Source organism: Mycolicibacter minnesotensis, assembly GCF_010731755.1.
Lineage (GTDB): Bacteria > Actinomycetota > Actinomycetes > Mycobacteriales > Mycobacteriaceae > Mycobacterium > Mycobacterium minnesotense.
On record NZ_AP022589.1, the window covers coordinates 850,307 to 965,649 of the forward strand.

The following is a 115,343-nucleotide window of genomic DNA, read 5'->3' on the forward strand; positions in this document are numbered from 1 at the left end:
GGGCGAACTCGACACCGACACGATCGACATGAAATGCCTTGTCCTGGTGGGCGCTTCGTCGACACGAGCGACCCCGTCGGGAAGGGTGTGGACCCCGAGATGGGTGCGGTAGCGGTCCAGTTCGTCGGCGCCGGCCCGGGCGCCGCGGATCTGCTGACTGTGCGCGCCACCCGGCTGCTGGCCGACGCGGACGTGGTGCTCTACCCGGGTAGCTACCTCGACCCCCATGTCCTCGCGCACTGCTCGCCGGATGCCGAACTCGTCGACACCGCCGAGCTCGATCTCGATGACATCACCGACCGGCTGGTCAGCGCGCATCGGGCCGGGCGCGCCGTGGTGCGGTTGGTGTCTGGGGATCCATCGCTGTACAGCGCGGTCTTCGAGCAGACCCGCCGGCTCGATGCCGCCGGGGTGGCGTGGGCCCTCACCCCCGGCGTGCCCGCCTATGCGGCGGCAGCAGCGGTCCTCGGCCGTGAGCTCACCGTGCCACTGGTGGCGCAGTCCGTGGTGCTGACCCGCACCCAGGCTGCCTCCACCGCGATGCCGCAGCGCGAAGAGCTTCGGGCGTTCGCCGCGACCCAGGCAACGCTGGTGTTGCACCTGGCGATCACCCGCATCCGTGAACTGATGGCCCAGCTGGCTCCCGAGTACGGCCCGGACTGCCCGGTGGCGGTGGTCTACCGCGCATCGCAGCCCGAGGAACTGGTGTTACGCGGCACGATCACCGAGATTGCCGACACGGTCGAAGCTGCGGGTCTTCGGTCGGCAGCGGTCATCCTGGTCGGCCGGGCCGTCGCGGATCTGCCGGATCCGTGCGGCGGCGAGAGCCATCTCTACGACCCGGCGCGGGATCGCTCAGGGCAGGGCTAAAGCCCACTGGGTGATCGCACGACCGGGTGTCCAGCCGGTGAAGGATCCCAACGGCGCGGCCTGTTCGACCTGGATGCGGGTCAGCTCGCCGCCGTGCTCGCGGTAGGCGGCCAGCAGCAGCGTCTCGGCTTCCAGCGTGACGCCGTGGGCCACCAATCGGCCGCCCGGCACCAGGGCCGCCAGGGCCGCATCCAGCACCCCGGGCCGGCTCAACCCGCCGCCGATGAACACGGCATCGGGCGCGGGCAGATCAGCCAACGCCTGCGGGGCCGCGTCACAGACCACCTGCAGCGCGGGCACCCCGAGATTGCCGGCGTTCACCGCGATTCTTTCGGCCCGTGTCTCATCGGCCTCGACGGCGATGGCGCGGCAGGTCGGGTGCGCACGCATCCATTCGATGCCCACCGAGCCGGCACCCGCGCCGACGTCCCACAACCACTGTCCGGGCGCCGGCGCGAGCCGGGCCAGGGCGGCGGCCCGCTGGTCACGTTTGGTGAGCTGGCCGTCGTGGGCGTAGGCATCGTCGGGCAGGCCGGCCACCCAGCCGGCGGTCAGCGGGCCCGACAGTTCCAGGGCGACGATGTTGAGCCGCGGGACGGGGCCGGCGAATGTCGCCGCGGTGGCATCCAGCCTGAATTCATCCACGCCCCCGAGGTCGCCCAGGACCATCATGCGGCTTGCTCCATAGCCGCGGTCGGCCAGCAGAGCAGCCAACTGGTGCGGGGTGTTTTCGTCTGAGGACAGCACCAGCACCCGCCGCTGGGGCGCCAGCTCGCGCAGCACGGCGCGCACGTCACGACCGACGACGCTGATCACCGCGGCGGCCTCCGCGGGCCAGCCCAGCCGAGCACGGGCCAGCGCCACGGACGAGACCGCCGGCACCACCGTCACCCTCTCGGTACCGAACAGCCCGATCAGCGTGGTGCCGATCCCACTGAGCAGTGGATCACCCGATGCCAGCGCCACGATCCGCAGACCCGCCAGGTCGTCGAACAGCGCAGGCAGACCGGCGTGCAGCGGGGCCGGCCAGCGGATCCGTCGTTGGCCGTCGGCGTGCGGCAGCAGCGCCAGTTGGCGGGGCGCCCCCAGCACGACCTCGGCCGCCAGCACGATCTCGCGGGCCGGTTCGGGCAGACCGGCCCAGCCGTCGGCGCCGATGCCGACGACGGCGATGGATTCGGCGGCAGGCACCGCTATGTCAGGCGCTCGGTCAGGAACTGCACTACTCGTTTGCGCGCCTCGTAGGCCGGGTGGCCGTCGACTTCGCGAACCTGGTCGGTGAGTACCGAGTGCGCCATCCGCGACAGACCGTGCGGGTTGCCCGGCGACGAGTCGATCTCGATCACCTCGAAGGCGTCCCCGAGCCGGGCCTTGAGCGTCGCGAAGCGGTCCCCGGGGGCCATCTTGTCCTCACTGAATCGCAGACCCAGCGCGCACAGGCCGTCGCTGGCGGCCCGGTCGGCGACGACGCCCAGCTCCACCTCCGAGAGGCCGGGGTCGCGGCGCTGCTTCGGCGTGAGCGGGATCGGCACGGAAGGCTGGCTGAGCACGGGGGCCAGCACGGCGTCGTCGACGGCCGCGGCCAGGGCGAAGCCTCCGGTGAAGCACTCGCCGATCACCCCGACTCCCTTTCCGGGGGTCTTGGCGTTGAGGTCACGCGCCAGCGCCCGCAGAAACTGGGTGACCGGCCGCTGCTTGTCGGTGGCGAACGCGGCGAACTCGCGCGTCACGCAGGCACGGGCGATCGTCGTCAATGCGTAGCCGGGTGTGATCGCCTTGCCGGGTTGGCCGAACAGCGAGGGAATCGCCACGGTGAAACCGTTGTCCACCAAGTGATTTCCCAATGCCAGCACGCCGGGGTGCGCGCCCGGGATCTCGGGGATCAGCACAACGCCGGGGCCCTGGCCCTTGCGATATACGTCGTGGGTGAACTCACCGCCGGTGAACGGCTCGGCGACCCATCCGGTCAAGTCTGCTTCGGGTGCACTCACTGGTCCTGTGCCCTTTCTCTCGGTCGGGGTCTGCGGCCCCGGGTGTTAGGGTATCGGCGCGAAGTGCCAGGGAAGTCGGTGTGACTCCGACACAGGCCCGCTACGGTGTTCCGCGGCGCATTCCGATGCGCCCCGGTCAGTCCGAATACCGGCTTCGCGTCGCCAACAGATGTTGGCCACACGAGCGGAGCCTCCATGCAACAGCTGTACCCCTTTCCTGCCGTCCTCGGCGGCGACCCGGACGATCCGGGCGGCCTCGACGACATGGCGCTGGCGCTTATCTTGAGCACGATCTCCCCCGGTATCGGCGGCGTGCTGATCCGCGGCGAGAAGGGCACCGCCAAATCGACGCTGGTCCGGGCCCTGGCCCAGGTGCTGCCGCCGATCGACGTGGTGGCCGGCGACCGGTTCTCTTCGGATCCCACTGAGCCGAACCCGCTCTCCCCCGACGGCCCGTTCGCGTCCGACACCCCCGTCGAGACCCGCCCTGTTCGCCTGGTCGAGCTGCCGGTGGGTGCCACCGAGGACCGGGTGGTGGGTTCCATCCACCTGGGGCGGGCGCTCGGCGGTGGCACCGTGGAGTTCGAGCCCGGACTGTTGGCCCGGGCCAACCGCGGCATCCTCTACGTCGACGAGGTCAACCTGCTGGCAGATCACCTGGTGGACCTGCTGCTGGACGCCGCCGCGATGGGACGCCTCACCGTGGAGCGCGACTCGATTTCGGTGACCCATGCGGCACGTTTCGTGATCGTCGGGACCATGAACCCCGAGGAAGGCGAGCTGCGTCCCCAACTGCTCGATCGATTCGGGCTGACCGTCGAAGTCGCCGCGCCACGTGATCCGGCGCTGCGGGCCGAGGCGGTGCGCCGGCGACTGGCCTTCGACGCCGATCCGGCCGGTTTCGCCGCCACCTACGCTGCAGCCGAAGACCGGGTGCGGTCCCGAATCCGTCAGGCCCAACAGCTACTGCCGCAGGTGGCGCTCACGGACACAGTGCTGGTGAAGATCGGTGAGATCTGCTCCGCGCTGGACGTCGACGGCCTGCGCGGCGACATCGTCTGCGCCCGCACCGCCGTCGCGCATGCGGCGTGGCAGGGACGCGACGCGGTGACGCTCGAAGATCTCCGGGTGGCGGCCCGGCTGGCCCTGCCGCATCGGCGCAGGCGCAAGCCTTTCGATGCCCCGGGGCTGGACGAGTCCGAGCTCGACGAGCTGCTCCCGCCGGACCGTGGGCCCGATCCCGAGCCCGACCCCGAGCCGGACGGTCCACAACCGGACGGTCCGCCCGATGACGGGCACGCCGCGCCCCGCTCGGATCAGACCGGAACACCCCAGTCGACACCCGGATCCACCTCGACAGTGGGCGCCGACTCCCCTTACCGGGCAAGACTGTTCTCGGTCGACGGCGTGGGCGAGGGACGCAGCGGCCGACGCAGCAGGGCGCGCACCAGTTCGGGGCGCCGGGTGGGTGCCACCGCGGCCGCCACCACCGGCGGCCTACATCTGTTCGAGACGCTGCGGGCCGCCGCACCGCATCAGGGTGCCCGGGGCCGAGAGCAGGGGCCGATGATTCTGGCGGCGGCCGATCTGCGGCGCGCGGTTCGCGAGGGCCGGGAGGCCAACCTGGTGCTGTTCGTGGTCGACACCTCCGGGTCGATGGCGGCCGCGGAGCGGATGCGCCATGTCAAGACCGCGATCGTGTCGCTGCTGCTGGACGCCTACCGGCGCCGGGACCGGGTGGCGGTGGTGACATTCCGGGATACCCGGGCGGAGTTGGTGTTGCCCGCGACCGGTTCGGTGGAGGTGGCCGCCGCTCGGCTCGATGAGTTGCCCGCCGGTGGCCGTACCCCTCTGGCTGAGGGGCTGGTGGAGGCCACCGAGCTCATTCGCCGGGAGCGCCTGCGCGACCCGGCCTGCCGTCCACTGCTCGTGGTCCTGACAGACGGCCGCGCCACCTCCGGTACCGACCCAGTATCACGATCCCTGACTGCCGCCGACAGCATTGCCCGACAAGGCTTTTCGTCGGTCGTAGTGGACTGCGAGAGCGGCCGGATGCGGCTCGGGCTGGCCCGCACGCTGGCCGAGCGACTGGGCGCCGAATACGTCGCCCTGCCCCAGGTGAGCGCCGAGGCACTGACCGGCGTCGTCCGCGACGCCACCGGACGAGGAGCCGCCTGATGCCGCAGGGACAACCGTTGACGGTGCCTGACGACAACCTGACCACCCGCCAACGCCGAAACCGTCCGCTGCTGATGGTGCACACCGGCGACGGCAAGGGGAAGTCCACGGCGGCATTCGGGTTGGCGCTGCGCGGCTGGAATCAGGGCTTCGACATCGGCGTCTTCCAGTTCGTGAAGTCGGCGAAATGGCGCGTTGGCGAACAGAGCGTGCTCGAGCGGCTAGGCGCACTGCACACCGAGACCGGCGAGGGCGGCCCGGTCCAGTGGCACAAGATGGGATCGGGCTGGTCATGGAGCCGCAAGGCCGGCGGCGTCGAGGATCACGCCGGCGACGCCGCCGAGGGCTGGGCCCAGATCAAGGAACGCCTGGCGGCACAGACCCATGACCTCTACATCCTGGACGAGTTCACCTATCCGATGGGCTGGGGATGGGTGGACGTCGACGACGTCGTGGAGACGTTGGCCAACCGGCCGGGCCACCAGCACGTCGTCATCACCGGCAGGCGTGCCGACCCGAGGCTGATCGAGATCGCCGACCTGGTCACCGAAATGGGCAACATCAAACATCCGATGGACGCCGGCCAGAAGGGCCAGCGCGGCATCGAATGGTGAGCGTGGCCGTTCCGCTGCCCCGGGTGGTGATCGCTGCGCCGGCATCCGGGCACGGCAAGACCACGGTGGCAGTCGGGCTGATGGCGGCGCTGTCCGCCCGCGGCATGCAGGTCAGCGGCCACAAGGTCGGCCCGGACTACATCGACCCCGGCTATCACGCGCTGGCCACCGGCCGGCCGGCCCGCAACCTGGATCCCTACCTGGTGGGGCCGCAACGCATCGTGCCCTTGCTGCTGCACGGCGCGGCAGGGGCGGATATCGCCGTGATCGAAGGCGTGATGGGGCTTTTCGACGGACGCCTGGGTACCGAAGGCGAGGCCTCCACCGCCCATGTCGCGGCGCTGACGACCACGCCGGTGGTGTTGGTCGTCGACGTCTCGCACGCTTCGCGGACGCATGCGGCGGTGGTGGCCGGCCTGGCCGGTTTCGATCCTTCGGTACACGTCGCCGGGGTGGTACTGAACAAGGCCGGCAGCTCCCGACACGCCGACGAAGTGGTTGCCGCGTTGCGCCCCAGTGGCATTCCGGTGCTCGGGGTGTTGCCCCGCGACACAGGAGTCCACACGCCGTCACGGCATCTGGGCCTGGTGCCGGCGGCCGAGCGTGACGAGTCGGCCGCCATGATCGCCCGGCTGGCCGAGCTGATGGAGCAGTGCGTGGAGCTGGACACGCTGCTGGAACTGGCACGCCAGGCTCCGGGGTTGTCCGGCAGCGCCTGGGACCCTGCCGCCCACATCACCGCCGCGTCGCCGCGCCGGCCGGTGGTGGCTGTCGCCGCGGGGCGAGCGTTCACGTTCGGCTACACCGAGACATTCGAGCTGCTGCGCGCCGCGGGTTGCGAAGTGGTGAGCTTCGATCCACTCACCGACACTGCGCTGCCGGCCGGAACCGCCGGCATCTACCTGGGCGGCGGGTTCCCCGAGGTCTACGCCGAGCACCTGGGCGCCAACACCGCATTGTTGGGTGCACTGCGGGCCGCGATCGCGGCGGGAGTGCCGACCGTCGCCGAGTGCGGCGGACTGGCGTACCTGTGCCGGCGAGTGGGTGACGACGACGGGGTCGGGGCCCTGCCGGGCTGCGCGGCGATGACCCCGCGCCTGACGCTGGGCTACCGGGAGGCCACCGCGGGGGCCGACACCCTGCTGACGCGAGCCGGCGATCAAGTCACCGGCCACGAATTCCACCGGACTCGGGTCACTTTCGATCGTCCCGTCGACGCGGCCTGGGAGCTTCCCGGCGGGCCGGACGGCTACGCCTCGGCGAGCCTGCATGCCTCCTACCTGCACACGCATTGGGCCGGGTATCCCGCGCTGGCGCAACGTTTCACCGAGGCGGTGCACGGCTTCAGCGGCCCCGATCTGCACCATCACGGCGATATCGAGGCGGCCTCTGGGCTGCTCGATTTCGCGGTCAACGTCTACGCCGGGCCGCGCCCGGACTGGCTCGAGCACGCCCTGCACGCGTCACTCGACGATGCCGTGGCGTACCCGCAGGCATCGGCAGCCCACGCCGCGTTGGCCGCCCGGCATGGTGTCACCGCCGCACAGGTGCTGCCCACCGCGGGAGCGTCCGAGGCCTTCGACCTGATGGCCCGCATGCGCCCCTGGCGTCACCCCGTGGTGGTGCATCCGCAGTACACCGGCCCCCATGCCGCACTGACCGCCGCCGGCCACACCGTCACCACGGTGCTGTGCCGGGCCGATGACGGCTTCGCGCTGCACCCCGACGCGGTGCCCGCCGATGCCGACCTGGTGATCGTGGGCAATCCGACCAATCCGACCGGGGTGCTGCACCCGGCACAGACGCTGCGCCGGCTACTGCGCCCAGGCCGGGTGGTGCTGATCGATGAGGCATTTCTCGACGCGATCCCCGGCGAACCGGAAACCCTTTCTGGGGAGTCAATTTCGGGCCTGCTGATCAGCCGCAGCCTGACCAAGCACTGGTCGATCCCCGGCGTTCGCGCGGGATACCTGCTCGGTGATCCCGCGCTGCTCGCCGAAGCGGCGCGACTGCAGATCCCCTGGTCGGTGTCCGCCTCGGCGCTGGCCGCCATGCGGGTCTGCTCGGATGAGCGGGCAGCGCACGAAAGTGATCGCCGGGCAAGGCAGTTGGCCACCTGGCGAGCGCACCTAGGTGAGGGGCTTGCCGCACGCGAGGTGCGGTTGGTCGCGGGCCCGGCTCCCTTCGTGCTGGCCCAGGTCGGCCGCGGAGTGCATACGGCGTTGCGTGAGAACGGTATTGCCGTGCGCCGCGCGGACACCTTCCCGGGACTGGACGACAGTTGGGTACGGATCGCGGTACGACCCCCGGACCTGACCGATCAGCTGCTGGCCGCACTCGACCGGACCCGGCGGTGATCGCACCTCGGGCACTCGGCCTGGCCCTGGGCTACGCCGCCGACCGCGCCTGGGGCGATCCCCGGCGGCTGCACCCGGTGGCCGGATTCGGGACCTGCGCGTCGGCGTTGGAGCGGCGGATCTATCGCGACGATCGGGCAACCGGGGTGGCCCACGTGCTGGTCCTGGTCGGTGGCGCCGCCGGTGCGGCGTATGCGGCCGAATATGCGGCCCGAAGGCCCTGGGCCCGCACGGCGCTGACCGCCGCCGTAACCTGGGCGGTGCTCGGCGGCCGATCGCTCGAACGCGAAGCCGATGCGGTACAGGCCTTCCTGGCCGCCGGCGACCTGGATTCCGCCCGGACCCGGGTACGCAATCTGGTCGGTCGTGACACGACCGCGCTGGAACCCGACGAGATCGCCCGGGCGGTCGTCGAATCCGTGGCGGAGAACACCTCCGATGCGGTGGTGGCGTCGTTGGTGTGGGGAGCGATCGCCGGAGTGCCCGGCTTGGTCGCCCACCGCACCGCCAACACGCTGGACGCCATGATCGGCCACCGCAACGCCCGCTACGACCGGTTCGGCTGGGCGGCTGCCCGCCTGGATGACCTGCTCGGATTGCCGGCGTCCCGACTCAGCGGCGTCCTGGCGGCTGTGCTGGGTCCCGATCCCGGCGGCGCGCTGCGAGCGTGGCACCGCGACGCACGCCGTCATCCCAGTCCCAATGCCGGAGTGGTCGAGGCCTCGTTTGCCGGTGCGCTGGGCCTGCAGCTCGGTGGGGTCAACACCTACTACGGGAATCGGCGCGAAGACCGGGCGCGGATAGGCGGCGGGCGCGCGCCCGTGCCGTCGGATATTCCGCGGAGCACGCGACTGGCCCGGCGGGTGGGCGTCGGCGCCCTGCTGGCTGCGGTGACCTGGTGTCTGGCCGGCGGGATCGCGCGGTAAAAGGAGTTGTTGCCCCCGCAGCGACCAGGTCTGCGGAGAACCGTCAATGAATTGACGATTGTGCCAATCCGCGAATTGCGCCCGTGACATTGCCGTAACAGCTCCGCCATCAAACCTTCCTAAGGTGAAGCAACTCACGCCCAGTGAAACGGAAGGAAGTCCATTGAGTGGAAACGCCACCCGCTTGCAGGCGATTGCGCAAGTCGAGGCCCATGTGCCCCCCGCTTTCAGCTTTGACCCTGCAAAGGACCCGGGTGAGATCTTCGGCGCCAACGTATTCACCAAGGCGGAGATGCGGTCACGGCTTCCTAAGGCGACCTACAAATCGGTGGTAGCGACCATCGAAAAGGGCGCCAAGCTGGATCCGACGGTGGCCGATGCGGTTGCCGCTGTGATGAAGGACTGGGCGATGGAGAAGGGCGCGACCCACTACGCGCACGTCTTCTACCCGATGACCGGGCTGACCGCAGAAAAGCACGACAGCTTCCTCGAGCCGGTTTCGGACGGCCAGGCGCTGGCTGAGTTCGCCGGCAAGACCCTGACCCAGGGCGAGCCTGACGCATCGAGCTTCCCGTCCGGAGGTCTGCGATCGACGTTCGAGGCCCGCGGCTACACCGGGTGGGACGTGACCAGCCCCGCCTACATCCTGGAGAACCCCAACGGCAACACCCTGTGCATCCCCACGGTGTTCGTGTCGATGACCGGTGAGGCTCTGGACTACAAGACCCCCCTGCTGCGCAGCCAACAGGCCATGGGTGTGCACGCCGAGCGCATTCTGAAGCTCTTCGGGCACCAGAACTTGGAGAAGGTGGTCTCGTTCTGCGGCCCCGAGCAGGAGTACTTCCTGGTCGACCGGCACTTCTTCCTGGCACGGCCCGACTTGATCAACGCCGGCCGCACCTTGTTCGGCGCCAAGCCGCCCAAGGGGCAGGAGTTCGACGACCACTACTTCGGGGCGATCCCCGAACGGGTGCTGGGCTTCATGATGGACACCGAGCGCGAGCTGTTCAAGCTCGGCATTCCGGCCAAGACTCGCCACAACGAGGTTGCCCCGGCTCAGTTCGAGGTGGCCCCAATGTTCGAGCGGGCCAATATCGCCTCAGATCACCAGCAGTTGCTGATGACCGTGTTCAAGACCATTGCCAAGAAGCACGGCATGGAGTGCCTGTTCCACGAGAAGCCCTTCGCCGGGGTGAACGGCTCAGGAAAGCACGTCAACTTCTCGGTGGGCAATGCCGAGTTGGGCTCGCTGCTGGTGCCGGGTGACACTCCGCATGAGAACGCCCAATTCCTGGTGTTCTGCGCGGCGGTCATCCGGGCCGTGCACAAGTTCGGCGGACTGCTGCGCGTGTCGGTGGCCTCGGCCACCAACGACCACCGGCTGGGCGCCAATGAGGCGCCGCCGGCGATCATCTCGATCTTCCTCGGCGATCAGCTCGCGGACGTCTTCGAGCAGATCGCCAAGGGCGCTGCAACGTCGTCAAAAGGCAAGGGCAGCATGATCATCGGCGTCGACACGCTGCCGGAGCTGCCGACCGACCCGGGCGACCGCAACCGCACCAGCCCCTTTGCTTTCACCGGCAACCGATTCGAGTTCCGGGCACCCGGCTCCGGCCAGACCGTCGCGGTTCCGATGATCGTCTTGAACACCATCATGGCCGACTCATTCGACTACCTGGCCACCATCCTGGAGAAGGCGGTAGCCGACGGCGAAGAGTTCGACACCGCGGTGCAGAAACTGCTGACCGACGTCATCACCGAGCACGGCGCGGTGGTCTTCAACGGCGACGGCTATTCGGAGAACTGGCAGGCCGAGGCCGCTACTCGCGGGCTGCTGAACCTCAAGACCACGCTGGACGCCATCCCGGAACTGATCAAGCCCGAGGCGGTCGAGGTCTTCGAGAAGTACGGCGTGTTCAACGAGCGTGAGCTGCACAGCCGCTACGAAGTGCGCCTGGAACAGTACGCGCTGACCATCGGCGTGGAGGCCAAGCTCGCTTTGGAGCTCGGCTCGACCACCATCCTGCCGGCCGCGATCCGCTACCAAACCGAGCTCGCGCAGAACGTCGCGGCATTGACCGCGGCCGGTGTGACACCGAGTCTGACGCTCCTGCAGAACATCTCGGAGCCGATCAGCGCGCTCGTCGAGGCCCTGGACACCTTGAAGAAGGCGCTGTCGGATCACTCGGCGGAGTCCGCGCTCGATGAAGCCAAGCATGCTCAGCACGCGCTGTTGCCCGCCATGGCCGAGGTCCGGGCCGCCGCCGACACGTTGGAGAGTGTGGTGGCCGACGACCTGTGGCCGCTGCCGACCTATCAGGAGATGCTCTACATCCTGTGATCCACGGTGTGGGTCAGGCGTCGTCTCTGATCAGCTCGACCACCGGAATGATCCGTTCGGTGCGCTCCCGGTAGGTGGCGAAACCCGGGTAGCGCTGCGCCTGGATCCCATAGAGCCGGTCATGTTCGGCGCCGGTGATCTCGGTGGCCGTCACCGCAAAGGTGTCGGTGCCGAGTTCGACAGTCGCCGAGGGATTCGCCCGCAGGTTGTGGTACCAGCTCGGATGGTTGTCCTTGCCTTCGTTGGAGGCGAACACGATGATCCGCTCACCCTCGGGCAGATACATCATCGGGCTGGTGCGCGGTTGCCCCGATTTGGCCCCGGTGGTGGTCAGCAACAGCACCGGGGCGCCCTCGAACCGTCCGCCCAGTTTTCCGCCGTTGGCGCGGAACTCCGCGATGTTACGAGCGTTGAACTCCAGGGTTCGTTGCGCGTCCATGGGCGACCATCTCCTTAGCCGATATCCACAAAATGCTCGATCACCGGGGGCGATTCGTAGAAGGGGTGCAACAACGCACGCCACTGCTCGAATTCCGGCGACTTCCGGAAGCCCTCGGTGTGCGCCTCAATGTTCTCCCACCGCACCAGCAGCAGGTACAGATTCGGCGACTCGACCGATCGGGACATCGAAATCCCAAGGAATCCGGGCGCAGCGGCAATCAACGGGCGCGCCATGGCGAACGCTGCTTCGAAATCGGCCTCGCTGCCTGGCCGGATGGGCAGTACTCCATGTTCCACAATCACGCCTGCCAGTCTGCCCGACCGCCGATGGCGTGGATTACCGCCCAAAGACTCTTGTACGTCGCCGCCCGACGTAAATAGGTTATCTGCAACCGATAGGCACAGATAATTGTGGAGGTAGTGGCATGAGCGCTCTCGCGGCGGCGATCGTCTTTACCTGGCTGGGCATGGTGCTGGCGATCTCGTTCCTGGAAGCGCCCCTGAAGTTCCGGGCTCCCGGAATCACCATCGCACTGGGGCTGGGTATCGGCCGGCTGGTGTTTCGTGCCCTCAACGGAGTGGAAGTGGTGCTGGCGACGGTCGTGGTGGCGGCGGTCGCGGCCGATCCCCCGGGCTGGTTGGCGCTGGCCGGGGTGTGCGCTGCGGTGGCGGTGCTGGCCACGCAGATACTGGTGGTCCGGCCGCGGCTGACTCGACGCTCGGACGCGGTGCTGGCCGCGCAGACCGACCCCGCAGGCGGATTCGTCGAACGGTCCCGCGCCCACTACGCCTATGCCGGTTTGGAAGTGCTCAAGGTGGCCGCGCTGCTGATCGCGGGCGTGGCGTTACAGATCGCCTTGGCCGCCGGTTAGGACCCAGGCCAGGGCCGCTTCGACGTTGGACACCGCCGGCACCCCCGCCGGCCGGTCCGGCCGACGCACGATGACCACCGGCAGGCCGAGGTCCTGCGCGGCCACCATTTTCGGCCACGTGTAGTCGCCCCCGGAATCCTTGGTGACGACGACATCGGCGCGGTGATCACGCAACAGCGTGAGCTCGCCGGGCAGCGCGTAGGGCCCGCGGTCCCGGACCACCGACCAACGAGGCGGCACGCTGATCGCAGGCGGCTCCACGACCCGCGCCAACACCGACGCATCGGCCAGCGCCGGCAGGTAGGCCGCCAAGTGTTGGCGGCCTATGGTCAACACCGGCCGACCCCCCAGCCGAGCGGCGAGCTGCGCGGCGTGGATGTGCGAGTCGGCCCAGTGCCACGCCTGGCCGGCCCGCTGAACCCAGCCGGGCCGTTCCAGACGCAGCAGTGGCAGGCCGGCCGCGGCGCACGCGGCGGCCGCGTTGGCCGACATCGTGGTCGCGAACGGATGGGTGGCGTCCACCACGACGTCGTAGTCGGCCAAGGCCGCTCGCAGACCATCGATTCCGCCGAATCCGCCGACCCGAACCAGCCCCACCGGCAGCCGCGGATCGGCGACCCGCCCGGCCAGCGACGTCGTGACCTCGATACCCGCGGCGACCAGGTGATCGGCCAGCGCCCGCGCCTCGGCGGTGCCCCCCAGCAGCAGCAGGCGGGTCACGGTGCCCCCGGCGGCAAGAACGGCAGCCCGGACACTGGCCCGCCCTCCGCGAGCCGCAGCAGGGCATCGACATCCAAGTGCTCTTCGATCAGATCACCGAGCAGATCCAGCCGGCGCTCCCGGGCGGCGGGAAAAGAGACCGCCGACGCCGCCAGCCCCAACGTCTCGGCCAGGAACGCCGCACGCCAGGCGTCGGCCTCCAGGCACCCGTGCCGCATGGTGCCGAAAACCTGGCCGGTGCGGACACCACCGGGAAACGCCTCGTCGGTCCCGGCTGCTGGGCCGCGGGTGATCTGACCGTGGTGTATCTCGTAGCCGCCGTCGGAAAGCCGCAGGACTTTGGCGGCGGAGAAACGGGTTTCGACGTCCAGCAGGCCCAGCCCGGCCACTTCGGCGGGCGCGCCCTCGATGCCGTCAGGGTCGCGGATCTTCTTCCCCAGCATCTGGAAACCTCCGCAGATTCCCAACACGGGTTTGCCCGCGGCGACGTGCGCGGCGATCGCGGCGTCGATTCGGCGTGAGCGCAGCCATGCCAGATCGTGGATCGTGGCCCGAGTTCCCGGCAACACCACCAGGTCCGCGTCGGACACCCCACGCGGGTCGGCGGCGAACACCACGTCCAGGTCGGGTTCTAGACCCAGTGCGTCGAGGTCCGTGAAGTTGCTGATCCGGGGCAGCCGGATGACCGCGACCCGTCGCGCCCCGGCCCGCACCGAGCGTCGACCGTCCAGATCGAGTGCGTCCTCGGAGTCCAGCCACAGCTCCGGATTCCACGGCAGGGTGCCGAAGACGCGCCGGCCGGTGAGGCGCTCCAGATCCGCCAGGCCCGGCTCCAACAACCGCAACCGGCCACGGAACTTGTTCACGATGAACCCCGCCACCAACGCCTGATCCTCCGGTGAGAGCAGGGCGACGGTACCGAAGAAGGCCGCAAACACTCCCCCCCGATCCACATCGCCGACCACCACCGTGGGCAGACCGGCGTGCCGCGCCAAGCCCATATTCACGTAGTCGCCGGCGCGCAGGTTGATCTCGGTGGGACTGCCCGCCCCTTCGGCGACGATCACGTCGTAACGCCCGGCGAGATCGTCGTAGGCGCGGTGCGCGGCCGCAGCCAGCTCGGCGCGGCCGTGCACCCAGTTCGACGACGACAGGGTCCCCCACGGCCGCCCCATGAGCACCACATGGCTCTGCTGATCACTACCGGGTTTGAGGAGCACCGGGTTCATCGTGGGATCCGGCGTGGCGCGCGCGGCGAGGGCCTGAATCCACTGCGCCCGGCCGATTTCCGTGGGCACACCATCGGCGTCGACACACACCATGGAGTTGTTCGACATGTTCTGTGCCTTGTAGGGCGCCACCCGCACCCCGCGGCGGGCCAGCGCCCGGCACACCCCGGTGGCCACCACGGTCTTGCCGGCATCGCTGGTGGTTCCGGCGATCAGAATTCCGGCCATCAGATCCGCCGCACCAGGAACACATCCATCACCCAACCCGCCTCGGCCTTGGCTGCTGCTCGGGCGACCGCGATCTGGCCCACGACATCGCGGACCCGGCCGCTGACCAACCGTTCCCCTGCCGCTCCGAGGTTGGCGGCCCACCAGATCATCCAGTCGCCCAGCGCGGAGAGGTCGAGCTCATCCGGGTTGAGCATCGCCACGATGTTCTCCTGGCCGGCAGCAGCAGCCTGCGCCAGCCGGCGTCCGGTGGTGATGTGCACCGGACGGCCCACCTCATGCAGCACGATCCGGTGCCGGGCGGCCAGCAGTTGCGGGGCGCTGATTCCCGGCAGCATGTGGTAATCCAGATCCACCCCAAGGTCTTTCACGCGGTCGACGATGCGGATGGTCGAGTCATACAGGGCGGGGTCGCCCCAGACCAGGAAGGCGGCCACCCCACCGCGGGCCCGCAGCACGTCGGCGTAGCGCTGCGCCCGGGCGGCATGCCAGTCGGCCACCGCGCGGGCATAGTCGGGCTCCGTGAGCCCCGGGGAGCGGTCGCGCACCGGATCGGCGACCGCGACGATGGGAACCGCCGGCGCGTAGGCGTCGACGACAGCACGGCGCACCGCCAAAAGACCGTCGTCAGAGGATTTCTCGGAGGCGACCACGTAGTCGGCCGCCCGCAGTGCGTCGGCGACCTCGGCGGTGACGTGCTGAGGTCCCATGCCGATCCCGAGAATCCAGACTTTCACCGATCCTCCAGGTCGCCCTCTACGTCCAGGTAAGCCTGCCGCAACGCTGCCATGGTCTCCGGGTCGGGGTGCTCCCACAAGCCGCGGTCGGCGGCCTCGGTCAACCGTTCCACGATGCCTTGGAGCGCCCAGGGGTTGGACTTGTCGAGGAACTCCCGGGTCTGCGGGTCCAGCACATATTCTGCGGCGAGCTTCTCGTACATCCAGTCGTGCACCACACCCGCGGTGGCGTCGAACCCGAACAGGTAGTCGACGGTAGCGGCCAGCTCGAAGGCGCCCTTGTAGCCGTGCCGGCGCATGGCGGAGATCCAGCGCGGGTTGACCACCCGAGCCCGAAACACCCGGGCAGTCTCTTCGGCCAGGGTGCGGGTCCGGATGGCATCCGGCGAGGTCGAGTCCCCCACATAGGCTTTCGGGTCGGCGCCCGACAGCGCCCGCACGGTCGCGATCATGCCGCCGTGGTAGACGAAGTAGTCGTCGGAGTCGGCGATGTCATGCTCACGGGTGTCGATGTTCTTGGCGGCCACCTTGATCCGGCGATAGTTGGTGCGCATGTCCTCGGCGGCGGGCGCACCACCCAGGCCGCGGCCGTAGGCGAAGCCACCCCAGGTGGTGTAGACCTCGGCGAGGTCCTTGTCATCGCGCCAGGTCCCGGCCTCGATCACCTGCAGGATTCCCGCCCCGTACGAGCCGGGCGCCGAGCCGAAGATCCGGGTGGTGGCGCGGCGCTGATCGCCGTGTTCGGTCAAGTCGGCACGGGCGTGCGCGGCGACGAAGTTGGCGTCGGCGGGCTCGTCCAGGGTGGCGACCATCTGCACCGCGTCGTCGAGCATCGCCACCACGTGCGGGAAGGCATCCCGGAAGAACCCTGAAATCCGGACCGTCACATCGATTCTCGGCCGACCAAGCTCCTCCAGAGAGATGACCTCAAGTCCCGACACCCGCCGCGACGCCTCGTCCCACTCGGGTCGCACTCCAAGCAGGGCCAGCACCTCGGCGACATCGTCACCGGAAGTACGCATCGCCGAGGTCCCCCAGACCGACAATCCGACAGACTCCGGGTAACCGCCGGTGTCGTCGAGGTAGCGACGCACCAACGAATCGGCCATCGCCTGCCCGGTCTGCCAGGCCAGCCGCGAGGGCACGGCACGCGGGTCGACGGTGTAGAAGTTGCGGCCGGTGGGCAGCACATTGACCAAGCCCCGCAGTGGCGACCCGGACGGTCCAGGCCGGACAAAGCCGCCGGACAGCGCATGCAGCACCGAGTCCAGCTCCCCCGACGTGCCGGCCAGGCGCGGAACCACTTCGGTGGCGGCGAATCGCAGCACCCGGCACACCTCGGGGTCGGGATGCAGTGTGTCGGCGGCCCCGGCGTCCCAGCCGGCCGCCTCCATGGCTTCGACCAGCTGCCGGGCGCGGCCCTCGATCTCGTCGACGGCCGCCGCGGCGGCCTCCTCCTTGAGTCCCAGCGCGGCCCGCAGGCCAGGCACCGCATGGTCCACCCCGCCCCAGACCTGTGCGGCACGCAGGATTGCCAGCACCAGATTCACCCGTTCCGGACCGGCCGGAGCGCCGCCCAGCACGTGCAGGCCGTCACGGATCTGGGCGTCCTTGATCTCACAGAGCCAGCCGTCGACGTGCAGCAGGAAGTCGTCGAACTCCTCATCGTCGGGCCGCTCATCCAGGCCCAGGTCACGGTGCATCTCCGCGGCCCGCATCAGGTTCCAGATCTCGCCGCGGATGGCCGGCAGCTTGGCCGGGTCCATGCTCGCGATGTTGCCGTACTCGTCGAGCAGCTGCTCGAGTCGCGCGATGTCACCGTAGGACTCGGCACGGGCCATCGGCGGGATGAGGTGGTCGACGATGATGGCGTGCGCCCGCCGTTTGGCCTGCGCCCCTTCGCCGGGGTCGTTGACCAGAAACGGGTAGATCAGGGGCAGGTCGGCGATCATGGCGTCGGTGGCACAGGCCGACGACAACGCGGCGGTCTTACCGGGCAGCCACTCCATCGACCCGTGCTTACCCAGGTGGATCACCGCGTGCGCACCGAAACCTCTGCTCAGCCAACGGTAGGCGGCCAGGTAGTGGTGACTCGGCGGCAGCTCCGGGTCGTGGTAGATCGCCACCGGGTTCTCCCCGAATCCGCGGGGCGGCTGGATCATCAGCACGATGTTGCCGGATTGCAGTGCGGCCAAGACGATCTCGCCGGCGTCGTTGACGAACAGCTTGCCTGGCGCCGGCCCCCACGCAGTGGCCATCGCGTCGCGCAGCTCATCGGGCAACTCAGCGGTCCACTGGGCGTACTGCTGCGCGGTCACCCGCACCTGCGCGCCGGCCAACTGAGCGGCAGACAACCAGTCCTCGTCCTGACCCCCGGCGTCGATCAGGTTGTGAATCAGTCGATCCCCGGCAGTCGTCTCGTCCGCGATGTCCAACACCCCGAAGCCGTCGCCGACGTCATATCCTTCTTCGGCCAGCCGCCGCAGCAACCGCACCGCCGAGACCGGAGTGTCCAGCCCGACGGCGTTGCCCACCCGGGAGTGTTTGGTCGGGTACGCCGACAGCACCAACGCCAGCTTCTTGCCCCCATTGGGGATGCGCCGCAGGGCAGCGTGATTCACCGCCACGCCCGCAACCCGGGCGCAGCGCTCGGTATCGGCGACGTAGTGCGGCAACCCGTCGTCGTCGATCTCCTTGAACGAGAACGGGACCGTGATGACCCGGCCGTCGAATTCCGGGATCGCGATCTGAGTGGCCGAGTCCAGCGGACTGACGCCGTCGTCGTTGGCCGCCCAGTCCGCGCGCGACGATCCCAGGCACAGACCCTGGAACACCGGTATGTCCAGTGCCGCGATCCGTTCGATATCCCAGGCGCCGTCGTCGTCGCCGGCACTGACACTGGCGGTGGCGTTCATGGCTCCACCGGCCGCCAGCATGCACACGACCACCGCATCCAGGTCGCCGAGCGCCTCGAAGAGCTCGTCGGGGGCATTGCGCAGTGACGCGGCGAAGATCGGCACACCGACCGCGCGGCCGGTGGCATCGATGGCGTCGGCCAATGCGTGCGCGAAGCCGGCGTTGCCGCTGACCTCATGGGCCCGGTAGTAGACCACCCCGACCCGCAGCGACTCCGGGCCGCCGACCGCCTCCCGCTGGCCGTAGCCCCAATCCGGGATCACCGCCGGCTCCTCGAAGCCCTCCCCGGTGAGCAGCACCGTGTCACACAGGAACGCGTGTAGTTGAGCAAGGTTGGCCGGCCCGCCTTCGGCGAGATAGGCGTGCGCCTGCGCGGCCAGCCCGATCGGGACGGTGGAGCACTCCATGAGCTCGGCGCTGGGCGAACGCTCCCCCCCGAGCACCACCAGCGGCAGGCCGGTGGCGCGCAGCAGGCGCAGCTCGTCGGTGATCTCCGCCGACGAACCCAGGATGCGCAGCACCACCACGTCGACGCCGTCGAGCAGCGGCTCGAGGTCGTGGCGCGACGGATTTCCGAGCCGATACGCCGCGCCGCTGGCCCGGGCGGACAGCAGATCGGTGTCGGACGTGGACAGCAACGCGATACGCCGTGCCTGAAGCATCGAAAGACCTCCTCGGGGTTCTCGCCCCTCGTCGTCGGATGCCTCGTGACCGTATCTGGCTGAGGGCGGCCTACGCGCGCCCTTCACAGTGGCGGAACCGCCCCGGATTCACACCGGGTTCCTGACGCCACGAGACGGCGGCCAGCCTAACCCAGCACGGCATGCGAGAATGTCGCCGGTAAGGCGATGACGATTGAGGAAGCCGGTGCGAATCCGGCGCGGTCCCGCCACTGTCATCGGGGAGCGACCCTCATCAGCCACGGTCCGCCACATGTGGGGCTGGAAGGCGAGGCGAGCAGTGATCCGAGAGCCAGGAGACTCACGTCATCGCGTCCTGCGTACCGGGGCGGTGTACCCCGAGGAAGCTGACACACGCCCATGCCCCGTGCGCTGCGGGTAGTCCCTGCGCTGTTGACGGCGCTGGCCACCGCGTTGGCCGGCTGCTCCGGTGAACTCGCCTCCCCCGCCTCGGAGGCGCGCGCCGGCTGCATCACCGACTTCGATCCGGCCGCCGACTACTTCCCGGTCAAATCGACGATGACCGAGGCCACCAACTTCACCATCACCTACCACGGCAGCTATCAGGTCCTCACCGTCGAACGTCCGTACCTCGGCGGCAAGCCGGTGACCTATGTACTGGTGCGCTGCGGCGCCCCGGCGCCAACCCTGACCGGTGAACTGGCCAATGCCGCGCGGATCACCGTGCCGGTGCGCAGCCTCTACTCGGGCTCGACGACGCACCTGGCGATGATCACCGAGCTCGGCCAGGCCGGTGTGGTCACCGGGGTCGCGAGCCCGGCCGCTGTGGTCGACCCGCAGATCCGCACGCGGATCGCCGACGGCCAGATCGCCGGGTATGCCCCCGGCGGGCAGATCAACGTCGAGAGCGTGATCGGCGCCGGCCCCGATCTGGTGGTCACCGAGGGCGTCGACGATCCCGGTCACCCCAAACTGCGCGAAGCCGGGATTCCGGTGGTGGCCGACGCCGAATGGCTCGAGCCGACCCCGCTGGGCAGGGCCGAGTGGATCAAGGTTTTCGCCGCGCTGACCGGCACCGAGCAGCAGGCCGGGCAGATCTACGAGTCGATCCGCAGCAGCTACCAGGCCCTGGCGTCCCAAGCCGCCTCAGCCCAGCCCGTCGATGTTCTGGTCGGCACCATGTATTCGGGCACCTGGTCGATGCCCACCGGTGACAGCTATTCGGGCCGGCTGGTCGCCGACGCCGGCGGCCGCTACCCGTGGCTGTCCCATACCGGCTCCGAGAGCAGGCAGTTGAATTTCGAGTCGGTCTACGCCCAGGCCGGCACAGCACCCCTGTGGCTGGTGACCGACAACTGGCAGACCGTCGATGACGCGGTGGCACGCGACAGCAGATACGGCGAGCTGAGCGCGGCGCGCACCGGTCAGGTGTGGTCGGCGACCAAGGCGGTGACCCCCGACGGCGGCAACCTCTACTGGGAGCGCGGCACCGCGCGACCGGATCTGCTGCTCGGCGACCTGGTCGCGATCCTGCACCCCGAGCTGGCCGGCCGCCACGACTTCGAGTTCTATCGGCTGGTGCCGCGGTGAAGCCGCGCATCGCCGTAGTGTTGGCCGCCCTGGCCGCCGCGGTGGCGTTGTTGGCCCTGCTGGGGTTGGTGCTGGGCCCGGTGCGGGTGCCGGTGGCCGACACCGTCCGGGTGCTGGTGGGCGCCGAGGCTGCCGATCCGCGCTGGCAGGTCATCGTGTGGAACATGCGCCTGCCGCGGGTCCTGACCGCGCTGGCGGCGGGCTCGGCACTCGGGGTCGCGGGCCTTCAACTGCAGACCCTCTTCCGCAACACCCTCGCCGACCCCTACATCCTGGGCGTCAGTTCCGGCGCCAGCCTGGGCGTCGCCCTGGTGGTACTGCTCGGTGGCGCGGCCGGCGGTGGTTTCACCACCGCGGTCGCCGGTGCCAGCCGCGCCGCGGAGGTGATCGCCGCGGCGCTGGGGGCAGCGGCCATGCTCACGCTGGTATTGGCGCTCTCGCGGTGGACCCGCTCGGCGGCCACCCTGCTGCTGATCGGTGTGATGATCGGCGCGGCCAGCACTGCACTGGTGAGCCTGGCGATGGTGTACTCCGATCCGCAGCGGGTGCAGCAGTATCTGTTGTGGGGTCTGGGCAGCTTCGCCGGAACAGGATGGGCCGATCTTCGGTTGCTGCTGCCGCTGGTGGCCATCGGCCTAGTGGCCGCGACCCTGACCATCCGTCCGCTCAATGCCCTGCTGCTCGGTGAGAGCTACGCGGCGACGATGGGCATCCATGTGCACCGGGCCCGGATAGTCACGGTGGTGTCGGCGTCGCTGCTGGCGGGCGTGACGACCGCGTTCTGTGGGCCGATCGCGTTCCTCGGCCTGGTGGTTCCGCACGTGGCGCGCATCGTGGTCGGCACCTCCGATCACCGCGTGGTGGTGCCGACGGTGATGTTGCTGGGTGCGGTCGCCGCGCTGGGCTGCGGGATCGTCAGTCAGGTGCCCGGCAGTGACTTGGTCATTCCGATCAATGCGGTGACCGCGCTGGTCGGGGCCCCCGTGGTGATCACCGTGCTGTTGCGCGCCCGTCGCGGCCCGGGGTTGCCGTCATGAACCCGTCGGTTCAGCGAGACTCGACGCAGGAGAGGCGAACCTGGGACCGCCGCACAGACCCGGCGGTTCAGCAAGGCCGCATCAACCCCGCGGTGGAGCTTGCCGGGCTGGCGATCGGCTACCGCAACCGCCGTCGGCCGGTGACGGTGGCGGCCGGACTGGCCGCCCAGGCCCGCCGGGGCGAGCTGACCGTGCTGATCGGACCCAACGGTGCCGGCAAATCCACCCTGATTCGCACCCTGGCCGGGCTGCAGCCCGCACTGGGCGGACGTGTTCTGCTCGACGGCGCCGACCTGACCGCCCTGCCGCGCGACGAGCTGGCTCGCCGGGTCGCGGTGGTGCTGACCGAGCGCATCGATCCGGGTTTCCTGTCGGCGCGGGAGTTGGTCGGGCTGGGCCGCATCCCCCACCTGGGACTGGGCGGACGGTTGCGCCCGGCCGACGAGCGGATCATCGATTGGGCGCTGGCGGCGACCGGAGCACAACACCTCGCGTCGCGGCCGGCCGCCGAACTGTCCGATGGCGAATGCCAGCGCGTCCTGACCGCCCGGGCACTGGCCCAGCAGCCCGGCCTGTTGATCCTCGACGAACCGACCGCATTCCTGGACGTCTCGTCGCGGGCGGCGCTGTTCGGGCTGCTGCGCACGCTGGCCCGCGAGCAGCAGCTGGCGGTCGTGCTGAGCACCCACGACCTGGAGTTGGCGCTGCGGGTGGCCGATCGGGTGTGGTTGATGGATCCGGTGGGTGCCCTGGTGGACGCCGTCGGCGAGGAACTGATGTTGTCCGGCCGGATCGGCGAGATGTTCGGCAACGACACCTTGCGTTTCGACGTGGCCAGCGGCATGTTCGAGCTCAGTACCCGAGCCGACCACGATGGCACCGCGCGCACCGCTCGTGTCGATGCCGACGAACCGTTGCGTTCGGCACTGGCCCGGGTGCTGTCCCGGGAGGGCTGGGAGATCGGCGAGTCCGCCGAGATCGTGGTCTCTGCCGCCGATCCCGATGTCATCACGGTGCACAGTGCGGACGCCGAGCTGGTCAGCTCACTGCGCGATCTGCCCCAGCGGTTGCGCGCACTGGCGACATCCCCTCAGCGCTGCGCTCCGCCGGAGCATACGATCACGGCATTGGCCGAATTGTCCTCGGTCAGTTCTTATTTCGCGGTCTCGACGGGCCTGTCCGACGAAGCCGACTGGCGACCGGTGGCGCAGCTCTACTCCGACCCGGAGTTACTGGCGGGCACGCTCTCCCACGTGCAGGAGCGGATCGGCGCGCCCGATCTGCGTGTGGCGGCGTCCACTTTCTTCTTGGGCTACGCCGCACGCCTGTGGTCGATCGGCTTGGGCGGGCTGGCCGAGCACGGGCTGCTGATCGATCTGGACCCCGAGCGGCTTTGCTACGCAGATTCGGCAGGCACCATCCGGCTGCACCTGACCAATCCCCTTGCTTGGCAGGACTCTACGGGTTCTGACGTCCTTGAAGCGACGCTGGCAGACATGCTCGTGACACGGCATCTGAAGCCGTTGGTCGCCGCGGTGCGAGCGATCACTCCGATCTCCGAGCGGCTCCTGCTGGGCAACGCCGCCTCCGCCGCCCTGGGCGCCGCCCGGGCCTTGAGTTGGCATCACGGAGCAGACCTTGCGACCGAACCGAGTTGGGCTCTGGCCCGCCGCATGTGCGAGCACGAATACCTCAACAGCGCGGTGTGTTTCAGCGATTCCGGCACCGACTACCGACGCAACAGTTGCTGCCTGTTCTATCGCACTCCCGGTAGCGGACTGTGCGGCGACTGCGCACTGACCCACAAACCGCAGACCCGTATAACCCTGTGAAAGAAGGGATTTTCATGACCGAGAACACCGGCACCGTCGTCGCCGATCCCCCGATCGTTGACACCGAAGACCGCGGCCGCGAACAGCTCTGGCCGTTGCCCACCGACCAGCAGAGTCTGCTGGATCTGCTGCATCTGTGCTTCGACGAATACTGGGACCAGATCTGGTTCGGCATCATCATGGAAGGCGCCGCGTGGGAGGTGGCGGCCCCCAACCCACCGCGCAAGATCTCCATGCTCGACGGATACGCCACCATCGATTTCGGCCGCTGGCACTTTCACCTGTGCATCGGCAAGCATCGAGCCAGCGGCTCGGAGCTGGGCCGCATCCGCCGCTGCAGCCGGGCCGAGCTGTACCGCCGTATCGGTAAGGACGGCAACCCGCAGTCGTGGGGCGTGCGACTCTACAACGGGCGCGACGAACAGATGATGACGGTAATGCTGCCCAATCCGTTTCTCACCAACGACCAGCAGATGCGCGACGAGCCCGAGTGGGGCCAGCTGGAGCTGTGGGACAAGCTGCGCGACAAGTACCTGGGCCTGGGGCCCGACCCGCTGGACCGCGGCGGCAATCGGATCCGCTGCGGCGGTTAGCGAGGTTCGACGAAGGAGAGCCGAAGCTGAACCGCCGCAACAGACCCCGCGGCTGACGGCGCGGCTGAGGTGCTCCACCGCGCCTGGCCGGCCAGCCCGGCTAGTCCGGTTCGGTCGGCCAGGTGTTCGGCATCATCGGGCTGACTGCGCCACTGCCGAACCCGTCTTCGGCCAGCGCAGTCAGACCGCCCGGCCGCGCACTGGGCACCCGACGGGTGCCACCGGCGACGCCGTGCGCCCCGACACCGCGGCTGGAGGCGACCACGCCGACCGGCTCGGGTTCGAGGTCCATGTACTCGTGGCCGCGGCCCAACATGCCGACCTTCGCCCGACGCCGCCGCCGATGCGGGGTCGCCTGCTGCGCCGGCTCCTCCGCGGGCGCCGCGGAACTGTCGGGTTTCGGGGCCGCCTTCTTCCGGGAGCTGGTACCCGATCCGCGTCGAGCACCCATGTCCAGACCGCCCACCATGTACATGTAGGCCGGCATGGTGACCGACGGCGGCCCGGCCGGGGTCGGTGGCGGGGCAGCGGGAGGCGGCGGTGCTGCCGCGGCCGGCGCGGGTGCAGGCGCGGGTGCGGGCGCCGGAGCCGGCGCCGGCGCGGGGGCTGGCGCAGGCGGCTGGGGCATGGCCAATGCGGGCGGTGGCGCAGCCGGTGGCGGCGGCACCGCTGCCACCGCCGCATGATGCGCCATCGCCCCGATACCCAGGCCGCCGATCACTCCTGCACCCAACACTGTCGTGCCGGCCATCGAGGCGGCCAACGCCGGCAGCAGCGCCGTCTGGGTGATCAGATAGTTCAGCGCCTGAATGGTGTTGCCGATGGTGGACGTGACGATCTCGACCATTGCCAAGGGAACGACCAGGCCCAGCGCCTGAGGATTGAACAGGGCCGTGTACATGATCGCGATCAGGTCATCGATGATCACGATGCTGGTGAACGCGAAGTAGGAACCGGGATCCAGCGGCACCGAGAAGACATAGGCCAAGCTGGCAGGGTTGAAGAAGCTGAACGGGTTGCCGGTCCAGCCCAGCCACGAACCCGGGACCGGCCACGGCGGCAGCAGCGGCGAGCCGGCCTGCAGGCTCGCGAAGAACTCGGCGAACGGATCTCCGATGCCGGTGTAGCCGATCTTGGCGAAGAACTCCTGCAGTTCGATATACATCGGGTACTGGCTGATGTCGGGATAGGGCGGGTGCGGGACCAGGCTTTCGAGCCATTTGGCGAAGTCGAGGAACCACTGCGGGGCCGCCGGCGCGGTGTCCGCCGCACTGCCGGGCGTCTTGAGTACCGCCGGCGCCGGCTCGGTCTGAACGGACGCGGCGGTGGCCACCGCCGCGCCTGCCACCGCCTGGTAGCCGGTCATCACCGCGGCAGCCTGCGCCCACATCCGCCCGTAGTCGGCTTCGTTCAGCGCGATCGGGATCGTGTTGACACCGAAGAAGTTGGTGCCCACGAGCACCGCGTGGGTGACATGGTTGGCCACCAGCTCGGCCATGGTGGGCATGGCCGCCAGCGCGGCGGTGTAGCCCGCGGCCGCGGTCTGCTGCTGTGCCGCGGTGGCTGCGCTGGTGGCGGCCGCACGCAGCAGCCAGGCCAGATACGGGGCGTTGGCGGCTACGAACGCCTCAGCGGACGGACCCTGCCATGACCCGGCCTGCACCGCACCCAGCACCGCCGTCAATTCGTCGGCGATAGCGGCGTATTCGGTGCTCAGCGCGCTCCAGGCGGCGGCCGACGACAGTAAGGGACCGGCACCCGGGCCGGCCGACAGTGACGTTGAATGTACTTCTGGCGGGGAGGCCATCCAGATCGGCGCGGTCATCGCCGACCACCGGATGCCACCCGAACAGGGCGCAACATGGGGGTTTGCCAGCTCTCTCGGGGTACACCGCCCCGGGTCGCAGGATGCGACGATGTGAGTGTCCTGACTCTCGGATCACTGCTCGCCTCGCCTTCCAGCCCTTTTCAGAGCCGTGGCATTTGAGGGTCGCTCCCCGATCACAGTGGCGGGACCGTGCCGGATTCACACCGGCTTCCTGCACCATCGTTGCCGTACCGCTGCAGTATCGCATGCCGAGGCGTTCGATGACCCCCGAGCGCGAGCTATACGCTCGCGCGGCCGGGACCGTGCACGGCCTCGGCGATAGCGGCGGCCAACGGGGCGATGTCGGCTGAAGTGAGCTCCGCGACGGTGATCCGCAGACCCGGGGCACTGCGAATCCGAAACCGTGCCCCCGGAGCCGCGGCCCATCCCGCGGCGAAAAGTTGTGTCATGGCCACTGCCTCGTCGGGCACCGGGATCCACACGTTGAGCCCGGAGCGGCCGTGCGCGACCACGCCCCGGTCAGCCAATGCCGCACACAGCCCGGCGCGGGCCGCGCGGTAGGCGGCTTGCGCGTCGGCAACTTGCCGCGCCGCGCCGGCGTCACGCCACAGTGCGAGGGTCAGGTCCTGCAGCAGATGGCTGACCCAGCCCGGCCCCAACCGCTGACGCCCCTGCACCCGTTCGACCGTGCGCTGGTCTCCAGACAGCACCGCCAGCCGCAGATCAGGGCCGTAGGCCTTGGCCACCGAGCGGATGAATGCCCAGTTACGGGTGGCACCTGCCAGCGGGTGCAGCGGCGCTCCGGCGATGGCCGCGCCGTGGTCATCTTCGATCAAGAGCACATCGGATCCGTCCAAGAGCTCCCGCAGCGCATGCGCACGTTCAGCGGAAACCGCTGCTCCGGTGGGGTTTTGCGCGCGGCTGGTCACCACCACGGCGCGCACTCCACGTCTGAGCGCGCGGGCCAGATCGGCGGGCAGCGGTCCATCGTCGTCGACCCCCACCGGCTCCGCGGTCAACCCCAGGGCGCCCAGCAGGTCGAGCAGGTTGGGCCATCCCGGATCCTCGACGGCCACCCTGTCGCCGGGGCGCAGGTGTGCGCACAGCACCCGCTCGATGCCGTCGAGCGCTCCGGAGGTGACCGCGAGATGCGCGGCCGGCACACCGTCGGCCGCCAGGTCGGCCGCGGCGTGCCCGGCCAGTTCCGGGGCGATCGGGGGCTGCCCGTAGAGCACGGCCGCACCGACGGGCACCGATGTCGCGTGCCCGACCGGCAGCAGCGCCGGGTTGGGGTTTCCGGTGGACAGGTCGCGCACCTGCGGCGGTACAGCCAGTCCGCGCAGCGACCGCGGCGTTGTCGCCGGCCGGTCGCGCACCCGGGTGCCGCGTCGGCCCGAACTTTCGACGGCGCCGCGCTCACGCAGCAACCGGTAGGCGGCGGCCACGGTGTTCGGATTCACGCCGAGCCGTTGAGCCAGGCCGCGAATCGGCGGCAATGCGGATCCGGGCGCGAGGGCACCACAGGCAATCCCCTCCTCGATGCTGGCCGCGATAGCCTCGGCGCCTTCACCCGTAATGATGTATTGTACTGCCACAACTCCTATATTGCACTAGTACATTAACGGAGGCAACTCATGTCCTATGCGCCGACCCCGCAGACCACCCCCACCCGGTACCGGGAGCGGGCACGCTACGACCGCCACACGGTGCATCGGATCCTGGACGAAGCCTTGATCTGTCACCTGGGCTACTCCCGGGGCGGTCACCCGGTGGTGTTGCCGACCACCCACGCCAGGGTCGACGAGACGCTGTATCTGCATGGCTCGACCGGCAGCGGACCGGTGCTGGCGGCCGGCCCCGCCGGCCTGCCGGTCTGCGTTACCGCCACCTTGGTCGACGGACTGGTGCTGGCTCGCTCGGCCCTGCACCATTCGATGGCCTACCGCTCGGTGGTGGTGATCGGCTCGGCGCGTCTGGTCGAAAGCGAGGGCGAAAAGCGGCTCGGGCTAGATGCGCTGCTGAATCACGTCGCGCCGGGGAGGGCCGTCGATGTCCGGCCGCCCAACCGCCGGGAGCTGGCCGCGACCGCGGTGCTGGCCCTCGATCTTCTCGAAGTGTCGGCCTCGGTGCGCGATGGCGGCCCCAGCGACGAGCCGGAGGATGTCGCATTGCCCCACTGGGCGGGGGTCGTTCCGCTGAGCCTGGTCGCGGGGCGTCCGGAACCCGCCGCCGACCTCGACCCGGCCGTCGCGTTGCCCTCGTATCTTCGGGACTACCGCAGGCCACGGTGACACCCGGCAGCCGTCGAACCGGCTAGTGCGCCTGCGCGCGGCGTGTCGTCATCCAGGTGCCCGGCGTCATGGGGGCAACGGCGCCGCCGCCGAACGCGTCCCCGCTCAACGCGGTGAGCCCGCTCGGCGCTGCGGCGCTGTCGGGGTCTTCGAGATCCATGTACTCGTATCCGCGGCCGATCATGTCGGTCTTGGCCCGGCGGCGCCGACGGGCCTTGGCCGATTCGGCTGCCACGACAGGCTCCGCCGGCGCAATGGCCTCGGCGGGTTCGGCGGCTTTGCGCCGGCGGGCGCTGGTGCCTGCGGCTCGGCGGGCCGGCTGGCTCACTCCGGCGACCAGGTACATCGCGGCCAGACTGTCCCCGGGGGACAGCGGGGGTGCGGGCGGTGGAGGCGGTCCGGGTGCGGGCGGCACCGGTACCGGCGGCGGGGCAGCGGCCGCGACGGGCGCCGCGACGGGCGCGGACACCGGCGGGGTGGGAGCCACCGTCAACCCGGCGAACGGCGGCGGCACCGGCGCCAGTGGCACCGGAACAACCGGCAGCGCAGCCAGACCCGACAACCCGGCCAGCCCCGCCAGCGGTGCCGCGGCCAGCGGCGCCAGTGCCGCGGTCAGCATCGGCAGAACCACCGGGATCAATACCACCGCCTGCTCCAACAGCGTCTTGAGCAGGGCGATCACGTCAGTGATGATGGTGCCGACCGCTTCCACGGCGGTGAACATCAGCGTGAAGGCAATGGTGCTGGGATTCCCGGTTGCGAAGGCGGCAGCGATATCGGCGCCGATGAACGCGAAGGTCTGTGACAGGTAGGCGGCGAACGAACCGAAATCCATCGGATAACCGATCGCGAACGCGATGTTGTAGGGACTGAAGAAGCTCAGCGGGTTGCCCAGAATGGTGAGCCAGGGGTTGAATCCGCCAAACATCGTTTGAAAGAAGGGATTGCTCGCCAGCTCGTTGATCATCGGCTGCAGCACCGTGTTGTAAAAGTCGATATAGCCGCTGTTCTGCAACCATTCCATGATCTCGTTCTGCCGATCCGGCGGCAATGGCGGCTGGCCGGCGTCCGCAGAGCCGGCCGTGGCGATCGGCTGCGCCGCGGCGGTCTGCGGACTCGACGCCACCGCTGTACCGGCGACGGCTTGATAGGTGGCCATCACGGCCGCGGCCTGGAACCACATCCGGCCGTAGTCGGCCTCATTGAGCGTGATCGGGATGGTGTTGACCCCGAAGAAGTTGGTCGCCACCAGCACCGCGTGGGTGGCGTGGTTGGCGGCGAGCTCGGCCAGCGTCGGCATCGACGCCATCGCCGTGTTGTAGGCGGTGGCCGCGGTGTGCTGCGCAGCGGCGGTGACCGCACTGACCAGGCCGGCCTGGACCAGCCAGGCCAGATAGGGCACGTTCGCGGCAACATAGGCCTCGGCGGCAGGCCCCTGCCACGCCCCGGACTGCACAGCACTGAGCAGGGCCATCAGCTCATCGGCGACTGCGCCGTATTCGGTACTCAGTGCGTTCCACGCCGACGCCGACGCCAACAGCGGACCGGCACCGGGACCGGCGGACAACAGGGCCGAATGTAGCTCCGGAGGTGAACTCATCCAGATCGGCGCGGTCACGATCGCCAGCTCTCTCGGGGTCATCCGCCCGGTATCGCAGGATGCGACGACGTGAGTATCTGGCTCTCGGGTGAGGTGCCTCCCCCGATGACAGTGGCGGGACCGCTCCGGACTCGCACCGGATTCCTGACATCGTCATCGCCTTACCGGCGAATTCTCGCACGGCGGCGACGTCACCACCCCCGAGTCTGAAATCCAGGGCGAATCTGTCGGCGTGTTCGCCGCCGGATTCGCGCTCGGTGACGCGCGTGAACTCTCCCGCCGGCCCACCGGCCACCAGGTAATCTGCCGACCGTGTCCGATCCGGCGAACGCGCGCTCCACGATCTGCCTCAACATGATCGTCCGCGATGAGGCCCACATCATTCGAGAGGTGCTGGACGCCACCGCGCCGTACATCAGTTCGTGGGTGATCGTCGACACCGGATCACAGGACGGCACCCAACAGGTGATCCGCGACCACATGGCCGCCCTGGGCATCCCCGGTGAGCTCTACGAACGGCCCTGGCGCAACTTCGGGCACAACCGCACCGAGGCACTGGCCCTGGCCCAGGGCCACGCCGATTACATCTGGATGATGGACGCCGACGACACGATCGTGGGCACGCCCGATTTCACCGGCCTGGACGCCGATATCTACGACCTGCGCATCCGGCAGGACGCCATCGCCGGCTGGCGCCCCCAACTGTTCCGCGATGGGCTGCCGGTGCGCTACGTCGGCGTGGTCCATGAGCACCCGGTCTGCGATGAAAACCACACCAATACCCGCATCGGCGGCGATTTCGCCGTCGAATCACGACGCCTGGGCGCCCGTAACCTGGACTCACACAAATATGCCCGCGACCGGGATCTCCTGCTGGCCGAGGTCGAACGCAACCCCGAGGACACCCGGTCCGTCTTCTATCTGGCCCAGAGCTACTTCGACCTGGAGGATTTCGCCTCCGCGTGCACGTGGTATGCGCGGCGCGCTGAAATGGGGGGCTTCGCCGAAGAGGTGTTCTACTCGCTGTATCGCACAGCCAGCACCATGGAGGTGCTCGGGAAACCGTGGCCAGAAGTGCAGGCGGCTTACCTTCGGGCCTGGGAGTTTCGACCGACCCGCGCCGAGCCGCTGTATTGCATAGCGTTCGCATATCGCGCCGACGGGCGCTACGAGCTCGGTTACCTGTTCGCCAAGCTGGCCACCGAGATCCCGCTCCCCGACGAGCAACTTTTCGTCGATGCGGGGGTCTATACCTTGCGTGCTATCGACGAGCGTGCGGTGTGCGCGTCATGGCTCGGCAGGCACGACGAAGCGTTCACCCTGTGCCGAGGTCTTATTGCCAGCACCGAGGTCCCCGAAGAGGAACGGCAACGTATCGCTGCCAACCGCGACTTTTCGGTTCCGGCCATGCTTGAGGCAGCATCGAGCTACCCAGAAGCCTTGGCGCACAGCCTAGTTGCCGGGCCAGCCGGCGCCGAGGTTACGGTCAGCCTGAGCACCGGAACTGACCGAGCCCGCACCGAGCAGACCCTGAACTCGTTCCTGAACTGCTGTCTGGACGTAGCGCGCGTCGGACGCGTCCTGGCGATCGACACCGGCCTGTCCGTGCAAGACCGCACCGTGCTGGCGCAGCAGTATCCCTTCCTGGAATTCGCCGATCCCGACACCGTGATCAGCGCCGCGGTCGGTGGCCGCTACTGGCTCCGACTGGAGTCGGGCTGGCGGCTCTTTGCCCCGGAAAATCTGATCACCAGGCTGATCGGCGTACTACACGCCGAACCACATGTCTCCCAGGTGGGCATCAACTTCACCGACGCCGTGGAACTGACCGGCACCTGCGCCGCCGAGGACGCCGTGCGCCGGAAACCCGACGCCGGCCGCTACCTGCTGACCGAGACGGTTGCCACCGGCCCGGCGATGTTCGACACCACCCGACTGGGTCACGCCGGCGGCACCGCCACTCTCGACGAAGTGCTCTGCGTCTTGGAGTGAGTCAACAGGTAGATCGGCCGCCCGCCATCAGTCCTTGGCGTCGATCGCAGCGTTGAGGGTCGGGCTGGGCCGCATGACCGCCGCGGTCAAGTCGTGGTCCGGCGAGTAGTAGCCGCCGATGTCCACCGCCTTGCCCTGCACCACGTTCAGCTCGTTGAGGATGGCGTCCTCGTTCTTGGCCAGCGCGTCCGCCAGACCGGCGAAGTGCTGGGCGAGATCGGCATCCTCGGATTGCCCGGCGAGCTCCTGCGCCCAGTGCTTGGCCAGGTAGTACTGGCTGCCGCGGTTGTCGAGCTCCCCGGTCTTGCGCGACGGGCTCTGGTTGGCGTCGAGCAGCTTGCCGATCGCCGAATCCAGGGTCTGGCCCAGGATCTTGGCGCGGGCGTTGCCGGTCTTGGCACCCAAGTCGTCGAAGCTGGCGCCGAGCGCCAGGAACTCGCCGAGCGAGTCCCAGCGCAGGTGGTTCTCCTCCACCAGCTGCTTGACGTGCTTGGGCGCCGAACCGCCGGCTCCCGTCTCGTACATGCCGCCGCCGGCCATCAGCGGCACGATCGACAGCATCTTGGCGCTGGTGCCCAGCTCCAGGATCGGGAACAGGTCGGTGAGGTAGTCGCGCAGGATGTTGCCGGTGGCGGCGATGGTGTCCTGTCCGCGGATCAGCCGCTCGCACGTGTACCGCATGGCCCAGACCTGCGGCATGATCTGGATCTCCAGGCCCTCGGTGTCGTGGTCCTTGAGATAGGTCTTGACCAGCTTGCGCAGCTCGTCCTCGTGCGGACGCTCGGTGTCCAGCCAGAACACCACCGTCATGCCCGACGCCCGAGCCCGCTGCACGGCCAGCTTCACCCAGTCCTGGATGGCGGCGTCGGTGACAGTGCACAGTCGCCAGATGTCGCCGGCTTCCACATTCTGAGTCAGCAGCACCTCGCCGGTGGCCAGGTCCACGATCTCGGCGACGCCGGCCTCGCGGACCTCGAAGGTCTTGTCGTGGCTGCCGTACTCCTCGGCCTTCTGCGCCATCAACCCGACGTTGGGGACGGTGCCCATGGTGGCCGGGTCGAACTGGCCGTGGGTCTTACAGAAGTTGATCATCTCCTGGTAGATCCGGGCGAAGGTGGATTCCGGGTTGACGGCCTTAGTGTCCTTCTGCCGGCCGTCGGCGCCGTACATCTTGCCGCCGGCACGGATCATCGCCGGCATCGAGGCGTCCACGATCACATCCGACGGTGAGTGGAAGTTGGTGATGCCGTTGGCCGAGTCCACCATCGCCAGCTCGGGGCGGTGCTCGTGGCAGGCGTGCATGTCCTCGATGATCTCCTCCCGCTGGGAGGCCGGCAGCGTCTCGATCTTGTTGTAGAGGTCGACCAGACCGTTGTTGACGTTGACGCCCAGGTCATCGAAGAGCTTCTGGTGCTTGGCGAAGGCGTCCTTGTAGAACACCTTGATGGCGTGGCCGAACACGATCGGGTGGCTGACCTTCATCATGGTGGCCTTGACGTGCAGGGAGAACATCACGCCCGTCTTACGGGCGTCCTCCATCTGCTCCTCGTAGAACTCGCGCAGCGCACGCACGCTCATGTACATCGAGTCGATGACCGTGCCGGCCAGCAGCGACACCTTCTCCTTGAGCACGATCGTCTCGCCGCTCTTGGTGGTGAGCTGCATCTTGACGTCGCGGTCGCGGTCCAGCGTCATCGACTTCTCACCGTGGTAGAAGTCGCCGTGCTTCATCGTCGCGACGTGCGTGCGGGAGGCCTGTGACCACTCACCCATGCTGTGCGGGTGCTTGCGCGCGTACTCCTTGACTGCCTTGGGGGCACGACGGTCCGAGTTGCCTTCCCGCAGTACCGGGTTCACCGCGCTGCCCAGGCACTTGGCGTAGCGGTCGTGGACGTCGCGCTCCTGCTCGGACTTGGGGTCCTCGGGGTAGTCGGGCAGCTTGAAGCCCTTGCCCTGCAGCTCTTTGATGGCTGAGACCAGCTGCGGCACGGAGGCGCTGATGTTGGGCAGCTTGATGATGGTGGTGTCCGGCAGCTGGGTAAGCCGGCCGAGTTCGGCGAGATTGTCCGGCACCCGCTGCTCGTTAGTCAGACAGTCGGGGAATGCGGCCAGGATGCGGGCCGCAAGTGAGATGTCGCTGGGTGTGACGTCGATTCCTGCGGGCCCGGTGAAGGCCTGCACGATCGGCAGGAACGAATAAGTCGCCAGCAGGGGCGCCTCGTCGGTCAGCGTGTAGATGATGGTCGGTTGGTCGGCGCACATGGCTGTTCTCCCGGCGTCAGGTTCGTGGCGAACGATTGTGTGCCGCGTGGTACACGGCGGGATCAGTATCGCGTACCTCACCGGCGTGCCGCCCGCCGGTGAGGAGGTGGCGACAGCTCCGGGAGATGCGATAGGCTGCGAGGCGGTCATGAGTGCCAGCGCGAAGCCCCGGCTTGCTGGCCGGCAACCCTCCAACCGCGGTGGGGTGCCCCGGGTGATGACCGGGTTGAGTAGCCGCCACGGCTACGCGGCAAGCGCGGGTCCGCCACAACGGGCCCCCCGAGTAGACAGGGGAACCTGATGCGTGCCTCTTTGCGCCCGTTCACCCGTTGTTGTTGTCGCTGACCCCACTTCTCTGCCCCAGCGACAACAATTCCGAGGAAAGCATTCATCGATGACCGACAACAACACCGACCCGAGTTCGCACTGGTCCTTCGAGACCAAGCAGGTCCACGCCGGGCAGGCCCCCGACGCGGCCACTAACGCCCGGGCGTTGCCGATCTACCAGACCACCTCCTACACCTTCAATAACACCGAGCACGCGGCCAAGCTGTTCGGTCTGGAGGAGCCGGGAAACATCTACACCCGGATCATGAACCCGACCAATGACGTGGTCGAGCAGCGGATCGCCGCACTTGAGGGCGGTGTCGCGGCACTGCTGTTGGCGTCCGGGTCTGCCGCGGCGACCTTCGCCATCCTCAATCTCGCCGGCGCCGGCGACCACATCGTGTCCAGCCCTCGGCTGTACGGCGGTACCTACAACCTCTTCCACTACTCGCTGACCAAGCTGGGCATCGAGACCACGTTCGTCGAGGACCCCGATGACCTGGAGTCCTGGCGAGCGGCAGTACGGCCCAACACCAAGGCCTTCTTCGCCGAGACCATCTCCAATCCGAAGATCGACGTACTCGACATACCGGGAGTCTCGGGCGTTGCCCACGACAACGGTGTGCCGCTGATCGTCGACAACACCGTGGCGACCCCCTACCTGATCCAGCCGTTGGCCCACGGTGCCGACATCGTGGTGCACTCGGCCACCAAGTACCTGGGTGGGCACGGCTCGGCGATCGCCGGCGTGATCGTCGACGGCGGCACCTTCGACTGGACGCAGGGCCGCCACCCGGGTTTCACCACCCCCGACCCGAGTTACCACGGGGTGGTCTTCGCCGACCTCGGTGCTCCCGCGTTCGCCTTGAAGGCCCGCGTGCAGCTGCTGCGCGACCTGGGCTCCGCGGTCTCGCCGTTCAACGCCTTCCTGATCGCACAAGGCCTGGAGACGCTGAGCCTGCGGGTCGAGCGCCACGTCGCCAATGCGCAGCGGGTGGCGGAGTTCCTGGAGTCGCGCGATGACGTGCTGAGCGTCAACTACGCCGGGCTGTCGAGCTCGCCGTGGCACGCCCGCGCACAGCAGCTGGCACCCAAGGGTGTGGGCGGCGTGCTCTCGTTCGAGCTCGCCGGCGGCATCGACGCCGGTAGGGCATTCGTTGACGCGCTGAAGCTGCACAGCCACGTCGCCAACATCGGTGACGTACGTTCGCTGGTGATTCACCCGGCGTCGACGACGCACGGCCAGCTCAGCGCCGAAGAGCAGCTGGCCAGCGGTGTTACTCCAGGCCTGGTACGACTGGCGGTCGGCATCGAGGGCATCGCGGACATCCTGGCCGACCTCGAACTCGGCTTCTCGGCAGCCTCGGCACAGGTCGGCGATTCGTCGGCGCTGGCGGCCCGTTGAGGCGGTCCCCGGTGACAATCTCCGACGTGTCCAGGCAACTGCTGCCCGCCGAGGGAGAGACCGGCGTGGTCGCCATCGGGTCGCTGACGCTGCAGAGCGGCGCGGTGCTCGATGACGTGCACATCGCCGTCCAGCGCTGGGGCGAGCTGTCGCCCCAACGCGACAACGTCGTCATGGTGCTGCACGCACTGACCGGGGATTCCCACGTCACCGGACCGGCCGGGCCGGGGCATCCCACCCCGGGCTGGTGGGACGGGGTGATCGGGCCCGGCGCCCCGATCGACACCAACCGCTGGTGCGCAGTGGCCACCAACGTGCTCGGTGGCTGCCGCGGATCGACCGGCCCGGGATCGCTGGCTCGTAACGGAAAGCCCTGGGGTTCGCGGTTTCCCGCGATCACGATTCGCGACCAGGTCCAGGCCGACATCGCCGCGCTGGCGGCGTTGGGTATCACCGAGGTGGCCGCCGTATTGGGCGGCTCGATGGGCGGCGCCCGTGGGCTGGAATGGATGGTCGGCCATCCAGACCGGGTGGGCGCCGGCCTGTTGCTGGCCGTCGGCGCCCGGGCGACCGCCGACCAGATCGGCACCCAGAGCACCCAGGTCGCGGCCATCAAGGCCGACCCGGACTGGCAGGGCGGTGACTATCACGGCACCGGCCGCAGCCCCAAGGCCGGGCTGGCGATCGCCCGGCGCATCGCCCACCTGACCTACCGCGGCGAGGCCGAGCTGGACCTGCGCTTCGCCAATGCCGCCCAGGAGGGGGAGGTTCCGGCCGACGGCGGCCGCTACGCGGTGCAGAGTTACCTGGAGCACCAGGGCGACAAGCTGGTGTCCCGGTTCGACGCCGGCAGCTACGTGGCCCTCAGCGACGCGCTGTCGAGCTACGACGTGGGCGCCGGACGCGGCGGGGTGAGTGCGGCACTGCGTGGCTGCCCGGTGCCAGCGGTGGTCGCCGGGATCACCTCGGACCGGTTGTACCCACTGCGGTTGCAGGCCGAGCTCGCCGAGCTGCTGCCCGGCTGCGAGGGACTGCAGGTGGTCGACTCCGACAGCGGGCACGATGGCTTCCTGCTGGAGACCGGCCGGGTCGGCGAACTGATCCGCCACACGTTGGACTTGGCGAGTTCGGCCCGGGACCGCCGACGGTGAGCCCGTCGGAGCAGGGCCGCCGCGACCGCTCACTGTCGTTCGGTTCGCAGGCCGCCGCCTATGAACGCGGCCGACCGTCCTACCCGCCGGAGGCCATCGACTGGCTGCTGCCGCCGGGTGCCCGCGACGTACTCGACCTGGGTGCCGGCACCGGCAAACTCACCGCACGTCTGGTGGAACGCGGCCTGGACGTGGTGGCCGTGGACCCGATCGCCGAGATGCTCGAGGTGCTGGCCACCGCGCTGCCCGGGACGCCGGCACTGCTCGGGTCTGCCGAGCAGATCCCGCTGCCCGACAACAGCGTCGACGCGGTCCTGGTGGCTCAGGCCTGGCATTGGTTCGATCCTGCCCGTGCGATCCCGGAGCTGGTGCGGGTGCTGCGGCCCGGCGGTCGGCTGGGACTGGTGTGGAACACCCGCGACGAACGACTGGGCTGGGTCAAAGAACTCGGCACGATCATCGGCCGCGAGGACGCCCGCGATGTGGTCGACGCGGGAGTGAGCCTGCCCGCACCGTTCGGTGACATCGAGAGCCACCACGTCGAGTGGACCAACTACCTGACGCCGCAGGCCCTGATCGACCTGGTCGCCTCCCGCAGCTACTGCATCACCTCACCCGACGCGGTGCGCACCAAGACGCTGGACCAGGTCCGCAACCTGCTGGCCACTCATCCGGCCCTGGTCGGGTCCACCGGCCTGGCGTTGCCCTACGTCACGGTGTGTGCACGGGCGACACTGCACGCACCGGATTAGGGCGGCCCCTCGAGCGGGGCCCGGCCCACTGTCAGGCGCTGAACAGATCCGTGAAGTCGTTGGCGATCGACTGAACCGCACCGAGAACACTGAGCAATTCGAACCCGATGGCGGTGGGAATCATGCCGAAGTCGGCCGCGAGTGGAAGTCCAATGGCGTTGGTCAGCATGGTCAGCAGGTCGTCATCGCCCTGGAAGGCGTTCAGGAACATGCTGATGTTGTAGGCGGGCATCGTGGTCAGCAACGAGTTGAAGACATCCGCGGTCGGCAGCAGCACCGAATACAGCGTGGAAGCCGCACTGGAGAACGTGTTGACGACCTCGCTGAGGCTGGGCAGCGCGAAGTCCGTCGGGGAGAACAGGGCACCGAGGGCATCGGTCGGGCCGTCCAGCGAGAGGTGTCCGAGGTCGTAGATGAAGTCGTTGAATCCCTGCTGCGCGCCCTGCGCCAGCGAGTTCAGCAGGGCGAAGACGTCGATGTCCTCGGGGAACACGCCGTAGTTGGTGAGGACGTTCGCCGGCCCCTGGTCCCAGCCACCGTGGGTCAGGACCCCGTCAACGTAGGTGTCGACATTTCCGTAACCCAGGTCAACGAGGATCCGGGTGACCGGCTCCAGCAGGTCATAGAGCGGCTCGCCGAAGACCGGGATGCCCAGCAGCGGCTGCAGTAGCGGCAGGATCTCTGTCGGGATCATGTAGTAGTTGGTGTTCAAGGCGGCCGAGACCCCGTCGGGCAGAACCAGGGGGCCGTCGTAGTCGGTCGATCCGAGCAACAGCTGCGCACTGTCGATGGAGTCCGGCTGGGCGTAGCCGGGGCCGTGCACGAACGCGATCCCCAGGACCGCGTTGAGCGTGGACAGCAGGTTGAGCGGGTAGCGGGGGAAGTCGGCGAATCCGTCGTACTCCGCGATGTAGATGTCGGTCGCGTACGGGGTGTCGGGCGTGCCGCCGTAGAACTCGATCCCCAGGGGCGCGATGTAGAGCGGCACTTCCGGCACCGCGAAGCGCGACAGCAGGCCGCCGTTGGGGAACATCTCATTGGCAATCAAGACGAAAGACAGCTGGTCGGGATCGGGGGCGTTGCCGGATTCGAGCAGCCGGCTCATCTCGACAGAGGACAGCACGGCGCTCTGGGAAACGCCGTAGACCACGACGTTGTCACCGTCGGCGATGCGGTCGCGCAGCGTCCAGTCGAGCATCTGCGCTCCCTGGTCGACCGAGGTGGCCAGCGGAAGGCTCTTGACACCGGTACCCGGGTACAGGCCCTCGGGCGTGAAGACGCCCTGCATGGTGTAGTCGCCGTACCCGAGGTGGGTCAGGTATTTGCTGGCCCAGGTGAAGTCCCACATCCCCGGGATGGGGGTTCCGGTGCCACCCATGATCAGGGCCACGTTGTCCAGCAGCGCCACGTCGGCAGTCAGGGTCGGCGCCCCGGAAGTCGAGGCCGCCGCGACCGGCGGGGCGATCACCGCAGCAGCACTGGACACGGCCAGCGCTGCTACACCGAGTGAACGGAACGTGGGGCTGACCTTCATGGCGACCTCCGGCGGCGTGCATGCGACTTGCTGTTGCTTGCAGCACCTTAGCGTCTACATGATGGAAACCTGAATTGAATCTGAATAACTCGGACTTTCTACTGTAGAACTTTCCGTCGCGGAGGGCGTTCCTCCGCGGGGATCGTCCGTAATCCGACTTATGGCCGATCTGCGCAGGACGAGTCCGGCTACCCGGACGAGTCGGCCGCGCCGGCCGCATCCCGGCTGGTATTGGACCGTAGGCAAACCGTGACCGGCCCGACTCACCGGTGTTACCACTTTGATGCAGGATTTCAACCAGGCCGTTCGGACTTCAGTCCCGGGCAACGCTCGGCGCCGCGCGACGACGAGGGGGACCCATGCGAGGCTTCGTGAGAGGCGCGGGCGCAGGAGCCCTAGGCCTTATCGCCACCGCAGGATTGGCGGCGCCGGCGCAGGCAAGCCCGGTCGACACCACATTCCTCACCGATCTGGCTGTGGCCGGCATCCCGGTCAGCGACCCGACCACCACCGCAGCCCTCGGCCAGTCCATCTGCCCGATGCTGAAAGAGCCCGCGGGTACCGCTGCATCAGTGGCGGCCCCCATCGCCGGGATGGGCGGCGGCCCCAGCATGTCACCACAGATGGCACAGCTGTTCACCGAGATTGCGGTCCAGATCTACTGCCCTCAGATGCTGTCCCAGCTGGCCACCGGCCAGGTGCCGGACCTCCCCCAGATCCCCGGGATGTCCGTCGGCATCCCCGGCCTCTCCGGTGGCATCCCGGCCATACCTGCCATCCCCCGATTCTGACGGCGGTTCAGAGCGCGCTCAAAGCGCGCTTCGGACCGGATCACCGGGCCGACTTCTGCAGGGTGAACTGGTTGACGTCGATGTAGCCGGTCCGAAAGCCGTTGGCACAGCCCGTCAGGTAATGCATGTACCTGTCATAGACCTCGCGGCCCTGGACTTCGATGGCCCTGTCCCTGTTGCGCTCCAGGGCGGCCGCCCAGCAGTCGAGGGTCCGTGCGTAGTGCGGCTGCAGTGACTGCCTGCGGGTCAGGGTGAAACCCGCTCGGGCCGAATGCTCCTCGACCATCTCGATGGTGGGCAAGCGGCCGCCGGGGAAGATCTCGGTGGCGATGAACTTGATGAAGCGGGCCATCGAGAACGTCAGCGGCATGCCGCGCGCGGTCATCTGCGGCAACGTCAGGCCGGTGATGGTGTGCAGCAGCATCACGCCATCGGCCGGCAAGGCCTCGTAGGCCATGGCGAAGAAGTCGTCGTAGCGCTCGTGCCCGAAGTGTTCGAAGGCCCCGATGGACACGATTCGGTCCACCGGTTCGCCGAAGTTCTCCCACCCCTCGAGCAGTACTCGCTTGGTGCGCCTGCCGTTCATGCGGTCGAAGACGGACTCCACATGGGTGGCCTGATTCCTGCTCAAGGTCAGGCCGATGACGTTGACGTCGTGACGTTGAAGCGCGCGCCGCATGGTGGCGCCCCAGCCACAACCGATGTCGAGCAGCGTCATGCCTGGTTGCAATCCCAGCTTGCCCAGCGCCAGATCGATCTTGGCGATCTGCGCCTCTTCCAGGGACATGTCGTCACGTTCGAAGTAGGCGCAGCTGTAGGTCTGGGTCGGGTCGAGAAAGAGTCGGAAAAAATCGTCAGACAGGTCGTAGTGAGCCTGCACGTCATCGAAATGCGGTGTCAGTTTTGTTTGCATAGCAATGTGCTCTCGACCCAAGGCCGAAAGCCTCCCCCTTCTTGTGTGCTCCGATCGCGCTTGTGTGCTCCGATCGCGCGCCCCACGTCGCAACCGCCGAGGTGACAACGCCACCCCACAGGCTGAGACAGGATGCGCCGGATCGATTCCCCAGTTCGCCTGACCAGGCCCGCCATCGCGCGACGGCCCGTCCTTGCGCTGTATTCATGGCGGGAATCCCCCTCCCGACACGGCCGACCCACGCCGGGCGGCCGGACTGAGGTGTTCCCGCAACGCGCGATCACCAAACCCAACGCGGATCGGTGGGCGGTGGGCGAATACGCCGCTACAGCGGCCAATAAATTATCGGCCGGGTAAAGAGAATTAGCTGGTACCGAGCGGATCGATCGTCGCGGCCACGTAGAGCATCACCGTGGCCGCCGTCGTCATCGTCGCGAAGTCCAGGCCCCGGTCACGTAGCACCAGCAACCCGGCCCGGTCCTCGGAGAGCACCAACCTCAGCGCGGCGGCCACCCCGGTGCCGATCCCGATCAGCAGCGCGCCGCGCCGCCAGAAGTTCGCCCCGGCCAGTATGAACGCCGCCGCGAAGATCAGCCCGACCAGCAGGATCGGCCACTGCGCGGCGATCACCCGACGGACGCCGACGGACTTCACAGCGTGCTCTCGACCCGTTCCACCACGTTGGTCAGCAGGAATGCCCGGGTCAGCGGGCCCACGCCGCCCGGGTTGGGTGACACGTGACCGGCCACCTCCCACACGTCGGGGTGGACGTCGCCGACCAGCCCGGCGTCAGTACGCGACACCCCGACGTCGACGATGGCCGCGCCCGGACGCACCATGTCGGCGGTGAGCATGTGCGGTACCCCGACCGCGGCCACGATGATGTCGGCCTGACGGGTGAGCTCCGCCAGATCACGGGTCCCGGTGTGGCACAGCGTGACGGTGGCATTCTCCGAGCGGCGGGTCAGCAGCAACCCCAGCGGACGACCGACCGTCACGCCGCGGCCAATCACGACGACATGCGCACCGGCGATCGGCACCTCGTAACGGCGCAACAGGTGCACGATGCCGCGCGGGGTGCACGGCAACGCCGCCGGGGTGCCCAGCACCAACCGACCCAGGTTGGTCGGATGCAGCCCATCCGCATCCTTCGCCGGATCGACTCGCTCAAGTGCGGCGTTCTCATCAAGGTGCTTGGGCAGCGGCAACTGCACGATGTATCCGGTGCATTCATCGTTGGCGTTCAGCTCGTCGATGGTGTCGTTGAGCTGGGCCGGACTGCAATCCGCCGGCAGGTCCCGGCGAATCGAGGTGATACCCACCTTGGCGCAGTCGGCGTGCTTGCCACGCACGTAGGCGTGCGAGCCGGGGTCATCCCCGACCAGGATCGTGCCCAATCCCGGCGTGCGTCCTTGGGCGGACAGCGCCGCCACTCGTGCCTGAAGGTCGACGAAGATCTCGTCGCGCGTAGCCTTGCCGTCCAACGTTATTGCACCCACGCGGACAGTCTGGCATGCCCGCGTGCGGCACAGACGATGGCGACCCGCTGCGCCCGGCTTCGCCGCGCTTGCGATCGCCGCGCAAACCCAAACATGGCGACCCGCTGCGCCCGGCTTCGCCGCGCTTGCGATCGCCGCGCAAACCCAAACATGGCGACCCGCTGCGCCCGGCTTCGCCGCGCTTGCGATCGCCATTAGGCTCCCGCTATGCCCGTTCCCGACGTCTTCAGTCCCGCGAAGCTCGGCCCGATCACGTTGCGCAACCGGATCATCAAGGCTGCGACGTTCGAGAACCGCACGCCCAACGCACTGGCCTCCGACGACCTCGTCGAATATCACCGGCTCCCGGCCGCCGGCGGCGTCGGCATGACCACCGTCGCCTACTGCGCGGTCTCGCAGGGCGGGCGCACCTCCAACGACGGGCTGTGGATGCGCCCGGAGGCGGTCGCCGGGCTGCGCCGACTCACGGACGCGGTACACGCCGAGGGAGCCCTGGTCAGCGCTCAGATCGGCCATGCCGGCCCGGTCGCCGACGCACGCTCCAACAAGGCCCGCGCCCTGGCCCCGGTGCGGTTCTTCAACCCGATCGGCATGCGTTTCGCCAAGAAGGCCACCCGCGACGACATCGACCAGGTCATCGCTCAGCACGCCGACGCCGCCCGCTACGCCGTAGACGCCGGATTCGACGCCGTCGAGATCCATCTGGGCCACAACTACCTGGCGAGTTCGTTTCTGAGCCCGCTGATCAACCGCCGCTCCGACGAGTTCGGCGGGTCGCTGTCCAACCGCGCCAAAGTGGCCCGCGGCATCGTCGAAGCGGTTCATCGCGCGGTGGGCGGCCAGATCGCAGTGACGGCCAAGCTGAATATGGCCGACGGCGTTCGCGGCGGTATCAACCTGGACGAGTCGCTGACCACCGCGAAGTGGTTGCAGGACGACGGCGGTCTGGACGCATTGGAGCTGACCGCCGGCAGTTCCCTGGTCAACCCGATGTATCTGTTCCGCGGGCACGCCCCGGTCAAAGAGTTCGCCAAGGTCTTTCCCCCGCCGTTGAGCTGGGGCATGCGGATGACCGGCAACAAGTTCCTGCGCGAATATCCCTACACCGACGCCTACCTGCTGGATAACGCGCGACTGTTCCGCGCTGAGCTGTCGATGCCGCTGATCCTGCTGGGCGGGGTCACCAACCGCGCAACGATGGATCAGGCCATGGCCGAAGGGTTCGAATTCGTGGCGATGGCACGGGCGTTGCTGGCCGAGCCTGACCTGGTCAACCGGATCGCCGCCGAGTCGTCGACGCTCTCGGAATGCATCCACTGCAACCAGTGCATGCCGACGATCTATGAACGCACGCACTGCGTCGTTACCGGCGCACCGGACGTAACTCGCTAGAGTTGACGGCGATGAGTCACCCAGCCCCGCCGGTGCTGACCGTCCGTTACGACGGATCACAAGGCACGTTCTCCGCAGGCCACGACGTTGTCATCGGACGTGACCTGCGCGCTGACGTGCGGATCCCCCATCCCCTGGTGTCGCGGGCTCACCTACTTCTGCGCTTCGAGCAGGGTCGGTGGCTGGGTGTCGACAATGGCTCCCTCAACGGGATCTACGTCAACGGCCAGCGAGTACCGGTGGTCGAGATCCGCGATGGACAGGCCGTGAGCCTCGGCAACCCGGACGGGCCGCGGGTCTCCTTCGAGGTGGGACGGCACCAGGGCCAGGCCGGCCGGCCTCCGCAGACCGTCTCGATCCAGGTCCCCCAGCCCGGCATCGCACGCCCGAGCCGGCCGCCGCAGTCGCAGGGTTGGCCCTCACCGCCAGTCCAACAGCCCTACCGGCCGCCCACGGGACCGGCGCCCTACCCCCCACCACCACCGGCGGCGCCCCGACCACCGGTCTACCCGGCCGGCCCCTCCGGCCCCGTAGGCGAACCAGCGGCGCTGCGTCCGAACTATCAGCCGGCGCCCGCAGAGGTGTTCCAGCCCCAACAGTCGGCCACCCGGATGGCACCGGTATCGGCGACGCCGCCGGAGGCCGGCAGCATCGCCACCCGAATGATCGACATCCTGAGGCCCTCCTCGGCGTCAGCACCCAACGCGCCGGCCGGAGCGCTGACCATCGGCCGCGCCATCGACAACGACGTGGTGATCTCCGACGTGCTGGCCTCGCGGCACCACGCCATGCTGGTTCCGACACCGCTGGGCACTGAGATCCGCGACAGCCGGAGCATCAACGGAACATTCGTCAACGGCGTCCGCATCGGCTCGGCGATCCTGTCCGAGGGCGACGTCGTCACCATCGGCAACGTCGACCTGGAACTTCACGGCGGCACTCTGGTGCGTCGCACCGATTCCACCCCCGGCAGCGGCGGCCTTGAGGTCCGCGATGTCTGTTTCGACGTCGAGGGCGGCAAGCGGCTGCTCAACAACATCTCCCTCAACGCCCGGCCGGGCACCCTCACCGCGATCATCGGTGGCTCGGGTGCGGGCAAGACCACCCTGGCCCGGCTGATCGCCGGCTACACCAGCCCCAGTTCCGGAATCACTCTCTTCGAGGGACACAACATCCATTCCGACTACGCCTCGCTGCGCAGCAGAATCGGGATGGTCCCCCAGGACGACGTGGTGCACCGCCAGCTGACCGTCAACCAGGCACTGGGCTACGCAGCCGAGCTACGGCTACCGCCCGACAGCAGCCAAGCCGACCGCGATCAGGCGGTCGCTCGGGTGCTCGAGGAACTCGAGATGACCAAGCACGCCGAGACTCGGGTGGACAAGCTCTCCGGCGGTCAGCGCAAACGTGCCTCGGTGGCGTTGGAGCTGCTGACGGGGCCCTCGTTGCTGCTGCTCGACGAACCGACATCCGGTCTGGACCCGGCACTGGACCGTCAGGTCATGCTGATGCTGCGCGGCCTTGCCGATGCCGGTCGTGTGGTCATGGTGGTCACCCACTCGGTGGCCTACCTCGATGTCTGCGACCAGATTCTGTTGCTCGCTCCCGGCGGCAAGATGGCCTATTGCGGTCCGCCCAAAGAAGTCTTCCCGGCCATGGGCGCCGACAACTGGGCCGACATCTTCGCCAACGTGGGTGCCGACCCCGACGAAGCCAACCGGCGCTTCCTGGAACGCGACGGCGGCCAGCGGTCCTCTGCGGCGGTAGCCGAGACACCGCCGGCCGACCTCGGCAAGCCGGCGGCCACCAGCCTGCTCAAACAGCTCTCGACGATCGCGCGCCGCCAGATCCGGCTGATCGTCTCCGACCGTGGCTACTCGATCTTCCTGGCACTGCTGCCCTTCATCGTGGGCATTTTGTCGCTGACCGTCGAAGGCAGCCATGGACTGGGCATACCCGGCCCCGATGCGCCCACCGAACCGCGCTACATCATGGTGCTGCTCAATATCGGCGCTGTTTTCATGGGTACCGCGCTGACCATCCGAGATCTGATCGGCGAACGCCCGATCTTCCGAAGAGAGCAGGCCGTCGGACTGTCGACGGTGGCCTACCTGCTCGCCAAGATCGCGGTGTTCTGCGTGTTCGCCACGATCCAGGCCGCCATCGCCACCACGATCGTGGTGGTGGGCAAGGGCGGCCCCGCACGCGACGCAGTGCTGTTGGGCAGCGTGAATTTCGAGCTGTTCCTCGGGGTGGCCGGCACCTGTGTGGCCTCGGCGATTCTCGGCTTGGCGCTGTCGGCATTCGCGCAGTCCAACGAGCAGATCATGCCGATGCTGGTGGTGTCGATCATGTCGCAGCTGGTGCTGTCCAGCGGAATGATCCCGGTCGGCGGCCGGACCGGCCTCGATCAGTTGTCCTGGCTCACCCCGGCGCGCTGGGGATACGCGGCGGGCGGGTCGACCGTCGACTTCAACACCCTGATGAATGCGCCGCAGATCCCCAAAGACCGGCTATGGGACCACACCAGGGGGATCTGGCTGCTCGACATGGGGATGCTGGCGTTGCTGTCGGTGTGCTACAGCCTGCTGGTGTGGTGGAAGATCCGGCTCAAGCGTTAGCCGGTTTCATGCGTCCGCAGCGCCGTCCAGCCGCAGCCCGTGGGCGGCGGCATAGGTGATCGCCTGAGCGATGTCGATCCGGGTGCCAGTCAGCGATGCCGTGGTCCACAACGTCGGGTCGACCCGTGCGCCACGCAGATCCGCCTCGTCCAGCCGGGTGCCGATGGTGCGCGCGCCGGTCAGGTCGGCACCACACAGCACCGCTTTGCGCAGGTCGGCCTCGACCAGATTGGTCTCGCGTAACCGGCAGCCGCGCAAGTCCACCGTCCGCAGATCAGCGCCACCGAGTCCGGCCAGGGTGAAGTCCACCTCGTCGAAGACCAACGGCCGCATCCGGCACTGGATGAACTGCGATCCCAGCATGCTGCACTGGGTGAACTCGCTGTGCCACAACGAAGCCCGCTCAAAGTGACAGTTGCGGAAAGCCGACCCCTGGTGCACCGACTCGCCCAGGTCGGCACCGGTGAAGTCGCAGTGGTCGAACACCACCCGTTCGGTGCGCAACCGCGACAGGTCAGCGTCGCGAAAGTCGTGGCCGACGAATTCCTGGCCGACCCACTCAGTGGCGGCGGTCAAGCCTGCGGCGCCAGGGTGGACAGGGCGTATTCGCTGATCGCGATGAGAGCGTCACGGGCCGAACGGGGGTCGCGGGCGTCGACGGCGATCACCGGGATGTGTTCGGCCAAAGCCAGCGCCTTGCGCACTGCGGCGACGGGGTACCGCGGCGCGCCGTCGAACTCGTTGACCGCGATCAGGAACGGCAGATTGCGGTGCTCGAAGAAATCCACGGCAGCGAAGCTGTCCTCCAGTCGGCGGCAGTCGACCAGGATGATCGCGCCGATCGCGCCACGCACCAAGTCGTCCCACATGAACCAGAACCGGCGCTGGCCCGGCGTGCCGAACAGGTACAGCACCAGGTCGTCGGCGAGTGTGAGTCGGCCGAAGTCCATCGCGACCGTGGTGGTCCGCTTGTCCGGGGTGGCCTCCAGGGTGTCGACGCCGACCGATGCGTCGGTGACCAGAGCCTCGGTACGCAACGGCATGATCTCCGAGACGGTGCCGACGAACGTGGTCTTGCCGACCCCGAATCCACCGGCGATGACGATCTTCGTCGAGGCCGAGTCCCGGGGGGCTGCGGACCGGTCTGGGAGCCTCTCTGGGGGCCTATCCCAGCGCTCGTAGGCCACGAAGCGTCCTTCCTATCAGGTCTCGCCGTTCGTCCCGGGTGGAAGCCTCGGTCAGCGTGGCCCGCACCCGAAGGTATCCGGACGTGACCAGGTCACCCACCAGCACCCGAGCGACGCCCAGCGGCAGGTTGAGCCGCGCCGAGATCTCGGCGACCGACGGTGACCCCTGGCAGAGTTCCACGATCCGGCCGCGCGGATCGCTGACCGGCCACTGGTTGGGCTGCGCCACCCGCAGGGTCTGCACCGGAGCTTCCAGCGGTAACAGTACGTCGGTGTGGGTTCGTCCGGCCGTCAGCGTGTACGGCCGGACCAGACTGGCCTCAGTGTCGGGCGGGTCGGGGGCCGCGGGGATCTCCGGCGCCCGGGGCCGGGCCCATTGCTCGGGGCTGTCCATCACCATTCACCGGCACCTCACGAGTGGGCGCCCCGCGCCTGCGCCGATCGGCGTGCGGACTGGACCACCGCGCCGACCCGCTCCACCAGTACCGCCATCTCGTATCCGATCTGACCGATGTCGCACGACGTGCTGGCCAATGTCGCCAGGTGCGAGCCGTCTCCGACCCGCATCAACAGCAGGTAGCCGTGCTCCATCTCCACCACCGACTGCAAAACCCGACCGCCCTCGAACAACTGGGACGCCCCGGTGGCCAGGCTGGCCAACCCGGAGGCCACCGCGGCCAACTGGTCGGCGCGCTCGGTGGGCAGATGCTCGCTGGCTGCAACCGTCAGGCCGTCGACCGACACCAGCACCGCATGCGACACCCCGCGCACCTCACGGGCGAAGTTGGACACCAGCCAGTCCAACGAGCCTTCGGCGGCACGGCGATGCGCGCTGGAATCGGTGGGGAATGTCATGGCTGGTTCTGTCCCTGGTCGCTGTCCACACTCTGCTCCACGTCGTTCTCCCGGGCGTGCGATCGGGCGGCGTGCACCCCGCCGAAGTGACTGCTGATCGAGGCGCGGATCGCCGCGGGATCGCGTTCCGGTGTCTCCGGGGCGCGCCGGGACGGTTCACCATTGGATGTTACCGGCCGTTCGTGGCCACCCGGCACTTCAGTGTCATCCAGATGTTCTTCGGCCGATGCCGAGCCAGGTATCAACCGGGCGCCCGGCTCGCGGACGGGCAGGCCGTGTTCCGTGTGCGCAACAACAGGTACGTTCTCCGCTTCGGCGGCAACCGACCAACCGCGGTCCCATACCGACTGCCAGTCCAAGTCAGCACGCAGGGCGGCCTCGTTGGGGTCGTTGGCAAGCGACTCCGAGAGCATGCGCTGATAAATGGAGTCGGTCTCTACATCGGAAGCGGTGGAGCTCACCCGGGTACGCGCCGCGAAATATCCCGACGTGTCCGCCGGAGAGAATTTCTCGCCGGAAGGCTCGGCGGCGCGCTGCGGTTCCGCGGCGGGCGACGCGGCCGGGCCGGCCGCCGGCTCCTCGGCCTCCCACCAGGGTTGCGGCAGCTCGCGGCGCACGTGTTCGGTATCGGCCGGCGCCTGCGCCGGTTGTTCTGGCGGCGCGATGGGCACGCCGGTAATTCCGCTGGAACCCGGTGTGCGTCGCGGCAGCAGCGAGACGCTGGGACCGGATTCGGCGGCCTCGGGCGGCTCGGCCTGCGGGTGGGACGCGGGCTCGTACGATTCGGGCTGCGACGCCTCGGCGTGAGCCACGTAGGGCGCAGCCGACGGCGCGAAGACCGGCGCCGAGGCGAGCTCCTCGCCGGGCCGGACGGTCAGCAGGTGCGGGGGCAGATACACCTCGGCGGTGATACCGCGAGACCCCTGCGACGCCGGGAACAACCGGACCTCGGTCTGATGTCGAGCCGCCAGCCGGGAGATCACGAAGAGGCCCATGTGCCGGGCGTTCTCGGGGCTGAACTCCCCGCCCGCCGCCAGGCGCATGTTGGCCATCCGCAGGTCCGCGTCGGTCATGCCCAAGCCGACATCGACGACCTCGACCACCACCCCGCCGTCGTTCTCGAATCCGGCGACCACCCGCACCGGCTCCGTCGGCGCCGAGTACCGCAGCGCGTTGTCGATCAGTTCCGCAAGCAGGTGCACACAGTCCGCCGCGGCCGTACCGATCACGGTGGTGTCGGGCACCAGCACGGTCTGCACCCGGTCGTAGCCCTCGACTTCCGAGGCGGCGGCGTTGATCAGGGTCGCCAGCGGAACCGGCCGACCACGCTCGTGCGGCACGCGGGCACCGGCCAGTACCAGCAGGTTCGCGCCGTTGCGCCGCATCCGGGCAGCCAGGTGGTCCAGCCGGAACAGACTTTCCAGCCGGTCCGGATCGTCCTCATTGCGTTCCAGCCGGTCGATCAGGGCCAACTGCTGGTCGACCAGGGACCGGTTGCGCCGCGACATCGTCTCGAACATCTCGTTGACCAGACCCCGCAATCGGGCCTCGTCACCGGCGAGCAGCAGCGCCTGGGCGTGCAGCTCGTCGATGGCATGGGCGACCTGCCCCACCTCCTCGGTGGTGTAGACCGGCAGCGGGTCAGGGTCACGCTCAGAGCCGGGCACGCCGGCACGCAACCGGGCGATCTCCTGTTCGAGGTCAGTGTGGGCCACCTGCAACGCGCTGTCCCGCAGGGTGCGCAGCGGACGCACCAGGGAGCGAGCCACCAGCCCCACGGCCAGCAGGGTCGCGGTGATCGCGGTCAGCACCAACGCGATGTCGCGCAGCGCAGCAGCACGCCGGTCCGCGGCCCGGTCCTCCACCGCCTGGGTCACCGCTCCGGTGTTCTCACTGATCAGGCGGGCAGCGATCTGGTCGGTGGTACGGATCGAGTCGCGCAACACCGGGTTATTGGGCAGCACCTGTTCGGGATCGGCCAGGATCGACATCCGAATCACCAACTGCTGTTGCAGCGACTTGGCGTCCGGCGAGTCCACGCCGAGCACCTCGGTCATGCCGAACAGGGTCGACGGCTCGGTGCCGGCCAACGTCATCATCGAGCTGCGCAGCTCCGGGTCGGGCAGTTCCCCGCCCCGGTTGACCAGAAGTTCCTGCATCATCATCTGGCCCCGGGCGCCGACGGCACGGCTGAGAGCCTCGGTCTGCGATCGGATGCGCTCACTGTCCACCCGCACGGAACCGGTGATGGTGTCCTCGGCGGTCAGCAGGATCGGGGCGTAACCGGTCACCTCGTCGCGCAGGCCGACCCCGGTGGTCGACACCTGACTCAGCAAGTTCTGGCCGCGATCGATCAGCGACTCCACTCCGGATCGCACGTCGGTGGCCACATCGGTGTGCGACAGCTGCGACTGGAGCTCGGACTTACGGTTCTCGAAGTTCTTCCGGGCACCCTCGGCGTCGCCGTCGGAGGACACCGCCACCAGCGCGTCGCCCAGCGCCGACATGTAATTGGTGATCGGCGGGATCATCTCGGCGCGGTCGGCCACCAACCGGAGCCGGTTGGCCTCGGTGAGCGCGTCGGCGACCCGCAGTCCGCCGAACACCCCGGCCAGCGCCAGCGGCAGCAACGCGATCGCCAGCACCTTCCAGCGCACCGGCCAGTTCCGCACCGACCATCGCGACGGACGCTTGAGGCCCGCAGCCTCCGGCTGCTGACCGTCCACGGCTGACTCGGCGGGCTCGTTACTGGCTTGGTCCACCCCTTCCGGGTGGTCAAAGAGTGTCACCGGTCGGCGGCCGATTCGCCGACCGCTCGGCTGAGATTCACCGTCTGCGCCTCATTCATCGGACTCTCTCCGGACATCGCGCCCGTACAGCGGATCGCGGTGTGATTCACGGCATAGCAATCCGACGAGTATGACAGTCAGGCCACGGCCATGACCAGGATTTTTACTGAACAGAACACTTTCCGAGACCTGCGCGTGTCATGGCGAACTCAGGTCGAGCAAACAGGCCGGCGACCACGATCGACCCCCCTGATCCGGCTCTGGTGTTGTTGGACATCCCCAACTGAAGTGGCCGGATCACCGTCGGCGGCTTCACGTCAGCGGGATGGGCGAATAAACAGTGCAGGCACCTGACCCGAGCGAACCGGGGTCTAGTGCCTGCAGAATAAGACACGCCATAACAACGACGCCAGCCCGTCAGCACAAATGTTGCTGCGCGGCTGTTATGAAGATTCGGTAATTATCCTGAGCAGCCGGGAGGGTGGTTGCAACCATCTGGTCCGGCGTCAGCCCCAGCTGCAGCTGGTTGCACACGTCATGACCGTTCGCGACTGCCACGTCCGGACGCGTGATGAGCCCGGGCGCCACCGGGATGCCCGTCCCACCGAAACTCATAGCCGACCAACCGTTTTCACGTAGCGCGTCAAGGAAGGTCTGCTCATCGGCGTGAGCTGCCGGTGCAGCCAAAACTCCAACGGAGAATCCCATTGCTGCAATGGGAGCAACTACCCCCGCTTTACCAAAAAGCATTTCGATTCCCTATTCTTTTTGCGATCAGCACGACTCGGACTGCGAGATTACCGCGCCCCGACGAGGTACGCGATTTGTCTCGAGAATTCATCCCGGACCGAAGACCCAGGCGAGTTTGCGACAGACATTTCTGAAGTTCTTTGACGATTTGCGGGGAGCCCTGGACCGGCCCGCAATGCACCGTGAACTTCCTGGTTGGCTTCGACAGGCATAGCCTTCCTGATACGCGGCGACCGGAGGCCGGTCGCTTCTTGGCCTGCCGTGATACGAGGATGCTGCTGTGTTCAGAGTGCTGTTCTATTCGCCGCGCATCCCGCCCAACACCGGAAACGCGATCCGGATGGTGGCCGCGACCGGAGCGGAACTGCATCTGGTGGAGCCTCTGGGCTTCGACCTGTCCGAGCCGAAGCTGCGACGGGCCGGTCTGGACTACCACGACTTGGCCTGGGTGACGGTGCATCCGTCCCTGCCTGCGGCATGGGAGGCGTTGGGACAGGCTCGGGTCTTCGCGTTCACCGCTGGCGCCACCACGCCCTACACCGACGTGCACTACTTACCCGGCGACGTGTTGATGTTCGGTCCCGAACCCACCGGCCTGGATGAGGCGACCCTGGCCGATCCGCACATCACCGCGCGACTGCGGATCCCGATGCTTCCCGGCCGACGGTCGCTGAATCTGTCGAACGCTGCCGCGGTGGCGGCTTATGAGGCGTGGCGCCAGCACGGATTCGCCGGCGGGGTGTGAGCTGTCACCCGGCGCCGAACGTCGGGTTATGGCACGCGATTCCTTCGAAAACGTGACATACCCCGACATTCACCGCTGGCGATCACCAGGTGTCGAAATGCACCACCTGCTCGGCCGGCAGCCGCTTGGCCGGCTTGAAGTCGGTGCCCTTGGCGTAGGCGATCGGGAACAGTCCGCCCTGGCTGTACTCCTCGTACGGAATGCCGAGCACCTCGGCGGCCTGACGCTCACCATCCCCGAGCAGGTGCAGTGTGGTCCAGCAGGAACCCAGGCCGCGGTTGCGCAGCGCCAGGCAGTAGCTCCACGCAGCCGGGAACAGTGACGCCCAGTAGGACGCGCTCGACGGCCGCTGTTCAGGCCGGCCCGCCAGGCACGGGATCATCAGCACCGGGACGTCCTGCATGTACTCGGCCAGGTACTTGGCCGAACCGCTGACAAACTCCATCCGCTCGCTACGCACGTCACCCTCGCCGTAGTCCGGCTTGAGCTGGCTCAGGTAGGGAGTGGCGTTGACGCGATAGATGTCGGCGATCGCCTGCTTCTTGACCGGGTCGGTGACAAACATCCACTGCCAGCCCTGAGCGTTGGAACCCGTCGGTGCCTGCAAGGCGATCTCGAGGCACTCCATCAGCACCTCGCGGGGAACCGGCTTGTCGAGATCGAGACGCTTGCGAACCGATCGCGTGGTGGTCAGGACTTCGTCGGCGGACAAGTTGAGGTTCATGGATGGAGGCTACCGTCGGGCTCATTGCGGCGGCCCAGCTTCGACTCTCCTGCGTCGAACCTCGCTGACCGCCGGGCTTACTGCGGCGGCCCAGCTTCGACTCTCCTGCGTCGAACCTCGCTGACCGCCGGGCTTACTGCGGCGGCCCAGCTTCGACTCTCCTGCGTCGAACCTCGCTGACCGCCGGGCTTACTGCGGCGGCCCAGCTTCGACTCTCCTGCGTCGAACCTCGCTGACCGCCGGGCACTACCGAAAATCGCGGGAGCGCGAACTCACCGTCAGCTCAAGGGCGCCCAGCCGATCGGCCAGGACGGTGACCGCCCCACTGGCGTTCTGCACCCGTCCGCGAATCAGCAGCGCCGTCGCCGTCTGCGCCAGCCGGCGATGCCGGGACCACACCCCCGGCGTACACAGCACATTGACCATCCCGGTCTCATCTTCGAGGTTGACGAATGTCACCCCGCGCGCAGTGGCCGGCCGCTGCCGGTGGGTGACCGCCCCGGCCACCAGCACCCGGGTGCCGTCGGGAACGCTCAGCAGCCGATCGGCGGGGATCACCCCGAGCGCGTCGAGATCGGCGCGCAGGAACTGGGTAGGGAAGCTGTCACAGGAGACCCCGGTGGCCCAAACGTCTGCGGCGGACAACTCGATCTCACTCATCCCGGGCAACGCCGGGGTCTGCGTCGCCACCCCCACCCCGGGCAGCCGATCAGGCCGCTGGCCTGCCGCGGCCCCGGCCACCCACAGCGCCTCCCGGCGCGACATACCGAAGCAGTCGAAGGCACCAGCGGTCGCCAGCGCCTCGGCCTGTGACACCGAAAGCTGCACCCGGGCAGTAAGATCCACCATCGAAGCGAACATCCCGCGCGCCTCACGGTCGGCCACCAAACGCTCGGCGAGTTCGGTGCCGATCCCCCGGACCGCACCCAGCCCCAGCCGGACCTGAGTTCCGGCTTCGGCCAGGGTGGCGTGCGCCAGACTGGCGTTGACGTCCGGCCGGTGCACAAGGACCCCGTGCCGGCGGGCATCGGCCACCAGCGACTGCGGAGAATAGAAGCCCATCGGCTGCGCCCGCAGCAGCGCGGCGCAGAACGCCGCCGGGTAGTGCAGTTTGAACCAGGCGGAGTAGAAGACCAGCGATGCGAAGCTCATCGCGTGGCTCTCCGGAAATCCATAGTTGGCAAAGGCTTCCAGCTTCTCGTAGATCCTCATCGCAACCTCACCGGTGATGCCGTGACACTCGGCCATGCCCTCGTAGAACCGGTCGCGTAACCGGCGCATCCGTTCCGGTGATCGCTTGGAACCCATCGCGCGGCGCAGCTGGTCGGCTTCGCTCGCGGTGAACCCGGCACAGTCCACCGCCAGCGTCATCAGCTGCTCCTGAAACAGCGGGATTCCCAGGGTCTTCTTCAGCGCTCGCGCCATACACGGATGCTCATAGGTCACCGGGTCGATGCCATTGCGGCGGCGGATATAGGGGTGCACCGACCCGCCCTGAATCGGTCCGGGCCGGATCAGTGCGACCTCCACCACCAGGTCGTAGAAGACCCGGGGGCGCAACCGCGGCAGGGTGGCCATCTGCGCGCGCGACTCCACCTGGAATACCCCGACCGTGTCGGCGCGCGCGAGCATCTCATAGACCGCCGGCTCGGACAGATCGATGGCGGCCAGGTCCACCGCGACCCCACAATGCTGCGCCACCAGGTCGATCGCGTAGTGCAACGCCGAAAGCATTCCCAGACCGAGCAGGTCGAACTTGACCAAACCGATTGCTGCGCAGTCGTCTTTATCCCATTGCAGCACGCTTCGGCCCGGCATTCGCGCCCATTCCACCGGGCACACATCGGCGATCGGTCGATCACAGATCACCATGCCGCCGGAGTGGATGCCCAGATGCCGCGGCAGATCGGCGACCTGAGCAGCCAGCTCGATCACCTGCTCAGGGATGTCCTGAACATCGACACTCTCCCGGACCGGTGGGCCCCATCTGCTCAGCTGCTTACTCCAAGCATCCTGCTGCCCCGGCGAATAGCCCAGTGCGCGAGCCATATCCCGCACGGCACTGCGGCCCCGGTAGGTGATGACGTTGGCCACCTGGGCGGCATGGTCGCGACCGTATCTGTCGTAGACGTACTGGATCACCTTCTCGCGCTCATCGGACTCGATGTCGATGTCGATGTCGGGTGGGCCGTCACGGGCCGGCGACAGAAAGCGCTCGAACAACAACCCGTTGGCCACCGGATCCACCGCGGTGATACCGAGGGCGTAGCAGACCGCGGAGTTGGCCGCCGATCCCCTGCCCTGGCACAGAATGTCATTGCGGCGGCAGAACTGGGTGATGTCGTGCACCACGAGGAAATATCCGGGAAACTCCAGTTGGGCAATGACTTCCAATTCACGGTCGATCTGGGCGTAAGCGGCGGGCCTGCGTTCGGGTGGGCCATAGCGCCCGGCTGCGCCGGCCAGGGTCAGCCGGCGCAGCCAGCTGTTCTCGGTGTACCCCTCCGGGACCGCGAACGGTGGCAGTCGCGGTGCGATCAGAGCCAGCGAGAAGGCGCACCGCTCGCCGAGTTCGGCCGCCGCCGGCACCGCTGCCGGGTACGCCGCGAACAATCGGGCCATCTCCGCCCCAGACCTCAGATGCGCACCGCCCAACGGGGCCAGCCGGCCGGCGGCGGCATCCAGCGACTGGCGCGCACGTATCGCACCCAACGCCATCGCCAGCCGGCCCCGGTCCGGCCCGGCGAAATGCGCGCCGGTGGTGGCCACCAGACTCACCCCGAACCGGGGCGCCAGCCCGGCCAGCGCGGCGTTGCGCTCGTCGTCGCAGGGGTCTCCGTTTCGGGTCAGCTCCACGCCGACCCGGGCGGCCCCGAACCGGTCCACCAGGTCTGCCAGCGCGACACCGGCCGCGTCCGGCCCACCGGTGGCCAGCGCATGACGGACGTGGCCTTTACGACAGCCGGTGAGGATGTGCCAGTGCCCGCCGGCCGCTTCGGTCAGCGCATCCAGGTCGAAACGCGGCCGGCCCTTCTCTCCGGCCAGATGCGCGGCAGCGATCTGCCGCGACAACCGCCGATAGCCCTCCGGACCGCGGGCCAGCACCAGCAGGTGCGGTCCGGGCGGGTCCGGATCGTCGGTACGGGCCCGGGACGAGCTGGCCCCCAGCGATAACTCGGCGCCGAACACGGTGGCCATCTCCAGCTCCCGGGCCGCCTCGGCGAACCGCACCACCCCGTACAGACCGTTGTGATCGGTCAGCGCGATCGCCCGCAGGCCCAGCCGGGCAGCCTCGGCGACCAGCTCCTGCGGACTGCTGGCGCCGTCTAAGAAGCTGTACCCCGAATGGGCGTGCAACTCGGCATACGGCACCGTGCGCCCAGCCGAACGGCGCAGCTCGGACGGCGGGACCGACGGGTTGCGATCCGCCGACACACCGGCCGAATCACCGGTGTGACGAGGCTTACCATCGAGCACCCGCTCCATTTCCGCCCAGCTCGGCGGCCCACCACCCCAACCCATACCCGACAAGATATCGAACATACGTGCGAAAATGTTGTCGCTGGGTGTGAAAAAGAACTTTGATGCACTAATCTGTGTCAGATTCCGGCACGATCCGAAAGGGCCACTGCTTTCATGTTCGGCGTTGTCAGACGTGCATGGTTACCCCTGCTCATCGTCGCAGTCCTCGCGGTGGGAGGGTTCACGGTGCAGCGGGTTCGCGGCTACTTCGGAGCCGACGACAGCGGCAACGGAACTGTCCCGTTTGAGGACACCAAACCGTTCCACCCCAAAATCGTGGTCTATGACGTCTTCAGTCCGGACGGGACCTACGCCGACGTCAATTATCTGGATCTGGACGCCCTACCGCAGCGGATCGACGGCGTCAGCCTGCCGTGGTCACTGACCCTGTCCACCACCAATCCCGCGGTGAGCCCCAACATCGTCGCTCAAGGTGACGGCACCACCATCGGCTGCCGGGTCACCATCGATGGAGTGGTCAAAGAAGAACGCATCTCCACCAGTCCTGTCAGCGCCCAGACCTTCTGCATTGTGAAATCCGCATGAGCAAACACAGCGACAGCACGACGCCTGACGCCCCGACCGACGCCCTGCAGGTGTCGCCACAGCCCAAGCGCGGCGGTATCCCCGCATGGATCCGCCGGCTCGCCGTGCCCATCATCTTGGCGTGGGTGGCGATCACCGTGCTGGTGAACGTCATCGTGCCGCAGCTCGACGAGGTCGGGAAGATGCGCGCGGTGTCGATGGCCCCTCGCGACGCTCCGTCGATGATCGCGATGATGCGCATCGGCAAGGTGTTCGACGAATTCCAGTCGGACAGCTCGGGCATGGTCGTGATCGAAGGCGACCAGCCCCTGGGCGACGACGCGCACAAGTACTACGACCAGTTGGTCGCCAAGATGGAGGCCGACCCCGCTCATATCGAGCACGTCCAGGACTTCTGGAGCGACCCGCTGACCGCAGCCGGATCGCAGAGCCCGGACGGCAAGGCCGCCTATGTCCAGGTGTATCTGGCCGGCAACATGGGCGAGACCCTGGCCAACGAATCGGTCGAGGCCGTCCAGAAGATCATCGCCGACACCCCGGCCCCCGAGGGCGTGCACGCCTACGTCACCGGCGGGGCCGCCCTCAACGCCGATCAGCACATCGCCGGCGACAAAAGCCTGAAACTCATCACCGCGCTGACGTTCGTGGTGATCATCACGATGCTGCTGAGCATCTACCGGTCGATCGGCACCGTGCTGTTGGTGCTGGGCATGGTGGTCTTCTCGCTGAGTTCTGCCCGCGGCGTGGTGGCCGTGTTGGCCTACTACAACATCATCGGCCTCTCGACGTTCGCGGTGAACCTGCTGGTCACACTGGCCATCGCCGCCTCGACGGACTATGCGATCTTCCTGCTCGGCCGCTACCAGGAGGCGCGAGCACTCGGCGAGGACAAGGAATCGGCCTTCCACACCATGTATCACGGCACTGCGCACGTGATCCTGGGTTCGGGGCTGACCATCGCCGGGGCGACCTTCTGCCTGCACTTCACCCGACTGCCCTATTTCCAGTCGCTGGGTGTCCCGCTGGCGATCGGCATGTTGGTCATCGTGCTGGCCGCGCTCACCTTCGGCTCCGCGGTGGTGACGGTGGCCAGCCGCTTCGGCATGCTCGAGCCCAAGCGAGCGATGCGGATCCGCAGCTGGCGGCGCATCGGCACGCTGATCGTGCGCTGGCCGGGGCCGGTGCTGGTCGCCACCACGGCGGTCTGCCTGGTCGGACTGCTCACCCTGCCGGGGTATAAGAGCGCCTACAACGACCGGGAATACCTGCCGGATTATGTGCCGGCAAACATCGGCTACGCCGCCGCCGACAGGCACTTCTCCCAGGCCCGGATGAGCCCGGAACTGCTGATGATCGAAACCGACCACGACCTGCGTAATCCGGCCGACTTCCTGGTGATCAACCGGATCGCCAAGCGGGTGTTCGAGGTTCCCGGGATCGGCCGGGTGCAGACCATCACCCGGCCGCTGGGCACCCCGATCGAGCACACCACGATCCCGTTCGCGATCAGCATGCAGGGCACCACCCAGCAGCTGAACATGAAGTACCAGCTCGACAGCATGAAGAACATGCTCAAAATGGGCGACGACATGCAGGTCTCGATCGACAGCATGAAGCAGATGCTCGAGGTCACCCGCGCGATGTCGGAGACCACGCACAGCATGGACCTCAAGATGCACCACATGCTCGACGACATCCAGAAGATGCGCGACTCGATCGCCGACTTCGACGACATGTGGCGCCCGATGCGCAGCTACTTCTACTGGGAGCCGCACTGCTTCGACATCCCGATCTGCTGGTCGATCCGGTCGATCTTCGACGTCATGGACGGCCTCGACCAGATGACCGAGGATTTCGAGAAGGTGCTGCCCGACATCGACAACCTCGACCGGCTGATGCCCCGGATGCTCGAGATCATGCCGCCGATGATCGAGACCATGTCGAACATGCGCATCACCCAGCTGAAGATGCAGTCCACCATGGAGGGCCTGCAGCTTCAGATGGAGAAGATGATGGAAGGCCAGAACGCCATGGGCAAGGCGTTCGACGAGTCCAAGAACGACGACTCGTTCTACCTGCCGCCGGAAGCGTTCGACAACCCCGATTTCAAGCGCGGCATGAAGATGTTCCTGTCCCCCGACGGGCATTCGGTGCGGTTCATCATCTCCCACGAGGGAGACCCGATGTCCGAAGAGGGCATCTCGCACGTCGCGCCGATCAAGCATGCGGTGCACGAGGCACTCAAGGGCACGCCCCTGGAAGGCTCGAAGGTCTACCTCGGCGGCACCGCGGCCATGTTCAAAGACATGAAGGACGGGTCGAGCTACGACCTGATCATCGCCGGTATCGCCTCGCTGTGCCTGATCTTCATCATCATGCTGCTGATCACCCGGGCCGTGGTGGCCTCGGCGGTGATCGTCGGCACGGTGTTGCTGTCGCTGGGGACATCGTTCGGGCTATCGGTGCTGATCTGGCAGCACCTCCTCGGACTTGACCTGCACTGGATGGTGCTGGCGATGTCGGTGATCATCTTGCTGGCGGTGGGTTCGGACTACAACCTGCTGCTGGTCTCCCGGATGAAGGAAGAGCTGCCCGGCGGACTCAAGACGGGCATCATCCGCGCCATGGGCGGCAGCGGCTCCGTGGTCACCTCGGCGGGCCTGGTGTTCGCATTCACCATGATGTCGATGATCGTCTCCGACTTGAAGGTGATCGGCCAGGTGGGCTCCACCATCGGACTCGGCCTGATGATCGACACCCTGGTGATCCGGTCGTTCATGACGCCGTCGATCGCCGCACTGTTGGGCCGCTGGTTCTGGTGGCCACAACGGGTGTGGTCGAGGCCGTCACCGGCTGCGCAGCGGCCTGCGCTGCCGGCGACCAGTGAGTCGGTTCCCGTCGGTTGATGCCGGTCAGGTCGGCCGGACGACGAGGACCGGCGTGTGCGCCGACTGCACCACTTCTTGGCTGACCGAGCCCAGCAGCATGCCGGTGAAACCGCCGCGTCCGTGACTGCCCAGCACCACGAGCTGAGCCGCACGCGACTGGTCGATGAGTTGATCGGCGGGCCGGTCATCGACGACTACCCGGCGCACCGTGACATCCGGATAGCGCTCGTGCCAGCCGGCCAATCGTTCGGCCAGCGCCAGTTCACCGTCGGAGGCCATCACGGCGGGGTCCAGTCCGGGGAAGTCCATCAGGCCGGTGTCGTGCCAGGCGTACACCGCGATCAGCTCCACCCCGCGCAGCGAAGCCTCCTCGAAGGCCAGCGCTGTCGCGGCCTCCGACACCGGGGAACCGTCGATGCCGACGACCACCGGCGCGGCCTCGGGGTGGGATAGCCCTTCCGGATGCGCCTCGTGGATGACCACGACCGGACAGTGCGCATGCCGGATCAGGGACGAACTGACCGATCCGAGCAGTCGGCGACGCAGCGGCCCGTTCCCGCGGGACCCGACCACCAATCGGGAGACCTCGCGGCTCATGTCCACGAGCGTCGGAACTGTCGAACCCACCACGATCTCCGCGGTGACGCGCGGCGCCCCGGCCGCCTCGGCGATCTCGGCGGCGTGGCGCAGGTGGTGTTCGCCCTGTTCGCGCTGCCACTCGGTGTAACCGGGCGGCATCGGTGTCTCGGGGAAGGTCATCACCACCGGCGAGGCCAGCACGTGGACCAGGGTGAGCGGCAGATTGTGCAACGCGGCATCGTGCGCCGCCCATTCGACAGCTGCTACTGACGACGGCGATCCATCGACACCGACGAGGATTCCGGTAAGGGGCGACATCGGGGGCTCTCCTTGTGTTTGAGGGACCTCTAGACCCCTACCACGCTAATCCGAAAGGGGCTGTGGCACCGTGGTGGCATGGTTGGCATGTCGGTCACGATCGACCCGCGCCGGCATGACGCCGTGCTGTTGCTCCTCGATAGCGGTACCGACCCCACAGCCCTGACCGAGCGCCTGCATCACGCCGGAGTGCGGGTGGTTGCGGTGGCACCCAGGAGTTCCGCCGCCGACTTGGTGCACGCCGCCGCCGGGCTGGCGGTGCGCCCCGGCCGGTGCGCAGTGCTCACCGACTCCGAATCGGGTGTGATTGAGGCTCGTAGCGCCGGATTCGCCTTGGTGATCGGCCTGGGCCACGACGGCGGCGACGCGGTGCTGGACGCCTTGTCTGCGCTGCAGGTACGCGCCGGTGACCGGCCTATGTCGGCCCTGCCGGATGCGATGGCCGCTGCGGAGTTGCGCGCACCCGCGCACCCCGCGGTGTTCTTCGACTTCGACGGGACTCTTTCGGACATCGTCGATGATCCCGACGCGGCCCGCCCGGTGTCCGGCGCGGTGGATGCGTTGCGCGCGTTGGCCATCCGGTGCCCGGTCGCGGTGTTGTCGGGCCGCGACCTGGCCGACGTGCGGGCACGCGTCGGCCTGGACGGGATCTGGTATGCCGGCAGCCACGGTTTCGAACTGACCGATCCAAACGGCGCCCACCACCAGAACGACACCGCCGCCGGTGCGGTGCCGGTGCTGGCCGACGCCGCCGCCGAGCTAGGCCGGCAGCTCAGCTCGATCCCGGGGATCATGGTGGAACACAAGCGATTCGCCGTGGCAGTGCACTACCGCAACGCAGCCCGGGATCGGGTCGGTGAGACCATGGCGGCGGTGCGCCAGGTGGGCCGCAGCAGCGGGCTGCGGGTCACCACCGGGCGCGAGGTGATCGAGCTGCGTCCCGAGATCGACTGGGACAAAGGCCGCACACTGCACTGGCTTCTGGATCGGATGCCCGGGGTAAGGACCCCCCTGTTCCTCGGCGACGACATCACCGACGAGGACGCGTTCGACGCGGTTGCTGAGCTGTCGGGGGCCGGAATAGTGGTGCGCCACAACGATGACGGCGACCGCGCGACCGCCGCCCGGTATGCGCTGGACAGCCCGGCGCAGGTCGCCGAGTTCACCGCCCGGTTGGCCACGCGCCTGACCGACTGAGCACCCACCCGATCACGGCAGTCCCGAATGCCTGCCCTCCGACACCGGCGCGGTGTTCCGGCTCAGCCTGCCGTTGCAGGGCTGACCGGCCGTCAGGCCTGGAACTCCACAGCACCGTCGTCGAGCACCACCCGTGGGTTGGCGCCGTCGGGGCCGGCGGCTTCGGTGCGGAACACCGCTTTGCCCGGCTCGGTCCGCCAGATCGAGGTGGTCAGGGTCTCCCCCGGAAACACCGGGTCGGTGAACCGCGCCGAGATGGCGGTGACCCGGCTGGCGTCGCCGCCGCCGAGCTCGGCGACCAGCGCACGCCCGGCAAAACCGTAGGTGCACAGCCCGTGCAGGATCGGCTTGGGGAAACCGGCCAGCGTGGTGGCGAACCACGGGTCGCTGTGCAACGGGTTGCGGTCTCCGGAGAGCCGATAGAGCAGCGCCTGGTCTTCCCGGGTCGCATAGGCGGTGCGGGAATCCGGTTCCGAGTCGGGGATGCTCAGCGCGACCGCCCGTTGCCCGGGCTGCCCGCCGAAGCCGCCGGCCTTGCGGATGACCACAGTGGCCAGGGTCTCGACCACCACCTCGGAGGTCCGGGGATCGGTGCCGCGCGCCCGCAGCATCACGATGGCATTCTTGCCCTCGCCTTTGTCTTGGATGTCGGCGACCTCGGCTACCACCTGCAGGCTCCCGGCCGGAGGGAGCGGCGCGAACAGCCGCACCTCCTGCGAGCCGTGCAGCAGCAGCGCCGGGTTGAACGTGCCGATCTTGCCTGCGGCCGCGAAGCCCATGCAGCAGATGACGGCGTAGGTGGGCAACACCTGCTGCGGGGTGTCGTGACTGTTCTCGGTGGTGAAAGCCAGATCGGCTGTTCCGGCACCGACCCCCAGTGCATAGAGCATGGTGTCGCGCTCGGTCCATTCGACCAACATCGGATCAGCGGTCGTACCGATCGCTGTGGGGTCAAGTGCCACGAATTCTCCTTCGCCTCCGACGAACGGGCCTCATCATTTCAGCAGAACCGGCCCCGCCGATGCTATCCACGCGGCAGGCTGTCGACATGGCAAAACGCATCCGGGGCAACGTATTCGCAATCGTGGCGGCGGCGCTGGCCGTGACCTTGGCGCTAGGAGGGTGTTCGGGGACACCGCACCCCCGAACCATCACCTTGACTCTGGTCCGGCACGCGGAATCCGAAGCCAATGCCGCCGGAATCCTCGACACCTCGGTGCCCGGCCCGGGGTTGACAGAGAAGGGCCGCGTACAGGCTCAAGAGATCGCCGACCAGCTCTCCCGCAACCGCCACGACGGGGTCTACGCCTCGTCAATGGTGCGCACTCAGCAGACCGCCGCACCACTGGCTCGTGAACTCGGGCGTCAGGTGCAGATCCTGCCGGGGCTGCGCGAGATCAGCGCCGGCTGGTTCGGCGACAAGCCGAGTTCGGTCGCGCACTCGGCGTATTGGCTGGCCCCGCAGGCCTGGCTTCGCGGTGACCGGACCGCAGTCATCCCAGGCTCGATCGACGGTAACCAGTTCAACGACGAGTTCAGCGCTGCGGTGCAGCAGATATACGACGCCGGAGACACCAACCCGGTGGCGTTTGCCCATGGCGCATCCATCGCGACATGGACGCTGATGAACGTCACGAATCCCCGCGATGAGCTGTTGATCGACCACCCCCTGCCCAATCTGGGCAAGGTTGTGGTGAAGGGGAGCCCGACCACTGGCTGGACTCTGGTGGACTGGGACGGAATTCGCGCGTTCTGAGCACACCGGCATCCAGCAGGTGCCGGGAGCGTCAAACCCACGGTTGACGTGGCCGCCGAGAGCGACCACCATGACCGCATGCGTTATGTCGTTACCGGCGGTACCGGGTTTATTGGACGGCGAGTGGTGTCGCGCCTACTGGCGGCCAGGCCGGATGCGCAGGTGTGGGTGTTGGTGCGCCGCGCCTCGCTGGGACGCTTCGAAGCTCTCGCCTCGCAGAGTGACCAGGCATGGGGCGATCAGGTCAAACCACTGGTCGGCGACCTGACTGCCGAGGATCTCGGGTTGAGCGACACGGTGATCGCCGAGCTCGGCGACATCGACCACGTCGTGCACTGCGCGGCCATCTACGACATCACCGCCGGAGCGGCCGAGCAGCAGGCGGCCAACGTCGAGGGCACCCGCGCGGTGATCGACCTGGCGAAACGCCTGGACGCCACCTTGGCGCACGTGTCCTCGATCGCGGTGGCCGGCAATTACGCCGGCGAGTTCACCGAAGACGACTTCGACATCGGCCAGGAGTTGCCGACCCCGTATCACCAGACCAAGTTCGAGGCCGAAGCGCTGGTGCGCTCGGCACCGGGACTGCGCTACCGGGTGTACCGCCCGGCGGTGGTGGTGGGCGATTCTCGCACCGGCGAGATGGACAAGGTGGACGGGCCGTACTACTTCTTTCCGCTGCTGGCCAAGCTGGCGGCACTGCCCCGGCTCACCCCGATGGCCGTGCCCAACACCGGACGCACCAACGTTGTGCCGGTCGACTATGTGGTGGACGCGTTGGTCGAGTTGATGCATGCCGACGGATACGACGGGCGCACCTTCCACCTCACCTCCCCCAGATCCATCGGGTTGCCCGACATCTACCGGGCGGTGGCACGAGAGGCCGGGCTCCCGCCGCTGCGCGCCACCCTGCCCGGCGCCGTGGCAGCCCCGGTGCTCAACGTCGGCGGTCGGGCCCGGGTGTGGCGCAACATGATGGCCACCCAGCTGGGCCTGCCCGCCGAGGTACTCGACCTGGTGAACCTGCGGCCGACCTTCGTCGCCGAGGCCACCCGCGCGGCACTGGGCGGAAGCGTCGAGCTGCCCGAGTTCGCCGATTACGCGCCGAAACTGTGGCGGTATTGGATGCGGCATCTGGATCCCGACCGGGCCCGCCGTGACGATCCGGCCGGTGCGCTGGTCGGGCGCCACGTGATCATCACCGGGGCATCCAGTGGCATCGGCCGGGCCTCGGCGATCGCCGTCGCCGAGCGCGGCGGCACCGTTTTCGCACTGGCCCGCAGCGGCTCCGCCCTCGATGATCTGGTGGCCGAAATCCGGGCCGGCGGCGGACAGGCGCATGCATTCACCTGCGATGTCACCGACTCGGCATCGGTGGATCACACCATCAAGGACATCCTCGGCCGGTTCGGGCACGTCGACTACCTGGTGAACAACGCCGGCCGGTCGATCCGCCGCTCGGTGGCCAATTCAAGCGACCGACTGCACGACTACGAACGCACGATGGCGGTCAACTACTTCGGCGCGGTGCGGATGGTGCTGGCCTTGTTGCCGCACTGGCGGGAACGCCGATTCGGCCACGTGGTGAATGTCTCCAGCGAAGGGGTGCTGGCGCACAGCCCGCGCTACAGCGCATACGTGCCCACCAAGGCCGCACTGGACGCCTTCGCCGACGTGGTCTCGACCGAAACCCTCTCGGACCACATCACCTTCACCACCATTCACATGCCACTGGTGGCCACGCCGATGATTGCGCCGACAGGACGACTGCTCCCGGTCGGAGCGATCAGCGCCGAGCACGCGGCGGCCATGGTGGTACGCGGCCTGATCGAGAAGCCGGACCGGATCGACACTCCGCGGGGCACTCTGGCCGAGGCCGGCAACTACGTCACCCCTAGGCTGGCCCGCCGGGTGCTGCACCAGGTCTACCTGGGCTACCCGGACTCCGCGGCGGCGCGCGGCGTTGCGCCCACCGAAACCGTCGCAGCACAACCGATTCGACAGATATCCCGTAGGCCGAGGAGGCCATCGCGGGCGATCCCCCGGGTGCGGGTGCCCCGCCCGGTCAAGCAGGCGGTGCGGCTGGTTCCGGGCGTGTACTGGTGATCGAGGGGCCACCGTCCGGTTCACTCGTAGGCCCCCTCCAGATACCACCGCCGCAGGCGATAGCACAGCAGTAGTGCCTGCCCGGGCGCTGCGCTGCCCGGGGAGCCCTCCAGCAACACCTGAACCCGGGCGGTACGCCCCGATCCCGGTCCCTGCCGCTGCGGATCCCACCACCGCTCGTCCACCGGCCAAGGCCCGGCCCACCAGCGCAGCCGGTCGTCCCGGCCCCGGGCGACCAGCCACGCCGGGTCCGTGGAGAAGAATCCCCGGCCGGTCACCCGGATCGGATTGCGTTCGGCGTCAAGCAGTTCCACCGGGTCATCGAGCAGCACCGCCGGTGACGGCTCAGGGAGCCGACCGGGCCACGGTTGACGTGGGTCGGCCAGCGGCACCGGCTCGTCTCCCAGCGGGGTCAAGGTGATGCGCTCGGCAGGGCCGCGTCCACCGGAGAGCACCGGTACCCGCACCGCTTCCGGACCGAGCAGGCCCTGCACCCGCACCAGGGCGCGGCGGGCACGCAGCCGGTCTTCCTCGCCGAGGCCACCCCACAGCGCTAACTGCAGCGCCTCGGTCGCCGATGCCACCTCCACCGGTTGCAGCCGCAGCAGTGTCACCGGTCCGGTGGGACGGTCGGAGGCGACGCGGCTGTTCAGCCAGCCGTCCAGTTGCCAGCGCACCCGGTCCGCGGTGGCATCCTCGGTCAATGGCTCGGCGCATCGCCATACCCGGGTCAACTCTTGCCCGGTGGCGGTGACGGCATGGATGGCCAACCGGGTGCAGCCCACCCCGGCGGCCAGCAGCGTCCGGTGCAGCACGCCGGCCAGCGAGCGTCCGGCGAACGCCGCGGAGTCGACCCGGCCGATCGGCGGATCGCAGTGCAGCACGGCGTCGAGGTCCGGCGTGGGCGCCCGCCCGGACGGCCCGCGTTCGGGTTCGGCGCGGGCGAATCGGTGCGCGGTGAGCGCGTCGGGGCCGAACCGCGAGGTGACATCCGGGCGCGGTAGTGCGGCGAATTGCCCGATGGTCCGAATCCCCAAGCGCCACAACAGGTCGATCAAGCCGTCACGGCCGGGGCCGGACAGGCTGGGCTCGGCGGCAAGCTGCCGGATCGACAGCGCCGACAGGAACCGGGCATCTCCCCCAGGCGGCACCACCGCGCCGGCGCGCGCGGCGAGCACCGCGGTGGAGAGCCCGTCGGCGATCCCGACCTGGCATTCGATATCGGCCTCCGTGCTGACCGCCACGGCGTCGACGAGGCGCTCGGCGGCCCGCTCCTCGGAGCCGAAGGCCCGCACCGCGCCGCGCACCGACACCACCAGTAGGCCGGGCCGCAACACCTCGGCGGCCGGTATCAGTTCATCGACCGCAGCCAGGACCGGCTCGAACAACCGGGCATCGCGATCGGTGTCGGCAGCCACCACGTGCAGCGCCGGACAGCGCGCCGCCGCTTCTCGGCGCCGCAGGCCACGCCGCACCCCCGCCGCTCGAGCGCCCGCCGAACAGGCGATCACCCGGTTGGCCAGGGTGACCGCAACCGGTGCGGTGGCGGGCAGCCCCGCCGCGGCCGCCGCGGCGACCGCGGGCCAGTCCATGCACCACAACGCCAGTACTCGTGAGTCAGCCATGGGACGACTCGCTATCCGACCCTGTTTCGTCCGGCCGCCCGCCCGGCGGCCCGCACCTCCAGTCGCACCGCACCGATCCGGCCGAGCCCGGGAACCGCGGCGCAGCCCGTCATCGCCTCGCCCGTCGTCTCATAGCCACTGACCCGGGCATCCAGTCGCAGCGCCGAACCCTGCCAGTCACCGCCGGAGACCAGCAGGGCGCAGCCCCGGTGGCGGGCCCGGGCCAGCACGACCCGGGTGCGCGACGGGGGCACGCAGCGACCGCCCAGACCGAGCACCACCAGATCCATGCCGTCCATCAGCACCGTGGCCACCTCCACCGGGTCATTACCGGGATCGGGGATCACCGCGAGCCGGCTCAGGTCGGCACCCATCTCGGAAGCGGCCAGCAGCCCGAGGTCCGGCTGACCGACGATGGCGGCGTTACCCGCGGCCCCCGTCACCGCGGCCACCATGCTCAGCATCAGCGACCGCGCCCCCGAGAGCACCGCCACCGTGCCCCGGGGCAATCCGGCGGGCAACACCCCGGCCAGCAGCGGCGGGACCGGCAGCACAGTCTCGGCGGCCGGAGCCGCTGTGCCCGACAGCTCCGCCCCCCGCCGGCTCGCACCCACCTTGCCCGACACCGCCGCCATCTGCCGACGCAGCCGTTCTAGCTGGTCGGCGCGATTTTCTCCGGAGCCATGGCGTTGCCCCAAGTCCACCGCCGCCGTCATGGTCGCCTCCGGAAACACTCGAATATGTTCGAAACTATGTTCGATTGACCCGAGTGAACACTCCCCCACCGACAACCGTCAAGCCGGATCTCCCGGCGGCGCATCACCGGCCCCGCGCGCCTCATCCGCACCGCGCCGAAAGCCCCGATCCCCGGGGATTGGTACACAGTTCAAAATATGTAACACTGTTTCGCATGACTCGATCCGTGCCGACCGACGCGGCTACCGATGCACTGCCGTTGGGACCGCAGTCCCTGGTGTGGCGCTACTTCGGCGACAACCGGATGTTCTTGATCGGGCCCCGGCCCGCCGTGCTGCAGAACATGCTCGCCGAGCTCGGCCAGGGCGTTCTGGACCACTCGGTGTTCTTCACCGACACCGCCGCCCGGGTCAAGCGCTCACTGCCGCCGATCTTCATGACCGTCTACGGCGCCGGGTCCGACAACCCCGGCCAACAGGTGCGCGACTTCCACGTCAACATCAAGGGGACGATGCCGGACGGAAACCGATACCACGCACTGGATCCCGAGACCTACTTCTGGGCCCACGCCACGTTCGTCGAGCAGGTGCTGTACTTCACCGACACCTTCGTCAAGCGCCTGAGCACCGAAGACAAAGAGCAGATCTATCTCGAATCCAAGACCTGGTATCGCCGTTACGGCGTCAGCGACCGGGTGATGCCGGCCGACTACGCCGAATTCGAGCGCTATTGGAATCAGATGCTGGACAAGGTTCTCACCGACCACCCGACCGCCAAGTACGGCGTCGGCTACGTCACCAAGGGCTTCCCCTGCCCGAATGGGGTACCGCCGGCGCTGTGGCGGGCGATCTCGGTGATGTTCAATCCGCTCGCGGCGTTTCTCACCACCGGCGGCATGCCGCCGAGCACCCGGGTTCAACTGGGCCTGCCGTGGAGCGACCGACAGGAGCGGCGCTATCAGCGGTTCGCCGCGCTCTGCCGGTCACGGCCGGTCAACTGGGCATGGGATCATATGCCGATGCGACTGCGCTACAACAAATTCGCCTATGCCGGCTACATCCGGGGCTGACCCGGCGACCACGGCCATCCTCGATGCCGCGGTAGTCGAGTTCGAGCAGCACGGCTTCCGGCGGGTCGCCCTCGACGACGTCGCCCGGCGCGCCGGAGTCAGCCGGACCACCATCTACCGCCGGTTCGCCGGCCGCGACGAGCTGGTCGCCGCGGTCATCGACCGGGAGAACGCCGCGCTCTACGACGACATCGCTGCTGAACTGAAAACTTCTGCCCCCCAGTCGAATTACTATGTCGAGGCGTTCACCTCGGCGATCATGCAGTTCCGCCGGCACCGGGTGTTGAATCGGATGATCACCGATGAACCGGAGCTGGCGCTGGAGCTCTCCCGGCGACACTACGACGCGATCCTGGACCGGATGTCTGGGGCGCTGCAGGTGATCTTCCCGCCCGGATTCGCCGAACGTCTGGGCCCGGCGGTGGTCACCGAATTGGCCGACACCATCCTGCGATACGCGGCCATGGCGCTGTTGTTGCCGTCGCGTGAGCCGCTGGACTCCGTCGAGGACATCCGCGCGTTCGCGACCGGGCATTTCCTGCCCAGCCTTCCCGCGGCGCTGCGCACTATTCCGGTGTAGGGGTCACCGGCCCGTCAGAGGGCGGCGCCGACCCCCATCGAGGCGGCCACCTCAGGCATATACCGCTCCGCGAGCACGGTCGCGATGGCCTCGACCTCAGGAGCAAGCGGATACATGTGGCGGTATTGCAGAACCTGTTTGCCGATCAACCCCAGCCGCTCGGTGAACGTCGGCATGCGGCCCGGATCCAGCAACGGGCTGTTGAACGGCGCGCGGTCGGAGCGCTGAAATTCAAAGGCGGCGCTGATCCGCGGCGCGGCCCCAAGGCGGCTGCCGCGCCCGCCCCAATGCAGAACGGCCTGGTTCCAGGCGAACATGGTGCCCGCCGTGGCCGGCAGCGCCCGAATGTCCTGCAGATTGTGGACGATCGCGTTGTCCGGCCCGTCCCAGCGACGCTGAACGAAACGATCATCGAGGTGGGCGGGCAGCATGTACATACATCCGTTGAGCGGGGTGGCATCGGTGAACGGCAACCACACGGTCAGCGTGTGAGGCGAGTTGTCGGCATCGAGGGTGTTGATCAACTTGTCCCGATGCGGTCCCCAGCCGACGGCGTTATCGCTGGGGTTGACGTGCCAGACCCAGAAGTCGGGCAACGCCCGGTAGCCTTCGCCCATCACCCCGGAGAGGAACTCCGAAAGCGCTTGGAAAGCCAGCCACAGCTCGTCGTAGACGAACGCGAAGGCCAACGGGATTCCTTGCTGGAACAGCGTCGACACGCCCGCACGAATGGGGGCGATGGCCGCTTCGGGCAGAGCGTCGGGAACCTGGACGTAGCCCTCGCGCTTCAAGTTGGCCAGCGCGACATCGAGTTCGCCGACCGCTGCGGCCGGGCGCGCGCCCCCGGCATCGATCGACATCGATGGGCACAGCCCGGTCCAGAACTCGCGCCGCTGCACGTCGGCAGCGGAAAGCGCAGCAATCATGGGGCTACTCCCACTCAATAGTGCCGGGTGGTTTGCTGGTGATATCCAAGACTACGCGGTTGACCTCGGAAACCTCATTGGTTATTCGAGTCGAGATCCGCTCCAGCACCTCGTAGGGCACTCGGGTCCAGTCTGCGGTCATGGCGTCCTCACTGGACACCGGCCGCAGCACGATCGGGTGGCCGTAGGTGCGGCCGTCGCCCTGCACTCCCACCGAGCGGACATCGGCCAACAGCACCACCGGGCACTGCCAGATCTGGTGGTCCAGCGCCGCGGCGGTCAACTCCTCGCGGGCGATAGCGTCGGCCTGACGCAGCGTGGCCAGCCGCTCCCCGGTGACCTCGCCCACGATCCGGATGCCCAGACCCGGCCCTGGGAACGGTTGGCGGGCAACGATCTCCTCCGGCAGACCCAACTCGCGGCCGACCGCTCGGACCTCGTCTTTGAACAGCAGCCGCAGCGGCTCGACCAGACTGAACTTCAGGTCGTCGGGCAGTCCACCGACGTTGTGGTGACTCTTGATGTTCGCGGTGCCCGCCCCCCCGCCGGACTCCACCACGTCGGGGTACAGCGTGCCCTGGACCAGGAACTCGACGCCATCTTGAGAAGCGTCGTGGTCTCCCAGGGTGTCGCGTACCGCGCCTTCGAAGGCCCGGATGAACTGCCGTCCGATGATCTTGCGCTTGCCCTCGGGATCCGACACCCCCGACAGCGCATCGAGGAACACCGACTCAGCGTCCACCGTGACCAGCTTGGCCCCGGTGGCGGCGACGAAGTCGTTCTGCACCTGTTCGCGTTCGCCGGCCCGCAACAGCCCGTGATCGACGAACACACACGTCAACCGGTCACCGATGGCACGCTGCACCAGTGCCGCTGCCACCGCGGAATCCACCCCGCCGGACAGTCCACAGATGGCGTGGCCGTCGCCGATCTGTTCGCGCACCTGCTCGATCAGCGCGTCGGCGATATTGGCGGGCGTCCAGGCAGCGTCGATGTCGGCGAACTCGTGCAGGAACCGGCTGAGCACCCGCTGTCCGTAGGGGGTGTGCAGCACCTCGGGGTGGTACTGCACCCCAGCCAACCGGCGGGCGCGGTTCTCGAACGCGGCCACCGGGGCACCTGAGGTGGCAGCCACCACGGTGAAGCCGGCCGGGGCCAGCGTCACCGCGTCGCCGTGGCTCATCCAGACCGGCTGGGTGCCCGGTAGGCCGGCATGCAGCTCCCCGCCGGTCACCTTCAGCTCGGTGCGGCCGTACTCACTGGTGCCGGTGCGCTCCACGGTGCCACCGAGCGCGGCAGCCATCGCCTGGAAGCCGTAGCAGATGCCGAACACCGGAATGTCGAGGTCGAACAGCGCCGGATCGAGCTGCGGGGCGTCCTCGGCGTAGACGCTGGCCGGGCCGCCGGACAGCACGATCGCCAGCGGGTTGCGGGCGGCGATCTCCTCGACAGTGGCGGTGTGCGGGAGGACTTCGGAGAACACCCGCGCCTCTCGGACCCGGCGGGCGATCAATTGGGCGTACTGCGCGCCGAAGTCGATGACCAGAACGGGGCGAGACGAAGGTGACGACACCGCAAAGAGTCTAGTGGCGGCAAAAGTCAGCCGGAGCAACGGCGGGCATGGTGGAGTGGAGCCACGCCGCATCAGAAGAAGGAGAACATGTGCTGGGTCTGCCAGAAACCGTGCGTGCCTGCCTGTTCGACCTCGATGGAGTGCTCACCGACACCGCCAGCGTGCACACCCGCGCCTGGAAGGCCATGTTCGACGCCTACCTGTCGGGACGCGCCGAGAACACCGGCGAGCCATTCATCCCGTTCGACCCGGACGACGACTACCGGCGCTTCGTCGACGGCCGCAAACGCGACGACGGGGTGCGCGCCTTCCTGGCCAGCCGCGGCATCACACTGCCCGACGGCGCCGACGACGACCCACCGGAGGCGCTGACCGTGCACGGTCTGGGCAACCGCAAGAACGAGGCGTTCCGTGAGACGCTGCATGCTGACGGGGTGGAGGTGTTCGAGGGGTCGCGCCGCTACCTGGCGGCCGTCACCGCGGCGGGCCTGGCCACCGCGGTGGTCTCTGCCAGCGCCAACGCCGGTGAGGTGCTGGCGCTCACCGGTCTGGAGACGTTCATCGCGCAGCGGGTCGACGGCGTGACGCTGCGCACCGAACACATCGCGGGCAAGCCCGCACCGGATTCGTTTCTGCGGGCGGCGCAGCTGCTCGGTGTCACCCCCGCCGAGTCCGCAGTCTTCGAGGATGCACTGTCCGGGGTCGAGGCCGGCCGAGCCGGCGGTTTCGGCTTCGTCGTGGGCGTCGACCGGGTGGGTCAGCGCGCCGACCTGCTGAGCCATGGCGCCGACATCGTCGTCAACGATCTCAAGGAGCTGTTGTGAAGGACCGCCGATGATCTCTGAGGACTACTTCCCGATCGAACCGTGGCAGCTGCGCGAGACCCATCTCGATCTGAACCTGCTCGGTCAGACCGAGTCGCTGTTCGCGCTGTCCAACGGGCACATCGGGCTGCGCGGCAACCTCGATGAGGGCGAGCCGCACGGGATGCCCGGAACCTATCTGAACTCGTTCTACGAGGTGCGGCCGCTGCCGCACGCCGAGGCCGGCTACGGCTACCCGCAGGCGGGGCAGACCGTGGTGGACGTGACCAACGGCAAGATCCTCCGGCTGACGGTGGACGACGAGCCGTTGGACGTCCGTTACGGCGAGCTGATCGACCACGAACGCATCCTGGATCTACGAGCCGGCACTCTGACCCGCCACATCCACTGGCGCTCGCCGGCGAAGAAGCAGGTCAAGGTGCACTCGACTCGCCTGGTGTCGCTGGCCCACCGCAGCGTCGCGGCCATCGAATACGTGGTCGAGGCGGTGGACGAATTCGTGCGGGTGACCGTGCAGTCCGAGCTGGTGGCCAACGAGGACCAGCCACCGACCTCCGACGATCCCCGGGTCGCGGCCATCCTGGAGAACCCACTGGAGGCCGTCGAACGCGAGAACACCAGCACCGGCGCGGTCCTGGTGCATCGCACCCGGGCCAGCGGACTGATGATGGCAGCGGCCATGGATCACGAGGTCGAAGTACCCGGCCGGGTTCAGGTCACCACGATGACGATCCCCGACGTGGCGGCGACCACCATCGTGTGCGGCCTACGGCCGGGGCAGAAGCTGCGCATCGTCAAATTCCTGGCCTACGGCTGGTCCAGTGAGCGGTCCCGTCCCGCGCTGCGCGACCAGGCCGTCGCCGCGCTGACCGGCGCCCGCTACAGCGGTTGGCAGGGGCTGCTCGACGCCCAACGGGCCTACCTCGACGAGTTCTGGGACGGCGCCGACGTCGAGGTGCACGGCGATCCCGACTGCCAGCAGGCGGTCCGCTTCGCGCTGTTCCATCTGCTGCAGGCCAGTGCCCGGGCCGAACGCCGCGCCATCCCCAGCAAGGGGTTGACCGGCACCGGCTATGACGGCCACACCTTCTGGGACAGTGAGAGCTTCATCCTGCCCACGCTGATCTACACCGCTCCGCACGCTGCGGCCGACGCACTGCGCTGGCGGGCGAGCACCCTGGATCTCGCGCGTGGGCGCGCCGCCGAACTGGGGCTGGCGGGCGCGGCGTTCCCGTGGCGGACCATCCGCGGTCAGGAATGCTCCGGGTACTGGCCGGCGGGAACCGCGGCCTGGCACATCAATGCCGATATCGCGGCCGCGTTCGAGCAGTACCGGGTGGCCACCGGGGACACCTCGGTGGAGCAGGAATGCGGGCTCGAGGTGCTGGTGGAAACGGCTCGGCTCTGGCGGTCGCTGGGACACCACGACCGGCACGGGGTCTGGCACCTGTCCGGAGTCACCGGCCCCGACGAATACACCGCGGTGGTGCGCGACAACGTATTCACCAACTTGATGGCCGCCCACAATCTGCACGCGGCCGCCGACGCCTGCACACGCCATCCCGAAGCCTCCCAGGAGCTGGGAGTCACCACCGAGGAGATGGCCGCCTGGCGTGACGCGGCCGACGCGGTGCACATCCCTTACGACGAGGAACTGGGGGTGCATCCGCAGTGCGAGGGCTTCACCTCGGCCGCGGAGTGGGACTTCGAGAACCGCAACGCCTACCCGCTGCTGCTCAACGAACCCTACGTGCGGCTGTACCCGGCGCAGGTGGTCAAGCAGGCCGACCTGCTGCTGGCCATGCAATGGCGCAGCCACGCGTTCACCCCGGAACAGAAGGCCCGCAACGTCGACTACTACGAACGGCGCACGGTGCGGGACTCGTCCCTGTCGGCGTGTACGCAGGCGGTGATGTGCGCTGAGGTGGGGCATCTGGAGTTGGCCCACGACTACACCTACGAGACCGCCTTCGTCGACCTGCGCGATCTGCACGACAACACCCGCGATGGTCTGCACATGGCGGCGCTGGCCGGGACCTGGATCTCGCTGGTCGCCGGCTTCGGCGGTCTGCGCGACGACGCCGGGGTTTTGTCGCTGGATCCCGCACTGCCCGATGGGATCTCACGGCTACGGTTCCGGGTGCGCTGGCGGGGATTTCGGGTGACCGTGGACGCCGATCATCACGAGGTCACCTACACCCTGCGCGACGGCCCCGACGGCCGGCTGATCATCAATCACGCCGGGGAAGACGTCGAACTGAGCACGCAGGCCCCGATCACGCTGCCGGGACGTCGGCGCGAACCACTGCTGCCGACGCCGGTCCAGCCGCCGGGGCGCGAACCGAACTACCGAAGGATGCCGCGGCAGTCGTAGCGTGCTTCCAGCTACCGACGTCGGCGTCGTTGGCGCAGCAGAGTATTTCCACCGCCGCCCGTCGACCGCACGGCAGCCCAGAGCGCCGAGGTGTAGCGTTGGGGATGTTGGGAAGCTCAACTAGTCCGGGATGAGAGTGGCTGTCCGCCGCCACAGCCCATAGAGCAAGCGCTCGCGGCCGGACCCTTCGGTGACACGAACTTCCGAGCATCACCATGCGCTTTCCGCCAAACCCCCTCGCCCCCAACGCAAAGATGACCTTCGGGGCACAATGGTTCGTGAGGAAGCAGGCCACCGTGAGCCTGGCGGCTATCGGAAGATCTCGTGAAACTCGCGGCCGCGGTGGCCCCTCGATTTCCCTATAGCACCTAGTAGAGCGATCCGAAGAACCGCGGCTACCGCCTGCACCCGGTTGTCCTTGATTATCCGATTGCAGGACAGTCGACTTCACGTGGAGGTCACTCCCGACGCGACGCACCGGAAACGGGAGAACCTTCGATGTGCACTCAAAGCCCTGCGGGCGGGACCACGCGCCGCACATCGTCAGATCCAGGCCCGAGCGGTTCCAGGTAACCTAAAGTAAGGAATTCGGATGGAAATCCAGATCAACACCGATCACAACGTCAGCGCACACCAGGCACGTATCGCCGGTATCGAGAACGAGGTCCGCGACATTCTCGCCCACGTCGCCGATCGCCTCACCCGAGTCGAGGTCCATCTCAGCGACGAGAGCGCTGGCCGATCCAGCGGCGAAGACAAACGCTGCATGGTGGAAGCCCGGCCGGCCGGGCGAGCGCCGGTGGCCGTCACCGACCACGCCGGCACCGTGGACGAAGCCCTGCGAGGCGCGCTGCACAAACTGAAGAGACTCCTCGAGAGCGACCCCGCCCGACCCGTCGGCCGCCGCGCGCACGATTCCATTCGTAGCCAGCCGCGGTCAGGACGACCGTAGGGTTGGACAGCGCGTAGGGCTACGTTGGTCACATCCCGCATTGGGTGCTTACACGGTTTCCGTATCTGGTGGTATTTCCCCCGGATGCAGTGACATTGTTGGGTATGAGCAATCCGGATAGCCCCAGGGAATCGGCGAGCGAATACAGCGTCGATGATGACAACCAACTTCAGCCAGAGGACACCCTGATCGATCGCGGTGTCGACGACGTACTCGACGAGGGGTATACCCCGGCGGAAAAGCCCTACGGCGGAGCCTCATTCGATTCGGGGCCCGAAAGCTTGGACCAACTGCTTGCCGAGGAAGAGCCGGATCCAGCGATGAAGGTTTACGACCCGCTCGACAAAGATGAGCAGCAACGCTCGGACGCAGCCGAGCGTGAGACGGAATTTCCGCAGCGTGATGAGGTTGGACGTGCGCGAGCCGGTCGGCTTGTCGCGCCGGACCGGGGGTTTGGCGGGGACTTCGAGGCGGAACTGGTTGCCGATGATGTCGGTATCGACGGCGGCGCAGCCTCCGCCGAGGAGGCCGCAGTTCACATCATCGATGATGAGCAGCCGTAGCTGGCCTCGGCCAAGTCAGGTTCCTGGTCCATCGGTGGGGCCGCCCCGGTACGACTTGTCAGGGTACTTACGCTGCCGCATGTCCTTCGTTTTGTTGCGAGTGCCCGCTTCATCCTTGTTGTCCAGCCTTCGCGCTTGCTCGGGGAGGTTCGGCGCCGTGCGAGAACGAGGCGGCATCCGGTCCGCGCTGGGGTGCGGTTTGCTTGTTAAGAGTGAGCAATGCTCGGTTCAGGTCGTCGATGAGTAGGTCGGACAGGTCGTGAGAGAAGCCGTTACGCACCACGATTCGCAACACCGACAGGTCCTCACGGTTCGCGGGGAAGGTGTAGGCAGGCACCAGCCAGCCCCGTTCACGAAGTGCCGCGGCAACATCGAATACCGAATACACCGACTCCGGGTCGGCCAGAGTGAACGCAAACACCGGCAGTTGCCGCCCGTCGGTGATCAGCCGGAACGGGCCGATGGACCCGATCCGGTCCGCCAAACCGGCCGCGACATCACGGCTGCACTGCTGCACACGGCGGTATCCCTCCTTGCCCAGCCGGACAAAGTTGTAATACTGAGCCACGACTTGCGCGCCGGGGCGGGAAAAGTTCAACGCGAACGTCGGCATCTCACCGCCGAGATAGTTGACCCGGAACACCAGATCTTCTGGCAGTGCGTCGATATCGCGCCACAGCACCCACCCGACACCGGGGTACACGAGCCCGTACTTGTGCCCGGAGGTGTTGATCGACGCCACCCGCGGCAGCCGGAAATCCCAATCCAGATCGGGGTCGCAGAAAGGTGCGATCATCGCGCCGGAGGCGCCATCGACGTGCACCGGAATATCCCAGCCTCGTTCCTGCTGTAACCGGTCCAACGCCGCACAGATCTCAGCGACCGGCTCATAGCTACCATCGAAGGTCGAGCCGAGCACGGCGACGACCCCGATCGTGTTCTCATCGCAACGCTGCACCGCTTCTTCGGCGGTGAGATGGAAGCGATCGTTGTCCATCGGCACCAGCCGGGCTTCCACATCCCAGTAGTTGGCGAACTTCTCCCAACACACCTGCACGTTGATACCCATCACCAGATTGGGTCGCGTTCGATCCGAGTGTGCGTGCTGCCAGCGGCGTTTCATCGCAAGTCCGGCGAGCATGCACGCCTCGCTGGAACCGGCGGTAGAACAGCCGGCCGGGTTGGCCGCGTCGGGGACATGCCACAGTTCGGCAAGCATCCGCACGCATCTGCGCTCTAACTCGGCGGTGCGCGGGTACTCGTCCTTGTCGATCATGTTCTTGTCGAAGCATTCGCTCATCAGGGTCCGAGCCTGCGGCTCCATCCACGTGGTGACGAATGTTGCCAGGTTCAATCGCGCATTGCCGTCCAGCATCAACTCGTCATGCACCAGTTGATAGCTCGTCTCTGCATCGAGTTCACCGTCCGGCATTGCGTTGCGCGAAACCCGGATTGGTTCCCGGGTGAAAATGGGGTTGATCGAAACCGCATTACGGCTGCTCGCGTCGGGCGACGACGGATGGGACAACGGCATCGCAGCCTCCTGCAGCTTTTCGACTTCCCGGCCGGATCTACGGACGGCTTCGAGGGGCCGGAGCAAATCCGGTTGGTGCTCGACGACACCATCGCCGTCGGAAGTGTTGACCACTCGGGCCGCAGCGGCCCACCTATGTGACCGCTTGTCGATAGTGGCCGTCGGTGAGGTCGTGGTACCAGGTCCTCTCCCCCGGTTCCGGTAGCCCGGCCGCGCGTAGTGCGGTAGACAGTGGGCGGTACGAGGGCGTCAGCGGAATACGGTCGACTATGTGGACGATGCCCGGACGCTGGTCCTCGGGGAGGCCGCCCAGCGCGGCAGTCAGCGCCGCCGCGGTGAGGACGCCTTCTTTGCCGACCGTCACGGCGGCTACCGCGACGTCGTGGGTGTCGGTCGCACCGGGATAGACCACGGCCAAGTCGATCCCGGTGACACCGCCGAGGGCGTCACAAATCGGCTGGCAGAAGACCGGTCCGCGCACCGACTGGATCACTGTATTCCGATTGTCCACAAACCAGTAGTCGCCGTCGCTGTCGCGGCGAAACAGGTGGTCCGTGGTGATCCACGTGTCTCCCTCGCCGAACACCCCGCGCATCGAGACAGCTGCAGCGTCGCGTCCGGACCGCGGCTTCGCGAGCAACACGCCCACCTCGTCGTCCGCGCAGCGACGCACGAAACCGTGACCATCCTCGATGAACCGGCCCGTCGCGGCGTCGTAAGCGCCGAGCCGAACCTTGGCGCTGCCCGGCAGCGGCCGACCCTTGGCCCCGATCTTCGTGCCGGTGACATTCGCCAGGACCGCGTCTCCCTCGGTGGAGGCATAGAATTCCAGCACTCGGGCCGGGGCGAATCGATCGCTGACCTTGCGCCACAGGCCGGTCGGCATGCCGGCTCCGATGAACAGGCGGATCGGATGATGTTCGGCAAGTTGGGGCGACGTCGCCTCCACCAAGTCGAGCAGCAGTGCCCAGGTGTAGGTGACCACCGTGACCCCGTAACGGTGGACCTCGTCGGCGAACCGGGTCGGGTCAACACCCCGGGTTAAAGCGATGCGCGACCCGCCTGCGAGCGCTCCGCCCAGGCCGACCATCAGACCCGACGGATGGTGCAGTGGGGTCAGGCAATAGATCGTGTCGTCGCGGTCGAGGGCGGCGGCCGCAGCGGTGCCGAAGGCCGACAGCACCCACCGATGATTTGTGACCTCCTTGACCACCCGGCGTCCTCCCGTCGTGCTGAAGAACACGAAGGCGAGATCACGTGCCCGGCCCGGGTTCGGCCGATACCACCGCGGCAGCTCAGCGGACAGATCGAGTCGATCCAACTCGACGACCCGGCCCAACTCCGCCGCACTGAGGTCTGCGGTCCCACCGTGGCCGAGGACGAGCGCCCTGGCACTGGTGGCGGCGGCCGTCGCCAAATGTACTGGATCCGTGACGATGTCGGCCACCCCGCAGAGCTGGACGGCGGTTGCCAGATCATCGTCCGGGGGTAACAGCACCGCCACCGCACCGAGCCGCGACAGTGCGGCGATAGCGATCACGGCGCTGGGGCTGGTGTCCATCAAGACACCGATATGGGCTCCCTGGTGGATACCGGCGGCGATCAGGCCGCGCACCACTTCGTCGATGCGGTGAGCGATCGCCGCATTGGTGCGGACACGATCCTCAAACAGAAGGCATTCCTCGTCGGGCGCTGCGCTGGCATGTTCGGCCATCAAGGCGCCCAACGACACCCGGGTATGGGGCTGCAGCTCCCCGAGTCGGGCGAGGCGGGGCAGGGTACGCAGGGCCTCCCCGGTGATCTCCCATCCGCTGCGCACCACGCTGACCGCGGCCTCGGCCAACCCCAGGCCCACGCCGACGCCCAGTTCGGCCAGCGCCCCCGCGGAGTGACCGACGCGCGATGACAACCCGACAGCGCCATCGATTTCGCCGCCCGGTTCGGCCTCCATCACGTGCACACCCTGCGGCCTGGTCCCGCGACCTTCTTGCCACAGCACCCATTGGCCGACCGTGGGCCAGGTCTGGGTGGCGGCGGTCGATCCGACAACAAGCCCGAAATGGCCGGCCGGCAGGAGCGCCTCGGACACCTCGGCGCGGGGGGCGGCCTGCCGAATTCCTCGAACGGCCGCAGGTTGGCCGATGTCGTCGATCTCGCCGATGAAGGCCAGGACGGGACAGGTGATTTCCGCGAGTGTGATCAGGGTGCCATCGATCACGGCACCACCGGCCATCATGCGATTGTGGACCACAAACTGCCGTAGGAGTTCGGCGATCGCGGGGCCCGACCATGCCACCCAGCCGTCCACCTCGAGAAAACGCCGCTGCTGTTCCCTGGGCAACAACGACTCTCGGTCATGAAGCTGCCGAAGAAAGTCCCACCTTGCCTGCACCGTCTTGATCGGGTCCAGTAGTTGAAACCCGGCACGGGCCATCCATCCGGATACCGAGAGACGGTTGAAGACGTGATCGGCGACCAGCTGGGCGCCGCGGCCCGCCAGCGCCGCCGGAATTCCGAATGGCAGACCGCTGAGCGAGTCGACCGCGCTGCCGAAGGTGATGACACTGGCCAGGCACTCGGAGCGTCGGTAGGCCGCGGTTTGGTAACAGAACATCCCGCCCTGCGAGTAACCCGCCAAATGCACCTTGCGCCCGGTGTGCGCGTATACGGAGTCGATGACCCGGCTCAGCGCCACGACATGGTCACTCAAGGTGCGTTCGAGACCGCCGCTTTCCCGATCCGGCGAGCCGAAATCCACCACCCATGGGTCCAGGCCGAGATCATGCAGGACGCCCACGGCACCCTGGTCACGGGTGACGTCAAAAACGTTGGCCGACATCATCATCGGAGGAACCAGGACTACCGACGGCCTGGCCGCATGGCTCGCACTGCCGGGAAAGTAGCGTCGCAGCCGGTACATGTCGCACTGCTCCACGACCTCAAACGGCGACGGACGGGCCCCGGTCTGAAAACCGCCGAACCGCAACACCTCGACACCGTTCTGCACGGTCGCGATCATCCGGTTGGCGGAACCGGTTATCAGGTCACTAACCCAGCTCACCGGCATCACGCGTCACACCGAGAACTCCCGCTTATCACACATCGGCTGACGTCATGACGCCAACACTACGCGCAGCGGCGGCACCGTGCCGACGGTCGCTTCCGGGCGCCGATCCACGGGTGTAGCGTCGGAACTGCTGAGACTTTCAGCTGGTTCGGGACAAGTTCAGCTGTCCGCCGCAGAACTTGAGGAGCATCCGCTCCGAGGCCCCTACGCGCTGGTGATCGCCGCTAGATCGGACTCACCATGATGGTCCTACAGCACTACTTCACTACGACCCTGGCGCATGACGTGGCCGCGGGCACCCCTACGCGCTTCTTACCGATAGGTGCCCGGCGATGACAGGGCTGGGCGCCGCCGTCGCCGTTCTGGGCTTCCTGGCACTGCTGGCGCTGGCGATGGCGGTGCGGATCGTCAAACAATACGAGATGGGCGTGCTGTTCCGGCTGGGCCGGGTGATCGGGGAGCGACAACCCGGACTGCGACTCATCATCCCGTTAATCGATGTGCTGCACCAAATCTCGCTGCGGATCGTAACAATGCCGATCCAATCCCAGGGCATCATCACCCGCGATAACGTCAGCGTAGACGTCTCGGCGGTCGCCTACTTCAAGGTTATCGATGCGGTGAAGTCGGTCGTGGCGATCGAGAACGTCTACTCAGCGATCGACCAGATCGCCCAAACCACCTTGCGCAAAGTCGTCGGTCAACACACCTTGGATGAAACGCTCTCGGAGACCGACAAGATCAACCTTGACATCCAATCGATCCTGGACATCACCACCATCGAATGGGGCGTGCAAGTCACCCTGGTAGAGCTCAAAGACATCCAACTGCCCGACAGCATGAAAAGAGCGATGGCCCGCCAAGCCGAGGCTGAGCGAGAGAAGCGCGCGAAAATTATTGCTGCCGAGGGCGAATCGATGGCCGCGGCAGCTCTGGGGGATGCCTCAGACACCATGATGGCCCACCCCCTGGCTCTGCAATTACGAAACTTGCAGACCCTCGTTGAGCTCGGCGTCGACAAGAACACCACCGTCGTCTTCCCGGCACCGTTGATGTCGACCATCGCCGAATTCGGAACCTTCCTGGCCCGGGAGAGCGCCGCCGCCGTGCAGCCCACTCCGCAGCCGCCGATCCCCGTCCCGGCGGCAAATGGCACCCAATGACACGCACCCCCACGCTGGAACCTGAGTTACTGCAGAGGATGAACGCCTACTGGCGGGCTGCGAATTACCTGTCCGTCGGCCAGATCTATCTCTATGACAATCCGTTGTTGAAACGACCGCTTCAGCTCTCGGATGTGAAACCGCTTGTGGTCGGCCATTGGGGAACGACGCCGGGTCAGAACTTCATCTACGTGCACCTGAACCGGGTCATCACGAAGTACGACCTGAACATGTTCTATGTCTCCGGCCCCGGCCACGGCGGCCCGGCCCTGGTGGCCAACACCTACCTGGAGGGCTCATACACCGAGATCTATCCCGACATCAGCCAGGACGAGTCCGGGCTGAAGAAACTCTTTACCCAGTTCTCGTTTCCGGGAGGTATCTCCAGCCATGTGGCACCGACGACTCCGGGATCGATCCACGAAGGCGGGGAACTCGGGTACTCGCTGAGTCATGCGTTCGGCGCAGTCTTCGACAATCCCGGCCTGGTAGTCGCATGCGTGATCGGCGACGGCGAGGCCGAGACCGGGCCACTGGCCACGGCCTGGCATTCCACCAAGTTCCTCAACCCGATCAGCGATGGAGCGGTGCTGCCGATCCTGCACCTGAACGGCTACAAAATCAGCAACCCCACCGTGCTGGACCGTATCGAACACCAAGAGCTGGACCAGTTCCTGCGCGGTTGCGGCTGGGAACCGCGCTACGTCGACGGTGCTGACCCCGAAGACATGCATGAGCTGATGGCCACCGTCCTCGATGAGACGGTGGAAGCTGTCCACGGCATCCAGCGCGACGCTCGAACCACCGGCAACGCGGCCCGGCCACGGTGGCCGATGATCGTGCTGCGCTCCCCCAAGGGCTGGACCGGCCCCAAAGAGGTCGACGGCCGGCAGATCGAAGGCACCTTCCGGTCACACCAGGTGCCCCTCATTGTCGATGAACAGCACCCCGGGCACGTCGAGCAACTGGAGAGCTGGCTGCTCAGCTACAAACCCGACGAGCTGTTCGATGAGGCCGGGCGGCTGCTGCCGGACCTGGCAGCGCTGGCCCCGCAGGGGCAACAGCGGATGGGCGCCAACCCGCACACCAACGGCGGGGTGTTGCTGCGCGACCTGCGGATGCCCGACTTCCGCACCCACGCGGTGACGGTGAGCTCGCCTGGCGCGGTGCAGGCGCAGGACACCGCCGTGCTCGGCACTTTCCTGCGCGACGTCATCGCGTGCAATGACGAGGCCCGCAACTTCCGGATCTTCGGTCCCGACGAAACCCTGTCGAACATGCTCGGCGCAGTCTTTGAGGTCACCGACCGGCAGTGGCAGGCCCGCACCGCCGAGCACGACGAATTCCTCGCTCCCGCAGGCCGGGTCCTTGATTCGATGCTCAGCGAGCACCAGAGCGAGGGTTGGCTGGAAGGCTATCTCTTGACCGGCCGGCACGGGTTGTTCAACTGCTACGAGGCGTTCATCCACATCATCGACTCGATGTTCAACCAGCACGCCAAGTGGCTTAAGGTCACCAGACAACTGCCGTGGCGCCGTGACATCGCCTCACTGAACTACCTGCTGGCCTCTCATGTCTGGCAGCAAGACCACAACGGCTTCACCCACCAAGACCCCGGATTCCTGGACCACGTGGTCAACAAAAAGGCGGACGTGGTGCGGGTCTACCTGCCACCGGACGCCAACTGCCTGCTCTCGGTTGCCGACCATTGTCTGCGTAGCCGCCATTACGTCAACGTGATCGTCGCCGGGAAGCGGGCGATGCCGCAATGGCTGAGCATGGCGGACGCGGAGGTGCACTGCACCGAAGGTATCGGCATCTGGGAATGGGCCGGCAACGACCGCGGCGGCGAACCCGACGTAGTGCTGGGGTGCTGCGGAGATACCCCGACCCTCGAAGTGCTCGCCGCAGTGTCGATCCTTCGGGAGCACCTGCCCGAGTTGAAGATCCGGGTGGTCAACGTGGTTGACCTGATGAGGTTGCAGTCGGCCAGCGAGCATCCGCACGGGCTGAGCGACCGCGACTACGACACCCTGTTCACCACCGACAAACACATCATCTTCGCCTTCCACGGCTACCCGAGCCTGATCCACCGGCTCACCTACCGCCGGGCCAACCGCAATCTGCACGTCCACGGCTATAACGAAGAAGGCACCATCACCACCGCCTTCGACATGCGGGTGCAGAACCGGTTGGACCGGTTCCACCTCGTTGCCGCCGTCATCGACCGGCTGCCCCAACTCGGCGCCACCGGCGACTACCTCAAGCAAGCAATGACCGACAGACTCGTCGAACACAACCGCTACATCAACACCCACGGCCAGGACCTGCCCGAAATCCGCAACTGGACCTGGAATCCGCCGCAAATGACCACCCCTGCAGCACCGACATGGGTGTGACTTCCACCGATACCGCCATGGCCGGAACAACCTCGCGGTCGGGCCCCAGCGATCCGAGCGAGCCCCTGGTCACGTTGTTTCGGGACCTGCGAACGTCGGCGTTGGGTTTATCCGGCCGGGAGGCGCAGCGGCGGCTACTGGTCTATGGGCCGAATGAGCTTCCGCAGAGTTCCGGCCGACAGTGGCCGGCTGAACTGCTCAAGCAACTCACCCACCCGCTGGCCCTGGTCCTGGTTGTCGCGGCCGTGCTGGCCTGGTTGACGGGCACCGTCATCCTTGCGGCGGCGATCATTGCCGTGATCGTTTTGAACGCCGGTTTTGCGTTCGTTCAGGAACTCCAGGCGGAACGGGCCGTGGAGGCGCTGGCTGCCTACCTGCCCACCCACGCCCGCGTCATACGGGACCGTCAGCGGGCCGACGTCGAGGCCCGCACGCTGGTTCCCGGCGATGTGCTGGTGATCTCCGAAGGTGATCGCGTCTGCGCCGACGCCCGGATCATCGACGGCGCCCTGGAGGTGGACCTGTCCACACTCACCGGCGAGTCGCTACCTGCGGCCCGCTCCGCCGATCATGTGAACACCGCCGGATCCAGGCTGCAGGCCCGCAACCTCATGTTCAGCGGAACCGCCTGCACGGAAGGCGAAGCACGGGCGGTGGTCACCGCGACCGGCGCACACACCGAACTCGGACGGGTTGCTGCGCTGAGCCAGCGCACCGGCCGTACCGATAGTCCGCTCGAGCGGCAGGTCAAGCGGGTGGCCTGGTTGATCGCGTTGGTGGCGGCCGGGGCTGGGGCCGTGTTTGTTCCGCTCGGCGTTGCGGCCGGGTTGAGCTGGGCGGCCGCGGCGACGTTCGCGATCGGGCTGATCGTCGCCAATGTGCCCGAGGGGCTGCTGCCCACCATCACCCTCGCGTTGGCGGTCGGCGTGCGCGATCTCGCCCGCCGCGGCGCCGTCGTCAAACGTCTGTCCGCGGTGGAAACGCTGGGTTCGACGACGGTGATCTGCACGGACAAGACCGGCACGTTGACCGAGAACAAGATGCGGGTCACCAAAATTTGGCTGCCCGGCGGTGAAGTCGAGTTCGAAAACTGCTCCCCCGCAGCGCAATCCCCTGAACTACGCGTCCTGGCCTACTCGGCGGCCGTGTGCACCACCGCCGAGTTGGCCTCGCAGCCACTGGGATCGGCGACGGGGGATCCGACCGAACTCGCGTTGCTGGAGGCGGCCCGCTCCGTGGGCGTACCCCTGACTCCGCCCGCTCGTGACGCCGGACGGCGGGCCGTCTTTCATTTCGACCCCCACCTGCGCCGCATGTCTACGGTCGATGCCGAAGGCGACGGAACCCTGGCGGTGCATACCAAGGGCGCACCGGAAACAGTGCTGCCCTGTTGTACCGATATCGCCGGAATCGGCGGCGGGCAAAACGAACTCACCGACCTCGACCGCACCCGCCTGACCGCCTTGATCGATAGCTACGCCGCGCAGGGACTGCGCATACTGGCGATCGCCCGTCGCCGACTCGATGACGACACCGTGATCGGCCCCGATCGTGCGGCATTGGAGCACGGGATGTGCCTGCTCGGCCTGGTCGCGATGCTCGACCCTCCCCGGCTCCAGGTTCTCGACGCGATCACCCAGGCGCATCGGGCCGGTATCCGCATCCATGTGGTCACCGGGGACAACGGCCTCACCGCGGCCCAGATAGCCCGTCGCGTCGGGATCGGCGCGGCCGGCGTCCAGATCGTCACCGGTGAACAGCTCGACGCCTTGAGTGAACCCCAACTCGACCACCTGCTCTCCGGTGGCGAGGAGATCATTTTCGCCCGCAGTTCACCGGAGGCGAAGCTGCGCATCGCCGACGCGCTGCGGGCCCAGGGGCAGGTCGTGGCCATGACCGGTGACGGTGTCAATGACGCCCCTGCCCTGCACCGTGCCGATATCGGCGTGGCGATGGGCCGCTCGGGCACCGACGTGGCCCGCGAAGCGGCCACTATGGTGCTCACCGACGACGATTTCGGCACTATCGTCGTCGCGATCGAGGCAGGCCGGCGGGTCTACGACAACATCCGCAAATTCATCCTCTACATTTTCACCCACGCCGTCCCCGAGGTCGTGCCGTTTCTGGCGTTCGCCGTCTCCGGCGGGGCGATACCACTGCCGCTGACCGTGTTGCAGATCCTCGCGATCGACTTGGGCACCGATATCCTGCCCGCGCTCGCGCTATCCCGGGAACCCGCCGAACCAGGACTGATGGACCGGCCACCGCGCCCCCGCAAGGAAGGGATCATCCGCGGGGCCCTGCTGCTGCGCGCCTGGGCGTTCCTGGGTGCCATCTCCGCGGTGCTGGTGATGGGCGGCTTCCTACTCGTGCTGTCCCAGGCCGGGTGGCACCCCGGTGACCCGACCGGGCTGGGCACACCGCTGCATCACTCCTATCAGCAGGCCACTACCGTGGCGTGGCTCGGGATCATCGCCTGCCAGATCGGCACCGCGTTCGCGGCCCGCACCGAACACGCATCGCTGCGCGCGATCGGCGTATTCAGTAATCCGGCACTGCTGGTGGGCATCGCGGCGGCAGCCGTGTTCGCCCTGACGCTGGTGTACACGCCCTTCCTGCACCCGGTGTTCGGCACCGCCGCACTGCGCGCCGACCAACTCATGCTGGTGATCCCGTTCCCATTCATCGTGTGGGGCGCCGACGAACTACGCCGGCTATGGCTTCGAGTCCGTGCACGTCGACGCACACCCAGTCCAACGATGCAGACCTGCGCCGCCTAGCCCCGAGTGGGGACAGTTCGCTTTTCAGCCCACGGAGTCGACCGAATCGGCGGGCTTCCAGCGCAGCGTGCCCGGCGCCCGGTCAGGTACCGCCGGGTTACGCGGCGCGATCGGATCCAGCCGCCGGTAGGGCTCGCCCTGGGCCGGCCGCTGATCGGCTTCGCCCTTGTTGGGCCACAGCGACGCGGCCCGCTCGGCCTGCGCGGTGATCGACAGGGACGGGTTGACGCCGAGATTGGCCGAGACCGCCGCGCCGTCCATCACCGCCATCGTCGGGTAGCCATACACCCGCTGATAGGGGTCGATGACGCCGTGCTCGGGGCCGTCGCCGATCGCCGCTCCGCCCAGGAAGTGCGCGGTGAGCGGGATGTTGAACAGCTCGCCCCAGGTGCCGCCAGCCACCCCGTCGATCTTGGCGGCGATGCGGCGGGTGACTTCGTTGCCGACCGGAATCCAGCTCGGATTGGGCTCGCCGTGCCCCTGCTTGCTGGTGTAACGGCGAAAACCCAGCCGGCCGCGCTTGGTGAACGTGGTGATCGAGTTGTCCAGGTGCTGCATGACCAGCGCGATCACGGTGCGCTCGCTCCAACCCTTGGGGTTCAGCAGCCGCAGGATATTTCGGGGGTCTTCGCCGGCCTGGTTCAGCAGCTGGCGCCAGCGCGGGGTGTCGGTACCTTGCGGACCGGTGCCATCAGTCATCAACGTCTGCAGCAGGCCCATGGCGTTGGAGCCCTTGCCGTAGCGCACCGGCTCGACGTGGGTGTCGGCGGTGGGGTGAATCGAGGAGGTGATCGCCACACCGTGCGTCAGGTCCAGATCCGGGTTGACCTTCAATGTCGCCGCACCCACGATGGATTCGGAGTTGGTGCGGGTGAGCACCCCCAGCTTGTCGGACAGCTTGGGCAGCTTGCCCTTGTCGCGCATCTTGAACATCAACCGCTGGGTGTTATAGGTGCCGGCCGCCAGAATCAGATGCCGCGCGGTGAAGGTCCTGCGGTGTCGGCGCGCCCGCAGACCGGTCCGCACAGTCTGCACCTGCCAGAGCCCGTCGCCACCCTGCTCGAACGCCGTGACGGTGGTCATCGGGTGCACCTGGGCGCCGGCGGACTCGGCCAGGTACAGGTAGTTCTTCACCAGGGTGTTCTTGGCGCCCCAGCGGCAGCCCGTCATGCACTCGCCGCACTCGATGCACCCCGTGCGGTTGGGGCCGGCGCCGCCGAAGAACGGGTCGGGCACCGTTGCGCCCGGCTCCTTGATTCCCTCGGCACCGCCGGGGCCGAAGAACACCCCGACCGGGGTGGCCACGAACGTGTCGCCCACCCCCATGTCGTCGGCGACCTGCTTGACGATGCGGTCGGCGTCGGTGAACGTTGGATTCTGGACCACGCCGAGCATGCGCTTCGCCTGGTCGTAATGCGGCATCAGCTCGGCGCGCCAGTCGGTGATGTGTGCCCACTGCTTGTCGGCGAAGAACGGCTCCGGCGGTACGTAGAGCGTGTTGGCGTAGTTCAGTGAGCCGCCGCCGACCCCGGCGCCGGCGAGCACCATGACGTTGTTGAGCAGGTGAATGCGCTGGATGCCGTAGCAACCGAGTTTCGGCGCCCACAGGAATTCCCGCAGGTGCCAGGAGTTCTTCGCGAAATCCTCATCGGCGTATCGGCGTCCGGCTTCCAGCACGCCGACGCGATAACCCTTCTCGGTCAGTCGCAGCGCGCTCACGCTGCCACCGAAACCCGAGCCGATGATCAGGACGTCGTAGTCAGGCTCCATAGCTCACAGTATGGCCCTACTCGCGGGTAACCGGACCGAATAGGCGACCCTAACCGCCGGGTTCATGCGGCGGTCCCAGCTTCGCTTCGCCTCCGCCGGCCCGGGGGGCCAACTCCGGCGAACCTCGCTGAACCGCCGGGTTCATGCGGCGGTCCCAGCTTCGCTTCGCCTCCGCCGGCCCGGGGGGCCAACTCCGGCGAACCTCGCTGAACCGCCGGGTTAACTTCCCGTCAGGAGCCGACTGTCAGGCCGACTTTCTGGAACTCCTTGAGATCGCAATAGCCGGCCTTGGCCATCGCACGGCGAAGTCCGCCGACCAGGTTCAGCGAGCCGAATGGGTCGTCCGAAGGCCCCTCGAGCACCTGCGCCAGACCGGGCCGCTCGCCATAGGCGAACTGCATCAGCGCGCCGCGCGGCAGCGACGGATGAGCGGCAGCCGACGGCCAGTACCAGCCGTCGCCCTGCGCCTCGGCCGCAGCCGTCAGCGGCGTGCCCAGTACCACTGCGTCGGCTCCGCAGGCAATTGCCTTGGCCAAGTCCCCGGAGGTGTGGATGTCGCCGTCGGCCAGCACATGCACGTAACGCCCGCCGGTCTCGTCGAGGTACTCGCGGCGCGCGGCGGCGGCGTCGGCGATCGCGGTGGCCATCGGCACCGAGATGCCCAGCACCTCGTCGGAGGTGGTCACCCCGGACGTGGAGCCATAGCCGACGATCACCCCGGCCGCGCCGGTGCGCATCAGGTGCAGCGCGGTGCGGTGGTCGATCACGCCACCGGCCACCACCGGAATGTCCAGCTCGGAGATGAAGGTCTTCAGATTGAGCGGTTCGCCGGCACCGTCTCGGTCCACGGCCACCCGCTCGGCGGAGATGATGGTGCCCTGAATCACCAGCAGATCGACACCTGCGGCCAGCAGTGCCGGAGTCAGCGCTGCGGCGTTCTGCGGGCTCACCCGTACCGCGGTGGTGACACCGGACGCGCTGATCCGGGCCACCGCGGCACCGAGCAACTCGGGATCCAACGGGGCGGCGTGCAACTGTTGCAGCAACCGGATCGCCGCCGTGGGCTCGGGCTCTTTGGCCGCGACCTCGGTCACCTGGGCGATCTTGGCCTCGACATCGGCGTGCCGACCGATCAGTCCCTCACCGTTGAGCACACCGAGTCCGCCGAGCCGGCCCAGCTCGATGGCGAACTCCGGGGAGACCAATGCGTCGGTGGGATGGGCCAGCACCGGCATCTCGAACCGGTAGGCATCCAGCTGCCAGGCGGTGGACACGTCCTTGGAGGAACGGGTGCGCCGCGAGGGCACGATATTGATGTCGTCGAGTTCATAGGTCCGACGGGCGGTACGGCCCATGCCGATCTCAACCATGTCACGCATGCGGGGTCACCCTTATCTTTCCGCGAGACCGACGTTTTGCAGCAAAAATACGAGAAGCGATCCGCAAAACGTCGGTTTCGGCGCTAACGCACGTAGTAGTTCGGTGCTTCGACGGTCATGGTGATGTCGTGCGGGTGGCTTTCCTTCAGGCCCGCCGCGGTGATTCGCACGAACTGCGCCTGCTGCAGCGTCTCGATGGTCGGCGAGCCGGTGTAGCCCATGGCCGCCCGCAGCCCACCGGTGAGCTGGTGGATAACCGTGCTCAGCGGGCCCCGGAACGGCACCCGGCCCTCGATGCCCTCTGGCACCAGCTTGTCCTCGGAGAGCGCGTCGTCCTGGAAGTAGCGGTCCTTGGAGTAAGACTTGCCCCCGCCGCGGCCCTGCATGGCACCCAGCGAGCCCATCCCGCGGTAGCTCTTGAACTGTTTGCCGTTGACGAAGATCAGCTCGCCAGGCGACTCGGCGGTGCCGGCCAGCAGCGAGCCGAGCATGGCCGTCGATGCGCCGGCGGCCAGCGCCTTGGCGATGTCGCCGGAGTACTGCAGGCCGCCGTCGGCGATCACCGGCACCCCCACCGGCGTGCAGACCGCCACGGCCTCCATGATGGCGGTGATCTGCGGGGCACCCACCCCGGCGACCACCCGGGTGGTGCAGATCGAGCCGGGCCCTACCCCGACCTTGACGGCGTCGGCGCCGGCCTCGACCAGCGCGGCGGCTCCGCTTCGGGTGGCCACGTTGCCGCCGACCACCTCGACGCGCTCCCCCACTTCGGCTTTGAGCTTGCCGACCATGTCGAGTACGCCGCGGTTGTGAGCGTGCGCGGTGTCCACGATCAGCACGTCCACCCCGGCGTCCACCAGGGTCATCGCGCGGATCCAGGCGTCGTCACCGACACCCACCGCGGCCCCGACCAGCAACCGTCCGTCGCTGTCCTTGGTGGCCAGCGGGTGCTGTTCGGTCTTGACGAAGTCTTTGACCGTGATCAGGCCGGTCAGTTTGCCGTGGCCGTCGACGATCGGCAGTTTCTCGATCTTGTGCCGGCGCAGCAGCCCCAGCGCAGCATCGGCGGAGACGCCCTCCTGGGCGGTGATCAGCGGCGCCTTGGTCATCACCTCGGCGACCGGCTTGTTCTGGTCGACCTCGAAACGCATGTCCCGATTGGTGATGATGCCGACCAGGGAGCCGTTCTTGTCCACCACCGGCAGTCCGGAGATACGGAATCGGGCGCACAGCGCATCCACCTCGGCCAGAGTGTTCTCCGGGGTGCAGGTGACGGGATCGGTGACCATCCCGGCCTCGGACCGTTTCACGGTCTCCACCTGGCCGGCCTGCTCAGTGACGGGCAGGTTGCGGTGCAGCACGCCCATGCCGCCGGCACGAGCCATCGCGATCGCCATCCGCGCCTCAGTGACGGTGTCCATCGCGGAACTGACCAGCGGCACCTTGAGCGTGATATTGCGCGTCAGGCGGCTCGCCGTGTCGGCGGTGGCCGGCACCACATCAGACGCCGCTGGGAGCAGCAGGACGTCGTCAAAGGTCAGCCCCAGCATCGCGATCTTGGGGGACTGCCCGTCCAGCGCGCCACCGGCGTAGACCGCGTCGTCGAGCGGGCCGGTGAGATAAGGGGCGCTCATCGGACCACTGACTTCGATTTTGGACAACCAACGGCCATCTGGGAGCCTCCACTACAAAGCCGGGGTGAGAACCCCATCTTAATCGCGGCGCGGGGATGCTTTCGCCCGCCACCACCTTGGCCGCCGAACGAGTCTCTTCGCCCACCGCTGGCGTTCTGTCAGTGCGACTGCGTACCCTGATGGGCGTGCGTGACCACCTGCCACCCGGTTTGCCGCCCGACCCGTTCGCCGACGATCCGCATGATCCCTCGGCCGCACTGGACGCCGTCGAACCGGGCCAGCCGCTGGACCCACAGGAGCGCAGCGCCGTCGAAGCAGATCTCGCCGATCTGGCGGTCTACGAAGCACTGCTGGCGCACCGCGGAATTCGCGGCCTGGTGGTGTGCTGTGACGATTGCCAGCAGGACCACTACCACGACTGGGACATGCTGCGGGCCAATCTCCTGCAGTTGCTGATCGACGGCACCGTCCGCCCGCACGAGCCTGCCTACGACCCGGAGCCGGACAGCTACGTGACGTGGGATTACTGCCGCGGCTACGCCGACGCGTCGCTCAACGGCGCAACCTCGGAAGCCGACGGCTACCGCTGATCAGGACCGTCGCCAGTCACCACCACGTTGGCGTACCAATTCTGCGGCGTCGTCACGGACGCCGCGTAGCTCTTCGGGTGTCCGGGTAGCACTGCCGACATCGACCAACATGCAGGCCAGTGCCCATCGCAACGGGATCAGACCCCGCCGCCCGGTTTCCTCCAGTGCGGCTTCGGCCACGGCGCGGGCCCGCTCGATGTTTCCCGCGCAGCACAGCGCCCCGGCCAGCACCACCTGACTCTTCACCCGGTGCCGCACCATGACGTCATCGGCCAGCTCAAGGGCCTGTTCGGCGTTGCGCACCGCGGTGGCGCCGTCGCCGGTGACCATCGCCAACTCCGCGGTCACCCAGTGCCGACGGACCGCCAGCCGGGCCGTCGCGCCGCGCGGCTCCGCCGGGGCCAGCTCCAATAGGGCCGCCGACACGGCGAAACGCCCGACGCCCAGGGCGTCGGCGGCCAGCCCGACCAACGCATCCGAACGTGCGGTGACGTCATCGCCGGCCAGCGCCAGCGCCCGGCCGTCGAAGCCGCGCGCCAGGTCGTGTCCGCCGAGCTGGCGCAGAAACGAACCCCGGGTGCTGTAGGCCAACGACGCCAGCGGCCCGGCCGGGGCCTCGCGCACCAACGCCGTCAGGTCGGCAACGGCAGTGGCATAGCGCCCCTGGCCGCCGGCCGCCACGGCGCGCAACCAGCGCTGTCGGCCAGTGGTCGCCGCGGGAAGCGGCCAGCGCCCCGGATCCTCGCCGAACGCGGCCGCCGTCAGGGCTGCATCTAGGTCTTCAGTCATCGCTGCGCGACCTTACGCGGTCCCGTCATGGCATCACCACCCGCAGAATGCGGAATAACATCCACGTTCACGGAATGTCCACTCTTTTAGGCCAGCCTTTCTTAACGATCGCGTTGGTATTACTTCAGATCGTTTAGTTACCGTCCCCCTCGGCGCCGGAATCCAGCCGGCGCTGTTTTACGCACAGCACCCACCGCTCGACAGGCCGCCTCAGACCGATCCGGCCGCCCAGCGTTTTGAGAGGGGTTCCCATGCCACAGGTTGAGCAGTTGCCCGGCCGCAATGCGGACGTGTGGGATTGGCAGCTCCGCGGAGCCTGCCGAGGGGTGGACTCGTCGGTGTTCTTCCCCCCCGACGGCGAACGCGGTCGCGCCCGCGCCCAGCGTGAACAGAACGCCAAGAAGTGGTGCCGCAGCTGCCCGGTGCTCGAGCAGTGCCGGACGCACGCGCTCGCGGTGGGCGAGCCCTACGGAATCTGGGGCGGCATGTCCGAAGCCGAGCGGCACGCGGCGTTGCGCTGCAATCTGCGGCCCAGCGGCTGATTCTTCCCGGCCGGACCGCGGCTTCACCTCCGCGGCCCGTGGGTACCCTGAGCAGCCCCCGGTCTTCCGGGGGCTGCTCGCTCCCCTAGGCATTCGCCTCGGTCAAACCCCGGCCATCCGGCCGTCCCCGCCGCATACTGAGCCCATCAGGTAGGGAGACCTCCATGGCTGGCCAGTTCGACGGCAAGGTCGCGTTCATCACTGGCGCCGCTCGTGGGCAGGGCCGCGCACACGCGCTCCGGTTTGCTCAGGAAGGCGCCGACATCATCGCCGTCGACATCTGCGACCAGATCGACAGCGTCGCCTATCCGATGGCCGCGCCGGAGGACCTCGACGAGACCGTCAATCTTGTCGAGAAGACCGGCCGCAGGATCGTCGCCGAACAAGGCGATGTTCGCGACTTCGACAGGCTGAAGGCCATCGTCGCCGAGGGGATCGCAGAACTGGGCCGAATCGACTTTGTGCTCGCCAACGCCGGAACGTTGGCCTGCTTCGGCCAGCAGCGCAACGAGATAACGGCTTTCGTCGACGCGGTGAATGTCCTGCTCAACGGCCTCTACTACACCGTCGAGGCCGCCCTGCCGGCGATGGTGGACCACGGCGACGGCGGCGCCATCGTCATCACCAGTTCGACTGCTGGCCTCAACAGCCTGTGCCCGCGGTTCAGCATTCGCAGCCATGGCTTCGCCGGCTATCACGCCGCCAAGCACGGAGTGGTGGGCCTGATGCGCTACTACGCGACATCGTTGGCCGAAAAGAACATTCGAGTCAACTCCGTACACCCCACCGGGGTCGCCACACCGATGCTGATGAACGCGGCGTTTGAGCAGTTCATCGAGGAATTCCCCGAGGCCACGTCCGCATTGCACGCGATTCTGCCGGTGGAACTCATCGACGCTGCCGACGTGAGCGAAGCCATGGTCTACCTCTGCGGCGATTCCGGCCGCTACATCACCGGGATCACGCTCCCGATCGATGCCGGAATCACCGTCAAGTAGGACGGCCCCCGATCAGCCGTGCGGCGCCTCGGAAATCTTGCTGTCCGGCGCACCCAGCGTCTTGCAGTAGGTCGATACCGACAGCCGCGTTGCCGAAATCTCCAGATTCGAGGGCTCGGCCCCGCTGTGGTCCTTCAGCATCTTGGCGATCTCATCGTCCTGCTTCTTCTGGTCCTGTTCGACGAAGTCCTTGCACCTCGTGTCCCCGCCGGTGTTGATCACCTCCGAGGCAGAACAACCGCTGGAGATCAGCACCCCCAACGCCATGGCCGCAAACGCAACGCTTTTCACCATCGTCATTCCTTCCATACGCCTTACGCCTCACGCCCGAACAGGCGCAGCAGCCAGAGCAAAATGATCGCGCCCAAGACTGCGGTGAACAAGGTGAACCACCAACCACCGCTTGCCGTGTCGACGACAAAGCTGAGCAGGAACCCGCCGATCAACGCTCCGACGACCCCCACCACCACATCGGCGGCCAAACCATACTTGGTCTTCATGGCCATGCCGGCGATCCAGCCGGCAATCCCGCCGATCACGATATAGCCGATCCACCCGACACTGGTCAACGTTGTGGAACGGGCCAGGAATTCGGTGGCCGCCACTGCGTTCATGGTGATCTCCTTCTCAACGTCGTCAGCGCCGTCGTGGTCAACGTCGCGTCGGATCCATACCCGTTTTCCGCGGCCCCTAATCACACGATGGGAAACAGCCTGGCGCCAGCACAGAGAATTGAATTGATAACCAATGCAATAGATTAGGGCCGCTGGTGCGCTAGGCCGTGCTCTTGGGCAGGTGATAGGCGAAGGACTTCTCCTGGCGCTGCTTCATCTTCTGCAGACACTCGTGATGCTTGCGGGCGTGGTAGGCCAGGGGGAAGTAGGTCAGCCGGTCGGGCAGTACCCGGTAGGCGATTCGAATGGCGGTGTAAACCCGGGTGAGCTGACGCTCCTCTTCGGGGCTCCAGGTGACGCCGAGCTTCTCGCGAAGACGCGGGTCCAGCAGCCCTACCACCGACAGATAGTTGAACCGCATAGCGGGCCGCAGCGCGCCCTGCACCAGCGGCGCCAACAGCTTCGGCACGGCGGGCGGCAATTCGGTCTGACCGGACTGCAGATCGGCGATCAGCTGTAGCGCCTGCGGGGTGCCCGCCAGCGTGTCGACCATTCGCTCGTAGTAGTCGGCCATCTCCTGCTGCGTTTCGGGGTAGCCACGCATCGGAACGTGAAGCAGTCGGGCCAGCCGCCGGTTGTCGCGCAGCAGCTCGTCCTTTTCTGCGTTGGTGAATTCGCGGCCGATCATCAGCCGGCCCGCCTGGGCGTTGATGATGTAACCGGTGGCGATCACCCACTGATAGGCCTCGGGATTCAGCGCGCTGATCTGCTTTCCGGTTTCGGCGCTCTTCATGGTGATCGGCTTGTGCAGGGCGCGAACGCGATCGCCTTCGGCTCTCGCCTCGGTTCCGCCGTAGGTCCACCGCAGGACGGAGTCGACCGAGCGGATCGCACGGCCGCCCGGGTCGCCGTGAAAGGCCGCGGAGTATTGACCGGTGACCTCGGCGATGATCGGATGCATCGCCTGCATCATGAACGCCGCGCCCTCGAGGATGAGAAACGTCCACCGTCCGGTGTGCTCGGCCATCAGCGAATCCGGCGGGATGAGTTCGATCTGCTCGAGGTCCTCGATCTCCTCGACGTCCTCGGCGAGCTGGCGGGCATCAAGATCCGGCGTAGAAGTCATCGGCTTGCCTGTCGTCCCTTCCCTGGCATGGTGGCGCCGACGCTAATGTGCACATACGGTCGCGTACAAGTCGCGTTAGGAGGAACACGTGGAGGGCAATAGCACCAGTTCAAGGCGTCGCAAGGCGCCGCAACAAGCTCGTTCCCGTGAGATGGTCGCAAAAATAGTGACATCGACAGCCTCGTTGCTGCACCGCTATCCGCCCGAGCAGATCACCACCAACCTGATCGCCGAGAAGGCCGACATCAGCAAGGGATCGATCTACCAGTACTTCACGAACAAAGACCAGATCATCGACGCAGCGGTCGAGCAGCTCGCGGGCGAACAGGCTCCCGCGATCGAGGACATGCTCCGGGCGATCACCCTGGACAGGCCGGCCTCGGCCATGGAGGCATCGATCGACATCCTCATCGACTACACGATCGCCAACCGCCGGCTGATCCGCTATCTCGCGCAACGGCCCGATCACCTGCGCGCCTTCGAGAACGTCTCCGGACTCAATGCCACCTTGTTGGCGATGACCACGCTGCACATGAGTCACTACCGCAGCCAGTACCGCGATGAACTGAGCCCAAGAGCGCTGGCGTGGTTGTTCTTCAACATGGCCGTCGCGACCACCATGCGCTACATCGAGTCCGACGACCCCATTTCGCTCGAGGACCTACGAGCCGGACTGAAATTCGCCTCGACAGGACTGTTGGCGACGCCGCACCCTTGACCGGACTGCCTCAGCCGGCGCCCGCGGCGATCACCTCGTTGACCTCCACGGCACGCTCGGCCATCTCGGCATGCGCACGGTCCAGGGACTCGGCCTGGTCCTCATCGGCTTTCATCAGCGCGTCGATGTCGAATCCGCCCATGTCGAGCACACCCATGTCCCGGAATGCCTTCTGCACCTTGGGACCCCATAGTCCGATGTCCTTGACGATCGGCACGATCCGGCTGAACAGGTGTGAGCGGAACTGGGTCATCAACGGCGACGCGTCGACCCACTCCGCACATTCTTTGACATTCAGGCCGAGAGTCTCAAAGACCTCTTCGCCCCGGAACCGGTCACGCATCAGGTAGCAGGCGTCCACGACGAACTCTTCACGCTCACCGCGCTCTGCCTCGGTCAACGCAGAGTAGTAGTCCTTCAAGGAGATTCGGCCGAACGCGACGTGCCTGGCCTCGTCCTGCATGACGTAGGCCAATATCTGCTTGGCCAGCGAGCCCTCCGCCGACACGTCCCGCAGCACGCCGAACGCGGCAAGCGCCAGCCCCTCGATGAGGACCTGCATGCCCAGATAGGGCATATCCCAACGCGAGTCACGCAGGGTGTCGCCCAACAGGGCAGTCAAGTGCTGGTTTACCGGGTAGACCATCTCAGCCTTGTCCTGCAAGAACCGTGAGAACGCCTCGACGTGCCGGGCCTCGTCCATGGTTTGGGTGGCCGCGTAGAACTTCGCGTCCAGATCCGGCACGACCTCGACGATCTTGGCCGCACACACCATCGCACCCTGCTCGCCGTGCAAGAACTGCGAGAACTGCCAGGACTGATGGTGCTGGCGCATCTCGGCGCGGCGCTTGTCGTCTGCGGCGTTCCAGATGGGGCTGCCGAACAGGGGATGAAAGTCGTCGGGCAAACCGATCGGATTCATCGGGTCGACATCTTGATCCCAATCGATGCGCAATTGGGCATCCCACTGCTTGTCCTTGCCCTTTTGATACAGCGACAGCAGCCGGGCCCGCCCGTCGTCGTACTCCCAGGTGAAGCGTGTGTCCCCGACGCTGGCGACCTGCCAGGAGTAGGGGTCGGGCACGGTCGTGTACTTGTCGCGCGTGCTCATGAGCTGCCGCCTTTACCGAACCAGTCGACTTATGACGTGTATCACAGTGCGCCCGGGTAAGGCGGCGCGTCAAGCACGCCGGGCGGGAAACCTGCATTGAAAAACATGTGATGCGCGATGATCGTCGGCATGACCGACGATGACGTGCACCCCCACGGCGGGGCGACACGGCCCCGCGCCATCGTGACCCTGCCCGGCTTCCGCAACGTCATCTGGCTGATGCCGGCCGCCTACCTGCTGCACATCGCCGAGGAATACCTGGGCGGATTTCCGGCCTGGGTCACCCACGACGTCCACGGCCGCTTCGACAACGTCGCGTTCGCCTTCAACAACCTCGCCTTTATGGCGATTCTGGTGACGCTCGTCTCGGTGAACTACCGGCGGCGGGCTCTGGTCCGCAGCGTTGCACTGGTTGTCTTCGCCAGCGCAAACCTATTCTGGGACGCACTGTTTCACCTGGGCATGACGCCGATCCTCAATCGATACTCACCCGGCCTGATCACCGCGATGCTGCTCTACTACCCGATCTGCCTGCTGATCGGCACGGTGATCATCAAGGAGAAGGTCCTGACCGGGCGCCAATTCACCCTGGCGCTGACCGGCGGGCTCGCGGTGTTCGCCTTCGTGGTCTGGTACGGGTTGTTCCACTTCGCCACCTGACCCCCAAACGAAAACACCCCCGGCCCATGGCGGGTTCACATGGTCGTCGCAACACTCTCGATTGAGAGGTTGCGGCGACCATGTCGTTTTTGGAGGACTGTGCGCGGTTCGGTGACCAGCTAGCGAAGTTGGTCGATGCTGGGGTTCCGGTTAAGGAGGCTGCGGTCGCGGTCGGCCTGTCCGGTGATCGGTGCTATGCGATTCTGCGGGCTATCGGCCGGCCCGCCGGGCAGGCCCGGGGTCCTGGCAAGCGTGGTGATCAGCGTGGGGTTGCCGATCGGGACGTCATCGTGGCCGTATTCGACAAGACGGGCTCGATCAATCAGGCGGCAAAAGCCTGTCGGGTATCGCATTCGGTGGCGCGTCGAATATTGGTCGTCGAGGGTTTGGTCACCACCGAGAAGATCCCGCCGAAGGGCAAGGACGAGGCCAAACGTCGTTGCATGGAGCTGCTCGCGGCCGGCTGGTCAACCGCGCAGGCAGCTCGTGAGGTCGGTGTGAACGTACGGACCGCGCGGGACTGGCGCCAGGGATTCGCCACGTCAACAACACGCGGATCTATCCCGATGGCCGGGTCGTGGACTACAACCACGGCACCGTCTACAAACAGCCTGTGACCAGTGTGACCTGCGATGACGCCGGGCCGCCGGCGATTGACGGCCGGTATCTGTCGATCGAGGATCGGGTAGCGATCGCCGATGGCCTGCTCGGGAGGGATTCGCTGCGGGCGATCGCCGACCGGATCGGCAAGAACGTCTCCACCGTCTCGCGGGAGGTCCGCAGACACAGCATTGATGGCCGATATCTGCCGTATCAGGCCGATCGTGTGGCAGTGGCGGCCCGGGCGCGGCCCAAGCAGTCCAAACTGGTGGTGAACACGGTCCTGCGGGAGGCGGTCGAGGAAGGCTTATCGCGCAAGCTCTCACCGGAGCAGATCTCGCGCCGCCTGCGCCGGGATCATCCCGACGACGAGAGCATGTGGGTGAGCCACGAAACGATCTACCAGGCCCTCTACTTCCAGGCCCGAGGTAGCTTGAAACGAGAAGTGCAGCAAGCACTTCGGACCGGACGAACGAGACGTAAACCGCACCGCAAAGAGGGCGAACGCTATCAGCGGTTCACCGACCCGATGGTGATGATCAGCGACCGCCCCGCCGAAGTCGAAGACCGTGCGATCCCCGGGCATTGGGAAGGCGATCTGATCACCGGGGAGAAGAACCAAACCGCGATCGGCACCCTCGTGGAGCGAACGACTCGTTACACGATGCTGCTGCACCTACCCCACGAGCATGACGCCCAGACCGTGCGCGATGCACTGATTGCGACTATGAGCACCCTGCCGGCGCATCTGCGGGGGTCACTGACCTGGGACCAAGGCGCCGAGATGGCCGGACACAAGCAGTTCAGCATGGCCACCGACATGGCCGTCTATTTCTGCGATCCGGCCAGCCCCTGGCAGCGTGGCAGCAACGAGAACACCAACGGACTGCTGCGGCAGTACTTCCCCAAAGGAACCGACCTGAGCATCTACGGACCCGAAGACCTCGAACACGTCGCCCAAGAACTCAACGGCCGCCCACGCAAAACGCTCGGCTGGGACACCCCAGCCGAGCGCTTGCGTGATCTACTACTGGCCAACTAACCAGCAGTGTTGCGACGACCCCTAGAAACCGCCCATCGGGACCGGGGGTGTTTCGCTGCGAACTACTTAGTGCGCGTGCCCGTGGTGGCCGTGCCCTGCGTGCTCGTCGGCGTCGACGGGCTTGTCGACCACGGCGGCCTCAGTGGTGAGGATCATCCGCGCCACCGAGGCGGCGTTGAGCACCGCGGAGCGGGTCACCTTGACCGGGTCGATAACGCCGTCGGCGGCCAGGTCACCGTAGGTCAGGGTGGCGGCGTTGAAGCCCTGCCCGGCCGGCAACTCGGCGACCTTGCTGGTCACCACCGCACCGTCGACGCCGGCGTTGGCGGCGATCCAGAACAGCGGCGCGCTCAGCGCGGCAGCAAATACCTGCACGCCCAGCTTCTCGTCACCGCTGAGCGACGAGGTCAGCTCCGACAGCGCCGCACGGGCCTGCACCAATGCCGTGCCACCGCCGGTGACAATGCCCTCCTCGACCGCAGCCTTGGCTGCGGCCACCGCGTCCTCGACCCGGTGCTTGCGCTCCTTGAGGGCGGTCTCGGTGGCAGCACCAACCTTGATCACGGCTACGCCGCCGGCCAGCTTGGCCAGTCGCTCCTCGAGCTTCTCGCGGTCCCAGTCGGAATCGGTCGCCTCGATCTCGGCGCGCAGCTGCTTGACCCGCCCGGCGATGGCCTCAGCACTCCCGGCACCGTCAATGATCACGGTGTCGTCCTTGCTGACCACGACCCGGCGAGCGGTACCGAGCACGTCCAGCCCGGCCTCCCGCAGCGTCAGGCCGACGTCGGGGTTGATCACCTGAGCGCCGGTGACGATCGCAAGGTCCTCCAGGAACGCCTTGCGCCGGTCACCGAAGTAGGGCGCCTTGACCGCAACGGCCTTGAGCGTCTTACGAATCGCGTTGACCACCAGGGTGGACAGCGGCTCGCCCTCGACGTCCTCAGCGATGATCAGCAGCGGCTTGCCTGCCTCGACGACCTTCTCCAATACCGGCAACAGGTCCGGCAGCGAGCTGATCTTGTCGCGGTGCAGCAGGATCAGCGCGTCTTCCAGGACGGCTTCCTGCGAGTCGAAGTCGGTGACGAAGTACGCCGACAGGAAGCCCTTGTCGAAGCCGACACCGTCGGTGATCTCCAGTTCGGTGGACAGCGTCGAGGACTCCTCCACGCTGACCACACCGTCGCTGCCGACCTTGGTCATCGCCTCGCCGACCAGCTCGCCGATCTCCTCGTCACGCGAGGACACGGTGGCCACCTGCGCGATGGACTCCTTGCCGGAGACCGGGATGGCTGCGGCCAGCAGCGCTTCGGACACCGCGTCGGCGGCCTTGGCGATACCGGCGCCCAGCGCGATCGGGTTGGCGCCGGCCGCGACGTTGCGCAACCCACCGGAGATGATGGCCTGGGCCAGCACGGTGGCGGTGGTGGTGCCGTCGCCGGCCACGTCGTTGGTCTTGGTGGCCACCGACTTCACCAACTGGGCACCAAGGTTCTCGAACGGGTCTTCGAGGTCTATGTCGCGGGCCACGGTGACGCCGTCCATGGTTACCGTCGGACCGCCGAAGGACTTGGCTAGCACCACGGTGCGACCGCGCGGGCCCAGCGTCACCCGGACTGCGTCGGCGAGCTTGTTCACGCCGGCTTCCATTGCCCGGCGCGCGGCCTCGTTGAACTCAATCTGCTTGCTCATAGCTGTTCAGTTCTTTCCTCTACGCGTGCCGCCCCGGACATCACCCGTATTACGGGGATCTCCGGGGCGGGCACGGTGGTTGCTTTGTGGCTACTGCCGGCCTACTTGCTTACAACGGCCAGCACGTCGCGCGCGGACAGGATCAGGTATTCCTGGCCGCCGTACTTGATCTCGGTGCCGCCGTACTTGCTGTACACGACGACGTCACCCTCGGCGACGTCCAGCGGGATCCGCTTGCTGCCGCTCTCGTCCCACCGGCCGGGGCCGACGGCAACGACGGTGCCTTCCTGCGGCTTCTCCTTGGCGGTGTCCGGAATGACCAGACCGGAAGCGGTCGTGGTCTCGGCCTCGTTGGCCTGAACGAGGATCTTGTCCTCGAGTGGCTTAATGTTCACGCTCGCCACGATTGGAGCCCTCCACATTGTCTGGATGCGACCCGGCATGTGCCGAGCCCATCGGATAGGTACTTACTTAAGGTGTTCGGCATTCGTGCAACTCTCGCGTCGTCGTCGCGGGTGCCGAGCGAGATATCGACCGACTGCCACCTAGCACTCTATACGTGAGAGTGCTAGCACTCAAGGTGGCCCCGGTGCCGAGATCAGGTGATCTGGCCCGCCACCACCGGCAGCCCCGGATTGGTCGCCACATCCAGCGGCGACGGCGCTGCTCCGGCGGCAATCAGATGCGCCGCGAAAGACGCGATCATCGCCCCGTTGTCGGTGCACAACCGCAACGGCGGGATCCGCAACGTCAACCCCGCCGCAGCACAGCGCAGCTCGGCCAGCTCACGCAGCCGGGAATTGGCCGCCACCCCGCCGGCGATCAGCAACGTGCCCACCCCCAGGTCGGTGGCCGCGCGCACGGCCTTGGCAGTCAGCACGTCGGCGACAGACTCCTGGAAACCGGCCGCCACGTCGGCGGGGACGAAGTCGGGGTGGCCCTCCACATAGCGGGCCACCGCGGTCTTGAGCCCCGAAAAGCTGAACACGTAGGGGTCATCACGCGGGCCGGTCATTCCCCGGGGAAACACCACCGCGCCGCGGTCCCCGGTGCGGGCCAGCTCGTCCAGCGCACGCCCTCCCGGATAGCCCAACCCGAGCAGCCGGGCAACCTTGTCGTAGGCCTCCCCGGCGGCGTCGTCGACGGTGCTGCCCAACTCGACGATCGGCTCCCCCAGCGACCGCACGTGCAGCAGGTGGGTGTGGCCGCCGGAGACCAGCAGGCCCACACATTCCGGTAATGGGCCGTTCGCGTAGACGTCGGCGGCCAGATGCCCGCCCAGGTGGTTGACGGCGTAGAACGGCACTCCCCAGGCCGCCGCGTAGGCCTTGGCCGCGGCCGCCCCCACCAGCAGCGCCCCCGCCAGGCCTGGCCCGATGGTGACAGCCACTGCGTCGGGCTTGTCCACTCCGGCGGTCGCCAGCGCCCGGCGCATGGTCGGCCCCAGGGCCTCCAGATGAGCGCGGGACGCAATCTCGGGCACCACTCCTCCGAAACGGGTGTGCTCCTCCACGCTGGAGGCCACCTCGTCGGCCAACAACGTCAGAGTGCCGTCGGACTCCAGGCGCGTGATACCGACTCCTGTTTCATCACAAGAGGATTCGATGGCCAACACTACCGTCGCGCGCGTCACGAGAGACCCTCCCGCCGCATGGTGTAGGCGTCGGCGCCATTGCGGTAGTAGCGCTTACGCAGTCCGGTCTCCACAAAGCCGACGTCGCGATAGAGCGCGATAGCCGGCGTGTTGTCGGTGCGGACCTCCAAATGCACCACGCCACCGTCGGCATACTCCAGCAAATCGGCGAGCAGGCGCCTGCCGATCCCCCGCCCCTGGTGCGCCTTGTCCACTCCGATGGTGTGCACCTCGTACTCGAACGGCGGGGTACGGCCCAGCCGTGCGATACCGCCGTAGCCCACCACCGTATTACCGACCCGGGCGGCGACATAGTGATGGTCTCGCGCACCGATTGCCCGGCTGAAAGCCTCGGCGGGCCACGGGTCGTCGCCGCCGAACAACTGGGCTTCCAGCTCGGCGCAACGCACCGCGTCGCCCGGAACCAACGCGCCCAGCAGCACCGGCGCAGCGGCGGCTATCGGCGGCTTAGCGTCGGGACGGCGCAGATACAGCGGCACCAGCGAAGCCGTTGGGTGGTCCCAATCGCGCACTGCGGCAACCAGTCCGGCAGGAGTCGGATAGGCGATGTCGAGGGCCGGCAGGCCGAACAACTCGGTATGCGCAGGCGATCCGGCCACCAAGACAGCGTCGGCGGGATCGACCACGGCCGGAGCGCAGACCGCGGGGCCCGCCACTCTGGCTCCGTCGCGATAACGGGCCCAGTAGACCTCCCGGCGGCGGGCGTCGGTGACCACCAGCGTCGACTCGGTAGTGCGCACCCCGATCGCGTCCAGGCTGCACACGCCGTACACCGGGATGCCCAGCGCATGGCCGTAGGCCGCGGCGCTGGCCATTCCGACCCGCAGGCCGGTGAACGGTCCCGGCCCGCAACCCACCACGACTGCAGTCACATCGGCCATGCTGCGGCCAGCGTCGGCCAGCGCGCCCAGCACATTGGGGGTGAGCCGTTCGGCGTGAGCTCGGGCATCGACGGTGACCCGCTCGGCCCGCACGGTCGGTCGACCGGCTTGATCGAGGTTCACCAGGCCCGCGGTGACGGCGGGGGTAGCCGTGTCGATGGTCAGAATCATGCGAGTCACGGCGCGTACCACCGCCAGGTCGCGGTACGCGTCTCGGAGTCCGCCGCACGTTCCAGCCGGATGTCCAGGTGCCGGGCGGAGAGCCGCTCGGCCAGCCCCTCGCCCCACTCCACCACGACCACGGCATCGTCGAGCTCGGTGTCGAGGTCCAGGGAGTCCAGCTCGGCGGGCAGATCCAGACCCGTCTCATCCAGCAGGCGATAGAGGTCGACGTGGACCATGGCCGGGGCGTCCGATCGCTTAGGCCGATGTTCGCGGGCCAGCACGAACGTCGGTGAGGTGACCGGGCCATCGACGTCGAGCGCTTGCGCTATGCCCTTGGCCAGCACTGTCTTTCCGGCGCCCAACGGACCTGAGAGCACCACCACGTCACCGGCGCGCAGGCCACCGCCCAGCCGGGCGCCCAGCGCCATGGTGTCCTCCGCGGTGGCCAGGGTCGCCTCCTGCGGATCAGCCACTGCGCCCGGCCTTTCCACGCGACCGGCGGCGACTCAGCATGGTGCGTCGCGGCGTGGCCCGCTGGACAAGTCGTACCAGCGCATCGTCGATGACATCGGGTTCCTCCAACTGCACCAGATGCCCGGCTCCGGGCACGATCACCAGCTCACAATCCCATAGCGTGGCCGCCATTGCCCGCGAGTACCCCGGCGGGGTGAGTAGGTCGCGATCGCCGCAGGCGATCAGGGTCGGGATGTGGGCCAGTATTGCCAGCCCGGCGCTCTCGTCATGCACCTCCAGGGCGTGCAAGAAGCCCACCATGGTGGCGACCGGAGTGGCGTGCATCATCTCCTCCGAGAACGCCACCACACTCGGGCTGATCTGGTCGGTGCCGTAGGAGGCCGCCCGCAGGATCGGCGAGATCACCCCGCGTGCGGCGCCCCTGCCGCGGTGCACGAGATTCGGCACGTAGCGCACACTGAACTGCACCGCTTCCAGGGCGGGGTTGCGCAGGATCTCTCCCAACGGCGACCGGGAAACCCCTTTAGCTGCCGACGACATCAAGGCCGCGCCGACAATCCGGCTGCCGTAGCGCCCGGGAAACTGCCGGGCGTGCGACAGCACGGTCATGCCACCCATCGAATGCCCCACCAGCACTACCGGTCCGCGCGGTACGGTCGCGGCCAGCACCGCCTCCAGGTCCTGGCCGAGTCGCGGCACGGTGTAGGTGGCCGGCGGGGCGACGCCGGAATCGCCATGGCCGCGCTGGTCGTAGAAGACCATCCGCACCTGATCCCCCCACTCGGCCGCCAACCGCGCCCGCTGAAAGTGAAAGGAGCCCATGCGCAGGCAGAATCCGTGCGCGAACACCACTGTCAATGGTGCGTTGCGTGGGCCGGTGTCACGTACCGCCAGTTCGACACCGTCGTCGGTCACCACCACCGAGCTGTGGTCATGTTCCAGGATTTCGAAATCCTCGTCGGCGTACGCGTCGTCGACGGTAGTGCGTCGCGTCACCGACCGCGCGATAGCGGTCCCGGCGATCGTCCCGACGGCAGCCAGGCCGGCCATCCCCGCCAACCAGCCGCCCGCCCGCCGCGATCCGCGCCGCTTACCGGACATCGGCTACCCGATACGTCCTGGCAACCCGCCCGCGCGGGCTGTTCACCACCTCATAGTGAATGGTGCCCAGCTGGTCGGCCCAGTCCTGGGCCAGTGGCTCACCGCCTGCGCCGGAGCCGAAAAGGATGACCTCGTCTCCCTCGCTGACATCCACGGGACCGGGACCAAGGTCGACGACGAATTGATCCATGCACACCCGCCCGACACTGCGCCGGCGCCGACCGTTGATCTGCACGTCAAAGCGTCCGCTCAACGGCCGGAACAGTCCATCGGCGTAGCCCATCGGGACCAGCGCCACGGTGGTGTCGACCGGCGCGATCCAGGTACGCCCGTAGGAGACCGCCTCGCCGGCCTTGATCGGACGCACCAGGATCACCGTCGATTTCAGCGTCATCGCCGGTATCAGGCCCATGTCGCCGCGCTCGGGTATCGGACTCAGGCCGTACACCGCGATTCCGGGCCGAACCATGTCGTAGGCCAGATCGGGACGGGTCATCGCGGCGGCCGAGTTGGCCAGGTGGGAGACCGGAAACTCCAGGCCGTGCTCGCGTGCCACGCCGAGTAGCTCGGCGAAGCGCTGAGCCTGCAGGTCGTTGGCCGGGTTGGTGACCTCGTCGGAGCAAGCCAGATGTGACATCAGTCCACGCACCTGAACTGCATCGTCGGCGACGGCCCGGCGTAGTGCACTCACCAGTGCCGGGAAGTCCGCAGCGCCCACCCCATTGCGGCTCATGCCGGTATCGGCCTTGACCGTCACGCCCGCAGTCCGCCCGGTGCGCCCCACCGCGTCGAGCAGCGCGCTCAGCTGCCGCACTGAGGAGACGGCGATCTGCACGTCGGCGGCGAGCGCGGGAGCGAAGTCGGTCTGTGGGCCGTGCAGCCACGCCAGCACCGGCGCGGTGATGCCGGCCGCGCGCAAGGTCAGCGCCTCGTCGACGGTGGCGACCCCGAGTTCGGCCGCGCCTGCGGCCAGCGCAGCCCGGGCGACCGGCGCCGCGCCGTGGCCGTAACCGTCCGCCTTGACCACGGCCATCACCCCGGCGGGCCCGGCGTGCTCGACCAGCACCCGCACGTTGTGCGCGATGGCGTCCAGGTCCACCAGCGCTTGCGCGAGCAGGCCGGATGTTCGGGATACGGCAGTCATGTCAGCCTCGATTGTCCCAGAACGGGCAAGCTGGGCCTATCAGGCCGCCGAGCGTGCGGTTTGGTTGGCCCGCGGTCCGATCCAGCCGCCCAAAATGCACACTCGACATCGCTGGCGGAGCCGCCCTGTGGATCGACGTCAACGCCGAGGCCCCCGCGGTGCCACCGTGGTGATCATGCCGACACCGCGAGGGGCGTTTCGGGCGTCAGAAGCGCTGACCACCGGTGCCGCGACGCCCGAGCGGTTGCGTCGCGACTGCGTACGTATCTACCCCGGCGTCTGGCTGCCGCGTGATGTGGAGATGACGGCAATCCACCGCGCTCACGCCGCATGGCTCTGGTCACGCCGGCGTGGGGTGCTCGCCGGCCTGTCTGCCTCGGCGCTGCTCGGCGCCAAGTGGATCGACCCCGATACCCCCGCCGAGCTCATCCACGCCAACCGGCGATCGCCGCCGCTGCTCGACGTGCATACCGACGTGGTGTTGTCCGGCGAGACACGCAAGGCGCGCGGGCTACCGGTGACCACGGCAGCGCGCACCGCGTTCGACCTGGGCAGGCGTCTAGAGCCCACCGAGGGCGTGGCACGTATCGACGCCCTGATGAACGCCACCGATCTCAAGGTCGTCGAGGTCGCGGCGGTGGCCGACATGCACCGCGGCGCTCGGGGCCTTCGGCAACTGGACGAGGCTCTGCACCTCGTCGACGGCGGCGCCGAGTCACCGTATGAGTCGTTGACCCGGTTGGTTCTCCTGCGAGCCGGCTTCCCCCGCCCCCAGACTCAGATCCCCGTATACGACGGCTACGGGCGCGTCGTCGCACGCATCGATATGGGCTGGCAAGAGCACCTGGTGGGCGTCGACTTCGAGGGTGCCCACCATTGGACCGACCCCAAGCAGCGCGAACGCGATGCCGAGCGCTTCAATGTCTTGCCTGAACTCGGCTGGACCGTGATCAGACTGACGAGCCGCACGCTGCATCTGAACCCACACAGGTTCCTGGATCGAGTCGCCGTGACGCTGGCCGACCGCGGATGCCCGAGAACCTGGTGACCGACGGGTGAGCCCCCGCGCTGAGTGTGCGGTTTCGTTGGCGTGGGCGCTGTTTTGCCAACGAAACCGCACACTCGGCGGAACAACGTCAAACCTCAGTGCGAGAAATGCTGCTGATCGTCGTAGTGACCGGCGGGCTTGAGCCGGTCCAGCGCGGTCACTGACTTCATGATGTCGTCGAAGAGCGCACGGGCAAGGTCGGCCGACAGCCCCTCACGGACCACGACCCGCAGCACCGCGACGTCTTCGGCGCCTTCCGGCATGGTGTAGGCCGGGACCTGCCAGCCGAACGTCCGCAACTCGTGGGAGACATCGAACTCGGTGTACCCGCGCTCGCCGGCGAGACGGCAGCTCACCACGGGGATCGCCGAACCATCGCTGATCACCTCGAAGTGTTCGCTGGCGGCGAGTTGATGCGACAACCAGCGGGCGGTGTCGGACAGGGTCCGCATCACCTCGGTGTAGCCGGCTCGGCCCAGCCGCAAGAAGTTGTAGTACTGCCCGACGACCTGATTTCCCGACCGGGAGAAGTTCAGCGTGAAAGTCGGCATGTCCCCGCCGAGATAGTTGACTCGGAACACCAGCTCGTCGGGCAGCTCTTCGGCGTTGCGCCACACCACAAAGCCGATGCCCGGGTAGGTCAGCCCATATTTGTGGCCGCTGACGTTGATCGACACCACCCGGGGCAGCCGGAAGTCCCACTTGATACCCGGGTGCAGAAACGGCACGACGAATCCGCCGCTGGCCGCGTCCACGTGCACCGGCACGTCCGGCCCGCCGCCGGCGGCCAGGGTGTCCAGCGCCGCACAGATCTGCTCGACGGGTTCGAGTTCGCCGGTGTAGGTAGTGCCCAAGATGGCCACCACTCCGATGGTGTTCTCGTCGACGGCGTCGATCACCTGCTCGGGGGTGATCACGTAGCGGTCCTGACCCATCGGCAGGTAGCGGGGTTCGACGTCAAAGTAGCGGCAGAACTTCTCCCACACCACCTGGACGTTGGAGCCCATCACCAGGTTCGGGGTGCGCCCCTTCCAGTCCTTTCCTGCCTTCGCACGCCAGCGCCACTTCATGGCCAGCCCACCCAGCATCACCGCTTCGCTGGACCCCACCGTGGAAACCCCGACCGCACTGGCGGGATCGTCGTCGCGCAGATTCTCGGCGTGGAACAGGTCGGCCACCATCGATACGCAGCGCTGTTCGATGGCTGCCGTGGCCGGGTATTCGTCCTTGTCGATCATGTTCTTGTCGAACGACTCCGCCATCAGCGCCGACGCCTCGGGGTCCATCCACGTGGTGACGAAGGTCGCCAGATTCAGCCGGGAACTGCCGTCGAGCATCAGCTCGTCGTGGATGAAGCGGTAGGCGGCCTGCGGGTCCATCGGGTCGTCGGGCAACCGCAGGGCCGGGACCGGCGAGGTGAACATCCGTCCGGTGTAGGCGGGGGCGATGGCATGCGCCGGCACGGACGGGTGGGAATGAGTCACTTATGTCTCCTCTATAGCTGGGCCAGGGCGGTGCGAATGTGGGCAAGAATGCGCGACGCCGACGTCGGGGTGGCGCCGGGTCCGGGGTCGGCAGCCGAAGCCGCGGCGGCCCGGGTGTGCACGAATGCGGCGGCGGCAGCGGCCTGGGCAGGCGGCAGGCCCGACGCCAGCAGCGCGCCGATCATTCCCGACAGGACGTCGCCGGAGCCCGCGGTGGCCGCCCAGGATCCCCCGGCCGGGTTGAGGTAGACCGGGCCGGTCGGATCGGCGATGACGGTGACGTTGCCTTTGAGCAGTACGGTGGCGCCAAATCGTTCGGCCAGGGTGCGCGCGGCGCCCACTCGGTCGGGTCCGGGCGGATGTCCGGCCAGTCGGGCGTATTCGCCGGCGTGCGGTGTCAGCACCGTCGGAGCGGCCCGGTCGGCCACCAGCGCGGGGTGGGCCGCCACGATGGTCAGCGCGTCGGCGTCGACGATCACCGGCAGGTCGGTGCCGAGCGCGAACCACAAGGCCGCTGCTGCCTGTTCCCCGGTGCCCAGACCCGGGCCCACCGCCCACGCCTGCACCCGACCGGCGGCCGCCGGGCTGGCCGCCGCGATCACCTCCGGCCAGTGCGAAACCACCTGCGCGTCGGCGCTTCCGGCATAACGGACCATCCCGGAGGTGGCCGCCACCGCCGCCCCGGCGCACAAGATCGCCGCGCCGGGGTAGGTCGCCGATCCGGCCAGAATCCCGGTGACCCCCTGGGTGTACTTGTCGTCGCGCGGGCCAGGCGCCGGCCAACACGCCTCGACGTCAGCTGCAGTCAGGGAATGCATGTCGGTGTCCGGCAGATCCAGCCCGATTTCGACCAGTTCGATGCGCCCACACTGCCCCAGGGCATGCACCGGTTTGAGTCCACCGAAGGTGACGGTGAGGGCGGCGTGGACGGCGGGCCCGTCCGCGGCACCGGTGTGCGGGTCCAGGCCGCTGGGAATATCGACCGCCACCACCGGGATGCCCGCCGCATCGACCGCGGCGAAGACGGCGGCGGCGTTCGGCCGCAACGCGCCCCGCCCGGAGATGCCGACCACCCCGTCGATCACCAGATCCGTTGCGGCGGGCACCGCGGCGACGATCCGGCCGCCGGCACGGCGGAACGCCGCGAGGCCCTTGGCGTGGGCCCGATCGGGCTCCAGCAACACGGCGCTGGCCGCCGTACCGCGTCGGCGCAGCAAGGTCGCGGCCCACAGCGCGTCACCACCGTTGTCGCCGGAACCCACCACCGCACACACGCTGCGCCCCGCGATCCCGCCGGTACGCCCAGCCAGCTCCCGAGCGATCGCGATCGTCAGGCCGAACGCCGCCCGGCGCATCAGCACACCATCGGGCAGGCTGGCCAACAGTGGTGCTTCAGCGGCACGGATGGCCTCGACGCTGTAGTAGTGCCGCACGCTTGCCTCCTCGCCCTGCTCGCGATAGTCAGGCTAGTGGCCGTCGGCGGTGCTCGGGTGATGTCGCAGTGGATGGTGGCGAGTCAGTGGGTAACAGCACAATCCGATCAGGACGGCCGCGGCGTGGCCGACCGCGGTGAAGTCGGGGTTGATGGCCAGCGGCACCGCGAAGATGATCAGCAAAAGGGCCACATAGCCGTACCGCCACGGCGGTCGAATCCGATAGGTCAGCACTGCCATTACTCCCGCCAGGAAATAGCTGACCCCGATGTCGCGCGCGTAGGTGAGCCGCTCGGACTCGCGATGCAGATGGATCAGCACGTAGAGCGCACCTTCGCTGACATAGGTGGCACCGACGTGGGACAACAGTCCGACCATCAGCCAGCGCAGGTGGCCCAGCCAATGCTCGGCCGGCGCCAGAAACAGCGTGAACAGCACCAGATACGGCGACCAGTCCTTGCCGTCGATCCACAGCAGGCTCGAGACCAGGACCTCCAACGGGTCCGTGGCCAGGTGATGCAGGTTGGTGGACTGCTCCACGAGCATGGTGTGCAGGCGACGTCCGACCAGGTGCTGAATGACCGTGGTGACCCCCAGTGCGGCCAACCACAGGTAGGTCAGTGGGGCGGTGTGCACGAAGTGCCACACCGCAGCCAGGCGCGTTCTGACGTCCGCCACGGCGTACAGCGTCGCACGGTCAGTACAGACCGTGACAGCCCATCCGCTGATAACCTCTCTGGAAAATCGGGCCGTCCGCCTGCGATGGGCCCCGAGGGGAGGTGGGGGCACCCATGAGCGAACCGCACGGACCGACGCCCAATCCGTACAACCAGCCGCCGTTTGGGCCGATGAACCGGCCGCTCCCGCCGGCCCCGGGTGGCCACTACCCGCCACCGCTGCTTCCGCCTGGGCTCGGCGGGCCCCCGCCAGGGCCGCATGGCCCCAACCGCCGCACCCTGTGGGTCCTGCTGGCCGTCGTAACCGTGATCGCCGTGATCGGCGTCGTGATCACCGTGGCGGTGTCGGGAAACGGCCGCCACCACAACTCCGCCAAGTCGGCTGCGAAGTCATCGAGCTCCACGACGTCGACCTCTACGTCAACATCGACGTCGGCGTCCGCTTCGGACAAGGCACCGGTGCCGTCCGCCAAGATCGAGGGTCTGTTGCCGCGGCAAGACGTTCTGGCGGCGGCGGTCGCCGATCCTGAGCTCGGTGTCGTGGCCAACGGTGAGGCGATGGATGACGCCACTGTGGTGGACGCGGACTGCCAGGGGATCAGCTCGGTCGCCTCAGGTCCGGTGTATGCGGGCACCGGGTGGACGGCCATTCGTTGGCAGCGCTGGTACAGCCCGCCCGATATGGACACCAACGAGCTCAAGCACGGTCTGCTGGTGTCGGTGGCGGCCTTTCCCCAGGCCCAGATCGCCCAGACCTTCTTCACCAAGCAGAGCGAGCGGTGGAAGAAGTGCGGCGGTCGCACCCTCAACATGACGGTCACCCCGGGCGAGAACGAGCAGCGCGTTTTCTGGACCATCACCGACGTCACCGACTCCGACGGCATTGTCAAGACGACCGCGATCAGTGAGGGCGGCGGCGGGTGGATGTGCCAAGACGCCCTGACCATGCGGAACAACGTCATTGCGCAGGCTGACGTCTGCGGAAACAGCGTCCCGCCCAATGCGGCACCCGACATCCTCAAATCGATCGTCGCGAAGATCGACTCCGCAACCGGGTAAGCGCACCGCCCCGGGACCCTCCTTGATCCGCCCCTGCGCCTCGCGTATCGTCCCAAACAATTTCGCGTCGCACAGTAGCGAATAAGAGGGAGAGGGTCGGGCTGTTGCGCAACCGCTACGCCGGGGAACCGTTCACCACCACGGATTCTGAGATCGCCGCCGCCCTGGAACACCTCTCCATCCCCACCCTGCTGCTGTCGTGCGTGCACATCACCGGTGACCCTCGTTTCATTCGGGACTTCCGCCAGAACGGGATCTTCCTCAATGAGATCGAGGGCTTCATGTCCGAGGACGACAAGGCGCGCGCCCGCGCCGAGGCACTGCCGGTGATCGTGGACTATCGCGACCGAGGCTGCCCGCAGCCGGCCCCGCTGCCGGCCGGCCTGGTCAAGGAGATGATGGA

The 115,343-nt window shown here is 67.6% G+C and carries 93 protein-coding genes, 1 pseudogene and 6 riboswitches (2 of these 100 running past the window's edge); of the genes and pseudogenes, 44 read left to right on the forward strand and 50 right to left on the reverse strand.

Going from position 1 to position 115,343, the window contains the following annotated elements:
- A protein-coding gene (locus G6N09_RS04200; RefSeq protein WP_083023625.1) for a precorrin-2 C(20)-methyltransferase crosses the window boundary here: on the forward strand, positions 1 to 112 show its end. Its footprint begins 1,409 nt before the window's first position; the window shows 112 of its 1,521 coding nt (coding positions 1,410-1,521); its start codon lies beyond the left edge, outside the window; its stop codon occupies positions 110 to 112.
- A complete protein-coding gene (gene cobM / locus G6N09_RS04205) occupies positions 100 to 870 on the forward strand; it encodes a precorrin-4 C(11)-methyltransferase (protein WP_083023934.1) in 771 nt (256 codons plus the stop codon). The genes G6N09_RS04200 and cobM overlap by 13 nt, the downstream gene beginning before the upstream one ends.
- On the opposite strand, the gene cbiE is transcribed toward cobM, so the two are convergent.
- Together cbiE and G6N09_RS04215 are read right to left on the reverse strand one after the other, a co-directional pair.
- The gene (gene cbiE / locus G6N09_RS04210) at positions 856 to 2,061 is read right to left on the reverse strand and encodes a precorrin-6y C5,15-methyltransferase (decarboxylating) subunit CbiE (protein WP_083023624.1); all 1,206 of its coding nucleotides are present in this window, start codon (positions 2,059 to 2,061) and stop codon (positions 856 to 858) included. The two genes, cobM and cbiE, sit on opposite strands and share 15 nt — an antisense overlap.
- A gap of 2 nt (positions 2,062 to 2,063) precedes the next feature.
- A complete protein-coding gene (locus G6N09_RS04215; protein WP_083023623.1) occupies positions 2,064 to 2,861 on the reverse strand; it encodes a dienelactone hydrolase family protein in 798 nt (265 codons plus the stop codon).
- Between the two features lie 44 nt (positions 2,862 to 2,905).
- Positions 2,906 to 3,032, forward strand: a riboswitch (cobalamin riboswitch).
- A 24-nt stretch (positions 3,033 to 3,056) separates the two neighbouring features.
- Here G6N09_RS04215 and G6N09_RS04220 point away from each other — a divergent pair.
- The 5 genes from G6N09_RS04220 (at position 3,057) to G6N09_RS04240 (ending at position 11,277) form a co-directional block, all read left to right on the forward strand.
- A complete protein-coding gene (locus G6N09_RS04220; protein WP_083023622.1) occupies positions 3,057 to 5,039 on the forward strand; it encodes a VWA domain-containing protein in 1,983 nt (660 codons plus the stop codon).
- Positions 5,039 to 5,653: a cob(I)yrinic acid a,c-diamide adenosyltransferase gene (cobO, locus tag G6N09_RS04225; protein ID WP_083023621.1), complete on the forward strand. Its 615-nt coding sequence runs from the start codon at positions 5,039 to 5,041 to the stop codon at positions 5,651 to 5,653. Before G6N09_RS04220 ends, cobO begins: the two co-directional genes overlap by 1 nt.
- Positions 5,654 to 5,655: 2 nt before the next feature.
- Positions 5,656 to 8,010, forward strand: coding sequence for a bifunctional hydrogenobyrinic acid a,c-diamide synthase/histidinol phosphate aminotransferase CobBC (locus G6N09_RS04230; protein ID WP_234806932.1), 2,355 nt, complete (start codon positions 5,656 to 5,658; stop codon positions 8,008 to 8,010).
- Complete coding sequence (locus tag G6N09_RS04235; protein ID WP_083023619.1) at positions 8,007 to 8,936, forward strand: cobalamin biosynthesis protein; 930 nt, start codon at positions 8,007 to 8,009, stop codon at positions 8,934 to 8,936. Before G6N09_RS04230 ends, G6N09_RS04235 begins: the two co-directional genes overlap by 4 nt.
- Before the next feature lie 163 nt (positions 8,937 to 9,099).
- The gene (locus tag G6N09_RS04240) at positions 9,100 to 11,277 is read left to right on the forward strand and encodes a glutamine synthetase III family protein (RefSeq protein WP_083023932.1); all 2,178 of its coding nucleotides are present in this window, start codon (positions 9,100 to 9,102) and stop codon (positions 11,275 to 11,277) included.
- 13 nt (positions 11,278 to 11,290) lie between these two features.
- On the opposite strand, the gene G6N09_RS04245 is transcribed toward G6N09_RS04240, so the two are convergent.
- Both G6N09_RS04245 and G6N09_RS04250 read right to left on the reverse strand, forming a co-directional pair.
- Positions 11,291 to 11,716 (reverse strand): nitroreductase family deazaflavin-dependent oxidoreductase, encoded by a 426-nt coding sequence (locus G6N09_RS04245; protein WP_083023618.1) that lies wholly within the window; start codon positions 11,714 to 11,716, stop codon positions 11,291 to 11,293.
- 14 nt (positions 11,717 to 11,730) lie between these two features.
- Positions 11,731 to 12,021, reverse strand: coding sequence for an antibiotic biosynthesis monooxygenase family protein (locus tag G6N09_RS04250; protein ID WP_083023616.1), 291 nt, complete (start codon positions 12,019 to 12,021; stop codon positions 11,731 to 11,733).
- A gap of 122 nt (positions 12,022 to 12,143) precedes the next feature.
- Here G6N09_RS04250 and G6N09_RS04255 point away from each other — a divergent pair, with 122 nt between their 5' ends.
- Positions 12,144 to 12,590 carry a hypothetical protein gene (locus G6N09_RS04255; RefSeq protein WP_083023614.1) on the forward strand — a complete coding sequence of 149 codons (447 nt, stop codon included), beginning with the start codon at positions 12,144 to 12,146 and terminating at the stop codon, positions 12,588 to 12,590.
- Here G6N09_RS04255 and G6N09_RS04260 read toward each other — a convergent pair.
- The 4 genes from G6N09_RS04260 to G6N09_RS04275 are packed head-to-tail and all read right to left on the reverse strand — an operon-like array spanning position 12,564 to position 19,082.
- Positions 12,564 to 13,310, reverse strand: a complete 747-nt coding sequence (locus G6N09_RS04260; protein WP_083023612.1) for a cobalt-precorrin-6A reductase — start codon at positions 13,308 to 13,310, stop codon at positions 12,564 to 12,566. The genes G6N09_RS04255 and G6N09_RS04260 overlap by 27 nt on opposite strands.
- Positions 13,307 to 14,767: a cobyric acid synthase gene (locus tag G6N09_RS04265; protein WP_083023610.1), complete on the reverse strand. Its 1,461-nt coding sequence runs from the start codon at positions 14,765 to 14,767 to the stop codon at positions 13,307 to 13,309. The genes G6N09_RS04260 and G6N09_RS04265 overlap by 4 nt, the downstream gene beginning before the upstream one ends.
- Positions 14,767 to 15,504: a precorrin-6A synthase (deacetylating) gene (cobF, locus tag G6N09_RS04270; protein WP_083023608.1), complete on the reverse strand. Its 738-nt coding sequence runs from the start codon at positions 15,502 to 15,504 to the stop codon at positions 14,767 to 14,769. The genes G6N09_RS04265 and cobF overlap by 1 nt, the downstream gene beginning before the upstream one ends.
- Positions 15,501 to 19,082, reverse strand: coding sequence for a cobaltochelatase subunit CobN (locus tag G6N09_RS04275; protein WP_083023606.1), 3,582 nt, complete (start codon positions 19,080 to 19,082; stop codon positions 15,501 to 15,503). Before G6N09_RS04275 ends, cobF begins: the two co-directional genes overlap by 4 nt.
- A 51-nt stretch (positions 19,083 to 19,133) precedes the next feature.
- Positions 19,134 to 19,204: riboswitch (cobalamin riboswitch) on the reverse strand.
- Positions 19,205 to 19,234: 30 nt separating this feature from the next.
- Positions 19,235 to 19,423: riboswitch (cobalamin riboswitch) on the forward strand.
- A 37-nt stretch (positions 19,424 to 19,460) separates the two neighbouring features.
- Between G6N09_RS04275 and G6N09_RS04280 the strand changes: the two genes are divergently transcribed.
- From G6N09_RS04280 to G6N09_RS04295, 4 genes are read left to right on the forward strand one after another with little or no spacing between them, the layout of a single operon-like run.
- On the forward strand, positions 19,461 to 20,651 hold the full coding sequence (locus tag G6N09_RS04280) for an ABC transporter substrate-binding protein (RefSeq protein ID WP_083023602.1): 1,191 nt from the start codon (positions 19,461 to 19,463) through the stop codon (positions 20,649 to 20,651).
- On the forward strand, positions 20,648 to 21,688 hold the full coding sequence (locus G6N09_RS04285) for a FecCD family ABC transporter permease (protein ID WP_083023600.1): 1,041 nt from the start codon (positions 20,648 to 20,650) through the stop codon (positions 21,686 to 21,688). The genes G6N09_RS04280 and G6N09_RS04285 overlap by 4 nt, the downstream gene beginning before the upstream one ends.
- Positions 21,685 to 23,520 carry an ATP-binding cassette domain-containing protein gene (locus G6N09_RS04290; protein ID WP_083023598.1) on the forward strand — a complete coding sequence of 612 codons (1,836 nt, stop codon included), beginning with the start codon at positions 21,685 to 21,687 and terminating at the stop codon, positions 23,518 to 23,520. Before G6N09_RS04285 ends, G6N09_RS04290 begins: the two co-directional genes overlap by 4 nt.
- 14 nt (positions 23,521 to 23,534) lie before the next feature.
- Complete coding sequence (locus tag G6N09_RS04295) at positions 23,535 to 24,113, forward strand: DUF7676 family protein (protein ID WP_083023930.1); 579 nt, start codon at positions 23,535 to 23,537, stop codon at positions 24,111 to 24,113.
- 100 nt (positions 24,114 to 24,213) lie between these two features.
- On the opposite strand, the gene G6N09_RS04300 is transcribed toward G6N09_RS04295, so the two are convergent.
- Positions 24,214 to 25,938: a PPE domain-containing protein gene (locus tag G6N09_RS04300; protein WP_083023597.1), complete on the reverse strand. Its 1,725-nt coding sequence runs from the start codon at positions 25,936 to 25,938 to the stop codon at positions 24,214 to 24,216.
- Positions 25,939 to 26,035: 97 nt separating this feature from the next.
- Positions 26,036 to 26,153, reverse strand: a riboswitch (cobalamin riboswitch).
- Between the two features lie 66 nt (positions 26,154 to 26,219).
- Positions 26,220 to 27,536 carry an aminotransferase class I/II-fold pyridoxal phosphate-dependent enzyme gene (locus G6N09_RS04305; RefSeq protein WP_083023594.1) on the reverse strand — a complete coding sequence of 439 codons (1,317 nt, stop codon included), beginning with the start codon at positions 27,534 to 27,536 and terminating at the stop codon, positions 26,220 to 26,222.
- 39 nt (positions 27,537 to 27,575) lie between these two features.
- On the opposite strand from G6N09_RS04305, the gene G6N09_RS04310 reads away from it, so the two are divergent.
- On the forward strand, positions 27,576 to 28,232 hold the full coding sequence (locus G6N09_RS04310) for a pyridoxamine 5'-phosphate oxidase family protein (RefSeq protein WP_083023592.1): 657 nt from the start codon (positions 27,576 to 27,578) through the stop codon (positions 28,230 to 28,232).
- A gap of 22 nt (positions 28,233 to 28,254) precedes the next feature.
- On the opposite strand, the gene G6N09_RS04315 is transcribed toward G6N09_RS04310, so the two are convergent.
- Entirely contained in the window at positions 28,255 to 29,850 is a 1,596-nt protein-coding gene (locus G6N09_RS04315) for a PPE domain-containing protein (RefSeq protein ID WP_083023928.1), read from the reverse strand.
- 33 nt (positions 29,851 to 29,883) lie between these two features.
- Positions 29,884 to 30,041: riboswitch (cobalamin riboswitch) on the reverse strand.
- 103 nt (positions 30,042 to 30,144) lie between these two features.
- Between G6N09_RS04315 and G6N09_RS04320 the strand changes: the two genes are divergently transcribed.
- Entirely contained in the window at positions 30,145 to 31,824 is a 1,680-nt protein-coding gene (locus tag G6N09_RS04320) for a glycosyltransferase (RefSeq protein WP_234806931.1), read from the forward strand.
- Positions 31,825 to 31,851: 27 nt separating this feature from the next.
- On the opposite strand, the gene G6N09_RS04325 is transcribed toward G6N09_RS04320, so the two are convergent.
- Positions 31,852 to 34,086, reverse strand: a complete 2,235-nt coding sequence (locus G6N09_RS04325) for an NADP-dependent isocitrate dehydrogenase (protein WP_163752654.1) — start codon at positions 34,084 to 34,086, stop codon at positions 31,852 to 31,854.
- A 144-nt stretch (positions 34,087 to 34,230) separates the two neighbouring features.
- Positions 34,231 to 34,349, forward strand: a riboswitch (SAM riboswitch).
- A gap of 131 nt (positions 34,350 to 34,480) precedes the next feature.
- Here G6N09_RS04325 and G6N09_RS04330 point away from each other — a divergent pair.
- The 3 genes from G6N09_RS04330 to G6N09_RS04340 are packed head-to-tail and all read left to right on the forward strand — an operon-like array spanning position 34,481 to position 37,721.
- On the forward strand, positions 34,481 to 35,818 hold the full coding sequence (locus G6N09_RS04330) for a bifunctional o-acetylhomoserine/o-acetylserine sulfhydrylase (RefSeq protein WP_083023590.1): 1,338 nt from the start codon (positions 34,481 to 34,483) through the stop codon (positions 35,816 to 35,818).
- Between the two features lie 11 nt (positions 35,819 to 35,829).
- Positions 35,830 to 36,969: a homoserine O-acetyltransferase MetX gene (metX, locus tag G6N09_RS04335; protein ID WP_083023587.1), complete on the forward strand. Its 1,140-nt coding sequence runs from the start codon at positions 35,830 to 35,832 to the stop codon at positions 36,967 to 36,969.
- Complete coding sequence (locus G6N09_RS04340) at positions 36,966 to 37,721, forward strand: class I SAM-dependent methyltransferase (RefSeq protein WP_083023585.1); 756 nt, start codon at positions 36,966 to 36,968, stop codon at positions 37,719 to 37,721. The genes metX and G6N09_RS04340 overlap by 4 nt, the downstream gene beginning before the upstream one ends.
- A gap of 31 nt (positions 37,722 to 37,752) precedes the next feature.
- Here the strand turns inward: G6N09_RS04340 and G6N09_RS04345 are convergent, their stop codons facing one another.
- Positions 37,753 to 39,255, reverse strand: coding sequence for a PE-PPE domain-containing protein (locus G6N09_RS04345; protein ID WP_083023583.1), 1,503 nt, complete (start codon positions 39,253 to 39,255; stop codon positions 37,753 to 37,755).
- Positions 39,256 to 39,614: 359 nt separating this feature from the next.
- On the opposite strand from G6N09_RS04345, the gene G6N09_RS04350 reads away from it, so the two are divergent.
- Positions 39,615 to 40,046 carry a DUF732 domain-containing protein gene (locus tag G6N09_RS04350; protein WP_083023582.1) on the forward strand — a complete coding sequence of 144 codons (432 nt, stop codon included), beginning with the start codon at positions 39,615 to 39,617 and terminating at the stop codon, positions 40,044 to 40,046.
- Positions 40,047 to 40,086: 40 nt separating this feature from the next.
- Here G6N09_RS04350 and G6N09_RS04355 read toward each other — a convergent pair whose 3' ends face one another.
- From G6N09_RS04355 to G6N09_RS04365, 3 genes are all read right to left on the reverse strand, one after another.
- Positions 40,087 to 40,959 (reverse strand): cyclopropane mycolic acid synthase family methyltransferase, encoded by an 873-nt coding sequence (locus tag G6N09_RS04355; protein ID WP_083023581.1) that lies wholly within the window; start codon positions 40,957 to 40,959, stop codon positions 40,087 to 40,089.
- 363 nt (positions 40,960 to 41,322) lie between these two features.
- Positions 41,323 to 41,613 carry a DUF3017 domain-containing protein gene (locus tag G6N09_RS04360; RefSeq protein ID WP_083023580.1) on the reverse strand — a complete coding sequence of 97 codons (291 nt, stop codon included), beginning with the start codon at positions 41,611 to 41,613 and terminating at the stop codon, positions 41,323 to 41,325.
- Positions 41,610 to 42,458: a bifunctional methylenetetrahydrofolate dehydrogenase/methenyltetrahydrofolate cyclohydrolase gene (locus G6N09_RS04365; RefSeq protein ID WP_083023579.1), complete on the reverse strand. Its 849-nt coding sequence runs from the start codon at positions 42,456 to 42,458 to the stop codon at positions 41,610 to 41,612. The genes G6N09_RS04360 and G6N09_RS04365 overlap by 4 nt, the downstream gene beginning before the upstream one ends.
- Before the next feature lie 207 nt (positions 42,459 to 42,665).
- On the opposite strand from G6N09_RS04365, the gene G6N09_RS04375 reads away from it, so the two are divergent.
- Both G6N09_RS04375 and G6N09_RS04380 read left to right on the forward strand, forming a co-directional pair.
- Positions 42,666 to 43,850 carry an NADH:flavin oxidoreductase gene (locus G6N09_RS04375; protein WP_083023578.1) on the forward strand — a complete coding sequence of 395 codons (1,185 nt, stop codon included), beginning with the start codon at positions 42,666 to 42,668 and terminating at the stop codon, positions 43,848 to 43,850.
- Positions 43,851 to 43,861: 11 nt separating this feature from the next.
- Positions 43,862 to 46,471 (forward strand): ATP-binding cassette domain-containing protein, encoded by a 2,610-nt coding sequence (locus tag G6N09_RS04380; protein WP_083023577.1) that lies wholly within the window; start codon positions 43,862 to 43,864, stop codon positions 46,469 to 46,471.
- A gap of 6 nt (positions 46,472 to 46,477) precedes the next feature.
- Here G6N09_RS04380 and G6N09_RS04385 read toward each other — a convergent pair whose 3' ends face one another.
- The 6 genes from G6N09_RS04385 to G6N09_RS04410 all read right to left on the reverse strand — a co-directional run bounded on the left by G6N09_RS04385 (position 46,478) and on the right by G6N09_RS04410 (position 52,052).
- A complete protein-coding gene (locus tag G6N09_RS04385) occupies positions 46,478 to 47,047 on the reverse strand; it encodes a pentapeptide repeat-containing protein (protein WP_083023576.1) in 570 nt (189 codons plus the stop codon).
- Positions 47,044 to 47,577 (reverse strand): GTP-binding protein, encoded by a 534-nt coding sequence (locus G6N09_RS04390; protein WP_083023921.1) that lies wholly within the window; start codon positions 47,575 to 47,577, stop codon positions 47,044 to 47,046. Before G6N09_RS04390 ends, G6N09_RS04385 begins: the two co-directional genes overlap by 4 nt.
- Before the next feature lie 58 nt (positions 47,578 to 47,635).
- Positions 47,636 to 48,052: a DUF742 domain-containing protein gene (locus tag G6N09_RS04395; protein ID WP_407662682.1), complete on the reverse strand. Its 417-nt coding sequence runs from the start codon at positions 48,050 to 48,052 to the stop codon at positions 47,636 to 47,638.
- A 17-nt stretch (positions 48,053 to 48,069) separates the two neighbouring features.
- On the reverse strand, positions 48,070 to 48,513 hold the full coding sequence (locus G6N09_RS04400) for a roadblock/LC7 domain-containing protein (RefSeq protein WP_083023574.1): 444 nt from the start codon (positions 48,511 to 48,513) through the stop codon (positions 48,070 to 48,072).
- On the reverse strand, positions 48,510 to 51,302 hold the full coding sequence (locus G6N09_RS04405) for an ATP-binding protein (protein WP_083023572.1): 2,793 nt from the start codon (positions 51,300 to 51,302) through the stop codon (positions 48,510 to 48,512). The genes G6N09_RS04400 and G6N09_RS04405 overlap by 4 nt, the downstream gene beginning before the upstream one ends.
- A 417-nt stretch (positions 51,303 to 51,719) precedes the next feature.
- A complete protein-coding gene (locus G6N09_RS04410) occupies positions 51,720 to 52,052 on the reverse strand; it encodes a DUF732 domain-containing protein (RefSeq protein WP_083023569.1) in 333 nt (110 codons plus the stop codon).
- A 280-nt stretch (positions 52,053 to 52,332) separates the two neighbouring features.
- Here G6N09_RS04410 and G6N09_RS04415 point away from each other — a divergent pair, with 280 nt between their 5' ends.
- Positions 52,333 to 52,797: a tRNA (cytidine(34)-2'-O)-methyltransferase gene (locus tag G6N09_RS04415; RefSeq protein WP_083023567.1), complete on the forward strand. Its 465-nt coding sequence runs from the start codon at positions 52,333 to 52,335 to the stop codon at positions 52,795 to 52,797.
- An 82-nt stretch (positions 52,798 to 52,879) separates the two neighbouring features.
- On the opposite strand, the gene G6N09_RS04420 is transcribed toward G6N09_RS04415, so the two are convergent.
- Both G6N09_RS04420 and G6N09_RS04425 read right to left on the reverse strand, forming a co-directional pair.
- Positions 52,880 to 53,521: a nitroreductase family protein gene (locus G6N09_RS04420; protein WP_083023566.1), complete on the reverse strand. Its 642-nt coding sequence runs from the start codon at positions 53,519 to 53,521 to the stop codon at positions 52,880 to 52,882.
- 246 nt (positions 53,522 to 53,767) lie between these two features.
- Positions 53,768 to 57,043, reverse strand: a complete 3,276-nt coding sequence (locus G6N09_RS04425; RefSeq protein ID WP_083023565.1) for an error-prone DNA polymerase — start codon at positions 57,041 to 57,043, stop codon at positions 53,768 to 53,770.
- Between the two features lie 114 nt (positions 57,044 to 57,157).
- Here G6N09_RS04425 and G6N09_RS04430 point away from each other — a divergent pair, with 114 nt between their 5' ends.
- Positions 57,158 to 57,589 carry an MmpS family transport accessory protein gene (locus G6N09_RS04430; RefSeq protein ID WP_083023564.1) on the forward strand — a complete coding sequence of 144 codons (432 nt, stop codon included), beginning with the start codon at positions 57,158 to 57,160 and terminating at the stop codon, positions 57,587 to 57,589.
- Positions 57,586 to 60,495, forward strand: coding sequence for an MMPL/RND family transporter (locus G6N09_RS04435; RefSeq protein WP_083023563.1), 2,910 nt, complete (start codon positions 57,586 to 57,588; stop codon positions 60,493 to 60,495). The genes G6N09_RS04430 and G6N09_RS04435 overlap by 4 nt, the downstream gene beginning before the upstream one ends.
- A 6-nt stretch (positions 60,496 to 60,501) precedes the next feature.
- Here the strand turns inward: G6N09_RS04435 and G6N09_RS04440 are convergent, their stop codons facing one another.
- Complete coding sequence (locus G6N09_RS04440; protein ID WP_083023562.1) at positions 60,502 to 61,374, reverse strand: universal stress protein; 873 nt, start codon at positions 61,372 to 61,374, stop codon at positions 60,502 to 60,504.
- Between the two features lie 87 nt (positions 61,375 to 61,461).
- Here G6N09_RS04440 and otsB point away from each other — a divergent pair, with 87 nt between their 5' ends.
- Positions 61,462 to 62,571 carry a trehalose-phosphatase gene (gene otsB, locus G6N09_RS04445; protein WP_083023561.1) on the forward strand — a complete coding sequence of 370 codons (1,110 nt, stop codon included), beginning with the start codon at positions 61,462 to 61,464 and terminating at the stop codon, positions 62,569 to 62,571.
- A 92-nt stretch (positions 62,572 to 62,663) separates the two neighbouring features.
- Here the strand turns inward: otsB and G6N09_RS04450 are convergent, their stop codons facing one another.
- Positions 62,664 to 63,533, reverse strand: a complete 870-nt coding sequence (locus G6N09_RS04450; RefSeq protein WP_083023560.1) for a MaoC/PaaZ C-terminal domain-containing protein — start codon at positions 63,531 to 63,533, stop codon at positions 62,664 to 62,666.
- Positions 63,534 to 63,619: 86 nt separating this feature from the next.
- Here G6N09_RS04450 and G6N09_RS04455 point away from each other — a divergent pair, with 86 nt between their 5' ends.
- Entirely contained in the window at positions 63,620 to 64,327 is a 708-nt protein-coding gene (locus tag G6N09_RS04455; protein ID WP_083023558.1) for a histidine phosphatase family protein, read from the forward strand.
- A 78-nt stretch (positions 64,328 to 64,405) separates the two neighbouring features.
- Positions 64,406 to 66,433: an SDR family oxidoreductase gene (locus tag G6N09_RS04460; RefSeq protein ID WP_083023918.1), complete on the forward strand. Its 2,028-nt coding sequence runs from the start codon at positions 64,406 to 64,408 to the stop codon at positions 66,431 to 66,433.
- 20 nt (positions 66,434 to 66,453) lie between these two features.
- On the opposite strand, the gene G6N09_RS04465 is transcribed toward G6N09_RS04460, so the two are convergent.
- Positions 66,454 to 68,058 carry a DNA polymerase Y family protein gene (locus G6N09_RS04465; RefSeq protein WP_083023556.1) on the reverse strand — a complete coding sequence of 535 codons (1,605 nt, stop codon included), beginning with the start codon at positions 68,056 to 68,058 and terminating at the stop codon, positions 66,454 to 66,456.
- 11 nt (positions 68,059 to 68,069) lie between these two features.
- On the reverse strand, positions 68,070 to 68,774 hold the full coding sequence (locus G6N09_RS04470; protein WP_083023915.1) for a DnaE2-dependent mutagenesis accessory factor ImuA': 705 nt from the start codon (positions 68,772 to 68,774) through the stop codon (positions 68,070 to 68,072).
- Between the two features lie 194 nt (positions 68,775 to 68,968).
- Here G6N09_RS04470 and G6N09_RS04475 point away from each other — a divergent pair, with 194 nt between their 5' ends.
- Complete coding sequence (locus G6N09_RS04475; protein ID WP_083023554.1) at positions 68,969 to 69,823, forward strand: oxygenase MpaB family protein; 855 nt, start codon at positions 68,969 to 68,971, stop codon at positions 69,821 to 69,823.
- Positions 69,801 to 70,403 carry a TetR/AcrR family transcriptional regulator gene (locus G6N09_RS04480; protein ID WP_083023552.1) on the forward strand — a complete coding sequence of 201 codons (603 nt, stop codon included), beginning with the start codon at positions 69,801 to 69,803 and terminating at the stop codon, positions 70,401 to 70,403. The genes G6N09_RS04475 and G6N09_RS04480 overlap by 23 nt, the downstream gene beginning before the upstream one ends.
- A 14-nt stretch (positions 70,404 to 70,417) precedes the next feature.
- Here the strand turns inward: G6N09_RS04480 and G6N09_RS04485 are convergent, their stop codons facing one another.
- A complete protein-coding gene (locus G6N09_RS04485) occupies positions 70,418 to 71,263 on the reverse strand; it encodes a phytanoyl-CoA dioxygenase family protein (RefSeq protein ID WP_234806930.1) in 846 nt (281 codons plus the stop codon).
- A 70-nt stretch (positions 71,264 to 71,333) separates the two neighbouring features.
- The gene (gene guaA / locus G6N09_RS04490; protein ID WP_083023548.1) at positions 71,334 to 72,902 is read right to left on the reverse strand and encodes a glutamine-hydrolyzing GMP synthase; all 1,569 of its coding nucleotides are present in this window, start codon (positions 72,900 to 72,902) and stop codon (positions 71,334 to 71,336) included.
- Positions 72,903 to 72,949: 47 nt separating this feature from the next.
- Between guaA and G6N09_RS04495 the strand changes: the two genes are divergently transcribed.
- The 4 genes from G6N09_RS04495 (at position 72,950) to G6N09_RS04510 (ending at position 77,615) form a co-directional block, all read left to right on the forward strand.
- Positions 72,950 to 73,726, forward strand: a complete 777-nt coding sequence (locus G6N09_RS04495; RefSeq protein WP_083023545.1) for a beta-phosphoglucomutase family hydrolase — start codon at positions 72,950 to 72,952, stop codon at positions 73,724 to 73,726.
- Between the two features lie 10 nt (positions 73,727 to 73,736).
- A complete protein-coding gene (locus G6N09_RS04500; protein ID WP_083023543.1) occupies positions 73,737 to 76,100 on the forward strand; it encodes a glycoside hydrolase family 65 protein in 2,364 nt (787 codons plus the stop codon).
- A 592-nt stretch (positions 76,101 to 76,692) separates the two neighbouring features.
- Positions 76,693 to 77,052, forward strand: a complete 360-nt coding sequence (locus G6N09_RS04505) for an HPF/RaiA family ribosome-associated protein (RefSeq protein ID WP_179959873.1) — start codon at positions 76,693 to 76,695, stop codon at positions 77,050 to 77,052.
- A 104-nt stretch (positions 77,053 to 77,156) separates the two neighbouring features.
- Complete coding sequence (locus tag G6N09_RS04510) at positions 77,157 to 77,615, forward strand: DUF5709 domain-containing protein (protein ID WP_083023540.1); 459 nt, start codon at positions 77,157 to 77,159, stop codon at positions 77,613 to 77,615.
- Between the two features lie 109 nt (positions 77,616 to 77,724).
- Here G6N09_RS04510 and G6N09_RS04515 read toward each other — a convergent pair whose 3' ends face one another.
- Both G6N09_RS04515 and G6N09_RS04520 read right to left on the reverse strand, forming a co-directional pair.
- Positions 77,725 to 79,149 (reverse strand): glutamate decarboxylase, encoded by a 1,425-nt coding sequence (locus G6N09_RS04515; RefSeq protein ID WP_083023913.1) that lies wholly within the window; start codon positions 79,147 to 79,149, stop codon positions 77,725 to 77,727.
- 133 nt (positions 79,150 to 79,282) lie between these two features.
- Entirely contained in the window at positions 79,283 to 82,168 is a 2,886-nt protein-coding gene (locus G6N09_RS04520; protein ID WP_407662683.1) for an AMP-binding protein, read from the reverse strand.
- 380 nt (positions 82,169 to 82,548) lie between these two features.
- Here G6N09_RS04520 and G6N09_RS04525 point away from each other — a divergent pair, with 380 nt between their 5' ends.
- Genes G6N09_RS04525 through G6N09_RS04535 form a run of 3 tightly spaced genes read left to right on the forward strand, consistent with a single transcriptional unit; the run spans position 82,549 to position 88,558 of the window.
- Positions 82,549 to 83,379, forward strand: coding sequence for a slipin family protein (locus G6N09_RS04525; RefSeq protein WP_083023538.1), 831 nt, complete (start codon positions 82,549 to 82,551; stop codon positions 83,377 to 83,379).
- Positions 83,376 to 85,778, forward strand: a complete 2,403-nt coding sequence (locus tag G6N09_RS04530) for a phosphoketolase family protein (protein WP_083023536.1) — start codon at positions 83,376 to 83,378, stop codon at positions 85,776 to 85,778. The genes G6N09_RS04525 and G6N09_RS04530 overlap by 4 nt, the downstream gene beginning before the upstream one ends.
- Positions 85,775 to 88,558, forward strand: coding sequence for a cation-translocating P-type ATPase (locus tag G6N09_RS04535; RefSeq protein WP_308214838.1), 2,784 nt, complete (start codon positions 85,775 to 85,777; stop codon positions 88,556 to 88,558). Before G6N09_RS04530 ends, G6N09_RS04535 begins: the two co-directional genes overlap by 4 nt.
- A 24-nt stretch (positions 88,559 to 88,582) precedes the next feature.
- Here G6N09_RS04535 and G6N09_RS04540 read toward each other — a convergent pair whose 3' ends face one another.
- The 3 genes from G6N09_RS04540 to guaB form a co-directional block, all read right to left on the reverse strand.
- Positions 88,583 to 90,328: a GMC family oxidoreductase gene (locus G6N09_RS04540; protein WP_083023533.1), complete on the reverse strand. Its 1,746-nt coding sequence runs from the start codon at positions 90,326 to 90,328 to the stop codon at positions 88,583 to 88,585.
- 230 nt (positions 90,329 to 90,558) lie between these two features.
- The gene (locus G6N09_RS04545; protein WP_083023531.1) at positions 90,559 to 91,707 is read right to left on the reverse strand and encodes a GuaB3 family IMP dehydrogenase-related protein; all 1,149 of its coding nucleotides are present in this window, start codon (positions 91,705 to 91,707) and stop codon (positions 90,559 to 90,561) included.
- An 83-nt stretch (positions 91,708 to 91,790) separates the two neighbouring features.
- A complete protein-coding gene (guaB, locus tag G6N09_RS04550) occupies positions 91,791 to 93,341 on the reverse strand; it encodes an IMP dehydrogenase (RefSeq protein ID WP_083023529.1) in 1,551 nt (516 codons plus the stop codon).
- A 185-nt stretch (positions 93,342 to 93,526) separates the two neighbouring features.
- Between guaB and G6N09_RS04555 the strand changes: the two genes are divergently transcribed.
- On the forward strand, positions 93,527 to 93,931 hold the full coding sequence (locus tag G6N09_RS04555) for a DUF5319 domain-containing protein (RefSeq protein WP_046189125.1): 405 nt from the start codon (positions 93,527 to 93,529) through the stop codon (positions 93,929 to 93,931).
- On the opposite strand, the gene G6N09_RS04560 is transcribed toward G6N09_RS04555, so the two are convergent.
- A complete protein-coding gene (locus tag G6N09_RS04560) occupies positions 93,932 to 94,720 on the reverse strand; it encodes a hypothetical protein (RefSeq protein ID WP_083023526.1) in 789 nt (262 codons plus the stop codon). It abuts the gene before it with no gap.
- A gap of 251 nt (positions 94,721 to 94,971) precedes the next feature.
- Between G6N09_RS04560 and G6N09_RS04565 the strand changes: the two genes are divergently transcribed.
- Positions 94,972 to 95,262 carry a WhiB family transcriptional regulator gene (locus G6N09_RS04565; protein ID WP_046189106.1) on the forward strand — a complete coding sequence of 97 codons (291 nt, stop codon included), beginning with the start codon at positions 94,972 to 94,974 and terminating at the stop codon, positions 95,260 to 95,262.
- Between the two features lie 164 nt (positions 95,263 to 95,426).
- Positions 95,427 to 96,260, forward strand: a complete 834-nt coding sequence (locus G6N09_RS04570; protein WP_083023524.1) for a mycofactocin-coupled SDR family oxidoreductase — start codon at positions 95,427 to 95,429, stop codon at positions 96,258 to 96,260.
- 12 nt (positions 96,261 to 96,272) lie between these two features.
- On the opposite strand, the gene G6N09_RS04575 is transcribed toward G6N09_RS04570, so the two are convergent.
- The 3 genes from G6N09_RS04575 to G6N09_RS04585 form a co-directional block, all read right to left on the reverse strand.
- Positions 96,273 to 96,554 carry a hypothetical protein gene (locus G6N09_RS04575; RefSeq protein WP_083023907.1) on the reverse strand — a complete coding sequence of 94 codons (282 nt, stop codon included), beginning with the start codon at positions 96,552 to 96,554 and terminating at the stop codon, positions 96,273 to 96,275.
- A 20-nt stretch (positions 96,555 to 96,574) separates the two neighbouring features.
- On the reverse strand, positions 96,575 to 96,874 hold the full coding sequence (locus G6N09_RS04580; RefSeq protein WP_083023905.1) for a GlsB/YeaQ/YmgE family stress response membrane protein: 300 nt from the start codon (positions 96,872 to 96,874) through the stop codon (positions 96,575 to 96,577).
- A 160-nt stretch (positions 96,875 to 97,034) separates the two neighbouring features.
- The gene (locus G6N09_RS04585; RefSeq protein ID WP_083023521.1) at positions 97,035 to 98,000 is read right to left on the reverse strand and encodes an oxygenase MpaB family protein; all 966 of its coding nucleotides are present in this window, start codon (positions 97,998 to 98,000) and stop codon (positions 97,035 to 97,037) included.
- Positions 98,001 to 98,151: 151 nt separating this feature from the next.
- Here G6N09_RS04585 and G6N09_RS04590 point away from each other — a divergent pair, with 151 nt between their 5' ends.
- A complete protein-coding gene (locus G6N09_RS04590; RefSeq protein ID WP_083023520.1) occupies positions 98,152 to 98,718 on the forward strand; it encodes a TetR/AcrR family transcriptional regulator in 567 nt (188 codons plus the stop codon).
- A gap of 10 nt (positions 98,719 to 98,728) precedes the next feature.
- Here the strand turns inward: G6N09_RS04590 and G6N09_RS04595 are convergent, their stop codons facing one another.
- Complete coding sequence (locus G6N09_RS04595) at positions 98,729 to 99,829, reverse strand: ferritin-like domain-containing protein (protein ID WP_083023517.1); 1,101 nt, start codon at positions 99,827 to 99,829, stop codon at positions 98,729 to 98,731.
- Between the two features lie 129 nt (positions 99,830 to 99,958).
- Between G6N09_RS04595 and G6N09_RS04600 the strand changes: the two genes are divergently transcribed.
- Positions 99,959 to 100,489 carry an HXXEE domain-containing protein gene (locus tag G6N09_RS04600; RefSeq protein WP_163752656.1) on the forward strand — a complete coding sequence of 177 codons (531 nt, stop codon included), beginning with the start codon at positions 99,959 to 99,961 and terminating at the stop codon, positions 100,487 to 100,489.
- Between the two features lie 443 nt (positions 100,490 to 100,932).
- Positions 100,933 to 102,131: pseudogene (locus G6N09_RS04610) on the forward strand (IS30 family transposase).
- 66 nt (positions 102,132 to 102,197) lie between these two features.
- Here the strand turns inward: G6N09_RS04610 and groL are convergent.
- The 7 genes from groL to alr all read right to left on the reverse strand — a co-directional run bounded on the left by groL (position 102,198) and on the right by alr (position 109,239).
- Complete coding sequence (gene groL / locus G6N09_RS04615) at positions 102,198 to 103,820, reverse strand: chaperonin GroEL (RefSeq protein WP_083026712.1); 1,623 nt, start codon at positions 103,818 to 103,820, stop codon at positions 102,198 to 102,200.
- A gap of 101 nt (positions 103,821 to 103,921) precedes the next feature.
- On the reverse strand, positions 103,922 to 104,224 hold the full coding sequence (gene groES, locus G6N09_RS04620) for a co-chaperone GroES (protein ID WP_046189113.1): 303 nt from the start codon (positions 104,222 to 104,224) through the stop codon (positions 103,922 to 103,924).
- 194 nt (positions 104,225 to 104,418) lie between these two features.
- Entirely contained in the window at positions 104,419 to 105,453 is a 1,035-nt protein-coding gene (gene tsaD / locus G6N09_RS04625) for a tRNA (adenosine(37)-N6)-threonylcarbamoyltransferase complex transferase subunit TsaD (protein ID WP_083026713.1), read from the reverse strand.
- A complete protein-coding gene (gene tsaB, locus G6N09_RS04630; RefSeq protein ID WP_179959896.1) occupies positions 105,450 to 106,526 on the reverse strand; it encodes a tRNA (adenosine(37)-N6)-threonylcarbamoyltransferase complex dimerization subunit type 1 TsaB in 1,077 nt (358 codons plus the stop codon). The genes tsaD and tsaB overlap by 4 nt, the downstream gene beginning before the upstream one ends.
- 5 nt (positions 106,527 to 106,531) lie before the next feature.
- Positions 106,532 to 106,948 carry a tRNA (adenosine(37)-N6)-threonylcarbamoyltransferase complex ATPase subunit type 1 TsaE gene (gene tsaE / locus G6N09_RS04635; RefSeq protein WP_234807052.1) on the reverse strand — a complete coding sequence of 139 codons (417 nt, stop codon included), beginning with the start codon at positions 106,946 to 106,948 and terminating at the stop codon, positions 106,532 to 106,534.
- 37 nt (positions 106,949 to 106,985) lie between these two features.
- Positions 106,986 to 108,095 (reverse strand): alpha/beta fold hydrolase, encoded by a 1,110-nt coding sequence (locus G6N09_RS04640; protein WP_109558959.1) that lies wholly within the window; start codon positions 108,093 to 108,095, stop codon positions 106,986 to 106,988.
- Entirely contained in the window at positions 108,085 to 109,239 is a 1,155-nt protein-coding gene (alr, locus tag G6N09_RS04645; RefSeq protein WP_083026715.1) for an alanine racemase, read from the reverse strand. Before alr ends, G6N09_RS04640 begins: the two co-directional genes overlap by 11 nt.
- Positions 109,240 to 109,414: 175 nt before the next feature.
- Here alr and G6N09_RS04650 point away from each other — a divergent pair, with 175 nt between their 5' ends.
- The gene (locus G6N09_RS04650) at positions 109,415 to 110,287 is read left to right on the forward strand and encodes a hypothetical protein (RefSeq protein ID WP_083026795.1); all 873 of its coding nucleotides are present in this window, start codon (positions 109,415 to 109,417) and stop codon (positions 110,285 to 110,287) included.
- Positions 110,288 to 110,382: 95 nt separating this feature from the next.
- On the opposite strand, the gene G6N09_RS04655 is transcribed toward G6N09_RS04650, so the two are convergent.
- Genes G6N09_RS04655 through G6N09_RS04665 form a run of 3 tightly spaced genes read right to left on the reverse strand, consistent with a single transcriptional unit; the run spans position 110,383 to position 113,882 of the window.
- Positions 110,383 to 111,771 (reverse strand): glutamate decarboxylase, encoded by a 1,389-nt coding sequence (locus tag G6N09_RS04655; protein WP_083026716.1) that lies wholly within the window; start codon positions 111,769 to 111,771, stop codon positions 110,383 to 110,385.
- 11 nt (positions 111,772 to 111,782) lie between these two features.
- Complete coding sequence (locus G6N09_RS04660) at positions 111,783 to 113,204, reverse strand: NAD(P)H-hydrate dehydratase (protein ID WP_083026717.1); 1,422 nt, start codon at positions 113,202 to 113,204, stop codon at positions 111,783 to 111,785.
- Between the two features lie 33 nt (positions 113,205 to 113,237).
- Positions 113,238 to 113,882: a rhomboid-like protein gene (locus G6N09_RS04665; protein ID WP_083026718.1), complete on the reverse strand. Its 645-nt coding sequence runs from the start codon at positions 113,880 to 113,882 to the stop codon at positions 113,238 to 113,240.
- 113 nt (positions 113,883 to 113,995) lie between these two features.
- Between G6N09_RS04665 and G6N09_RS04670 the strand changes: the two genes are divergently transcribed.
- Both G6N09_RS04670 and G6N09_RS04675 read left to right on the forward strand, forming a co-directional pair.
- The gene (locus tag G6N09_RS04670) at positions 113,996 to 114,940 is read left to right on the forward strand and encodes a sensor domain-containing protein (protein WP_083026719.1); all 945 of its coding nucleotides are present in this window, start codon (positions 113,996 to 113,998) and stop codon (positions 114,938 to 114,940) included.
- Positions 114,941 to 115,044: 104 nt separating this feature from the next.
- Positions 115,045 to 115,343 carry the beginning of a flavin-containing monooxygenase gene (locus tag G6N09_RS04675; protein WP_083026720.1) on the forward strand. 1,639 nt of this gene lie beyond the right edge of the window, so 299 of the gene's 1,938 nt are visible here — the first part of the coding sequence; its start codon is at positions 115,045 to 115,047; the stop codon falls past the right edge of the window.

Coding starts and splice junctions, on each gene's coding strand:
- cobM (WP_083023934.1), top strand. CDS start 100: ATGGGTGCGGTAGCGGTCCAGTTCGTCGGCGCCGGCCCGGGCGCCGCG.
- G6N09_RS04220 (WP_083023622.1), top strand. CDS start 3,057: ATGCAACAGCTGTACCCCTTTCCTGCCGTCCTCGGCGGCGACCCGGAC.
- cobO (WP_083023621.1), top strand. CDS start 5,039: ATGCCGCAGGGACAACCGTTGACGGTGCCTGACGACAACCTGACCACC.
- G6N09_RS04245 (WP_083023618.1), bottom strand. CDS start 11,716: ATGGACGCGCAACGAACCCTGGAGTTCAACGCTCGTAACATCGCGGAG.
- G6N09_RS04255 (WP_083023614.1), top strand. CDS start 12,144: ATGAGCGCTCTCGCGGCGGCGATCGTCTTTACCTGGCTGGGCATGGTG.
- G6N09_RS04265 (WP_083023610.1), bottom strand. CDS start 14,767: ATGGCCGGAATTCTGATCGCCGGAACCACCAGCGATGCCGGCAAGACC.
- G6N09_RS04275 (WP_083023606.1), bottom strand. CDS start 19,082: ATGCTTCAGGCACGGCGTATCGCGTTGCTGTCCACGTCCGACACCGAT.
- G6N09_RS04280 (WP_083023602.1), top strand. CDS start 19,461: ATGCCCCGTGCGCTGCGGGTAGTCCCTGCGCTGTTGACGGCGCTGGCC.
- G6N09_RS04290 (WP_083023598.1), top strand. CDS start 21,685: ATGAACCCGTCGGTTCAGCGAGACTCGACGCAGGAGAGGCGAACCTGG.
- G6N09_RS04295 (WP_083023930.1), top strand. CDS start 23,535: ATGACCGAGAACACCGGCACCGTCGTCGCCGATCCCCCGATCGTTGAC.
- G6N09_RS04300 (WP_083023597.1), bottom strand. CDS start 25,938: ATGACCGCGCCGATCTGGATGGCCTCCCCGCCAGAAGTACATTCAACG.
- G6N09_RS04310 (WP_083023592.1), top strand. CDS start 27,576: ATGTCCTATGCGCCGACCCCGCAGACCACCCCCACCCGGTACCGGGAG.
- G6N09_RS04325 (WP_163752654.1), bottom strand. CDS start 34,086: ATGTGCGCCGACCAACCGACCATCATCTACACGCTGACCGACGAGGCG.
- G6N09_RS04330 (WP_083023590.1), top strand. CDS start 34,481: ATGACCGACAACAACACCGACCCGAGTTCGCACTGGTCCTTCGAGACC.
- G6N09_RS04345 (WP_083023583.1), bottom strand. CDS start 39,255: ATGAAGGTCAGCCCCACGTTCCGTTCACTCGGTGTAGCAGCGCTGGCC.
- G6N09_RS04350 (WP_083023582.1), top strand. CDS start 39,615: ATGCGAGGCTTCGTGAGAGGCGCGGGCGCAGGAGCCCTAGGCCTTATC.
- G6N09_RS04355 (WP_083023581.1), bottom strand. CDS start 40,959: ATGCAAACAAAACTGACACCGCATTTCGATGACGTGCAGGCTCACTAC.
- G6N09_RS04375 (WP_083023578.1), top strand. CDS start 42,666: ATGCCCGTTCCCGACGTCTTCAGTCCCGCGAAGCTCGGCCCGATCACG.
- G6N09_RS04380 (WP_083023577.1), top strand. CDS start 43,862: ATGAGTCACCCAGCCCCGCCGGTGCTGACCGTCCGTTACGACGGATCA.
- G6N09_RS04395 (WP_407662682.1), bottom strand. CDS start 48,052: ATGGACAGCCCCGAGCAATGGGCCCGGCCCCGGGCGCCGGAGATCCCC.
- G6N09_RS04400 (WP_083023574.1), bottom strand. CDS start 48,513: ATGACATTCCCCACCGATTCCAGCGCGCATCGCCGTGCCGCCGAAGGC.
- G6N09_RS04410 (WP_083023569.1), bottom strand. CDS start 52,052: ATGCTTTTTGGTAAAGCGGGGGTAGTTGCTCCCATTGCAGCAATGGGA.
- G6N09_RS04420 (WP_083023566.1), bottom strand. CDS start 53,521: ATGAACCTCAACTTGTCCGCCGACGAAGTCCTGACCACCACGCGATCG.
- G6N09_RS04425 (WP_083023565.1), bottom strand. CDS start 57,043: ATGGGTTGGGGTGGTGGGCCGCCGAGCTGGGCGGAAATGGAGCGGGTG.
- G6N09_RS04430 (WP_083023564.1), top strand. CDS start 57,158: ATGTTCGGCGTTGTCAGACGTGCATGGTTACCCCTGCTCATCGTCGCA.
- G6N09_RS04435 (WP_083023563.1), top strand. CDS start 57,586: ATGAGCAAACACAGCGACAGCACGACGCCTGACGCCCCGACCGACGCC.
- G6N09_RS04440 (WP_083023562.1), bottom strand. CDS start 61,374: ATGTCGCCCCTTACCGGAATCCTCGTCGGTGTCGATGGATCGCCGTCG.
- otsB (WP_083023561.1), top strand. CDS start 61,462: ATGTCGGTCACGATCGACCCGCGCCGGCATGACGCCGTGCTGTTGCTC.
- G6N09_RS04455 (WP_083023558.1), top strand. CDS start 63,620: ATGGCAAAACGCATCCGGGGCAACGTATTCGCAATCGTGGCGGCGGCG.
- G6N09_RS04460 (WP_083023918.1), top strand. CDS start 64,406: ATGCGTTATGTCGTTACCGGCGGTACCGGGTTTATTGGACGGCGAGTG.
- G6N09_RS04465 (WP_083023556.1), bottom strand. CDS start 68,058: ATGGCTGACTCACGAGTACTGGCGTTGTGGTGCATGGACTGGCCCGCG.
- G6N09_RS04470 (WP_083023915.1), bottom strand. CDS start 68,774: ATGACGGCGGCGGTGGACTTGGGGCAACGCCATGGCTCCGGAGAAAAT.
- G6N09_RS04475 (WP_083023554.1), top strand. CDS start 68,969: ATGACTCGATCCGTGCCGACCGACGCGGCTACCGATGCACTGCCGTTG.
- G6N09_RS04480 (WP_083023552.1), top strand. CDS start 69,801: ATGCCGGCTACATCCGGGGCTGACCCGGCGACCACGGCCATCCTCGAT.
- G6N09_RS04485 (WP_234806930.1), bottom strand. CDS start 71,263: ATGTCGATCGATGCCGGGGGCGCGCGCCCGGCCGCAGCGGTCGGCGAA.
- G6N09_RS04495 (WP_083023545.1), top strand. CDS start 72,950: ATGGTGGAGTGGAGCCACGCCGCATCAGAAGAAGGAGAACATGTGCTG.
- G6N09_RS04500 (WP_083023543.1), top strand. CDS start 73,737: ATGATCTCTGAGGACTACTTCCCGATCGAACCGTGGCAGCTGCGCGAG.
- G6N09_RS04505 (WP_179959873.1), top strand. CDS start 76,693: ATGGAAATCCAGATCAACACCGATCACAACGTCAGCGCACACCAGGCA.
- G6N09_RS04510 (WP_083023540.1), top strand. CDS start 77,157: ATGAGCAATCCGGATAGCCCCAGGGAATCGGCGAGCGAATACAGCGTC.
- G6N09_RS04515 (WP_083023913.1), bottom strand. CDS start 79,149: ATGCCGTTGTCCCATCCGTCGTCGCCCGACGCGAGCAGCCGTAATGCG.
- G6N09_RS04520 (WP_407662683.1), bottom strand. CDS start 82,168: ATGATCGCGACCGTGCAGAACGGTGTCGAGGTGTTGCGGTTCGGCGGT.
- G6N09_RS04525 (WP_083023538.1), top strand. CDS start 82,549: ATGACAGGGCTGGGCGCCGCCGTCGCCGTTCTGGGCTTCCTGGCACTG.
- G6N09_RS04530 (WP_083023536.1), top strand. CDS start 83,376: ATGACACGCACCCCCACGCTGGAACCTGAGTTACTGCAGAGGATGAAC.
- G6N09_RS04540 (WP_083023533.1), bottom strand. CDS start 90,328: ATGGAGCCTGACTACGACGTCCTGATCATCGGCTCGGGTTTCGGTGGC.
- G6N09_RS04545 (WP_083023531.1), bottom strand. CDS start 91,707: ATGCGTGACATGGTTGAGATCGGCATGGGCCGTACCGCCCGTCGGACC.
- guaB (WP_083023529.1), bottom strand. CDS start 93,341: ATGAGCGCCCCTTATCTCACCGGCCCGCTCGACGACGCGGTCTACGCC.
- G6N09_RS04560 (WP_083023526.1), bottom strand. CDS start 94,720: ATGACTGAAGACCTAGATGCAGCCCTGACGGCGGCCGCGTTCGGCGAG.
- G6N09_RS04565 (WP_046189106.1), top strand. CDS start 94,972: ATGCCACAGGTTGAGCAGTTGCCCGGCCGCAATGCGGACGTGTGGGAT.
- G6N09_RS04570 (WP_083023524.1), top strand. CDS start 95,427: ATGGCTGGCCAGTTCGACGGCAAGGTCGCGTTCATCACTGGCGCCGCT.
- G6N09_RS04575 (WP_083023907.1), bottom strand. CDS start 96,554: ATGGTGAAAAGCGTTGCGTTTGCGGCCATGGCGTTGGGGGTGCTGATC.
- G6N09_RS04580 (WP_083023905.1), bottom strand. CDS start 96,874: ATGAACGCAGTGGCGGCCACCGAATTCCTGGCCCGTTCCACAACGTTG.
- G6N09_RS04585 (WP_083023521.1), bottom strand. CDS start 98,000: ATGACTTCTACGCCGGATCTTGATGCCCGCCAGCTCGCCGAGGACGTC.
- G6N09_RS04590 (WP_083023520.1), top strand. CDS start 98,152: ATGGTCGCAAAAATAGTGACATCGACAGCCTCGTTGCTGCACCGCTAT.
- G6N09_RS04595 (WP_083023517.1), bottom strand. CDS start 99,829: ATGAGCACGCGCGACAAGTACACGACCGTGCCCGACCCCTACTCCTGG.
- G6N09_RS04600 (WP_163752656.1), top strand. CDS start 99,959: ATGACCGACGATGACGTGCACCCCCACGGCGGGGCGACACGGCCCCGC.
- groL (WP_083026712.1), bottom strand. CDS start 103,820: ATGAGCAAGCAGATTGAGTTCAACGAGGCCGCGCGCCGGGCAATGGAA.
- tsaB (WP_179959896.1), bottom strand. CDS start 106,526: ATGATTCTGACCATCGACACGGCTACCCCCGCCGTCACCGCGGGCCTG.
- tsaE (WP_234807052.1), bottom strand. CDS start 106,948: ATGGCGCTGGGCGCCCGGCTGGGCGGTGGCCTGCGCGCCGGTGACGTG.
- G6N09_RS04640 (WP_109558959.1), bottom strand. CDS start 108,095: ATGTCCGGTAAGCGGCGCGGATCGCGGCGGGCGGGCGGCTGGTTGGCG.
- alr (WP_083026715.1), bottom strand. CDS start 109,239: ATGACTGCCGTATCCCGAACATCCGGCCTGCTCGCGCAAGCGCTGGTG.
- G6N09_RS04650 (WP_083026795.1), top strand. CDS start 109,415: ATGCCGACACCGCGAGGGGCGTTTCGGGCGTCAGAAGCGCTGACCACC.
- G6N09_RS04670 (WP_083026719.1), top strand. CDS start 113,996: ATGAGCGAACCGCACGGACCGACGCCCAATCCGTACAACCAGCCGCCG.